This window comes from Sulfobacillus thermosulfidooxidans (assembly GCF_001280565.1).
Classification (GTDB): Bacteria; Bacillota; Sulfobacillia; order Sulfobacillales; family Sulfobacillaceae; genus Sulfobacillus; species Sulfobacillus thermosulfidooxidans_A.
This window is the reverse complement of sequence record NZ_LGRO01000001.1, coordinates 3,104,706-3,195,503: the sequence shown is the minus strand read 5'-3', so window position 1 is coordinate 3,195,503 and position 90,798 is coordinate 3,104,706. Positions and strand designations below refer to the sequence as shown.

The 90,798-nt window shown below is 48.2% G+C and carries 99 protein-coding genes and 1 riboswitch (1 of these 100 cut by a window edge); of the genes, 25 read left to right on the top strand and 74 right to left on the bottom strand.

The window, feature by feature from the left end; all coding sequences use genetic code 11:
* Window positions 1-225: 225 nt before the first annotated feature.
* The 3 genes from AOA63_RS15560 to rbsK form a co-directional block, all read right to left on the bottom strand.
* A complete protein-coding gene (locus tag AOA63_RS15560; RefSeq protein ID WP_053960567.1) occupies window positions 226-1,623 on the bottom strand; it encodes a class II fumarate hydratase in 1,398 nt (465 codons plus the stop codon).
* A 112-nt stretch (window positions 1,624-1,735) separates the two neighbouring features.
* On the bottom strand, window positions 1,736-1,897 hold the full coding sequence (locus AOA63_RS19850; protein ID WP_020376173.1) for a hypothetical protein: 162 nt from the start codon (window positions 1,895-1,897) through the stop codon (window positions 1,736-1,738).
* An 87-nt stretch (window positions 1,898-1,984) separates the two neighbouring features.
* On the bottom strand, window positions 1,985-2,893 hold the full coding sequence (gene rbsK, locus AOA63_RS15555; protein WP_053960720.1) for a ribokinase: 909 nt from the start codon (window positions 2,891-2,893) through the stop codon (window positions 1,985-1,987).
* A 244-nt stretch (window positions 2,894-3,137) separates the two neighbouring features.
* On the opposite strand from rbsK, the gene AOA63_RS15550 reads away from it, so the two are divergent.
* Complete coding sequence (locus AOA63_RS15550) at window positions 3,138-3,914, top strand: serine hydrolase (protein ID WP_171822740.1); 777 nt, start codon at window positions 3,138-3,140, stop codon at window positions 3,912-3,914.
* Here the strand turns inward: AOA63_RS15550 and AOA63_RS15545 are convergent.
* Window positions 3,911-4,366, bottom strand: coding sequence for a CBS domain-containing protein (locus AOA63_RS15545; RefSeq protein WP_053960565.1), 456 nt, complete (start codon window positions 4,364-4,366; stop codon window positions 3,911-3,913). The genes AOA63_RS15550 and AOA63_RS15545 overlap by 4 nt on opposite strands.
* A gap of 295 nt (window positions 4,367-4,661) precedes the next feature.
* On the opposite strand from AOA63_RS15545, the gene AOA63_RS15540 reads away from it, so the two are divergent.
* The 3 genes from AOA63_RS15540 (at window position 4,662) to AOA63_RS15530 (ending at window position 7,471) form a co-directional block, all read left to right on the top strand.
* Window positions 4,662-5,876, top strand: a complete 1,215-nt coding sequence (locus AOA63_RS15540) for an MDR family MFS transporter (RefSeq protein ID WP_053960564.1) — start codon at window positions 4,662-4,664, stop codon at window positions 5,874-5,876.
* A gap of 72 nt (window positions 5,877-5,948) precedes the next feature.
* Window positions 5,949-6,389 (top strand): DUF2089 domain-containing protein, encoded by a 441-nt coding sequence (locus AOA63_RS15535; protein WP_053960563.1) that lies wholly within the window; start codon window positions 5,949-5,951, stop codon window positions 6,387-6,389.
* Window positions 6,386-7,471: a DUF4097 family beta strand repeat-containing protein gene (locus tag AOA63_RS15530; RefSeq protein ID WP_053960562.1), complete on the top strand. Its 1,086-nt coding sequence runs from the start codon at window positions 6,386-6,388 to the stop codon at window positions 7,469-7,471. The genes AOA63_RS15535 and AOA63_RS15530 overlap by 4 nt, the downstream gene beginning before the upstream one ends.
* Window positions 7,472-7,512: 41 nt before the next feature.
* On the opposite strand, the gene AOA63_RS15525 is transcribed toward AOA63_RS15530, so the two are convergent.
* The 25 genes from AOA63_RS15525 to AOA63_RS19090 all read right to left on the bottom strand — a co-directional run bounded on the left by AOA63_RS15525 (window position 7,513) and on the right by AOA63_RS19090 (window position 29,150).
* Window positions 7,513-8,361 (bottom strand): YitT family protein, encoded by an 849-nt coding sequence (locus AOA63_RS15525; protein ID WP_053960561.1) that lies wholly within the window; start codon window positions 8,359-8,361, stop codon window positions 7,513-7,515.
* Window positions 8,358-9,023, bottom strand: a complete 666-nt coding sequence (locus AOA63_RS15520; RefSeq protein ID WP_053960560.1) for an LmeA family phospholipid-binding protein — start codon at window positions 9,021-9,023, stop codon at window positions 8,358-8,360. The genes AOA63_RS15525 and AOA63_RS15520 overlap by 4 nt, the downstream gene beginning before the upstream one ends.
* Window positions 9,020-10,151 (bottom strand): peptide chain release factor 2 gene (prfB, locus tag AOA63_RS15515; protein WP_431607696.1). Its coding sequence is split into 2 segments (ribosomal slippage): window positions 9,020-10,078 and window positions 10,080-10,151, totalling 1,131 coding nucleotides; the frame shifts between segments, so codons are not numbered across the junction. Before prfB ends, AOA63_RS15520 begins: the two co-directional genes overlap by 4 nt.
* An 18-nt stretch (window positions 10,152-10,169) precedes the next feature.
* Window positions 10,170-12,722 carry a preprotein translocase subunit SecA gene (gene secA / locus AOA63_RS15510; protein ID WP_053960558.1) on the bottom strand — a complete coding sequence of 851 codons (2,553 nt, stop codon included), beginning with the start codon at window positions 12,720-12,722 and terminating at the stop codon, window positions 10,170-10,172.
* Between the two features lie 92 nt (window positions 12,723-12,814).
* Window positions 12,815-13,219: an HD domain-containing phosphohydrolase gene (locus AOA63_RS20410; protein ID WP_053960557.1), complete on the bottom strand. Its 405-nt coding sequence runs from the start codon at window positions 13,217-13,219 to the stop codon at window positions 12,815-12,817.
* 17 nt (window positions 13,220-13,236) lie between these two features.
* Window positions 13,237-14,130, bottom strand: coding sequence for an HD-GYP domain-containing protein (locus AOA63_RS20405; protein WP_053960556.1), 894 nt, complete (start codon window positions 14,128-14,130; stop codon window positions 13,237-13,239).
* A gap of 222 nt (window positions 14,131-14,352) precedes the next feature.
* Window positions 14,353-14,970: a hypothetical protein gene (locus AOA63_RS15495; RefSeq protein WP_053960555.1), complete on the bottom strand. Its 618-nt coding sequence runs from the start codon at window positions 14,968-14,970 to the stop codon at window positions 14,353-14,355.
* Between the two features lie 136 nt (window positions 14,971-15,106).
* The gene (gene hpf / locus AOA63_RS15490) at window positions 15,107-15,619 is read right to left on the bottom strand and encodes a ribosome hibernation-promoting factor, HPF/YfiA family (protein ID WP_020376159.1); all 513 of its coding nucleotides are present in this window, start codon (window positions 15,617-15,619) and stop codon (window positions 15,107-15,109) included.
* A 400-nt stretch (window positions 15,620-16,019) separates the two neighbouring features.
* Window positions 16,020-16,217 carry a cold shock domain-containing protein gene (locus AOA63_RS15485; RefSeq protein WP_026040771.1) on the bottom strand — a complete coding sequence of 66 codons (198 nt, stop codon included), beginning with the start codon at window positions 16,215-16,217 and terminating at the stop codon, window positions 16,020-16,022.
* 178 nt (window positions 16,218-16,395) lie between these two features.
* Entirely contained in the window at window positions 16,396-18,081 is a 1,686-nt protein-coding gene (locus AOA63_RS15480) for a sensor domain-containing diguanylate cyclase (RefSeq protein ID WP_053960554.1), read from the bottom strand.
* 136 nt (window positions 18,082-18,217) lie between these two features.
* Window positions 18,218-18,679 (bottom strand): glycosyltransferase, encoded by a 462-nt coding sequence (locus tag AOA63_RS15475; RefSeq protein WP_053960553.1) that lies wholly within the window; start codon window positions 18,677-18,679, stop codon window positions 18,218-18,220.
* 64 nt (window positions 18,680-18,743) lie between these two features.
* Entirely contained in the window at window positions 18,744-19,943 is a 1,200-nt protein-coding gene (gene metK / locus AOA63_RS15470; RefSeq protein WP_053960552.1) for a methionine adenosyltransferase, read from the bottom strand.
* A 69-nt stretch (window positions 19,944-20,012) separates the two neighbouring features.
* Window positions 20,013-20,115: riboswitch (SAM riboswitch) on the bottom strand.
* Window positions 20,116-20,353: 238 nt separating this feature from the next.
* Window positions 20,354-20,611, bottom strand: coding sequence for a sporulation transcriptional regulator SpoIIID (gene spoIIID, locus AOA63_RS15465; protein ID WP_020376153.1), 258 nt, complete (start codon window positions 20,609-20,611; stop codon window positions 20,354-20,356).
* A 100-nt stretch (window positions 20,612-20,711) separates the two neighbouring features.
* Window positions 20,712-21,299, bottom strand: coding sequence for a M23 family metallopeptidase (locus tag AOA63_RS15460; RefSeq protein ID WP_053960551.1), 588 nt, complete (start codon window positions 21,297-21,299; stop codon window positions 20,712-20,714).
* A gap of 92 nt (window positions 21,300-21,391) precedes the next feature.
* Window positions 21,392-22,108, bottom strand: coding sequence for a YwmB family TATA-box binding protein (locus tag AOA63_RS15455; RefSeq protein ID WP_053960550.1), 717 nt, complete (start codon window positions 22,106-22,108; stop codon window positions 21,392-21,394).
* 150 nt (window positions 22,109-22,258) lie between these two features.
* The gene (atpC, locus tag AOA63_RS15450) at window positions 22,259-22,681 is read right to left on the bottom strand and encodes an ATP synthase F1 subunit epsilon (protein ID WP_053960549.1); all 423 of its coding nucleotides are present in this window, start codon (window positions 22,679-22,681) and stop codon (window positions 22,259-22,261) included.
* A 15-nt stretch (window positions 22,682-22,696) separates the two neighbouring features.
* A complete protein-coding gene (gene atpD / locus AOA63_RS15445; RefSeq protein ID WP_053960548.1) occupies window positions 22,697-24,121 on the bottom strand; it encodes a F0F1 ATP synthase subunit beta in 1,425 nt (474 codons plus the stop codon).
* An 11-nt stretch (window positions 24,122-24,132) separates the two neighbouring features.
* Window positions 24,133-24,990, bottom strand: coding sequence for an ATP synthase F1 subunit gamma (gene atpG, locus AOA63_RS15440; protein ID WP_053960547.1), 858 nt, complete (start codon window positions 24,988-24,990; stop codon window positions 24,133-24,135).
* Window positions 24,991-26,499 (bottom strand): F0F1 ATP synthase subunit alpha, encoded by a 1,509-nt coding sequence (gene atpA, locus AOA63_RS15435; protein ID WP_053960546.1) that lies wholly within the window; start codon window positions 26,497-26,499, stop codon window positions 24,991-24,993.
* The gene (atpH, locus tag AOA63_RS15430) at window positions 26,489-27,052 is read right to left on the bottom strand and encodes an ATP synthase F1 subunit delta (protein WP_053960545.1); all 564 of its coding nucleotides are present in this window, start codon (window positions 27,050-27,052) and stop codon (window positions 26,489-26,491) included. Before atpH ends, atpA begins: the two co-directional genes overlap by 11 nt.
* Window positions 27,049-27,543, bottom strand: coding sequence for a F0F1 ATP synthase subunit B (atpF, locus tag AOA63_RS15425; RefSeq protein WP_053960544.1), 495 nt, complete (start codon window positions 27,541-27,543; stop codon window positions 27,049-27,051). Before atpF ends, atpH begins: the two co-directional genes overlap by 4 nt.
* A 62-nt stretch (window positions 27,544-27,605) precedes the next feature.
* Window positions 27,606-27,833, bottom strand: coding sequence for an ATP synthase F0 subunit C (atpE, locus tag AOA63_RS15420; protein WP_037912202.1), 228 nt, complete (start codon window positions 27,831-27,833; stop codon window positions 27,606-27,608).
* A 77-nt stretch (window positions 27,834-27,910) separates the two neighbouring features.
* Window positions 27,911-28,603 carry a F0F1 ATP synthase subunit A gene (gene atpB / locus AOA63_RS15415; RefSeq protein ID WP_028962083.1) on the bottom strand — a complete coding sequence of 231 codons (693 nt, stop codon included), beginning with the start codon at window positions 28,601-28,603 and terminating at the stop codon, window positions 27,911-27,913.
* On the bottom strand, window positions 28,600-28,983 hold the full coding sequence (locus AOA63_RS15410; protein WP_053960543.1) for a hypothetical protein: 384 nt from the start codon (window positions 28,981-28,983) through the stop codon (window positions 28,600-28,602). The genes atpB and AOA63_RS15410 overlap by 4 nt, the downstream gene beginning before the upstream one ends.
* On the bottom strand, window positions 28,980-29,150 hold the full coding sequence (locus AOA63_RS19090) for an AtpZ/AtpI family protein (protein WP_020376141.1): 171 nt from the start codon (window positions 29,148-29,150) through the stop codon (window positions 28,980-28,982). The genes AOA63_RS15410 and AOA63_RS19090 overlap by 4 nt, the downstream gene beginning before the upstream one ends.
* Before the next feature lie 89 nt (window positions 29,151-29,239).
* Between AOA63_RS19090 and AOA63_RS19435 the strand changes: the two genes are divergently transcribed.
* Complete coding sequence (locus AOA63_RS19435) at window positions 29,240-29,479, top strand: hypothetical protein (RefSeq protein ID WP_139061637.1); 240 nt, start codon at window positions 29,240-29,242, stop codon at window positions 29,477-29,479.
* Between the two features lie 40 nt (window positions 29,480-29,519).
* On the opposite strand, the gene upp is transcribed toward AOA63_RS19435, so the two are convergent.
* From upp to rpmE, 9 genes are all read right to left on the bottom strand, one after another.
* Window positions 29,520-30,146, bottom strand: coding sequence for a uracil phosphoribosyltransferase (upp, locus tag AOA63_RS15400; RefSeq protein ID WP_053960541.1), 627 nt, complete (start codon window positions 30,144-30,146; stop codon window positions 29,520-29,522).
* Between the two features lie 90 nt (window positions 30,147-30,236).
* Window positions 30,237-30,683 carry a ribose 5-phosphate isomerase B gene (rpiB, locus tag AOA63_RS15395; RefSeq protein ID WP_053960540.1) on the bottom strand — a complete coding sequence of 149 codons (447 nt, stop codon included), beginning with the start codon at window positions 30,681-30,683 and terminating at the stop codon, window positions 30,237-30,239.
* Between the two features lie 4 nt (window positions 30,684-30,687).
* A complete protein-coding gene (locus AOA63_RS15390; protein WP_053960539.1) occupies window positions 30,688-31,167 on the bottom strand; it encodes a hypothetical protein in 480 nt (159 codons plus the stop codon).
* On the bottom strand, window positions 31,167-32,165 hold the full coding sequence (locus AOA63_RS15385) for an L-threonylcarbamoyladenylate synthase (protein WP_053960538.1): 999 nt from the start codon (window positions 32,163-32,165) through the stop codon (window positions 31,167-31,169). The genes AOA63_RS15390 and AOA63_RS15385 overlap by 1 nt, the downstream gene beginning before the upstream one ends.
* Before the next feature lie 49 nt (window positions 32,166-32,214).
* Entirely contained in the window at window positions 32,215-33,465 is a 1,251-nt protein-coding gene (locus tag AOA63_RS15380; protein ID WP_053960537.1) for an SLC13 family permease, read from the bottom strand.
* A gap of 49 nt (window positions 33,466-33,514) precedes the next feature.
* Window positions 33,515-33,841, bottom strand: coding sequence for a rhodanese-like domain-containing protein (locus tag AOA63_RS15375; protein ID WP_053960536.1), 327 nt, complete (start codon window positions 33,839-33,841; stop codon window positions 33,515-33,517).
* 58 nt (window positions 33,842-33,899) lie between these two features.
* Window positions 33,900-34,772: a peptide chain release factor N(5)-glutamine methyltransferase gene (prmC, locus tag AOA63_RS15370; protein WP_053960535.1), complete on the bottom strand. Its 873-nt coding sequence runs from the start codon at window positions 34,770-34,772 to the stop codon at window positions 33,900-33,902.
* Window positions 34,769-35,842 carry a peptide chain release factor 1 gene (gene prfA / locus AOA63_RS15365; protein WP_197648413.1) on the bottom strand — a complete coding sequence of 358 codons (1,074 nt, stop codon included), beginning with the start codon at window positions 35,840-35,842 and terminating at the stop codon, window positions 34,769-34,771. The genes prmC and prfA overlap by 4 nt, the downstream gene beginning before the upstream one ends.
* A gap of 91 nt (window positions 35,843-35,933) precedes the next feature.
* Window positions 35,934-36,134 (bottom strand): 50S ribosomal protein L31, encoded by a 201-nt coding sequence (gene rpmE, locus AOA63_RS19085; RefSeq protein WP_028962076.1) that lies wholly within the window; start codon window positions 36,132-36,134, stop codon window positions 35,934-35,936.
* Window positions 36,135-36,321: 187 nt separating this feature from the next.
* Between rpmE and AOA63_RS15360 the strand changes: the two genes are divergently transcribed.
* Entirely contained in the window at window positions 36,322-38,115 is a 1,794-nt protein-coding gene (locus AOA63_RS15360) for a peptidoglycan-binding protein (RefSeq protein ID WP_053960533.1), read from the top strand.
* Here the strand turns inward: AOA63_RS15360 and AOA63_RS19430 are convergent.
* Complete coding sequence (locus AOA63_RS19430) at window positions 38,112-38,300, bottom strand: hypothetical protein (protein WP_139061636.1); 189 nt, start codon at window positions 38,298-38,300, stop codon at window positions 38,112-38,114. The two genes, AOA63_RS15360 and AOA63_RS19430, sit on opposite strands and share 4 nt — an antisense overlap.
* A gap of 433 nt (window positions 38,301-38,733) precedes the next feature.
* Between AOA63_RS19430 and AOA63_RS15355 the strand changes: the two genes are divergently transcribed.
* From AOA63_RS15355 to AOA63_RS15340, 4 genes are all read left to right on the top strand, one after another.
* Window positions 38,734-39,132, top strand: a complete 399-nt coding sequence (locus AOA63_RS15355; RefSeq protein ID WP_020376130.1) for a DsrE family protein — start codon at window positions 38,734-38,736, stop codon at window positions 39,130-39,132.
* A 38-nt stretch (window positions 39,133-39,170) separates the two neighbouring features.
* Window positions 39,171-39,404, top strand: a complete 234-nt coding sequence (locus AOA63_RS15350; RefSeq protein ID WP_020376129.1) for a sulfurtransferase TusA family protein — start codon at window positions 39,171-39,173, stop codon at window positions 39,402-39,404.
* Between the two features lie 112 nt (window positions 39,405-39,516).
* Window positions 39,517-40,656, top strand: a complete 1,140-nt coding sequence (locus tag AOA63_RS15345) for an NAD(P)/FAD-dependent oxidoreductase (protein ID WP_053960532.1) — start codon at window positions 39,517-39,519, stop codon at window positions 40,654-40,656.
* A 30-nt stretch (window positions 40,657-40,686) separates the two neighbouring features.
* The gene (locus AOA63_RS15340; protein ID WP_053960531.1) at window positions 40,687-41,919 is read left to right on the top strand and encodes a DUF1641 domain-containing protein; all 1,233 of its coding nucleotides are present in this window, start codon (window positions 40,687-40,689) and stop codon (window positions 41,917-41,919) included.
* A 50-nt stretch (window positions 41,920-41,969) separates the two neighbouring features.
* On the opposite strand, the gene AOA63_RS15335 is transcribed toward AOA63_RS15340, so the two are convergent.
* From AOA63_RS15335 to AOA63_RS15315, 5 genes are all read right to left on the bottom strand, one after another.
* Window positions 41,970-43,358: a HAMP domain-containing sensor histidine kinase gene (locus AOA63_RS15335; protein ID WP_242848352.1), complete on the bottom strand. Its 1,389-nt coding sequence runs from the start codon at window positions 43,356-43,358 to the stop codon at window positions 41,970-41,972.
* A 62-nt stretch (window positions 43,359-43,420) separates the two neighbouring features.
* Entirely contained in the window at window positions 43,421-44,143 is a 723-nt protein-coding gene (locus AOA63_RS15330; RefSeq protein WP_053960529.1) for a response regulator transcription factor, read from the bottom strand.
* Window positions 44,144-46,417, bottom strand: a complete 2,274-nt coding sequence (rho, locus tag AOA63_RS15325) for a transcription termination factor Rho (RefSeq protein WP_053960528.1) — start codon at window positions 46,415-46,417, stop codon at window positions 44,144-44,146. It lies immediately after the preceding gene.
* 35 nt (window positions 46,418-46,452) lie between these two features.
* A complete protein-coding gene (glpX, locus tag AOA63_RS15320; RefSeq protein WP_053960527.1) occupies window positions 46,453-47,409 on the bottom strand; it encodes a class II fructose-bisphosphatase in 957 nt (318 codons plus the stop codon).
* A gap of 290 nt (window positions 47,410-47,699) precedes the next feature.
* Complete coding sequence (locus tag AOA63_RS15315) at window positions 47,700-48,053, bottom strand: response regulator (RefSeq protein WP_053960526.1); 354 nt, start codon at window positions 48,051-48,053, stop codon at window positions 47,700-47,702.
* A 177-nt stretch (window positions 48,054-48,230) separates the two neighbouring features.
* Between AOA63_RS15315 and AOA63_RS15310 the strand changes: the two genes are divergently transcribed.
* A complete protein-coding gene (locus AOA63_RS15310; protein ID WP_053960525.1) occupies window positions 48,231-49,439 on the top strand; it encodes a S1C family serine protease in 1,209 nt (402 codons plus the stop codon).
* A 56-nt stretch (window positions 49,440-49,495) separates the two neighbouring features.
* Here AOA63_RS15310 and AOA63_RS15305 read toward each other — a convergent pair whose 3' ends face one another.
* Window positions 49,496-49,948, bottom strand: a complete 453-nt coding sequence (locus AOA63_RS15305; RefSeq protein WP_053960524.1) for a GNAT family N-acetyltransferase — start codon at window positions 49,946-49,948, stop codon at window positions 49,496-49,498.
* Between the two features lie 157 nt (window positions 49,949-50,105).
* On the opposite strand from AOA63_RS15305, the gene AOA63_RS15300 reads away from it, so the two are divergent.
* A complete protein-coding gene (locus AOA63_RS15300; RefSeq protein WP_242848351.1) occupies window positions 50,106-51,518 on the top strand; it encodes an APC family permease in 1,413 nt (470 codons plus the stop codon).
* A 64-nt stretch (window positions 51,519-51,582) separates the two neighbouring features.
* Here the strand turns inward: AOA63_RS15300 and AOA63_RS15295 are convergent, their stop codons facing one another.
* Window positions 51,583-52,965, bottom strand: a complete 1,383-nt coding sequence (locus tag AOA63_RS15295; RefSeq protein ID WP_242848350.1) for a purine-cytosine permease family protein — start codon at window positions 52,963-52,965, stop codon at window positions 51,583-51,585.
* A gap of 339 nt (window positions 52,966-53,304) precedes the next feature.
* Here AOA63_RS15295 and AOA63_RS15290 point away from each other — a divergent pair, with 339 nt between their 5' ends.
* The 4 genes from AOA63_RS15290 to minC all read left to right on the top strand — a co-directional run bounded on the left by AOA63_RS15290 (window position 53,305) and on the right by minC (window position 58,112).
* On the top strand, window positions 53,305-54,702 hold the full coding sequence (locus AOA63_RS15290; protein WP_053960522.1) for a phosphomannomutase/phosphoglucomutase: 1,398 nt from the start codon (window positions 53,305-53,307) through the stop codon (window positions 54,700-54,702).
* Between the two features lie 214 nt (window positions 54,703-54,916).
* Window positions 54,917-56,401 (top strand): type IV secretory system conjugative DNA transfer family protein, encoded by a 1,485-nt coding sequence (locus tag AOA63_RS15285; protein WP_082344020.1) that lies wholly within the window; start codon window positions 54,917-54,919, stop codon window positions 56,399-56,401.
* Complete coding sequence (locus AOA63_RS15280; protein WP_053960520.1) at window positions 56,398-57,153, top strand: hypothetical protein; 756 nt, start codon at window positions 56,398-56,400, stop codon at window positions 57,151-57,153. The genes AOA63_RS15285 and AOA63_RS15280 overlap by 4 nt, the downstream gene beginning before the upstream one ends.
* Window positions 57,154-57,446: 293 nt before the next feature.
* On the top strand, window positions 57,447-58,112 hold the full coding sequence (minC, locus tag AOA63_RS15275) for a septum site-determining protein MinC (protein ID WP_053960519.1): 666 nt from the start codon (window positions 57,447-57,449) through the stop codon (window positions 58,110-58,112).
* Window positions 58,113-58,166: 54 nt separating this feature from the next.
* On the opposite strand, the gene AOA63_RS15270 is transcribed toward minC, so the two are convergent.
* Window positions 58,167-58,760: an NUDIX hydrolase gene (locus AOA63_RS15270; RefSeq protein WP_278277013.1), complete on the bottom strand. Its 594-nt coding sequence runs from the start codon at window positions 58,758-58,760 to the stop codon at window positions 58,167-58,169.
* 43 nt (window positions 58,761-58,803) lie between these two features.
* On the opposite strand from AOA63_RS15270, the gene AOA63_RS15265 reads away from it, so the two are divergent.
* Both AOA63_RS15265 and AOA63_RS15260 read left to right on the top strand, forming a co-directional pair.
* A complete protein-coding gene (locus AOA63_RS15265) occupies window positions 58,804-59,097 on the top strand; it encodes a DUF2103 domain-containing protein (protein ID WP_053960517.1) in 294 nt (97 codons plus the stop codon).
* A 62-nt stretch (window positions 59,098-59,159) separates the two neighbouring features.
* Entirely contained in the window at window positions 59,160-59,615 is a 456-nt protein-coding gene (locus tag AOA63_RS15260; RefSeq protein WP_053960516.1) for a Fur family transcriptional regulator, read from the top strand.
* Here the strand turns inward: AOA63_RS15260 and AOA63_RS15255 are convergent.
* The 9 genes from AOA63_RS15255 to AOA63_RS15215 form a co-directional block, all read right to left on the bottom strand.
* A complete protein-coding gene (locus AOA63_RS15255) occupies window positions 59,602-60,042 on the bottom strand; it encodes a threonine/serine exporter family protein (RefSeq protein WP_171822739.1) in 441 nt (146 codons plus the stop codon). The genes AOA63_RS15260 and AOA63_RS15255 overlap by 14 nt on opposite strands.
* The gene (locus AOA63_RS15250) at window positions 60,039-60,830 is read right to left on the bottom strand and encodes a threonine/serine exporter family protein (protein ID WP_082344018.1); all 792 of its coding nucleotides are present in this window, start codon (window positions 60,828-60,830) and stop codon (window positions 60,039-60,041) included. Before AOA63_RS15250 ends, AOA63_RS15255 begins: the two co-directional genes overlap by 4 nt.
* On the bottom strand, window positions 60,760-61,233 hold the full coding sequence (locus tag AOA63_RS15245; protein WP_139061634.1) for a GtrA family protein: 474 nt from the start codon (window positions 61,231-61,233) through the stop codon (window positions 60,760-60,762). The genes AOA63_RS15250 and AOA63_RS15245 overlap by 71 nt, the downstream gene beginning before the upstream one ends.
* Before the next feature lie 5 nt (window positions 61,234-61,238).
* Window positions 61,239-61,988: a polyprenol monophosphomannose synthase gene (locus tag AOA63_RS15240; protein WP_053960513.1), complete on the bottom strand. Its 750-nt coding sequence runs from the start codon at window positions 61,986-61,988 to the stop codon at window positions 61,239-61,241.
* 19 nt (window positions 61,989-62,007) lie between these two features.
* Entirely contained in the window at window positions 62,008-63,168 is a 1,161-nt protein-coding gene (locus AOA63_RS15235; protein ID WP_053960512.1) for a hypothetical protein, read from the bottom strand.
* Window positions 63,165-64,046, bottom strand: a complete 882-nt coding sequence (locus AOA63_RS15230; protein WP_053960511.1) for a hypothetical protein — start codon at window positions 64,044-64,046, stop codon at window positions 63,165-63,167. The genes AOA63_RS15235 and AOA63_RS15230 overlap by 4 nt, the downstream gene beginning before the upstream one ends.
* Window positions 64,047-64,117: 71 nt before the next feature.
* The gene (locus AOA63_RS15225) at window positions 64,118-64,474 is read right to left on the bottom strand and encodes a c-type cytochrome (protein WP_053960510.1); all 357 of its coding nucleotides are present in this window, start codon (window positions 64,472-64,474) and stop codon (window positions 64,118-64,120) included.
* On the bottom strand, window positions 64,474-66,195 hold the full coding sequence (locus tag AOA63_RS15220) for a PQQ-binding-like beta-propeller repeat protein (protein ID WP_053960509.1): 1,722 nt from the start codon (window positions 66,193-66,195) through the stop codon (window positions 64,474-64,476). The genes AOA63_RS15225 and AOA63_RS15220 overlap by 1 nt, the downstream gene beginning before the upstream one ends.
* 158 nt (window positions 66,196-66,353) lie before the next feature.
* Window positions 66,354-67,526, bottom strand: coding sequence for an AAA family ATPase (locus AOA63_RS15215; RefSeq protein ID WP_242848386.1), 1,173 nt, complete (start codon window positions 67,524-67,526; stop codon window positions 66,354-66,356).
* A 211-nt stretch (window positions 67,527-67,737) separates the two neighbouring features.
* On the opposite strand from AOA63_RS15215, the gene AOA63_RS15210 reads away from it, so the two are divergent.
* Window positions 67,738-68,262, top strand: coding sequence for a TadE/TadG family type IV pilus assembly protein (locus AOA63_RS15210; RefSeq protein ID WP_053960507.1), 525 nt, complete (start codon window positions 67,738-67,740; stop codon window positions 68,260-68,262).
* Between the two features lie 7 nt (window positions 68,263-68,269).
* Here the strand turns inward: AOA63_RS15210 and AOA63_RS20615 are convergent, their stop codons facing one another.
* From AOA63_RS20615 to AOA63_RS15170, 8 genes are all read right to left on the bottom strand, one after another.
* A complete protein-coding gene (locus tag AOA63_RS20615; protein ID WP_053960506.1) occupies window positions 68,270-68,650 on the bottom strand; it encodes a DUF192 domain-containing protein in 381 nt (126 codons plus the stop codon).
* A gap of 10 nt (window positions 68,651-68,660) precedes the next feature.
* On the bottom strand, window positions 68,661-69,593 hold the full coding sequence (locus AOA63_RS15200; protein ID WP_053960505.1) for a type II secretion system F family protein: 933 nt from the start codon (window positions 69,591-69,593) through the stop codon (window positions 68,661-68,663).
* A gap of 25 nt (window positions 69,594-69,618) precedes the next feature.
* Window positions 69,619-70,536 (bottom strand): type II secretion system F family protein, encoded by a 918-nt coding sequence (locus AOA63_RS15195; protein ID WP_053960504.1) that lies wholly within the window; start codon window positions 70,534-70,536, stop codon window positions 69,619-69,621.
* Between the two features lie 7 nt (window positions 70,537-70,543).
* Window positions 70,544-71,893, bottom strand: coding sequence for a CpaF family protein (locus tag AOA63_RS15190; protein WP_053960503.1), 1,350 nt, complete (start codon window positions 71,891-71,893; stop codon window positions 70,544-70,546).
* Window positions 71,894-71,919: 26 nt separating this feature from the next.
* Window positions 71,920-73,059, bottom strand: a complete 1,140-nt coding sequence (locus AOA63_RS15185; RefSeq protein WP_053960502.1) for an AAA family ATPase — start codon at window positions 73,057-73,059, stop codon at window positions 71,920-71,922.
* Window positions 73,060-73,089: 30 nt separating this feature from the next.
* Window positions 73,090-73,830 carry a Flp pilus assembly protein CpaB gene (gene cpaB / locus AOA63_RS15180; RefSeq protein WP_053960501.1) on the bottom strand — a complete coding sequence of 247 codons (741 nt, stop codon included), beginning with the start codon at window positions 73,828-73,830 and terminating at the stop codon, window positions 73,090-73,092.
* Between the two features lie 78 nt (window positions 73,831-73,908).
* Window positions 73,909-74,100 carry a Flp family type IVb pilin gene (locus tag AOA63_RS15175; protein WP_082344016.1) on the bottom strand — a complete coding sequence of 64 codons (192 nt, stop codon included), beginning with the start codon at window positions 74,098-74,100 and terminating at the stop codon, window positions 73,909-73,911.
* A 960-nt stretch (window positions 74,101-75,060) separates the two neighbouring features.
* Window positions 75,061-76,233 carry a pilus assembly protein TadG-related protein gene (locus AOA63_RS15170; RefSeq protein ID WP_171822738.1) on the bottom strand — a complete coding sequence of 391 codons (1,173 nt, stop codon included), beginning with the start codon at window positions 76,231-76,233 and terminating at the stop codon, window positions 75,061-75,063.
* A 189-nt stretch (window positions 76,234-76,422) separates the two neighbouring features.
* Between AOA63_RS15170 and AOA63_RS15165 the strand changes: the two genes are divergently transcribed.
* Complete coding sequence (locus AOA63_RS15165) at window positions 76,423-76,878, top strand: hypothetical protein (protein WP_053960499.1); 456 nt, start codon at window positions 76,423-76,425, stop codon at window positions 76,876-76,878.
* Between the two features lie 12 nt (window positions 76,879-76,890).
* On the opposite strand, the gene AOA63_RS15160 is transcribed toward AOA63_RS15165, so the two are convergent.
* The gene (locus tag AOA63_RS15160) at window positions 76,891-77,301 is read right to left on the bottom strand and encodes a hypothetical protein (RefSeq protein WP_053960498.1); all 411 of its coding nucleotides are present in this window, start codon (window positions 77,299-77,301) and stop codon (window positions 76,891-76,893) included.
* 325 nt (window positions 77,302-77,626) lie between these two features.
* On the opposite strand from AOA63_RS15160, the gene AOA63_RS15155 reads away from it, so the two are divergent.
* A complete protein-coding gene (locus AOA63_RS15155) occupies window positions 77,627-77,935 on the top strand; it encodes a metal-sulfur cluster assembly factor (RefSeq protein WP_020376087.1) in 309 nt (102 codons plus the stop codon).
* A gap of 20 nt (window positions 77,936-77,955) precedes the next feature.
* Window positions 77,956-79,146 (top strand): Mrp/NBP35 family ATP-binding protein, encoded by a 1,191-nt coding sequence (locus AOA63_RS15150; protein WP_053960497.1) that lies wholly within the window; start codon window positions 77,956-77,958, stop codon window positions 79,144-79,146.
* Window positions 79,147-79,199: 53 nt separating this feature from the next.
* Here the strand turns inward: AOA63_RS15150 and AOA63_RS15145 are convergent, their stop codons facing one another.
* The 6 genes from AOA63_RS15145 to AOA63_RS15120 all read right to left on the bottom strand — a co-directional run bounded on the left by AOA63_RS15145 (window position 79,200) and on the right by AOA63_RS15120 (window position 86,150).
* Complete coding sequence (locus tag AOA63_RS15145; protein WP_053960496.1) at window positions 79,200-79,541, bottom strand: cupin domain-containing protein; 342 nt, start codon at window positions 79,539-79,541, stop codon at window positions 79,200-79,202.
* A gap of 336 nt (window positions 79,542-79,877) precedes the next feature.
* Complete coding sequence (locus tag AOA63_RS15140; protein ID WP_053960495.1) at window positions 79,878-82,043, bottom strand: IS607 family transposase; 2,166 nt, start codon at window positions 82,041-82,043, stop codon at window positions 79,878-79,880.
* Between the two features lie 65 nt (window positions 82,044-82,108).
* The gene (locus tag AOA63_RS15135) at window positions 82,109-82,750 is read right to left on the bottom strand and encodes a class I SAM-dependent methyltransferase (RefSeq protein ID WP_053960494.1); all 642 of its coding nucleotides are present in this window, start codon (window positions 82,748-82,750) and stop codon (window positions 82,109-82,111) included.
* A gap of 188 nt (window positions 82,751-82,938) precedes the next feature.
* Window positions 82,939-84,108: an NAD-dependent epimerase/dehydratase family protein gene (locus AOA63_RS15130; RefSeq protein ID WP_053960493.1), complete on the bottom strand. Its 1,170-nt coding sequence runs from the start codon at window positions 84,106-84,108 to the stop codon at window positions 82,939-82,941.
* A gap of 91 nt (window positions 84,109-84,199) precedes the next feature.
* Complete coding sequence (locus AOA63_RS15125; RefSeq protein WP_053960492.1) at window positions 84,200-85,453, bottom strand: MBL fold metallo-hydrolase; 1,254 nt, start codon at window positions 85,451-85,453, stop codon at window positions 84,200-84,202.
* A 1-nt stretch (window position 85,454) separates the two neighbouring features.
* Window positions 85,455-86,150, bottom strand: coding sequence for an HAD family hydrolase (locus tag AOA63_RS15120; protein WP_171822737.1), 696 nt, complete (start codon window positions 86,148-86,150; stop codon window positions 85,455-85,457).
* A gap of 82 nt (window positions 86,151-86,232) precedes the next feature.
* On the opposite strand from AOA63_RS15120, the gene AOA63_RS15115 reads away from it, so the two are divergent.
* The 3 genes from AOA63_RS15115 (at window position 86,233) to AOA63_RS15105 (ending at window position 88,698) form a co-directional block, all read left to right on the top strand.
* Window positions 86,233-87,153 (top strand): cation diffusion facilitator family transporter, encoded by a 921-nt coding sequence (locus AOA63_RS15115; RefSeq protein WP_053960490.1) that lies wholly within the window; start codon window positions 86,233-86,235, stop codon window positions 87,151-87,153.
* A 58-nt stretch (window positions 87,154-87,211) separates the two neighbouring features.
* A complete protein-coding gene (gene mntR / locus AOA63_RS15110; RefSeq protein WP_053960489.1) occupies window positions 87,212-87,637 on the top strand; it encodes a transcriptional regulator MntR in 426 nt (141 codons plus the stop codon).
* Between the two features lie 83 nt (window positions 87,638-87,720).
* Window positions 87,721-88,698 (top strand): D-alanyl-D-alanine carboxypeptidase family protein, encoded by a 978-nt coding sequence (locus AOA63_RS15105; RefSeq protein ID WP_053960488.1) that lies wholly within the window; start codon window positions 87,721-87,723, stop codon window positions 88,696-88,698.
* Here the strand turns inward: AOA63_RS15105 and AOA63_RS15100 are convergent.
* The 3 genes in view from AOA63_RS15100 to AOA63_RS15090 are tightly spaced (at most 32 nt apart) and all read right to left on the bottom strand, a layout consistent with a single transcriptional unit that may run on beyond the window.
* Window positions 88,666-89,892, bottom strand: coding sequence for a D-alanyl-D-alanine carboxypeptidase family protein (locus AOA63_RS15100; protein ID WP_242848349.1), 1,227 nt, complete (start codon window positions 89,890-89,892; stop codon window positions 88,666-88,668). The genes AOA63_RS15105 and AOA63_RS15100 overlap by 33 nt on opposite strands.
* A 32-nt stretch (window positions 89,893-89,924) precedes the next feature.
* A complete protein-coding gene (locus AOA63_RS15095; RefSeq protein ID WP_053960487.1) occupies window positions 89,925-90,563 on the bottom strand; it encodes an alpha/beta hydrolase in 639 nt (212 codons plus the stop codon).
* 12 nt (window positions 90,564-90,575) lie between these two features.
* On the bottom strand, window positions 90,576-90,798 hold the 3' end of the coding sequence (locus AOA63_RS15090) for a DUF420 domain-containing protein (RefSeq protein ID WP_053960486.1). 245 nt of this gene lie beyond the right edge of the window; the window shows 223 of its 468 coding nt (coding positions 246-468); its start codon lies off the right edge, out of view — the gene reads right to left on this strand; its stop codon occupies window positions 90,576-90,578.

Sequence of the window (90,798 nt, the reverse complement as noted above, 5' to 3'; positions counted from 1 at the left end):
ATTCATCTGCTGACATCATTGATGCTGTTTAATCTCATCTTCACCATGACGATATAGTTTTCAAGGACCGGAACACAAGATAATATTATAACATTAACAACTGAAGGAGTCAATGTTTTTTATCTTGCCTGTCGTTCTTGTCGAACGGCGTTGATTATATTATCACCGCCGTCTATAAAAATCAATAGGATTCATAGCGATTTAGGGAAATAATCTTCACCGATTTTATGATTCTTGAGGATGGGTTATCCGTTCCAAATCCAAGGCTTCGTTTAGCTGCTCTTCCGACAGGAGATTCTTTTCCCTGACGACTTGCCGTACCGTCTTTCCTTCACGGAATGCTGTTTTGGCGACTTCAGCCGCTTGGTCATACCCAATATAGGGATTTAATGCCGTTGCTAACGCCGTATTCATTTCGACATATCCGGTTATTCTATCCACATCGGCTTCAAGGCCCTTTAGCGCCTTATTTGTAAAGGCATCAAGCCCGTTGCTTAAAATATGGATCGCTTGCAGAAAATTATAAGCGATGACAGGCATCATCACGTTTAATTCTAGTTGGGCGCCTGCGACAGCTTGCTGCACAGTGGTATCATTACCCATGACCTGATAGCAGATCATGTTCATCATTTCCGCCATCACCGGATTAACCTTCCCCGGCATAATCGAAGACCCGGGTTGGACGGCAGGTAACTTTAATTCGGCGAGCCCGGTGCGCGGACCCGAACTCAACAGTCTTAAGTCATTTGCTATTTTCCCAACTGCCGTCGCTAAGCCTCGAACCAATCCCGAGACTTCCAAGACGGCATCAAGATTTTGAATAAACGTAAACATATTTTCCGGTTGATGAAACGGTAATCCCGTTTTTTCTGCCACATACTGGGTGGCCCGGTTCTTATATTCGGGATGGGCATTAATGCCTGTGCCAACCGCATTGCCCCCAAGACCTATGCCATAGAGTTTTTCCACGCCCGTTTCAAGGGCATTCCGCCAGTAGGACAGCGCTCCCACATACCCGCCAATTTCTTGACCTAAGCGCATAGGAACCGCATCTTGTAAATGGGTCCTTCCGGATTTGACAACATTCATCCACAAGTGTTGTTTGGTGCGCAGCGTGTCTTCAGCCCGGCGAATGGCTGGAACCAGATCATGAACAATTGCCTCCGCTCCAGCAATATGTATGGCAACATGAATCGTGTCATTTGTCGATTGCGCCATATTGACGTGATCATTGGGATGAACCAAGTGCACATCGCCAATTTGGCCTCCCAATAATTGCTGCGCCCGGTGGGCAATCACCTCATTCGCATTCATGTTTTGCGATGTCCCAGCACCCGCTTGATATACATCCACCACAAATTGTTGATCCCACATTCCACTAATAACTTCATCGGCCGCTTTCATGATGGCTTGGGCAATACGTTCAGGTAACGCGCCAACATCAGCATTGGCCTTGGCTGCGGCCCACTTAATAATGCCCTGCGCGCGAATAAACCGCCTGGGTAACCGCAATCCACTAATAGGAAAATTTTCAATCGCCCTTTGGGTTTGGGGTCCCCAATAAGCGTCTTGCGGGACTTTCACTTCACCAAGAGAATCGTGGCTTAAACGATACGGCTCCATTCTTTATCTCGGCTCCTTTGACAATCAGATTCACGGTTATTGTACACCGAGCATAGCCTGGAACATAAAAAATAGTCCCTAACGGGACTATTTACAGAATTCACTAAGGAATTTAAGATTCCGTAGACGTCTTTTTCGAGAGGGCCTCAGTTAGTAATGAACGCATAATTTCCGATGGAGGACGACGAAGTTCACGAGATAACTTTTGAACTTCACGGATTTGCCAAGTATATAAATAATAATCAGCGCGCTTTTGATCGTGCGGTGATTTCATATTCTCCCTCCTCAATGGCGTCTTTAAATAAGATAACGTCAAAAAAGAGGACAAGGTTACGGGATTGAAATAATTTTTTTCCCTTTTTTATTTTATCATTTTGCGAACATCATTCCACCAGGGAAAAGAAGGTTGGGCCCCTTTTTGCGTCGTCGATAAGGCGGCAGCATGATTGGCAATTTTAATCGCTTGAGGCCACGGATCTTTCGCATCTAACCGTGCTGCTAAGGCCCCTAAAAAGACATCTCCTGCTCCCACTGCATCAACGGCTTGCACGGCAACTCCGGGTTCATAAAAAACCCCATGGGCTGTGGCCCAGACTAAACCTTGGGCTCCCAATTTTACAATTGCAATCTCAGCCCCCAACGTCCGAAGTTGTCTGGCTGCCGCTTTGGCAGAACGCACGTCCGTGACCGCAGTTCCGAGTAATAATGATGCCTCGGTTTGATTGGGAGTAATCACATCTACGTGAAAGAGAGAATGCGGAAATTGCGGAGATGCCGGCGCCGGATCCCACAAAACTTGACTCCCTATTCGGCGGGCAATAATCAGGGCCCGCTCAATCACTTCGAAAGGGATCTCGGCTTGCATCACTAACAAGTCCTGGGGCGTCAGGATCCGTTCGAGTCGGCCTAACGCTTCCGCTCCTAATTCATAGTTCGCCCCAGGGATAACAGTAATCGCATTTTGTCCACCAACTTCCACCGTGATGAAAGCGAGACCCGTGGGATGTTGGCGGCTCACACCAATATGACTCAAATCAACGCCGTCTTGCCGTAATATTCGCAAGGCCTGCATAGCAAAGGCATCATCCCCGACCATCCCGATCAATATGACCTCCGCTCCCATACGCCTGGCTGCCAGCGCTTGGTTTGCTCCTTTACCGCCCGGGGATGTCAGCAATCCTTGTGCGATACGCGTTTCTCCGGCTACTGGGATCTTATCAATTTGGGCGATCAAATCGAGATTGATACTGCCTAACACCACAACACTCATAGCGCAATCGATCCTTTTCTCGTCGATTTTGGGATCTCCATCCAAGTTTTAGCATGCCTCATTGTTGTCTGTGCCTGGATTTCTCTGATTCTTGCTAAAGGTCTTCCCCTCTCTCGCTGTCAATATACAAGAGAACTCCTTTAACTCGGTGTCCGGCTTGGCTTACACGGTATTCATTATGTGTTCCATGGTATCATGAGATGGTAATGAAATGCAGAGGGTCATCTTAGGGGGAGGAAAAATTGTGGAACTTCAAAATGTCATCCAGACCTTACCCGGTCGTTATGCAGTCTTTGCCAAAAATCTCGAGACCCATAAAATATTTGCCTATCATGAGCACGACATTTTTCCATCGGCTAGCGTCATTAAAGTACCGATTTTAATTGAGTTGTACCGCCGGGTAGAAGAAGACCATTTATCCCTCGATCATTTGCTCCTCATGAGAAAAGAAGACCAAGTCGGTGGTTCGGGTGTGCTTAAGGATTTAACCCCGGGCACGGAATATTCCCTCAGAGATTTGGCAACGCTTATGATTACGGTGTCGGACAATACCGCAACCAATTTACTCATTGACTATTTAGGAGTGGAATGGGTCAACTCCACAATCCGCCGTCTTGGCGCACAAAATACCGAACTCATCCGGAAATTACAGCGGGTACCCGCGGAATATGATCAAATCAATCATACCTGTGCCTTTGATATGGCATTACTTATGGAAAAACTGGCTACGGGCACCGCCATTTCTCTCGCGGTATCAGAACAAATGGTCAATTTGTTGACCCGTTGTCAAGGACCGGTAAGCATCACCAAGGAACCAGCCGATGACGTTTTTGTTGGTAAAGCAGCGGTGATTATTGCACATAAGACAGGCTCCTTGTCTGAAGCCAGTCATGATGTCGGTATTGTATATTCTCCGCACATCAACTACGTTGCGGCCATTTTATCCGAAGGCGCTCCGTACCGCCAATTGCTCGCCAATACCAAGCGGATCGGCAGCCACTTGGCCAGTGTCTTGCGCTAGCCGACATGGCGCACTAGCCACCGAACGATGTCATTGCGGGTAATAATGCCGACTAACTTATCATGCTCTAAGACAAACACCCGACGGATATTTTGCCGGATCATTAAATCCGCAATTTCTCCCACGGGCGTCTGGGGTTGCACGGTGAAAGGAGAACGACTCATCATTTTTTCCACAGGCAAATTAAGAAGCCGGTTACTATCTTCTTTCCAGACATTTTCATCAATCACCACCTGAGTGGGTCCAAATAGTGAATGATAGATTTTCTGCGCCTTTTGCTGAATGGCCCGAAGAACGTCACCTCCGGTAATCACACCAATAAGTCGTCCCTGGGGATCGGTAACCGGCAAACCACTTATCGTATGTTCGCGAAGAAGCTCTACCGCTTGCCCTATTGTGGCATTGGCATCAATTTTAATCACGTGACTGGTCATTAATTCTTTGGCTACCACAGTCTATCCCCTCCCCCACACCGTCCTCATATTTTTGGATCGGACTTGATTGACGCGGTCATCATTGTGATTATCCCTTTTTCATTTTTCCATTATATCTATTGTATCTCAAGAACCTCCGGCCATGAGAAAAACTGCTTGCGCAAATTGCATGACTTTCTTCCAAGCAGTGCATATTGAATATGGTACAATTTGTTGTCGACTATCATCGGAACTATTATCAAGTTTTCGAACCGAAAATCATCACGTGTTTTGCTTAGGACGATAAACAAGATAAACAAAAGGATGGAGATCCATGCTTCGGGCAACGAGTTGGGGATCAGATCCCGATATACCTCGCGTATATTATATTTTGCTTATCGGCCGGTTTTTCAATTTAGTAGGCAACTCATTAGTTTTTCCCTTTATGACGATCTACTTGGCCTCTCGCCTTCACGCCTCATTAAGCGTTGTCGGTGTCGTCATGGCATTTTATGGGACCTCACAGGTCATTTCGGTGTTGGTGGGCGGAGTATGGAGCGACCGGTTTGGACGCCGCCTGGTCATGCTGGGATCATTGCTATTAGGCGCCCTCGTAACCTTTGGTATCGGTCTCGTCCATAATTCCTGGCTATTAATCGCTCTATTAACATTGATGGGTTTTTTCATGCCTCTATTTCAACCAGCATCCATGGCCATGGTCGGCGATATCATTTCTCGTGACCGTCTTAATTATGCCTATAGCCTGATGCGTATGGCTAGCAATGCGGGCATTATCATAGGTCCCATGCTAGGAGGTCTTCTGGCCGACCATTCGTTCTTTTGGATTTTTGCTCTGGATGCCTTGTCCATGCTCTTATTCTCCCTGGTCATTTTCTTTGCCGTTCCTGAATCCCGTCCATTTAAGCATAGCCCATCAACCCAACACGGCCATATGAAAGATGTATTGCGCGATCAAGCCTTTGTACGCTTTGCCGGCCTGTGGGCATTGACCGGTTTGGTTTACTCCCAACTGTTCATGGTCGTCCCAGCCTACTTGCACATCAATTTGGGATATCCTCCCAGTATTTTTGGATATTTGGCAGCGGAAAATGCGATTTTTGTTGTCCTTCTGCAAATTCCCATCACCCGACTAACCCGCCGCGTATCGCATTTAACATTGATGGCGGTGGGAGTCTTCTTTTATGCTGCAGGATTTTGGCTGATGCTTTCTGGACAGTCTTTCGCCGTTTTCGCTTTGGCCGTGTTTGTCATTACCTTAGGCGAGAACTTTATCAACCCGGCTGCTTCGGCTTGGGTTGCCGAACGCGCACCAGAAATCGTTCGAGGCCGTTATATGGGCTTTTTCAGTGTGGCTAACCGTGTAGGCGCAGCCCTAGGCCCCCTATTTGGCGGCATTCTTTTGAGTCAAGGTCCCAAGTGGTGGCTCATCACGACGGGAATCTTAGCCCTGTTGGCTGCGGAAGGATATTGGCGCTTCCGCCATCATTATTATTCTTCTTGTCACAATCCTCATTTTATTAATCAATAGATTGTTATTTTTAAGTTTAATATTGATAATATTAATATTGTTTTCTATAATTAATGCAGGAGGTTGAAACTTATGCCGAATTTGCTAACAACCTGTCCCAGTTGCCGCCATCCTTTAGAGATTACGGCATTACATTGTCCCCACTGCGATATAGTCATCCAAGGACGATTTCACAATTCTCCTGCATTATCCTTATCGGAGGACCAACTGGCCTTTTTAAAGGTGTTTGTATTAAGTCGCGGCAACTTGAAAGAAATTGAACGCATCCTCGGCATCTCCTATCCCACGGTTCGTAACAAACTTGACCAGCTGGTTGAAGCTTTTCAAGGACAGCCCGGGGAAGAGACCTCCTCACCCTCACCCAAAATCTCCCGAAACGAAATTTTGCAACGTATTGCCCAAAAGGAATTGTCCATTCAAGATGGCCTGAAACTGCTCGATGACATGACACGACATGTCATCAGCGAACCGACTTTTAGGTCCTCAGATACAGAAACGGAGGATGAACCATGATCGAGCGCCTTGAGGTGTCCATCAAACGGGGACACATTAAGATCCGGACGGACCCCAAGCTTCAAGAGCCCCTGATTCAAAGCAGTGTCATTCTTACCGAGACACAATATGATAACACGCTACGCCTTGAATCCACGTTTCGACAATCCTTAGATTTAGAAATTGCCTTGCCCGCCAGTGTGCAAGATGTTGCTATCAACTGTGGGTTAGGCAATACCGAACTGTACAGTTTAATCATTCAAAATGCCGAAATCAATGTGGGAAATGGAAACTTTCATGCCGATCACATCGAAGGCCACTGGGATATCAATCTTGGCCATGGCGATCTCACGTTAAGACATGGTCGAGGTTATTTTGATCTGAATGCGGGACTGGGCGCCATTCGTCTCCACCAGTTGGAGCAGGTTACCGCCGATGTGAATGCTGGGTTAGGACCTGTTTTATTGGAACAATGCCAGGGGACATTTGACATTAATGCGGGTAAAGGAGACGTCAATATCGAAGCCTTGCAAGGACAGGTCGAAGTCAATGCAGGATTAGGGAAAATTCTGATGCTAGCTAGTCATGATGTGGAATGCAAATGCCACGCGGGACTTGGATCCATTACACTCAAAGATGGCACTTACCGGCAAGCGGAGCTTGTCACGGGCATTGGCAAGATTGATGTTCATGCCAGGACCACGTCATTAACGGCAAAAGTGGAAAGCCGTGGTGATATTAATGTCGAAATTCCTACCGATTTAGCTTGCCGAATCGAAGCCAGTACCGACTTGGGCCGCATCATTTCCCATCTTGATCTGGTTGAAGTCAATAATCCTGGTCCCGCCCGGGGACATCGTCTGGTCGGTCGCATTGGGACGGGTAGTGGCGGGGTGATTACCCTTCATACGCGCAAAGGAGACATTAGCCTCTCTCAATATCCGGCGCCGGTTGAGACGGCTGATGAGCCTACTAATCCAGCCGCTGACCCAAGAGATCCCCGCGCCGTGATATTGGAAAAGTTACAACAAGGCATTATTACGGTCGAAGAAGCGGCCGCGCTTTTAGATCAATTAGAAGGAGACCAGAATCAGGCCACCTAAACACTCGCGACTACAGTCGTGGATTAAACTGCGCAAGATTTCTAGACTTCTAAAGGCGGCTTGCGAAATCCTTCACCCACTACTTCATGCACCGTCGCCACTACCACAAACGCGCTCGGATCGACACTATAGATAAGTTCTTTTAACGTACTGACCTCTGAACGGGTAATGACCACATAAAGAATTTCTCGGGGTTCCTTGGTATATTCGCCATAAGCGCCAATACGGGTTACCCCCCGGTCCATCACTTCCAAGACTTTTGCGGCAATGATGTCCGGTTTTTGGCTCACAATAGTAAAAGCGCGGGCATAACTAACCCCTTCTTGGACGACATCGATCGCCCGCGAGGAAATGAATAGGGCAATTAAGGAATACATGGCCAGGGTCGGATTAAAGACAACACCGAATGCGGCAATCACAAAAAAATCCACAATCATCATGCCCTGGCCCATGGTAATTGGCAAAAAGCGGGTGAGTAGGCGGGCGATGACATCACTGCCACCGGTCGTTCCGCGTGCGCGAAAAACCATACCCAGTCCTATCCCCGACAACAATCCGCCATATACCGTCGCCAAAAGCACATTATGGGTCACCGCGCCAATACGAATAATCCCGACCATCACCGATAACATCAAAGTTCCGTAAACCGTGCGGGTTCCAACGCGGTTACCCCATAGCTTTTTACTCAGCCATAATAACGGCACGTTTAAAACCGTTAAACTCACCCACAAAGGAACGTGCAGCAAATATAACAAGATGATACCCACACCGGAAATACCGCCATCTGAAATTCTAGCGGGTACATAAAATCCATTGATTCCGACGGCCGTAATGGCCGTGCCTAGGGTCATCATTCCATAATCCCACAAAATCCGTTGAACTTTTGTCATGGTGTACTGGCCTCTACGATCAATTCATTATTCCGTAATGCCACGGACTGAATTACCATGGCCACCGGTAAATTTAATGAGTCTATTTGGAAAATTTGTAAATCAGTTAAAACCGGCAACTGAATCCCGTCGACTCGCGTCGGGTGAAAGATAATCGCCTTTTTGTCCGGGGAAACCGATAAGGTACCCTGGGCATTTAAGGGAACGCTTAATTGTCCTAATAACAATCGTCCCTCAATGGTCATTAAATTATTGGTAATGGTGACTTGGGGATTTTGAATGGGACTTTGTCCCGCTAAAAACGCACTGAGTGCCGGACCGTCAAAAACAATACGCACATTGACGTGCCCGGCTTTTTCGATGACTAAGCGGTTATGAGATAAGGCGGGCAAAGAAACCTTGCCGTTTTGCCAATTAATCACCGCTTGAGACAATGTCAGACCATCAACATGCACATTATGCACGTTAATATACATATCTTGAAACTGTCCTTGGGCCATAATCCAAAAGGGCAATGCGGCAATATCAACTTGCGGTTTAATGCCACCATCTTGGGATGCGACCCGATCCGCTACTTGAGCCGCTGCCCACTTGGGAATCGTCCACTGCAAAGCCCCAAGCAGCACAACGGCTCCCGCTAAAACCACAATAAAACGACTCATGAACCATTTTCCTCAGGCTGTAAGGCGCCTCGCGCTTCCTGCTGTAGAAAAGCTTCAATGAAACCGTCAAGTTCGCCGTTCATCACATTTTGGGCGTTAGGTACCTCATAGCGAGTGCGGTGATCACGGACAACGCTGTAGGGTTGAAACACATACGTTCGAATTTGCGAGCCCCAGCCAATATCAGCCTGCTCGCCGCGCAATTCTGCCATGTGTTTTTCCCATTGTTGTTGTTGTAATTCCGCCAATTTTCCTCGTAGCATTCGCATGGCCGTTTCCCGGTTAGAATGTTGGGACCGTTCGGATTGGCAACCGACGACAATACCCGTGGGTAAGTGAGTAATGCGAACGGCCGATTCCGTCTTATTAATATGCTGGCCGCCAGCGCCCGATGCCCGAAAGGTATCAATTTTCAAGTCTTCTGGACGAATTTCGATCGTCTCATCATTTTGTAAATCCGGCATCACTTCCACCGAAGCAAATGAGGTATGACGCCGTCCCGATGCGTCAAAGGGCGAAATCCGAATGAGTCGATGTACGCCTCGTTCGGGACGTAGAAATCCAAAAGCGTTTTCTCCATGAATTTCAACGGTCACGCTTTTATATCCCGCTTCTTCTCCTTCTAAGGCATCGATGATTTCTGCTTTAAATCCGTGACGCTCTGCCCATCGCAAATACATCCTAAGAAGCATAGACACCCAGTCCTGCGCTTCGGTCCCTCCGGCTCCCGCATGTAAAGAGACAATAGCATCTTCATGATCATAAGGTCCACGCAGGATGAGTGTCAGTTCAAATTCCCGCAAGGCACGCAACAAATCCTCAGCTTCGCGTTGTTGCGCTTTAAGAATCTCCCAGTCGTTTTCTTCTAGGGCCAAATCAACCAGCTCATCCCAATCGTCAACACGTCGAGATAAGCTGTGATATTGCTCTAAGGGTCCCTTCACTCGCCTTAATTGTTTTGAGATATTTTCTGCTCGCTCGGCATCACTCCAAAAGTCTGGAGAGGCCATAATATTTTCTAAGCGTTCACTTTCCGCTTGGCGTTCGCCGAGGTCAAAGAGACCCCCTTATTCGATCCATAGTTTGGTGAATATCGCTGCGTAAGGCCTCCATATCGTCTTGTAACACGCACTCATCATCCTCCAGTTATTGTGATTCTTGATTGGCACCATGGCAGCGCTTGTATTTCTTTCCGCTTCCGCACCAACAGGGGTCATTGCGCCCCAATTGATGATCATCTTTCTTGGTTTGATGTCCCTGTCCGCCTTGAATCACTTGAAAAGGTCGATGGACTGGCGGATTTTCCTCGGCAATGGTCGCCACCGGCTCCATCACCGGCATGGGTTGTTGGGGAGCCAGCTGCAGATGGAACATCATCCGAACGACTTCTTCCCGGATTGCTCCCAACATGTTTTGATACATGTCGTAGGCTTCTTTTTTGTACTCAACCAATGGGTCTTGTTGACCGTAGGCACGAAGTCCCACACCTTCACGCAAATTATCCATCGCGTCAAGATGTTCCATCCACTTCGAATCGACCACCCGTAACAAGACCATCCGTTCTAATTCTCGCATGGCTTCGGATCCGAATTCTTCTTCTTTCTGCTCATACACACGAGTTCCAGCTTCCAAAATGGTATCGTGTAACTCGTCTCGGCCCATGCCTTCCAAATCTTCGGCCTTCAGTGTTCCTTGCGGCAAGAAGATTTCCTCCAAGCTATCCACTAAAGGCTGCATTTCCCATTCTTCCGGATGCAAATTGGCCGGACAATGCACCGCCAGGGCATCATCAATCAGATCGGACAACATGTGCAAAATGTCTTCTTTCAAATTTTCCTTGGTCAGAATGTCACGGCGCTGTTTGTAAATCACTTCCCGCTGCAAGTTCATCACGTCATCATATTGCAACACCTGTTTCCGGGCATCGAAGTTCCGGGCTTCGACTTTCTTTTGCGCTGATTCAATAGCCCGAGACAGCATCGGACTTTCAATGGGCTCATCTTCTTCGACTCCTAGGCGATCCATAAGATTCGACAGGGTTTGAGCCGCAAACAAACGCAAAAAATCATCTTCCAGTGACAGGTAGAATCGTGAAGATCCCGGATCTCCTTGCCGACCCGCACGTCCTCGGAGCTGATTGTCGATCCGGCGGCTTTCATGGCGCTCCGTCCCGATAATATGAAGCCCGCCCATTTCTGCAACACCTTCGCCAAGCACAATGTCGGTTCCTCGACCCGCCATGTTGGTCGCAATGGTCACCGCACCAGCTTGCCCGGCTTTAGCAATAATTTCTGCTTCTTGCTCGTGATACTTCGCATTAAGTACGGTATGCGGAATCCCTTTTTCTTTCAGCATGGCACTCAGGCGTTCTGACTTTTCGATCGACACCGTACCAACCAAGACGGGACGGCGTTGTTTATAGAGTTCCTCGATTTCACGGACCACGGCGCGAAACTTGGCCGCTTCTGTTTTGTAAACAACGTCGGGATAATCCTTACGAATCATGGGTTTGTGGGTCGGCACCACAATAACATCGAGACCATAAATCTTCCGAAATTCCTCTTCTTCGGTAATTGCTGTCCCTGTCATTCCCGATAATTTGTGATACATGCGGAAATAATTTTGAAAGGTAATCGTCGCTAACGTTTGGGTTTCATCTTGGATCTTAACGCCTTCTTTAGCCTCTATCGCCTGGTGAAGGCCATCAGAATACCGACGGCCAAACATAAGACGTCCAGTAAATTCATCGACGATAATAACTTCCCCATCTTTGACCACGTAATCGCGGTCACGCTTCATAAGAGCCTTGGCGCGCAAGGCTTGGTTCAAATAATGGGACAAGTCAATGTTGACGTCGTCATACAGATTGCTTACGCCAAGCATCCTTTCAACCTTGGCAACCCCAGCTTCTGTCGGGGCCACGGTCTTTAATTTCTCATCGATGGTGTAATCGATATCTTCTCGCAGATTGGCCGCAATCCGCGCAAATTGGTAATACAAATCCGGTGACTTGTCCGCTTGCCCAGAAATAATCAGAGGGGTTCTGGCCTCATCAATCAATATACTGTCGACTTCGTCAACGATGGCATAATGCAGTTCTCGTTGAACCATCTCTTCGGTGGTCATTACCATGTTGTCACGTAAATAATCAAATCCGAATTCGTTGTTGGTCCCATAGGTAATATCGGCTGCATAGGCTTGACGCCTTTCATCTGACTCCATGTCATGTTGGATAAGTCCAACACTCAATCCCAGAAATTCATACAGTTGGCCCATCCACTGTGCATCACGTCGAGCCAGATAATCATTCACAGTGACCACGTGGACCCCTTTTCCTGCCAGAGCATTCAGATACGCTGCCAGTGTTGCGACCAACGTCTTACCTTCACCGGTACGCATTTCCGCAATTCGTCCGTCATGGAGCACCATGCCTCCAATCAGCTGGACATCGAAATGCCGCATATTCAGAACACGTCGAGAGCCTTCTCGAACCACCGCAAAGGCTTCGGGAAGCAATTGATCTAAACTTTCTCCGTTGGCCACTCGGTCTTTAAATTCTTGCGTCTTCTGACGCAACTGTTCATCGGATAACGCTTGGACTTGCGGCTCCAATGCATTAATTTTTGCGACCACGCCTCGATACCGTCGAACTTCCCGTTCACTGAATCGGTTGACGAGGTTGGACAACATCTTTAACATCGAATAATTGCCTCCATTCAACGGAAAAGGAACCGGTAAAGGTTCCCACGTCGATACCTAATTATGAATTTTATCATGAAGGGAAATGGCCTTCAACTCGAATGACCATTTCCCGTATCTCCGTGACGTTCTATTCCTACATGATTCCATCCTTGTGCAATGGCTTCTTCGACCGCTAAATTCCTGTCTCCACACATTTCTACAAATTTCGCAACAACTTCGGGATCGAACTGGGTACCCGCACCGTTTTGAATTTCTGCCATAGCCATAGCATGGGGCATGGCCCGCCGATAAGGCCTGTCCGTCGTCATTGCATCATATGCATCCACAACGGAAATAATTCGGGTTTCGAGGGCAATTTCTGATCCTTCCAAATTATCGGGATAACCCCGCCCATCCCATCTTTCATGGTGCTGGCGAACAAAATGCCGTGAACACCCAGCCAGTTGAACTTGTTCTAACAATTCACTTCCGATAACCGGATGATCTTTCATCATTAAAACTTCTTCTCGGTTTAATCGACCCGCTTTGCGCAAGATACTACTGGAGTTTTTAGCTTACCAACATCATGTAACAAACCTGCTTCTCGTACCAATTCGATTCGGTCTTGAGGCATCCCAAACTGTTCCGCTAATTTGGCCGCATAATGCCCGACCCGAATTGAATGACCATATGTGTATGCATCTCGAAAATTAATTGCGGTTAATAAGATATCAATACTGCGATGATAGGTAACATGAGCTCCTCGTAATAAAGCTAAAATATACCTGATAGAAGCAAGAGGGACAATAAATATTAACTCACCGTATGGTCCCAAATCTTTGTAAACAGCCGCCATGGAATAACCAATTGGAAGCATCATGAAGAAGGTTGGCAACACCCATTTAAAATGGACACGAATCGTTTCAACAATGTCGCGATGCGTTCGAAGAGCGATCGCAATTGCCACCAAACCCCAATTTAAGAGGAACGCCGTTAATGCTGCGATTATTAACGGAAGGCTAACTTGAGTAAAGCCTAATTGGTGCCACGAACCCGACAATTCTCGAAATAACTCCCCGGCAGCCCAGCCCGAGATTCCAAATTGAGCTCGATTAAAAATAAAAGACGGCCATTTAACCTTACCACGATATTCGCTACCAACTATGCTTCCAAGGCCGCCTAACCACAGGGCTGCAGCTGGTCCTAGTATAATGGCGGTCGATAATATAATAGGTAATTGTAATGATATACCTCCATTATCTTTAAGCAAAGAAATATCAACTAGTGAAGAAACCATAATTGCTAGAAGAAATAACAAATCAACAGATTTCATCGTCGTCAGAAACGACAGGTTATCCATGAATAGTAAGATCGCAAACAGAACGGTCAAAAAGATAAAATAACGCAGTTTTACTGGGTAAGACATCTGGTTCCACCCTCTTTTCTTATACAAGAAATATTATTCGACCAACCACTTAACTAAAGTAAAATCCCGAACCTACTACAATAACATCCACTAAGTTGGATACTAAGTTACGGACCAGACCCTTCATTTTTGGCATTTACTCCTATCGTATTTGCCTCCATGTACCCTCGCTCAAGGTAAACATGTGTCTCTGTTCGCTTGGTCTGTGTTGGTCGAAACTTTTTAAACTTTTTGCCCCGAGTACAGGAGTATTCGCCTATTGACGGCATCAAGAGTTGCCCGGATTACGGTATCTTCGATCGTGTCACGGAGCACTCCGCAGCCGGCTAAAATTTCTTCGCCCGGGTCCGCTATGGTTACCACCACGACATCAATTCCTCCTACCCGCGTCATTTCAATTCCGTTAAAAATCAGTTGTTCCAATTGTGCTAAGGCTTGATTTACCGCTTCTACTGTGGCTATCGCGATTGCCATGGGAATTGTCGCACCTTGTCCCCGCCCTTCGAATATGCGGTCGCCTCGGCTTAACCGGCAATGGGCTTCAATCCCTAGGGTGTTGTGGCCGATTGAGAAGCCTGCGATTTGAAGACGCGATCCCCCATGTTGTAATTCGTCTTCAGATTGTATTTGCACAACCGTAACCGCATCTTGTGAAACATTATCGAACCCATAGCTACGTAATAGTGAAACGACTTCTCGAATGATTTGGCGCGGTGGCTTACTGCCATCGCTTAAAATCTGGATCCGGGTAACTTGGTCGGTGTCTTGATAGACACTCGCACTCTTGATATAGGGAATCCGGAGTATGACTTGTTCATAGGTTTGAAATTGTTCTGCCATAACTCCTCCTTGGGCTACACCCTTAGAATACGACACCAAGCGGCAATTTCCTTCTTTTTAAGGCTCATTTTGTCTCGAATTTCCAAAAAAATTTAGGGACTTGCTGGGCAAGTCCCTCATGAATTGTTTGCGATCCTTATAGAGGTTCCAATAATCCATAATCTCCGTCGTGACGACGGTATAGCACATTGATACTGTCCGTTTCGGCGTTGGTAAAAGCGAAGAAATCGTGACCTAAAAGATCCATTTGTAAAAGCGCTTCATCCAATGTCATCGGTTTAACAGGGAACGTCTTCCGCCTGACCACATTCGGCAAATCCAGAGGCTCTGAAGCTTTTTGTAAATTCGCCTCTTGAATCAGTTTCCGGCGTTCCCGAGTCTTATATTTGCGATATTGCCGCTCAAGTTTATCAACCACCAAATCGATCGACGCATACATATCCGAATTGGATTCTTCAGCTCGCAATAAAAAGCCTTCGAGAGGAATGGTTACCTCAACGATTTTCCGCCCCTTCTCAACACTCAAGACCACATGCGCTGTCACATCTTGATGGTCGATGAACTTGGCCATCTTGTTCATTTTTTTCGTTACATAATCTTTTAAGGCATCCGTAATCTCCACGTTTTTCCCGCGAACGATAACATCCATCGCGTAACGCCCCTTTACGGCTTTGTGCCAATCTTGGATTAGACTGGTATATGTATTATAGCATGTGGGAAAAAACAGCAAAAAAGATCACAGAAGATTGCGGATACCGTAAATTGTGCATCTAACCAAAGTCACAGACTTTCTCACGACTTGTATTTAGATAGAAAAGCAGATGATGCCAGTCACTATTTATCCAGAATTTACACCGACAAAGCTCAGCTATAGCGCATGTGAAAAAAGGGCGGTCATCGCAAAGTTAAGCAGAATAGGGAAAGAACGATGATTATAATCCCGGAAGACAATACAGAAGCCGTTACAGAAGACCCCTTCAAAGAGGGGAAGAGATTATTACAAAGAAAAAGCTGGGATAACCCAGCTCATTCTCTTGTCGAGTCGATTCTTAGAGGCGAACGACGTTCGCAGCCTGCGGGCCGCGGTCACCCTCCACTACATCAAATTCGACACGCTCGCCTTCGTTGAGCGTACGGAAACCTTCGCCATTAATGGCCGTGTAATGCACAAACACGTCACCGCCGTCTTCACGCTCTAAGAATCCGTACCCTTTTTCTGCACTAAACCATTTGACACGTCCGGTCATGCTAAAATATGTCCCCTTTCTTAAAGCTGTCCTAAAGTCCAGGACAACCGCGTTCAATATAGCATCCCCTACCAAAAAAGTCAAACAATATCGTCCTCCACCATTCGTCACCGTTTTCCCCAAGGCTGGGGATTATTCCTTGTGGATTATGGGGATAAGTCTGTTGATAAAAGTATTATCAAGCTTTTTCGCTGGGGATATTTGGTCTGTTAATTGCGTCAGCGCCGTTGATAGCCCCGCGTTCAATCCGCCTTTGTACCTTATTTTGGTACATGCGCGAATCAGCAATAGACAGTAATTGTTCTACCCCCAGTCCGTCACTGGGATAATGAGCATAGCCAACAGAAATCCCCAGCCTTATGGGAACGGTGTCAAGTTGGCACTGGGCGACTTTAAGCTGAATGCGCTCCATGGCCGTTTGCGCCGCTTTTTGACTGGCCCGGCGTAATAAGAGAATAAATTCATCACCCCCATAACGGGCTAAAATGTCATGTTCACGAATTTCCAAACGCACCGTATCCACCACTAGCTGTAATAACCGATCCCCCATAAGATGCCCGTAGGTATCATTGACAAACTTGAGGTGATCCACATCAAAAAAGAGCACCGCAAAATCAGTTCCTTCTTCTTCAGCTAACCGCATTTCCCGGTCTAGCACCTCTTGAAAATAACGAAAATTATACAGGCCCGCCAATAACGGGTCCTTGGCTGACAAATGGCGAGTTTCGGCTAACAGATCGATTTTGCGGAGACTGACAGCCGCTTGCGTCGCCAAAATTTGGCCGAGGCGCAGGTCAGGCGGACCATATTGATGGGGTTCGGGATGAGCCACCACCATCAATCCGATCAAGAGACGATCCGTGACCATAGGTAGCAATAACACCGACCGCATGGCGCGAGGAATACGGGGATTCACAAATCGCCCCATCACGGTTTCTGCATCATCAATTAGTTCACTGGATCGGGATTCAATCGTCCACCCCGTGATACCCTCCGACGCCAAAACTTCTTCTTTGTATGGCGGAGGTTCATCGAAAGGATAATACACATGGACCCTGCGCACGGCCAGTCGATGAGGAATTTTCTGGTACATGACCAACACACTACTCGGGAAGGTTTCACGGATTCCTTTTTCCATGCTGCGGTAGACATCTTCCGGGGAGCCGGCCGTGGCGATTTCTTGAGCAACACGCACTGCAGTGAGCGTGTTTTTATGGGTCTTATAAAGATTGTATCCGAGACCTAAAAGTAGCGTAATCAATAAAAATGGGAAAAATGCCAAAATCGCACCAGGTGTATGATAAGCTTTTTGCAGCAGCACAAAAATTAAAATGAGCGGGGCCGATATCACCCAGCTCAACAAATCAAACAACAATCCTTCTCCAAACAATTGCCATGTCTTCGCACTATTATCCTGAATTAAATAATAAACCAGGACAAGCATATTATTAATGAACAAAAAGGTAAGAGAAAACATAGTGGCTTGTACCCACAAGGGAGAAAAGCGGTGAAAGACCGAAGCTCCCGCCAAAACACTAACAGAAAAAATACTCCAACTAGCCAGCGAGCGAATCCCCTTAAATCCCTTGATCCACCCGAGCATCTGTCCTATTGACCCTGCGACAACAGCCGGAATGGTGCCACCGATAAGAAATACGGAGAAATAACCGGCATTGACCAAAGTGATGGAGCCTTGTCCCAGTTTAATAGGCCACAGCGTGGACGCCGCCACCATGATGGCCCCCACGATGACGACACCCCAAATATGCGGTGCCCATCTAAGTCCATGAACAAGGATTAAAACCGGGCCCAAAACCGTTAAAAGCCATAAGTACACTTGGATAAGGGATATCCGTCGCAGCATGCAGAGTTCCTTTCTTATTTCAAACGAACAGTGCTGTTTATGGCAAAATTATTTGGCTATATATTCGTGAAATATCACCAGATTCCTGCAAATCATCTCCATTCACTGATAATATCGCAGCCAAGAAAAAGCATCATTAGCCTATTGAGCGAATCATCACGGGCTCACTATGCCGTAACAGTGATTTTAAGGTGGCAAGAGGCACATACGGGTTCATGTGAGTTAAATCGATCCATATAATCACATCATGGCGGCACATATCTAATACTTGTCCTTTATCAAGACGAGAAGGTGTTACGATAATAAAAGGGAATCGGCGTTCAAGCCGCTTGGCGATTGCCAAGGTTTGATCGCTCGATCCCCCATCCACAATAAGAATTTCCATGTCCCAACGTTGCCAAGCAGCATCTTCCCAGACTTCACTCAAATCGGATACCGCACGTTCCAAAATATTCTCTTGATCGCGCACATACAACACTACCGTGATCGCAGCCGGCACAAGTCCAGGCCATGGCAAAATTCGCGAATATACCCACTCTAATGCCACCACTGCACCGTAAAGCGATAGTGCTAAACCAAGAGCTCCCCACCAGGTCACAGGACATTCTCCTTTCCACATTCTGTCCCATTATACGAGCAGTCTGTGGAAATCATGCCCATGCTTACCGTCTAGGATTGACCTGGGCTTTGGCTAACAACGCATCAACGCGGTTAACTTGTTCCCATGGCAATGCGACATCGGTACGACCAAAGTGGCCGTATGCGGCCGTTTGCAAATAGATAGGACGCCGCAGATCCAAATCTTCAATAATTCCTAAGGGGCGCAAGTCAAAGACCTGACGGACAATATCCGCTAAGACATCATCGGGTAAACGTCCTGTACCAAAAGTATCCACCATCACGGAAATGGGCTGAGCCACTCCAATAGCATAAGCGATTTGAATTTCCGCTTTATCAGCTAACTGGGCAGCTACCAAATTTTTTGCCACCCAACGGGCCGCATACGATGCAGAACGGTCCACTTTAGTCGGATCTTTGCCGGAAAAGGCCCCGCCCCCATGGCGGGCATAGCCTCCATAGGTATCAACAATAATTTTTCTGCCGGTCAGTCCGGAATCACCATGCGGTCCGCCAATCACAAAGCGACCGGTGGGATTGATTAAAATCCGCGTGTGCGATAAGTCCCAATCGGGAGCAACCACGGGTTTGACCACTTCTTCGATAACGGCTTCCGTAACCGTTTGTAAACTCACTGAACTTTGATGCTGGGTGGAAATCAAAACGGTATCAATGCCAACAGGTTTATCGTTTTCGTAGCGTACCGTCACCTGGGTTTTGCCATCCGGCCACAAAAACGGCACGCGTTCAGATTTTCGCACTTCCGCTAGACGGTATGACAAACGGTGGGCAAGAGAAATCGGTAGTGGCATTAACTCAGGGGTTTCATTACACGCGAATCCAAAGACCATGCCTTGATCCCCTGCGCCGATTAATGCACGCGCATCATCTGAGCCTTCGCGGATTTCCAAAGCCTGGTTGACGCCCATGGCAATATCGGGAGATTGTTCGTCAATAGAGGTCAACACCGAAACCGTATCCGCGTCGAAACCCATTTTGGCGCGCGTATAACCAATGGCGCGGATCGTTTCTCGCACCGTCCGCGGAATATCGACATACGTGGTTGTGGAAATCTCTCCAACCACGAGAGCCATTCCCGTGGTAACGACCGTTTCCGCGGCAACACGCGCCACTGGGTCTTCCGCGAGAATGTTATCTAAAATAGCATCGGAGATCTGATCAGCAATTTTATCGGGATGCCCTTCGGTGACCGATTCCGACGTAAAAAGAAAATTGCGCCCCAATTACGTGCCTCCTTCTTCATGCCCTTATACACAAAAAATCCCCTTCAGAGAGAAGAGGTTCGGCTGCATCTCTCATCCGTCCCCAAAAAAGGGGTCGGGATTGGCACCGTGGCAATAATTTGCCGGTTGCCGGGCTTCATCGGGCCTGTCCCTCCGCCGCTCTCGATAAGAGCATAATGATTAATTGTCTTTCCGAGTATATAGTCTGACTTTCTTTGTGTCAACTAGAAAAATACCAAAAGGTCTGCTCTTTAGGTAGCATGTGCGCTATCGCTAAAGCCTATCCCACTCACGTCATGGGGAGAATACCGTGGGTTACACGCATGGGGATTTTAAGTCCATAGAGGTGAAATCACGAGTTCTCGCCGGGGGCGCAATAGGTCCCCCGGCTCTCAGTCCTGGATATCATGTTATCCCGGACGATTCGTGAGGAATTTTTGGCGAGTAGCTTCCCCACCGCGAAGATGACGCTCGGCTTTGTTGAATTCTAAGACTTTTTTGACTTCATTGGCCAATTTTTGGTTAACTTTTGGCAATCGTTCGGTGACGTCTTTGTGGACAGTACTTTTCGAGACGCCAAATACTCTGGCTGTATCTCGCACGGTTGCCCCGTTGTTTAAAATGTAGTTTCCGATGTCCACAACACGTTGCCAGATATGATCCTTCACATTTCCGGCCCCTTTCTCCCCCCGAACTTGGTAGAGTATATGGCCGCAAAAAAAATAAATGCCAGAGCAAAGATTCCTGCTCTGGCATTTCATGGGATGGTCAGGATGAAGGATGGAGATATCCTTCCGGATTGGTTGCCATTGATCCGTGATACACATCAAAGTCTAAATGGGATCCCGGTTGATGGCTATAAATACTACTGCCTCCTACCGTCCCAATAATCTGTCCTTGTTTCACCATTTCGCCCGCTTTGACGTTCGCACTACCAAGATGACCGTAGACCGTCTCATATTGGTCGCCATCCTTGATAGTGACCGACAACCCTTGATGGTTCACATTTTCGACCTGGGTGACCACTCCGCCCCAAGCGGCGTGAACCGGCGTTCCTGCCTTGGCCGAAATCGTGATACCGGGGTTGTAATACCATTCATTTAACGCGCCCGAATATTGCCACCCAAAAGGATTCGATATAGCCCCATTGACCGGCATCATTAAAGGCGCTGCCGTGCTACTGGCTTGCGATTTAAGCTGGGCCCCATGATTTTTGGCCGTAGAAGAGGGTGAGTGCGCTACTGGCACGGTAACAGGATGGGCAGACCGGTGTGTCAAAGCCAATGTTAAAAGACCGCCACCCAACACTGCAACGCCGCCAATAATACCGACCAGGGTGAGACGACGATTCGCCATTCGTTTGTTCCTCCACTCTTTATGCACTTGGCAACCGAGGATTCATATCCTCTTAATTCCAGTGTGCCCAGGAACTCCCAATTCAAACCCGGTTAGTAAGTGACGGTAACTAGAGGCGTCCCTACATCTACTTGTTCGGCGTGCCAGTATGTGTTGTAATTCAAGGCCACTTGAATATTAACGGGATGACCTTGTAAGCTGTCATGCTGGGCAATGAATCCGCTATCCCCCGCCACCGAAACATACTGAGGCGTTTCGATTCCATTTACTTTCTTAGCACCAATGGCCTGAAACGCCTGGTTAATGACCTGGTTCTCTTGAGCCTGGGACAAGTTCTCGGGTAAGGTGCCTTGAAGCGTAAACGCCAGATGTAAGGGCCCATAACGCGATAAGACGTGACGGACCAAACCAAGGCTTTCATTTAATCCTTCAAAGCCTTGACTCCCTACCCGGTCAACGACCACGTATGTGGCTCCAGAGGATAGACGTTCGGCGATGAGTTCGCTGGAGAATCCCGCAACATGCTGCCTGATTGATGCCTTTTGATATCCCGTGCCTTGTTCGAACTGCACGGTTCCCCGTATGTGCGTTTGATCGGATAAGTGACGAACGATATCGACAAGATTTTGTTGACTTTGCGACCGTGGCAATTGGACCCAACCGTTAATGCTAAATCCTTGGGGATGGGCTTTGGTAGCTTGAAAAGCCGTCATGACCGGGGACAATGCGGCCGCCCTAACACTCGCTCCCATCCACAACACAAATCCAATCCCAGCAATCCACAATCCATTACGTATCCCGTTTTTCACTTTTAACCCCCCTGGCAACGAATCTCTACCAGATTGTTCCACCAAACGCTTTTTTTCATACATCGAACCAAAAAAGCCCTTGCCGATTAACGACAAGGGCTTGTTTTAGAAGATGAAAAGTACGGGACTTGAGTGAAGCCTACAGATAGGCTAGTGCGTCATGGCCGTAGGATGACCGGCTAGCTTAAGCCGATTTTCCGCACGGGCCAATGCGCGTTTCGCCCGAATCAAATCGATATTGGGTTCAGCTTTGCCGATCGTCTCCAAGGCGCGCTGGCGAGCCTTTTCTGCACGGGCCACATCGATTTCCGAAGCGCGCTCAGCTGAATCGGCCAAGACCACAGTGGTGGTATCCCCGACTTCCAGGAAACCCCCACCAATCGTAAATTGCTCGGTTTTGCCATTTTCCGGATATACCGTAATGATGTGGGGAACCAAGGGCGTAATGAGTTGCATGTGATGCGCCAAAATCCCGATTTCCCCTTCAGTGGAGCGGACAATGATATACGTTACCGGTCCTTCGAAGAGCGTCCGTTCCGGGGTCACAATCTTCAACTGATAGGTGGTTGCCATACTATCCCCCCAACCCTAAAGGGTCTTTGCTTTCTCGACAGCCTCGTCAATGGAGCCCACCATGTAAAACGCCATTTCCGGCAAATCATCATGGCGCCCCTCAAGGATTTCTTTGAAACCTCGGACACTCTCACGAATCGGCACGTATTTGCCCGGTGTGCCAGTAAACTGCTCGGCCACGAACATCGGCTGTGACAAGAAGCGCTCAATCTTTCGGGCGCGGGCGACAATTAATTTATCATCATCACTTAATTCATCCATCCCTAAGATGGCAATAATATCCTGAAGTTCTTTGTACCGTTGAAGCACAGCTTGAACGCCCCGGGCAACTTGATAATGTTCATCGCCCACCACCTGCGGATCCAAGATCCGTGAGGTCGAAGCCAAGGGATCCACCGCAGGGAAGATACCTTTTTCAGAAATCCGCCGTTCCAGGTTCGTGGTCGCATCCAAGTGCGCAAATGTTGTCGCTGGAGCAGGGTCCGTGTAGTCGTCTGCTGGCACGTACACCGCCTGAATTGAGGTGATGGATCCTTTTTTCGTGGAGGTGATCCGTTCCTGCAAGTTCCCAATGTCCGTAGCCAAAACTGGCTGATATCCCACCGCTGAAGGCATACGCCCGAGCAACGCTGAGACCTCAGAACCCGCTTGGATAAACCGAAAAATATTGTCAATGAAGAACAACACGTCCCGGCCTTCCTGGTCACGGAAATATTCTGCCATGGTGACTCCGGAGAGAGCCACCCGCATACGCACGCCCGGAGGCTCATTCATTTGTCCATAAACCAACGCGGTTTTGTCGATAACCCCTGACTCAGACATTTCTAAGAACAGGTCATTCCCTTCCCGGGTTCGTTCACCGACCCCAGCGAAAACCGAAAATCCTCCATGTTCGGTGGCAATATTATGGATGAGCTCCATAATTAATACGGTTTTACCCACTCCCGCTCCGCCAAACAAGCCGACTTTTCCACCCTTAGGATACGGAGCTAAGAGGTCAATTACTTTAATACCGGTTTCAAAAATCTCTGTTGATACCGCCTGTTCGGTAAAACTGGGGGCTGGACGATGAATAGGCATTCTGAGTTCCGCATCGACCGCGCCTTTACCATCAATGGGGTTCCCCACCACATTGAACATCCGGCCAAGCGTGACATTGCCCACAGGCACGCTTATGGGATGCCCTTCATCAATGACTTTCATCCCCCGGACCAGGCCATCCGTCGAGGCCATGGCAATACAACTGACCCGGTTGTCACCAATTTGGTGCATCACTTCCAAGATTAAATCAGATGATCCATTGTCGGGACCATCCCCTGCCGCATTCCGTGTGCCGACGACGCGTAGAGCGTTATAAATCGCCGGCAAGTGGCCGCTGGGAAATTCGACCTCCACGACAGGGCCTAGTACCTCCACGATTTTGCCATCATGTTCCGCCACGCTCGATCCTCCTATTCCAAAGCTTCGGCGCCGCTCACGAGTTCCGCAATTTCTTTCGTTATAGCAGCTTGCCGTAAACGGTTACGCATTAATATCATCTTGCGAATGAGTTCATCCGCATTCTTGCTTGCGGAATCCATGGCCGTCATTCGGGCTCCCTGCTCACTGGCTTTGGATTCCAATAACGCACTGTAAATCAAAACCTCGATGTAGCGCGGAAGCAAATCATTGAACACGGTTTGTGTATCCGGTTCAAACACATAGCTGCGCTGCAAACTCGGATCATCTTCTGGGGGTTCTTCGACGGGCAACAGACGAATTGTTTCGGCCTGATGGGTCAAAGGATTGATGAATTTGGTATAGCTTAAAAACACTTCATCGACATCGTGATCCAGATAGTGTTGCAAGATTTCCCGCGCTATGGCACGCGCCTGGTGAAAAGTCGGGTCATCTCCTACACCAAGAAATTCCCGTAATATCGGCACATTCCGGTGCAGGAAATAGTCACGGCCCTTGCGGCCCACAGCAAACACGGCAGGATTCTTGCCGCCCACTTCACGCATGTAGCTACTGGCATGCCGCAAGATGTTGGCATTATACGGTCCCGCCAATCCCCGTGCAGAGGTGATGACAACAAATCCAACACGGTTCACATCACGTTTCTCTAATAGCGGATGTCCTGTACCTTTGCTGACGGCACGCCGGGTTATAGCGCGAATTTCATTGGCATACGCCCGTGCTTGTTTCGCCCGAAACTCGGCCTTGCGTAACTTCGCAGCCGCAACCATTTTCATGGCCCGCGTAATTTGCTGCGTGTTCTTGACGCTTTTAATGCGCCGGTCAACTTCTTTAAGTCCGCCTCCAGCCATTTATAACACCGCCGTTTTCTTATATTCCTCTATGGCGTTCGTCAAAAGCTTGATGGTTTCGTCACTAAATGCTTTGTCTTTGCGGAGCGCCTCGTAAATGTTTTCGTGTTTCTCGTGCAAAAACCGGTGCAATCCCGCTTCAAAGGTTCGAACTTGTTCGACGGGAATATCGTCGAGGAATCCTCGGGTTACTGCGAAAATGGATACGACTTGTTCCTCAACAGGCATAGGTGAATATTGGGGTTGCTTCAAAATTTCAACCGTCCGGTTACCACGGGCGATACGAGCTTGCGTGGCTTTATCCAAATCAGATCCGAACTGGGCGAACGCCGCTAATTCTCGGTACTGTGCAAGGTCAAGACGCATCGTCCCGGCAACTTGCTTCATCGCCTTGATTTGAGCCGCTGATCCTACCCGGGACACCGAAGATCCCACGTTAACCGCAGGCCTGACGCCCGAGAAGAACAAATCGCTTTCGAGGAAAATCTGACCGTCGGTGATGGAAATGACGTTAGTGGGAATATACGCGGAAATGTCACCAGCCAACGTTTCAATAATGGGGAGAGCGGTCAAACTGCCACCCCCGTATTCTTTGTTGAGGTTGGCCGCACGCTCCAAAAGGCGGGAGTGAAGGTAAAATACATCTCCGGGATACGCTTCACGACCGGGTGGACGTCGGAGTAACAAGGACATGGCACGGTATGCCACCGCGTGCTTGGACAAGTCGTCATAAACAATCAAGACATCCTTGCCGTTATCACGAAATTCCTCCGCCATTGCACACCCAGCATAGGGAGCCAGATATTGAAGGGGAGCCGCTTCAGCTGCTGACGCAGAGAGGACGATGGTGTATTCCATGGCGCCGCGTTCTTCTAAGTTCCGCACTAAACCCGCAATCGTCGACTCTTTTTGTCCAATACCGACATAAACACAAATCACATTTTGACCTTTTTGATTCAAAATCGTGTCAATGGCAATAGCCGTCTTTCCCGTTTGCCTGTCACCGATAATGAGCTCACGCTGACCCCGGCCAATGGGAATCATAGCGTCGATGGCTTTAATACCCGTTTGTAACGGGCGGTTAACCGGTTCACGCATAATGATGCCTGGAGCCGGATATTCAACAGGTCGGCGGATGTTTGTCTCAATGGGTCCCTTACCATCGATGGGTTCCCCCAAGGCATTGACGACACGCCCAATGAGCGCTTCCCCCGCGGGAACTTCCACCATTTTGCCGGTGCGTTTCACCCGCATACCTTCGGTAATGCCGACATCACTGCCCAGGACCACACAACCGACATTGTCTTCTTCCAGGTTCAATGCCATACCAAAGACGCCATTGTCGAATTCCAGCATCTCACCCGCCATACAATTGGCTAAACCATAAATTCTGGCGATCCCGTCACCCACAGTGAGAACGACGCCGGATTCGGACAACTCTGTTTGCACATCATATTTTTGAATCTCTTCTTTTAAAATCGCGCTGATTTCCTCAGGCTTAATGCTCAAGGACTACCCCTCCTCCGTTTCCTCGCAGGCGCTCTCCCAAGATTTCCATACGCCTTAGAACACTGCCATCCAACACCCGGTCACCAACACGGATCACCGCACCGCCAATTAATGCCGGATTCACATGGGCAATGACCTTGATCTTTTTACCCATAGTGTGCCCAAGACGCTCTGCAAATTGGGCTTGTTGTTCGGGGGTGAGTGGGATGGCGCTTTCTACGTGCGCTTCCACAATGCCGTGATCGATTTCTACGAGTTTGTTAAATTCGTCACAAATTCCCGCCAAAAGATGCTCGCGTCCCTTGTCCATGACCAATTGGAGAAATTGCAGAACCAATGGGTGGACATTATCCGCAAAAATCCGTTTCAGCGTTTCCCGTTTGGCTTCATGAGACACTTGGGGATGATACAAGAACCCTTGCAAATCCTTTGAGCCTTCAATCGTTTGAATCACGAAATCCAAGTCATGCTGGATCTGCTCAACCAATTGATTGTCCCGGGCGAGCTCAAATAACGCTCTGGCATAGGGTTTGACGGCACGTTGATCGGTCATTGTAATTGCCCCGCATCTTGTAGAATTTGATCCAGATAACGCTCTTGATCTTTGTCATTGAGATTGCGTTCCAGCAGTTTGCCAGTAGCCATCAACACAAGATCAGCGACTTGGGCACGAATAGCCTTTAGGGCTTCGTCTCGCTCATGCTGAATTTCTTCGAGTGCCGCCTTTTGACGGTATTGAGCTTCCCGCTGGGCCTGTTCAACGATTTTTCGGGCTTCTTCTTCGCCTTCGCGGCGCGCCTGTGCAATTAAGGTCTTGGCATCTTCGCGCGCTTGTTTCAACAAGGCTTCTTGTTCTTGATGAAGTTTTTCCGCTTCTTCACGCAAGCTGTTGGCATCATTGATTTGTTTGGCGATGTTATCCCGACGTTTTTGCATCGCGGCCAAAAGCGGCTTGTAGACATACAGGCGCAAGAGAATCAACAAAATAACCCATTGTAGAACTCCGGCGACCATGTTGCCCAAGGTTAGAGATGTGCTAGACACGGTTTCGCTCCCTTCTCCCTGTCATATCCCCTCAAATGAGGACTCAGTGGTTCCGAGTCTTTCTAGCCGATTTTGGTGAACACGAAGAGCACGAAGGTGATAACCGGCCACGCTTCAACCAACGCTACACCCACTAAAGCCCATGTTAACAGCCGACCCAAGGCTTCAGGTTGACGTCCGACTCCTTCAACCATCCGTCCCATCACTAAACCGTTACCAATACCGGCACCAATCGCGCCACCTGCTGCTGCTAATGCCCCAATGAATAACAAAATATCGTGTGAACTCACGCTCAATTCCTCCTTAAAAGATTTAGAAATTTGACGATAATCCAATTTTGGTCCCGTTGTCCGGTTTATTTCTCACATCAATGCTCACTACTGGCTTGAATACTCATATAAGCCACGGTGAGAATCGTAAAAATCAACGCCTGAATCAAGGAAATCACTAAACTAAAGACCAGCCACAGGGTCCCAACTAGTACCACAACAAGCCATCCGGCGGCATCATGCGGCAGGTTCGTGGTCATACGCAGCACCAATTCTCCCGCCAAAATATTGCCAAATAACCGGAATGCCAAACTGACAGGCATCACAAGCTGTTCTAGTGCATTGACAATAAAGCCGAACACCGGTATAGGCTTCCAAAACCAGCCCACGAGAAAACCGCCAAGTCCTTTATATTTAATACCTGACCATTGAATGAGCAGGAAAATCACAATAGCCAAGCCGGCTGGCATACTTAAAAACGCTGTGGGAGAGTGTATCCAGCGTGTTCCAATCCCAGGAAGCGGCAATAATCCCAGAACGTTTGCCACGACAAGCAGGAGAAACAAGGTTAACGAAAGTAATGTTAAGTTCGGCGCCAGTTCCTTTGGTGCCATTTGCCCGACCAAATCCTGAAACGTTTCTAATGCGCTTTCGAGAAGGTTTTGCGCTCCTGATGGCACCGCTGTACTCACGTTGCGCACCGCAAGCAGGCCGAAAGCGAGTACGACCAGCATGGCTAAAAGGCCCGTGATAAAGGGCGGCCATTGAAAGGCTGTCAATGAAAAATTCATCCATTCACCCCCTTGTGCCGCGAGCTAAAAATCGCCCCAATTAAGTAAATTGCGTAAGGCACAAAGATTCCCGCTAATGCCCATCTGAGGTCTAACCTCGTATAATGCTGGAGCACATAGAAAAACACCCCTAGGAGGACCAGTCTCGACAGCAGCCTTAGATTAATGCTGGCCACCGCAGCTCGTCCATTAAGCCGCGCCCACAGTGGCAACCGAAGACCGAGACCTACGACATCCACAACACCGGGGAGAATCCCTGCCGCAATGCTCCAAAACACCATCCTTCCCGAAGCCACTAGCAATCCAATGAGCACGAATACCAAAGCGAGGCTTAGAGACGCTGCAGCCGATTTTCGCCAAAGCGCTGAAAATTCGTTCACTTTAGGAGAACCCGAGCCAGGTGGTAAACTCCATACATACCAGCTCCTATACCTAAGAGGACACCCAGCACTGTAAAAAGTGGCGCAGTGTGCAGCACCCTATCAAGCCATTGCCCTAGAAGCACTCCAATGATGACGGAAAAGACCAGTTGAATCGACAGCGCCATCGCGACTCCGATACCGCGGGCTGCAGTTAATGGACGTTTGCCGTTCTTCTCTGATCCCGTCGTCAGTCACCTTCTTCTTGGACAATTCAATGGTTGAAAGTTTGCCCATAATCGGCACAAATATCAAATCCCGCCAGGCAGACTCCCACCACGTGCCTTGGCTGAAGAGACTGATGCGCGAAAACCACTGCAGTGTCTCTACCGCCAAATTGGGCCAATTTCGGGAAGATCATGGCAGTCTGCAAGTATACGGCAGATACCAATATGGGTATGAAGGTGATACCCTCACGATCGATAAGTATAGTCCAGGCACAATAGCCCGTCAATAGACACGGCGGGCTAGGTTTCATCAAATTCCAAGCGTCGATATTAGTCGAGGACCGTACCAAATTGACGATCTCCCGCATCTCCCAGACCAGGAAGGATATATCCAAGATCATTCAATCCTTCATCCAGTTGAGCCGTAAAGACGTTGACATCGGGATGGCACTCGTCGACTTTTTTGATTCCTTCGGGAGCGCTTATAATACTCACCACACGAATATTTTGAGCGCCCTCTTGCTTTAAATAATCTAACGCGTCAACCGCTGATCCTCCCGTCGCAAGCATTGGATCGAGCAAAATCACGGGATGATCATGATACGAAGTCGGGAAATTACTGTAATACCGTATCGGCTTTAGCGTATGATGATCGCGGTACATTCCCAGATGAGATACCACAGTGTTGGGAACCACATCCCGAAATCCTTCGACCATCCCTAAACCAGCACGCAAAACCGGTACCAGTACCGGAACTTTATCCAACTTATATCCCGTAGTTTGCGCCAACGGGGTTGTCACTGTCATTGGTATAATGTCCAAATCTTGGAGCACCGGAAAAGCCAATAATCGCGTTAATGCCGTTAGACGTGAGCGAAACTCATCAGTTCCCGTCATATGGTCTCTTAGCACAGTAATGTGTACCTTAATCAGCGGATGATCGACGACGACTAACATACAAATTCCTCGTTTCCTTTGTTAAATATATCAAATTCACAAAAGGTTGCCGCCCAAGTTCTGCGCGACAACCTTTTGTTAGAAAATTCCTTAAAGATTTCGGCGCTCAATTTGCTCGATTTTCTCTAGGCGCCGTGCATGACGTCCCCCTTCGTATGGCGTGTCCAGCCATACTGATAAAATTTCTTCTGCCAATTCGGGGGCGACAAACCGTGCTCCCATAGTTAAAACATTGGCATCATTATGCTGGCGAGCCAAACGGGCAGATACTACATCATGCGCTAATGAGGCTCGCACCCCTTGGGTTTTATTGGCCACAATGCACATGCCTTGTCCGCTACCACAAATCAGTAACCCGCGTTCGGCATCGCCATTGGCTACAGCTAACGCCACCTTGTTAGCATAATCGGGATAATCCACAGATTCAGGACCAAACGTCCCGAAATCTTCAACATCCCAGCCCTTATCGATCAAATAGTTCACGAGCGTTTCTTTTAAAGGCCATCCCGCATGATCTGCGCCTACGGCGATTCGCATGTATTTATTCCTCCTTGTTTTCTGGCTTAGCGGATGAGTCCTCATCCACCAGGCGCGTTTTTAACTGTGATAGTAAGCGGTAGAGCCGCCAAGCCAGCGAATCATAGGACACCTGGTTTGTGCCAATGGGATCAGCGATATCTTCCTCTTCCCCTAAAAACTGGGGCAAAACAAAAATTTTGTCTTCCCATTCGGGTCGCATATGTTTTAGCTGCTCAGCCTGTGAGCCGGTCATTGTAAAAATCCAGTCAAATTCTCCCTTCACATCGCGAACATCTTGGGATCGATGTTGTTGTAAGTTTCCTCCATAGGGTTTCACCGCTTCTATGGCGTATTCCTGAGCCGCTTGGCCAGGCCATGCCGCCAATCCGGCCGATTCGACCACACACTGGTCTTGACACAAGCTTTTCCATAACGCCTCAGCCATGGGACTCCGGCACGTATTCCCAGTACAAACAAACAGGATTTTGGGGACCTCAGTCATTACTCCTTCACCTGCCTTGAGGCAGCTTTTCCGAGACGATTAGCGATAGCAAGCCCTACTCCGCTATCATCTTCAGGCCATATCACCACAATCGCACCAGGATTCTTCTTGTCAAGTTCGCGAAACCCGGTAAATAACTCATGAGCCACCTCTTCGACCCCTTCTCCCAATACTCGGAAGAATGATACCGGGTAATCTTGCCATTTTTGAGGAGCCAAGAGCGCGACGGGGTCAAATTCCTGTTTGAGGTGTGACAAAGTCTCCTCAATACGGCGATCCTCTCTCATATTAATCCAAATTACCGGAGCTTGGGGCGCATAATGACGGTATTTCATTCCCGGAGCCTTATGCGGTGTATGCGCACCGGGCAATAATACTCTTTGCCCTAATACCGATTCTAATGTCTCTAAGCCGATAAACCCCGGACGCAATAAGACAGGTTCAGGTAACGAACAGTCTACAATCGTCGATTCCAAGCCAACAAAACTGTCTCCCCCATCGATAATAAAAGGAACTCGTCCCTGCAAATCGTGAAAAACATCTACGGCGCGAGTCGGACTGGGACGTCCCGAGCGGTTCGCACTCGGCGCCGCAATGGGACGCCCTAGACCTTTAATCAATTTCCGGGCAATAAGATGGCTCGGGGACCTCACAGCGACCGTTGGCATTCCCCCTCGCACCGAGACCGGAATCGCATCATTAGCCGCAACGACAACGGTTAAAGGCCCTGGCCAAAACTTTTCGATGAGAATACGGGCCGTCGGCGGCACGGTATCTTGCGTGATGGCTTCTAAACCCTCTTGGTCTAAAACATGCACGATAAGCGGATTATCAGCCGGACGCCCTTTCGCTTGAAATATTTTTTGGCAGGCTTGTTCATTGGTCGCATCGGCCCCAAGACCATAAACGGTCTCAGTGGGAAAGGCCACCACCTCTCCCTGCTTTAAGGCCTCAATCGCTTTATCCAGTTGGTCTGCCGTTAACATGATGGTCTGCATAATCTGCCCCTTCCTTGCCAACTCAATACCCTCGAGTCCCTATTGTGGCCTACCCTAACAGAGCAATATAAAGCGTTCCCAAAATTAAGGTCACCGCAAAGACCTGTAATCCAAAAGGCAAATACCGCCGAAAATTTAACGAGTAGCCCCGTTCCTGTGCCAGACCTTGCGCCACAACATTAGCTGATGCACCAATAATCGTAGCATTGCCGCCAATCGCTGCTCCCATGGCTAAAGCGACCCATAATTCCATTCCGTAGCCAGGATGGAGATGCAACAAATTTCGAATTAAAGGAATCATGGCCGCAACCAATGGCACGTTATCCACAAGGGCTGATAATATGGCACTCCCCAATAAAATAATAAGGGCAAGCCCATTGCCTAATTGCTGATTTGCTAAAAACCGGGCAATATGACTAATGACTCCGCCATGTTCTAAAGCCCCCACCAAGACAAAAATGCCCACAAAAAAGCCCAGGGTTCCCCAGTCTACCATTGTCCAAAATCGTCCGACCCTTGGTCCCGCCACGATAAGACCTAGCACCGCGCCACCGATGGCAATTTCGCCTGAGCTCATATGGATCACGCGTTGAAGAACAAAAGCCATAAGGACTAAGGCTAAAACCCCCAACAAGGGAATTAACCGATTGGCTAAGGGAAATTCGCCCGGTACTTGGTAAGGGTCAACCACGATGGCTTGCGGGTTTTTTTCCCATTTTAACCGCCAAGGCAAAGTCAGAGCGACTCCGACGAGTAAAATCATAGCCGGTAGACCCAACATGGCAATAAAGGCATTAAAGGATAAATTGGCTGCGGTACCAATAAGAATATTTGGTGGGTCCCCAATGAGGGTCGAGAGTCCGCCCAAATTAGAAGCAGCCACCATGGCCATCAAAAAAGGTACAGGATCTAAATCCATCCCTTCTGCCGCGCGAAACAAAGCCGGAGACAATAATAGAATGGTCGTCACGTTATCCAAAAATGCTGAAATCACCGCAGTGAGAATAAAAAAGACCCATAAAAGCCGCCACGGTTCACCCCGGGCAATCTGGCGCGCCTTTAACCCAAAGCGAAAAAATAATCCGGCCTGTCCTAAAAGACCGACCAAGACCATCATGCCCAGAAGCAAACTAATCGTATTGATATCTATAGAAGACAAAGCTTCTCGAAGGGTAATGACATGCAACAAGACTAAAAGAGCCGCAACGCCCAATGCCGCCCAAGCCCGGTGAAACCAATCGCCAATTAAGAAAACATATAATAGCGCGAGAGCCCCCAGAGAAATTTGCGCTTCCGTCATAATTTCAGCCCCCTTTTCCCCGGGCGGATTCTGGGAGCGCTCTTCATCGTTAGAAAGATTCTTGCGGATGCTCCTTTAAATACGTCTCCCAGGCTTCCATGCCGCCGACCAATTTATAAACTTTACGATACCCTTGTTCCTCAAGCACTTCGGCAGCATATTCGCTGCCCCCTTTGCCCAACTGGCAATACACCACCAGTTCGGCGTCGGGATCCCAGTTCCATGGTTGATCTTCTAAATCCGTAACCGGAACATGCTTAGCACCGGGAATGGCGCCAATTTGCCCTAAACGAACATCAATAACAATTATGGGATGATCGGGGTCAACATGCCTTAGGCGATGCGCCAATTCTTCCGCTGTGATTTCTTCGGCCATGGATACCCTCCTTGTTTATCTTTTTGTTGTCTATTGTGTTACCGGTAGTCACTCGATGTCAGGGCTCTTGACCCCAAAGCGGGTCCCGTTTCTTCGCTGCAACAACCCGGTCAATCCCCGCTAAATCCTTGGTTCTTTGCAAAACCTGAAGTCCTTGCGCTTGAAACAGCCTTTCCACAGCATCAGCCTGTCCCTGACCTATTTCTAAGTATACACATCCTGCAGACGCCAGTTTTGCGGGCAATTGTTCGATAAGACGGCGAATGACGCCAAGGCCCTGATCGCTGGCAAAAAGAGCTAATGGCGGCTCATAAGATAATTCCGGCATAAGGTTTTGACCCTGATTATCTGCGTCTGCCACGTAAGGCAAATTTGCCACCACAATATCGATAGGCCCCTTTAACGCCGACAATAAATCACTGCGGACAAAACGAATCTCGCCCCGGGAGAGGATTTTCTTGGCGTTATCTTTGGCCACATGCAAAGCCTCTTCACTCACATCCGTGGCAATAATCTGCCATAACGGAGATCCAAAATGGGCTAAGCTCACCGCAATCGCCCCACTTCCGGTACCGACATCAACAATCGTTAGCGATTCATGAGAGGCATCTCGCAAAACCCGTTCAACAAGATGTTCGGTTTCCGGTCGAGGTATAAGAACCCGGGGATCGACATGAAACGTTAAGCCCATAAATTCTCGTGTTCCCGTAATATAATGAAAGGGAACACGCTTAGATCGCTGACTAATGGCCGCCTGATATTTTTGCAGAAGACCTTGACTCATTTTTCCCCGGTCTAATAACCAGTCGGTCACAGTCGTCCCCGATATCGCGCACCACAGCTGCTCAGCTTCCGCATAAGGCTCATCAATTCCTGCCTTTTGCAGTTGACGAGCGGCTTCTCTTACTAGTACTTTCCAATCGTCTTTCATGATTCTTGGTGTAACCGTTCTTCTTGTTCTTGAGCTTGTAATGCCGCAATAATTTCTTCGATATCCCCATCTAAGACTTCTTCAAGCTGGTGTAAGGTAATGCCGACACGGTGATCAGTTACCCGACCTTGAGGAAAATTATAGGTGCGAATGCGTTCAGAGCGATCGCCAGTTCCTACCTGCTGACGTCTCTCATCGGCGATTTCTTTAGCTTGTGTCGAATCATAGAGGTTCTTAAGACGGGCCCGCAAAACCTTCATCGCCTTATCCCGATTTTTTAATTGGGATTTTTCGTCTTGACACGAAACAACAATGCCGGTCGGGATATGAGTAATCCGGACCGCTGACTCGGTCTTGTTAACATGCTGCCCACCTGCTCCACTTGAACGCATCGTATCAATACGCAAATCATCGGGATCAATGTTTACTTCGACTTCTTCGACCTCTGGCAAAACAGCGACCGTCACAGTTGATGTATGGATGCGTCCACCAGCCTCAGTGACCGGAACGCGCTGAACACGGTGCACACCCCGTTCAAATTTAAGATGGCTAAATGCTCCAGCCCCTTCAATCATAAAGATAATTTCTTTATATCCACCGATATCCGTCTCATTTACCGATAATAACTCGGTTTTCCATCCATGACGCTCAGCATACCGAACATAAAGACGAAACAAATCAGCGGCGAATAATGCCGCTTCTTCGCCCCCGGCGCCCGCGCGGATTTCCATAATGACATTTTTGGAATCGTTGGGATCAGAAGGCGTTAAGAGGCGCTGAATCTCTTGTTCGACGCGATCTAATTGTTGGCGGGTCTTATCCATTTCCTGTTCCAACCAACCCCGTTCATCGGTGTCTTCACGCGCCATTTCTTTAAGAGTTTCTAACTCCTCACTTAGCGATAAATAGGACGCATAATGATTGACGACGTCCTCCCATTGGGCTAATTCCTGAGCATACTTCCGTAACAGCTCAGGATTCGACGCAACTTGAGGATCTGACAAGACTTCCTGGACCTCGTGATAATGCGCCTTGGCTGCCTCTAATCGCGCCCGCGTCGTATCATCCATCATTCCACCTTCTTTCTTTGAAGATCTTTCTAAAATGTCGCTTGTTGCCTGTCACGCACAAAAAAACAGAGCCACCGGCTCTGTTCGGGGATTATTTCATACCATAACGCTTCTTGAAGCGCTCGACACGTCCGCCGGTGTCGACAATTCGCTGCTTCCCGGTATATAGAGGGTGGCACTGTCCACAAATTTCAATACGCAAGTTCGTTTTCGTTGATCCGACATGATAAACGGCCCCACAAGCACAAGTCACTGTGGTTCGTTGATACGCCGGGTGAATTCCATCCTTCATGCTCTCACCTTCTTCCCGGACCACTCCAAATGCACGGGATATTCTAACAAAATTCGTGAATAAAGACAAGATGACAAATCCTAGAGCTCCCTACTCGTTCATAATTTCTGAATGATTTTATCACATTTTGCCTCATCCTCCATATTATTCCATAGGAGGCTAGAAAAAGCCGAAGGAGGAATAATTTATGGGAAATTTTGCGGGCCAATTGCCGCGTGTACCTTTTGGTTCTCGCGTACTGCGGCTAAAAAGACCCCTCTTGACCGGTACTGATGTCAAAGTGTTTCAACGCCTTTATAATACGTTGTTAGAGCTCATGAACCCGCCAAATGGGCCAATGGGTTCCCGAATTCCTATTACGGGGGTTTTTGACCGCGAAAGTCAAAAGGCTGCAGCGAATATACAAAGTTATTTTGGAATTTGTGTGGACGGCATCGTGGGACCCCAAACTTATCGGGTCATGGGTCAAGACAATCATGCGTATGGCGGCCCTGCCTTTGGCTCGCGTCATCTCACAGCCGGAATCACAGGAGGCGACGTCATCGTTCTTCAAAATCGCCTCAATTGTCTTCGCTATGCCGTTACCCTTAACCAAGCTGCGACAGGCGATTTTGATACGCCGACCTCGCAAGCGGTGCTAGCGTTTCAAGGAGACAACATTGTCTATCGGCACTGGGATATCGCTTTTGACGGAAACGTAGGACCAGACACTTTTGATATTTTATGGATTACTGCCATCACCGGAGGAAGAACTTTACACGAGGGTGTCAATGGTTTTGACACGGTAGGATTGCAAGTCATTCTACAAAATCTGGGATTTTATCCCGGGCGCATCGATGGCTATTTTGGCTCACTCACCCGCCATGCTGTCAAACACTTTCAAGAAGCATTTGGCATTACCGCGGATGGCATATGCGGTCCTCAAACCTTTTACGCACTAGGGCGTTCTAACCCCGTATTTTGGTATTCTGCTGACGCCTTTCCCAAAGGACGCATTGAAAGCCTCTCCCACATTCAGGTCATTTCATCAACGATTGATCCGGTCAATGGCGATCAAAATCCTTATGGCGTGTTATTGGCTCCCAATACCTTTGATGATGCCAACACTATACTGAAACACGGCGACCTCTTGGTGTCCAATATCAACAATGCCAATGGCGTTATGGGTCTTGGGAGCACGTTGGAGCGTATTGTTAATGGCCGTTCTGAGCGTTTTTTTGCCGGCGCGATGGCGCCCATTGCTATCTCGACCTCCAATCTCGGCGCGACATGGATTGCGGACTATGGCTTTGCACCCGATGGCAGCCAAGGTGTGGTGCAAGTCATTTCTCCCGATGGGACCCTATTTTCCGGCGGCGATATTCATCGTGATCTTTTTGATGGTCCGTGGGGTATGCAATTTAACTTCGGCGAATTTTATGGACTGCCGGTTGCGTTCTTTTCCACCAACGTCCTTTCTGGTACTATCGACCGATTCACCGAGTTCCACCCGCCCGACTTTAACGCAGATTCCGTCACCCTGCAAATTGGATCAGGTTTTGCCCATGTCGGGACCAATATCAATACCGTGTTTGGCCCTCAAGGCATGATTTGGCTTCCCATGGGCGATGCGCTTTATATTGCTGACGGTGCTGACAACAGCATTTCTGTTTTGGCTCCCGTCAGCACAACCCATAGGGATTTGGGTTCAGGACTGAAAATTTATCAAGGGCCTCCATTAAACAAGCCGGCAGGACTCGGGTTCAATCCCGAAAATGGGAACCTAATCGCCGTGAATCAAGGTGATAACCGGGCAATTGAGATCAATCCGCGTACGGGACAACTCGTCTCGGCACGCCTATTGGATAAAACACCTGTGAATCCTGTCACCGGAGCAGGTTCCGCGCTCTTTGGTGTATATGTAGCCTTAGACGATAACGGCGAACTGCTCGTTTATTTCACCAACGATAATACCAATACGGTCAACGTTCTAACGCGTTAAATAACCCACGTCAACAAGAAACCGGAAAACGTTTTCCCATCTTGCGTGTCACATGATGGCAAAGGGGCATTATTCGAAACCGGCACATTACGCCGGTTATTATGCTCCTCGCCATCGTTGGTAATCGGTACCTGAATAAAGTCTTCTGTTTTTAAATACTCACAACAAGAATAATACTCACTCATTCTATTTAGCTGAGACATACTTCCATGCTCATGATGATATGAAACCCAGGCCCATGAGAAATCGACAGGAACGGAATTCGGCGGTTTAATGAATAGAAAATCTGATTCGTATCTATTCATAGTTATCTTGAATCATTGATTAATGGAACGCGGCCATAATCTTTGAAATACACATCCTTCTAGAGAATGATTTTTTCTTCTAATTCATACATCTTGTGCACAGTTTTACCCAATTTCGTCAGTTATCACGAATCGCTATATGATCGTTAAATAATACTTGACTATTCATGTAAAGTTATCGTTCATGCAAAATAAATTTAAACAAAGTTATTATTAACCGGTAAAATCGCGATATTCATCGTTTAAATTAGAGGAGTTGGCATGATACAATATAACCTGTAGGAATTGACTATACAGGAAGGAGGAATTAAACATGGCTGATCCGCAAGCCGTGAATATCATGTTGCTTTCTGGCGATTATGCCAAATTGCAGGCGGCCGCAATGTTAACGGCTGTTGCCGCTAGCTATGGCAAACCCGTAAAAATTTTCGTGAGCATGGAAGCACTTCCCGCTTTTCATAAGGATCCTGCCATTGCTTCTCAAATTACCAAGGGCCCAGTGGCTCGCACGATTATTGAGACCGGCGGAGATTCTTTCATCGACCTTTTTCGCCAAGCTAAAGATTTCGGCGAAGTCATTCTTTATGCCTGCGGTCTCGTCATGGATGTCTATCACTGGAAATTGGACGACCTCGTCGATATTTTCGATGAAACCCTTGGTGTCGCCGGATTTCTTGCCAAGGTCGAAGGCGAAGCGACTTATACCTTTTAGACATTCTCAACACAGCACAAAAAAGGTGGGAGCACATAATGGCTGATGAAGTAAAAATTGTTGATGCCCGCGGCTCTTTCTGTCCGGGTCCCTTGATGGAACTGATTAAGGGAATTCGCCAAGAACCGGTCGGAACAATATTTGAAGTGTGGTCATCAGATGCCGGGTCCGCTAAGGATATTCCCGACTGGGTCGGACGCGCCGGACATGAAGTCGTTAAAAATATTGAGGATGGCGGCATTTATAAAGTGCAAGTCAAGAAACTGCGCTAAGTATCCATTATCCAACGCATTGTTCCAGTTTAATACAGTGAGAGACCTCACTGGTCCCGCAAACCGTTTTTGGGCGAATTATTACAAATCTTCGGAATAAGGGGAGAAAACAATGCAGAAAGTTGTTATCTTAGGTGGTGGCGTTGGTGGCACAATCGTAGCTAACCAGGTTGCCAGACAAATGGGTTCGGAATTGAAGCACGGCGATGTAGAAATTACGGTGATTTCCGAATCTGCAGAACACGTCTATCAACCCATGTTTTTATATATGGCGTTTGATCAAGTTGTTCCCTCAGAAGCCAAGAAACCTGAACGCGAGATTTTGGACCGGCATGTTAAACTGGTTCATGGCTCTGCCGATCGTATTGATCGCGATGCTAAAGCCGTCATTATGGCCGATGGCAGTAAAATCCCTTATGACTATTTGGTCATAGCCACTGGAAGCCGTCCAGCCCCTGAACTTATTGACGGGCTTCCCGAAGGTGGACACATTTTTTACACAGAAGAAGGCGCACTGAAACTGCGTCAAGCGTTGCATGACTTCAACGGTGGTCGTATTGTTGTCACCGTTGGCGTCCCGCACAAATGCCCCGTGGCTCCTTTAGAGTTCACGTTCATGGTACAAGAATGGGCCAAAGCTAAAGGTATCGGCGACAAAACCGAAGTGGTTTATACTTACCCCATTGGCCGGTTGCACTCATTAGAACCGGTAGCGAAATGGGCGGCCCCGGTGTTTGAAGAACGGCATATTGAATCCCATGTATTTTTTAACCCGGAAAAAGTCGATCCCAAAAACAAAACGATTACGAGCATCGAAGGTGAAACTCTCGATTATGATCTCCTCGTAGCTATTCCGCCCCACACCGGGCAAGACGTGATTGGACGGTCTGAAATTGGTGATGCCGGCAAGTGGATCCCCACCAATCGCCACACATTACGCATGGAAGGTGCTGACGACATCTTTGTTTTAGGGGATGCGACAAATCTTCCCATTAGTAAAGCGGGATCGACCGCGCATTTTGAAGCTGACGTTGTTGCCGCCAACTTAGTCAATCTCCTTCGCGGGGGTCTCGGATCGATCCGTTACGACGGGAAGGTCTTCTGCTTCATTGAAACGGGTCTAAAATCCGCCACATACATTACCTTTGATTACAACAATCCACCTAACCCGCCGGAGCCTACAGAAATGATCCACATGTACAAACTCGCTTATAACCGGATGTACTGGTTAACTCCCGCGGGTCTGCTGTAACGTCACAGTGGCAATATAAGGAGGCCAGCTATGGCAACCATACAGGTTTCAAATGAAACGCTCGGAGAATGGACAGCCTTACTGACGGCTTTAAGAGACAGTGCCACGCCGGCCATGGCCGAGCGCATTGGCAATATGCTGAACTCTTTAGGCCAGTTAACTCAACGGGCAGCTGAGCCAGGGGCACTGGACGCGTTGGATACCGTAATCGAAAGACACGACACCATCAAAACGTCACTAGACCAGCTAGCCCAGTGGCAACACGATGGCACGTGGAAAGCACTCACCGAATTTACCGCCCTCTTGACTGCCGTCAAAAATTCAGCCACCCCGGCTATGGCCGAGCGTCTCGGTACTTTGCTCGCCAATTCCGGCGATCTCGCCACTTTGTTGACAGATCCCGACGCTAAAGCACTCGTGACTGAAACCTTTGACCACAGTGCGGCCTTAACCGATATGTTGGCCCAACTGGGTCAATGGCATCAAGACGGGACGTGGAAGGCGCTGACGGAGTTTACCGCCCTCTTGACCGCCGTCAAAAATTCGGCCACCCCGGCTATGGCCGAGCGTCTCGGTACTTTGCTCGCCAATTCCGGCGATCTCGCCACTTTGTTGACAGATCCCGACGCTAAAGCACTCGTGACCGAAACCTTTGACCACAGCGCGGCCTTAACCGATATGTTGGCCCAACTCGGTCAATGGCATCAAGACGGGACGTGGAAGGCGCTGACGGAGTTTACCGCCCTCTTGACCGCCGTCAAAAATTCGGCCACCCCGGCTATGGCCGAGCGCATAGGCACGTTAATGTCCCAATTTGGTACATTAGCCACTAAGGCCACAGACTCTGACGCACTTCATGCGATTGACCATCTCTTAGATAACCAACAGGGATTATTAACCATGATGGATCAGCTTATTGTGTGGCAGAAAAATGGCACGTGGAACGCGTTGGTCGAACTAACGTCAACGGCCAAGGCCATCAAGGATTCGTTGAATCCGGTGATGATTGAGCGTCTTGCCACCGTTGCCCAACAAGCCGGAAATGCGTTGAATCAAGCCTTAACATCAGGTCTTTTAGATCTGGGACTCGACCTTTTTGAGCAATTGACCGATGCTTTTGCCGAGGCGCAAACCGACTCGCGCAAGGTCACCCTGGGAAGCATGTTACGCATGCTCAAAGAACCCGAGATTCAAGTCAGTTTGAAGACGCTTTTTGGTTTGCTCCGTAGACTGCCGACTGTTCTTGAATCAACCACGTCTTAAATTCCGTGACTTCCCAGATAAAAGACCCTCGTACGAGGGTCTTTTATCGTTTATGCCGGATCAGAGAGAACGGGTAATGTCATGATAATGACCGCTCCTCCCTCGGGATCGTTCAGGGCTTGGACACGGCCTCCATGTTGTTGCATCACTTCATAAACGATAGACAAGCCAAGGCCACTGGATCCCCTCCGGGCCTTATCGCCCGTAACAAAACGCTCGAAAACATGGTCTAACATCTCTTCCGGAATGCCAGGGCCCTGATCTTTGACCGAAACACGAATCGTCTGCTCCTCTTGGTCTCGCACCGTGTCGATAATAATCGGCGTGTCAGAGGGTCCCCATTTCGCCGCATTATCAATGACATTGATTAACGCTTCTACCAAATAATCCTCGACCGCCAAAATGACGGCATCATCACGCCGGCGCCAAATAAGGGGATGATGGGTCTCTTGAGCCAGCGGGGTTACACGCTCTAAGGTTGTTTCAATCCAGGTAGAAACGTGCACGGGACTTTTATGGCCAATTCCACTTTGGATTCGGGTCGTGGCTAAAAGCCGGTCAACAAGGCGTTTTAAGCGAAGCGTTTCTTCCCATGCCACTTCTACGGCACGGTCGAGACCCGGTCCTTCCACCATATGATCACGAATCGCTTCGAGAAATCCGCGAATGGACGTCAACGGCGTCCGCAAATCATGGGCGACATGCGCTAAAAGCGTATCCCGCACTTCAGCTTCTTTGCGCAGTTGCATCATTTGCAGGTGAATTCGGTCGCTCATGCGGTTGAATTCTTGGGCGAGATCACGCACTTCCTGGGGACCCTCAATCTTGGCATGCATCTCTTCTTGGTCATTCCCCCGGCCCATTTGTGATACGGTCTGCCGTAGAGCAATTAAGGGACTCGTGAGCCGCTTCGAAAAACCGTAGGCTAAAATCCCAGCCATGACAATCGAAGCGAGTTCTCCCACAAGCAGCAACCCGGTTAAAGACGCCGCCGTCTTATTGGAATTGCTGAGAGGCGCTTCAAGGAATACGCCTCCCACCACTTGTCCATGCACAATCACCGGGATGCCTGCCGTGGCTTCTGGCCGGCGATCCCCACCTTCTAAAATACCTTGGAATTCCTGACCATTAATCAGCACATGAGCCAAAACATTTTGAGACCATGGAGCTTGAGGCAGTTGATTATTGCCCGTTTCCAACAGGATCTGACCCGTGTTATCCAGCACGTAAACCCTGTCATTCAATGTCCCTTGGACCACATGAATGAGATAAGCTGCTTCGGGTCCATATAATGTGCCTGAAAAATAACCTTGCATCACGCGGGATAATGTTTGCCCTTGCTGCGCCAGACTCTTTATTTGAGCACCCACCAAATAATTACGAAAGGTAATATTGGAAATCCCCAAGGCAATAGCGAGGACCATGATCGTAACCGCCACATGACTAAAGATAAGGCGGGATGATAAACTCTTTTGTGTCCGGGACCACAGTCGTCTAAGCACTATTGTTCACGGGGCTGGGGTTTAAACCGGTATCCTTGACCCCAGACGGTTTCCACATATTGATAAGGAGACGGGGTTTTCAACAATTTCTGCCGCAGGCGCGTAATATGCACATCCACTGTCCGGCCGTCTCCCTCAAAATCAAATCCCCAGACACGATCGAGTAATTGGTCCCGGCTAAAAACTTGTTGGGGATGACTCGCGAGAAACCACAATAAGTCAAATTCTCTTGGGGTCAAGGTGAGTTCTTCACCTCCCGCTGTCGCCAAACGCTGAGACGCATCAAGCATAAGACCCGGAAAACGAATGACATCCATCTCTTCAGGAGCTATGGGACTTTGAGCCCGGCGCAAAACAGCTTTAACCCGGGCCACCAATTCCTTAGGACTAAAGGGCTTTATCAGATAATCATCGGCTCCTTGCTCCAGTCCTGCAATGCGATCTTCTTCGTCACCAACTGCAGTCAACATCACCACGGGAAGCCAAACTTGCCGAGCGCGGATAGTTTTTAATACTTCAAATCCATCAATGCCCGGTAGCATAATATCCAAAACGACTAAATCGACGTCTTGCTGTTCTAGTTTTTGAAGAGCGCTCAATCCATCTGCAGCTTCTGTTACCTCAAATCCCGCACTTTGAAGGTAGAGGCGGCATAACTCGCGAATATGATCCTCATCATCGACCAGCAAAATGACCGATTTGTGTTCGGCTCCCGTGTCCACTTAATTCGATCCTCCCTGAGTGGCCGCAAACATGCGGAAAAACTCCGCATTCGATTTGGTTCTTCGCAAATTCTGCAATAACAGTTCAGTCGCTTCAATATCCTTAAGATTATGCGTCGCCTTGCGCAATAACCACACCACATCGAGTTCTTCAGGGGTTAACAACAAGTCTTCGCGCCGAGTTCCCGATCGTTTGATGTCAACAGCGGGGAACGTGCGTCGCTCAGCCAGTTTGCGATCGAGATGCAATTCCATATTGCCTGTTCCCTTAAATTCTTCGTAAATGACATCATCCATACGGGAACCGGTATCGACTAATGCCGTAGCCAAGATCGTCAAGCTACCGCCTTCTTCGACCTTTCTTGCCGCGCCAAAGAACCGTTTGGGCTTGTGCAACGCCGCAGGGTCCATGCCTCCGGACAAGGTCCGGCCTGAAGCGGGAATGGTGAGGTTATATGCCCGGGCTAATCGGGTAATGGAATCTAAAAAGATCACGACATCTTGTCCCATTTCCACTAACCGTTTCGCTCGTTCCAATACCATCTCTGCCACCCGAATATGATCTTCTGGCGGTTCGTCAAATGTTGAGCTCGCGACTTCGGCCTTTACCGATCGCTGCATATCGGTCACTTCTTCCGGCCGTTCATCAATCAACAACACCATGAGATGTGTATCGGGGTGGTTGGTGGCAATGGCATTGGCTAATTTTTTCAATAATACCGTTTTCCCAGCCTTAGGCGGTGCCACAATCAAACCACGTTGTCCTTTACCGATTGGCGCCACAATATCCACTAATCGACACGCTAAATCATCCCGCTGGGTTTCCAAATGAAAACGGGGCTGTGGAAAAATCGGGGTCAACCCGTCAAAATCTGGTCGTTCTGAAGCCTTTTCCGGAGACATTCCATTAACCGCTTCCACGCGCAAAAGAGCAAAATAGCGCTCGCCATCTTTGGGCGGACGAGCCTGGCCTGAAACTTTATCTCCCGAACGAAGATCAAAGCGGCGAATTTGAGAAGCAGAAACATACACGTCTTCGCGAGAGCGCTGAAAGTCAGTGGGTCGCAAAAAGCCGTAATCACCCACGATATCCAGCAAGCCTTCGGCAAAGATAAAGCCGTCTTTGTGGGTTCTGGCTCGGAGAATTTCCCAAATCAGTTCGCCCTTACGATAAGACCGGAAATTCTCAACGTTGAGAGAGCGGGCCAGCTTATAGAGATCTAATAAAGTCATGGCATCAAGTTGAGCCATAGAAAGTTGATTTTCCCTCGTTGGGCGCGGCAAATCGCGACGCGACGATGGTTGTCCGTTTGGGACGTTGCGGGATCGTGTTTCCCGGGACGTCTGAACCGCTTTGCCATTGGCGGCCGCTGCTCCATTTACTGTTGCGGGTTGTGGTGCTGTCTCTGGCGCCTTAGTCGCTTCTTCAGCTAATGGGAGTTTTTCACTTACAATAACCGGGGGAGGCGTCACAGCGGGCACATTACTGGAAGAACTTTGATCTAAAGATACCTCTGCCCTGTCCTGTTTCTCAGCCTCACGAGCCTCGACTTCTTTTTTGTTCTCTTCTTCTCTCTTTTCAGAGGGGCTAGCCACTGCCGGTGCAGGGATAGGAGCCTCGTTTTCCACCATAGGTTCATGAGGTGCCAGTGTGCTTGCGTTTGGCGTATTTTCCGTGAGTGGTTCGCCTTGGACTGTTTCGACGACGGGTTCACGCTGGCTGCCATCACGAGTTTCCTGGATTTCAGGGGATGGAACCACGGTAGGCTCAGCAGCCTTGGTCTCTGTGGCGGTGGCGGTTTCTACCAAATCCGTTTCGGCTCCACTCTTGGTTGTTTTCTTACGAGTACGCTTTTTGGGTTTTACCGGTTCTTCTTCCTGGCTCGTAACAGAGGTATTCTGATCGGAGGCAGATTCGGCGGCTTTCGCCTTCGATGTCGAGCGTTTGGAACGCGATTTCGTTCCCTTTTCTGCTTCTGCCTCAGTCTTTGTCGCAGACTCTGCTGTCTGAGCCGCCGAAATGGGCACGGATGAAGACTCAGGCTCTGGTCCAGAACTAGACGCCTCCGTCTTTTTCTTGCGCGATTTCTTGGGTGCTTTTGCTTTTTCAGTGGTGATCTCTTGGGCCTCTTCCGCGACAACACTCGGGGTCTCGGATGAAGCCGTTGTCGTTGTGCTCTCTGGAGCCACTGCGGCCTTCTTTGTTCGTGAACTACGCCGCTTGGGCTTGCTCTGTTCTGTGACCATGCCTTCTTGAGTTCCTTCACCGACCATGAATCAGTCTGTCCTCCTCATTATTAAAGAATGGCTTATTTGGAAGCCATTCGGTCCATTCGATGTTGAGTCGTAATGTAGCGCACTGTTCCTGTCTTTAGACGCATCACGACGGAATAGGTCGTCGCATACCGTTTTCCATAATGGACGCCCTTTAATAAATCTCCATCAGTTATTCCCGTGGCTACATAAAAAGCGTCATCGCCTCGGACAAGATCGTCCAAGGTTAAAACATGTTGGGCATCTGTAACACCCATTTGGTGCAAGCGTTTAAGCTGAGCATCATCTTCAGGGATTAATCGACCTTGCATGGTTCCTCCAAGACACTTCACAGCCGCCGCGGCAATCACGCCTTCGGGTGCTCCTCCACTGCCCACAAGCATATCAACACCGGAATGTGGAAGGCAGGCGGCTATGGCCGGAGAGACATCCCCATCGGAAATTAATTTGACCCGCGCGCCGGCTTCCCGTATGCGGCGGATCTTTTCTTGGTGACGTTCCCGGTCCAAGAGAACCACGGTCAAATCGCGCACATCGCGACCGGATGCTTTAGCGAGCTCCCTTAAATTTTCTTCAATCGGCGCATCCAAGTGTACAACGCCAACCCCATCAGGTCCAGCCACGATTTTTTCCATATACATATCTGGGGCGTGAAGCAGATGACCTTTCTTCGCCACCGCCATAACAGCGATAGCTCCCGGAATACCTTTGGCAACAAGATTGGTACCTTCCAAGGGATCGACCGCAATGTCGACCTCTTCACCGTCACCGGCCCCTACTTGTTCTCCAATATATAACATAGGCGCTTCGTCCATTTCGCCTTCGCCAATGACCACCGTTCCCCGAATGTGAACGGTATCTAAGACAGAACGCATAGCATCGACAGCTAATTGATCAGCTCCATTTTTATCCCCGCGTCCGATTAAGTGACCGGACGCAAGAGCTGCGGCTTCAGTCACTCGCACAAATTCTAGCGCCAGTTCGCGCTCCATTGTATGCCTCCATTATCCATAGATTTCTACGAAAACCAATTGGGAACATTCGAAGAATCACGTATTTATCTCGCGAAGAGAGTTAGATTTATGTTTGGCGGTCCGGAAATTGGTAGTTTGGGTGCAAACTTCCGGAAAAGGAATTCCTGAAGTCATCGATAATATTGTAACCACTATTTCAGAAATTAGCCACCAAAAATTTTTTTGGATGCGGTCGTATCCTACCACAAAACCTGCTCAATTGGCAAGGTTTGGCTTACAATATTATGAATTTTTCATGATTATTGTGGTTACACTGAAGACGCAACGTCTGCCACCATTTGCCGAAATGTCGCGAGACGAAAAGGTTTACCTAACCAGCGAGCCGAGGTTGGCAATTGTTCTTCAATATCCGAATTGCCGGACATCACGATAAGTTGCACGTGCTGATAATGGGCCGTGATGTGTTGGAGAACAATCGATGCGGGTAAATCTGGTAATGTCCAATCTAAAATCACCACATCTGGCGCATTTACCGGCTGATATGGAAAGGTTAGAACTTCCTGACCACACGAAAATGTATAGAGATGCCACATCATGTCTTCGAGTGATGACATTAACAATTCCAGTAAAGCCTTATTGTCGTCAATGATCCAAATATTCACCCAGCATTCACCTACCACCATCGAAATATTTCAAGACTTCGTCTTTGAGTACAGAAATTCCTGCCGAAAACGCCAACCAATCCAGATTTTGTAACGGTTTTGTAACAAGTGCTGGATACACTACTCATGAAAAGACATTACTCGTGATCTTTACGGACTATCGAAGGAGGAATGTTCATGCGCCCTATCGCACGCACCTTGAGCGCTGCCGTGATTGGATTTGCTGTTGGTGCTGGGGCCGTGAGTGGCGGACTCATTGCTTATGATCATCTGAATCCGTCAAACGCCATCATTTCTAAATCCAAAGTACAAACACCCTATGCCACGGTAGCCTCTTATACACCGCCCACGTTACCTTTAGGGCCCGATACGATTTCCAATGTGGTCAAACGTGACGGGCCAGCTGTCGTAAAAATTGTGGCCACGGTGCCCCAGTCTGTATCGATTTCTTCATCACCTTTCTTTAATCCTTTTTTTGGATCCATCTTTGGGAATAACCTTCCCATGACCCCGCAAACGGAAATTCAAACAGATATTGGATCGGGATTTTTTATCAACAGCCGGGGTTATCTACTAACCAATGACCATGTCATTCATGGTGCAACCAAAATTGAAGTTTATGTACCAGGCTATTCCAAACCCTTTAACGCCACACGTGTCGGGACAGACTATGCCACCGATCTGGCGGTCTTGAAAATTTCTGCCCCTAAACCCTTACCCTATTTGGTGTTAGGCAATTCAAATCAGACCCCAGTGGGAGCCTGGGCGATTGCCATTGGCAATCCCTATGATCTCAGCCATACAGTGACCGTAGGTGTGATTAGTGCTAAAGGACGTCCCTTGACGATTGGCAACCGCCATTACCGCAATTTGCTTCAAACCTCAGCCGCGATTAATCCGGGCAACAGCGGTGGTCCTTTACTCAACTTGGCCGGACAGGTTGTCGGCATCAATACCGCGGTCTCAACCCAAGGACAAGGCATTGGCTTTGCCATCCCAACATCCACGGTGGAAGAAATTTTGCCGCAACTGATGAAATATGGTCATGTCATTCGTCCTTGGCTTGGAGTCTTTATTGGCACAGATTCCAAGAGTTTGGCCCAACAATACGGCTTACCCACCAGCACGGGCGTCGTCATTGCCTATGTAGAGCCCAATAGCCCGGCACAAAATGCTGGATTATATGCTGGGGAAGTCATCACGGCGGTGAATGGTCAATCCGTCACGTCGGCAAGCCAGCTCAAGAGCATTATCGACAAAACTCACGTCGGCCAACATATTACCATTACAGTGAACGATCAGGGACGAATTGTGACAAGAAATGTCACCATTGGCCAAGAACCTAATGGTCCCATTACCGAACCTTCCACTGTTCCGAGCTTCTAAAATAATTTAACACCGCTGCCCTTACGGCAGCGGTGTTCCCCTTTTATGCCAGGTTATTATGATAACGTCCGTTCCATTTCTAGTCGTGTGGTATGATAGCCTTCCCGCTCATACAGATGTACGGCATCCGTATTGTCTGCTGTGACATATAGTCGTGCCGTCGTAATCCCTTGCTTGCGAATAAAATCATGGGCGGCTTGCATCAACAACTTGCCGAACCCCCGCCGGCGATAAGGTTCTCGTAAATAGACTTGATCAATCGAACCGTAAGTCCCCTGTAAATCCATCCGCAATGCCACCCATACAAATCCCGCAAAATCCAAGCCGTCTTCTAAAACAAAAATACCGTTTTCAAAAGGCCTTCGCGCCGCTGCCCTAAGGCGCTGAGCTTGGTCAGCCAAAAATGCCGGCGTACACACAAACTTCGGAAAATTTATTTTGTACAGGTCACATTGCGCATTCAGCACGTCACGATAATCTTGTTGTGGACGATATGGTCGAATTTGCATACCTTCGCCTCTCTTCAGGTTCGATTTCATTTTATGAAACATTTCGGTCTTTCGGCAATAAAATCCTGCTGGCTTCCCACGAAATGGGCTAGTGGGAGAACCGCCTTGTCATGTATGATGACAGTGTCTGTTCACTGCAGAATCGAGGTGCCGGTTGTTGAACAAGTTGTCATCATCAAGGTTTCGCCAAGTCTTTCATTTAACCGATTTAACCTCTCTCTCGATATCCAGCGTGGGCCCGTTATTTAGTATTGCAGCAGCGGGAGGCGTCATGATTGGCTTAGCCGGCTCGGATGTCATGTGGGCGATTCTTATCATTGCCATCCCTTTGATCGCAAGTGCGTTTATCTTTCGGTTATTGAATCAGCATTTTCCCAATGCCGGAGCATCTTATCACTGGGGAAGGCAAGTGATGGGCGCCCGTTACGCCCGGTTTCAAGCCATCGTGGTGATTGTCGCCTATTTTTCTTCCCTGCCGCCTATCATAATGCCCGCGGCACAATACACCTGGGCCTTATTATTTCCTCGTCAAAATGCCCCGGTTTTGGCGCTGTTCATGATCAGTGCCTTTTGGGTGGGCTTTGCGATGATTCCTCTGCTAATGGGATCAAAACCCACAGCCCGATTTACCGAACTGTTTTTGGGCATTGAAGTGCTATCCCTCATCATTTTAATGATGACCGCTTTATGGCGCTTTCCGGTCTTACACGTCAAAGTGTTGCCTGAACCCCATATTCCCTGGACTGGGATATTTATCGCCGCGGTGGTGGCGTCTACCATCATGGATGGCTGGGAAATTGATAGTTACGCAGCGGAAGAAGCCAAAGCCCCGACCAAAGATCCCGGCTTATCGGGCATTTTGGGCGCGCTATTTGCTTTTGGAATCTATGCTGTCTTATTCCCCCTGATTTTGCATGAAACTCCCTGGCATGGGATCTCGAATAGTCCCGATCCCCTGAGCGCTTGGGCATTTCGAGTATTTCCCTCGGCCCATTGGATCATTTTGATCCCGATTTTGGCCTCCACGGCGGGATCATTGTGGTTAACAACCTATATTTTAAGCCGGGTTCTCTTTGCATTGGGACGCGACCGCTTGCTCCCGCAGCATTTCACCCAGATGAATCGCCGAAAATCTCCTTTATTCGCGATCATTGTGCCGTTAGCGCTGGCTCTTTTTGTCGTCTCATTGGAATTATGGGTCCCCTCCCTTGATCATTTATTTCAAGTGGTCTTATCCTCGGCGGGGTTTTTCCTCACGTTAGAATTCTTTTTAGATAGCTTAAGCGCCTCCTGGTTCCTGACCACCATCCACCGTCATCAATGGCCTCATGCCGGGGATCACCAACACCTCCCCTTACGCATTCTCTCCTATGTGACTTCTAGTCTCTTGCTCGGGCTCTTAGTCCTCTTTATCGTTTTAGCCCCCGGGGTCATGGGGTCCAGTATTGACTGGATCGTCGGCGGCATTGTCCTGTTCGCCGCATTTTATGCCGTGCCACACCGCGGTGCGCAAGCGTTTTATGTATTTGACCCCACCGACTTCATCGAAGTCAAATCGCCGGAAAAATAACCCGCTATAAAACAAGAGCCGAACCTTATATTTAAGAAGGTTCGGCTCTTACTGAGTTGTGGGATTAATCCCTGGCCGTACGCTGTCCTAAGATGAAATAGACAATAGCCGCCACGATGAAACTGACGTAATAGGATATATCGCCCATATGCGGATGATGATAAGCAAAGCTTCCGACATACAAGGCCTGGTTGAAAAAGGGAATAGAGACCACAATCGCAATAATCCACGCCCAAAGTCCGGAACGGACAAACCGCCTGGGATCGTAAAACAGACCGGTGTGATAACGTTCTTTGCGGATCACAAAGAAATCCACCAATACCACGGCTGTCCATGGAGCTAACCAATAGGCTAGCAAAAACAAGAAGTTTTCGAAATCCAGATAATAAGACTTTCTAGCAACATAGGCTAAAATTGCGCCGATAATGCCGACTAAAATTGCCGCCATCCACCGTTTAACGGGAATATTAATGACCAAGGCCGACAACGAACCCGAATAAATATTTAAGACATCTGCGGTGACCGTGCCAATGATAACCGCAAATAGAGCCACCGGAACCATCCAATGCGGTTCAATGCCTGTTAATAAACTAATCGGATTGGGGCTAGAAGCCGCTTGCGGGAAAATGGTCGCGAGCGCCACCCCCACTAATTCCAACCATACCCCGGCAATGAAGTTAGCCGAGGCGGCATTAAAAAATACCTTTGACGGCTTAGTATCCGCCGGTAAGTACCGGGTATAATCCGAGCCAAAAACGGTCCAGCCTAACAAGTAGGATAGAGCCAAGCCCACGGCTTCAATAATGCCCCCACGAATTCCTGTATATTGCCCCAAGGGGGATTTCGCATCAAACGGCAAGGCGTAATTGGCGTGAGCAAAGGCAAAAATGGATACGCCGATAAATACTAAAGTTAAAATAATGGCCATAAACCGTTCCACAGCATGAATCATATTATAACCATAGACAGCCACAATCACCTGGACCAGGGCCATCACCAAAAGGGCCACCACGAAATTGGTATGGAACAATGCTTCAAATGCAAATGATCCCAACACCGTATTCACCGCAAACCACATGACCCCTGCGATCGCGTTGAGGGCTCCGGGAAGAAAGTTCCCATAAAACCCAAAGGGTGCCCTCGAATGCACCATTTGCGGCACACCCAAACGGGGACCAAAGGTAGACACTAGGCCTAATAAAATCACTCCTAAAATATTACCCAAAATCAATCCCAATGCGGCTTGCTCAAAATTTAGCCCAAAGAGCGCGACCGCCGCGGTTCCCGTGGTTAACGTGGCCAGTTCGACGTTAGCCCCAAACCACAAGGTAAAAACAGAGGACACATGCCCGTGCCGTTCTGTTTCCTCAATGTGTTCAATCCCAATGGGCTCAATGCGAGCCACTTCATCACCATACTGGCTGGCTTTCTTGGTTGCCGCCATCATACACCTCCGCCCATAGTGTGGGACAATATAATCCGAACGATTCCGAAGAAATTTTATAAAAATGTTCGGAACGCGTCAACAAATTTGGTTAGTAGCACAAAAAAATATCCTGCCATTTTATGTTAAAATTCTTAACTTACCCCGGCATAGACGCCCGCAAAGACAAGCGGTATGATGAAGCCCATGAGGCACATGATCTTGAAAGACGTGCACAATTCATCAGTTCATAAAAATCGTACGTCATCGCGTTAGGAATAGGCCACCGGAGCAAAATGGCGAGATAAAAAACAAGAAACCAGAGACGAGAAACGAGAAACGAGAAAAGAAAGGATCGTGCGCATGTCATCCAGCATAAATCCCACTGTGTTTCGCGAATACGATATCCGCGGATTAGTTGACCAAGATTTTACTTTGGAAGGTGTCAGCCAGTTAGGCAAAGCTTTTGGAACATATTTGTTAGACCATGATGTGTCTCAAGCACTTCTAGGCTGGGATTCTCGCAGTTCCTCGCCAGCATTTCGTGATGCCATGACTGAGGGATTGTTATCGACAGGTGTGGATGTGATTGATATCGGTCAGGTAACGACCCCAATCTTTTATTTTGCTCGCATCCATTTCAATATCGATGGCGGCGTCATGATAACCGCTTCGCATAATCCCGCCGAATATAATGGCTTTAAGTTAGCGTTAGGTCCTGCCACGATTTATGGGGAGGAAATTCAAAAAGTTCGGGCCATCTTAGAAAGCGGTTCCTTTCACCAAGGCGCCGGTAAACGGACGACCGCGAATCCTGTGCCCGCTTATCTTGCCATGCTCCATGAAAAAATTCAGTTGGGTCCCAAACCCCTTCATGTGATTGTTGATTGCGGAAATGGGACGCCGAGTCTTTTTGCACGCGATGTCATGAAAGCCTTTGGTGTTAACAATGCCGAATTCCTTTATTGCGAACCCGATCCCACATTCCCCAACCATCACCCCGATCCGGTCGTGGCAAAGAACCTGCAAGATCTCATTACGCGAGTCAAAGAAACCGGGGCGGACTTAGGTGTTGCCTTTGATGGAGATGGGGACCGCATCGGGGTTGTGGATGATCAAGGGGATATTATTTGGGGAGACCGTCTCATGGTCCTCTATTGGCGAGAAATCCTGGCGCGTCACCCGCGGGCGAAAGCGATTGTCGAGGTGAAGTGCTCACAAACCTTGGTGGATGAAATCGTGCGCCTAGGCGGCCAACCGGAATTCTTCAAAACGGGACATTCGCTGATTAAAGCGCGCATGCGAGAAATTGGCGCTGTATTTACCGGGGAAATGTCCGGACATATGTTTTTCGCTGATGAGTACTATGGGTTTGATGACGCTTTTTATGCTACCGGACGTCTTTTAAGGATCCTCTCACATTCCGATCGTCCGCTATCCCAATTACTCCAAGATGTCCCCATGAAGCCATCAACTCCCGAAGTGCGCATTGATTGTCCCGACGATAAAAAAACCGAAGTTGTGAACGCTTTACGTAATGCCTATCAGGCCCGAAGCGATGTATCCGTTATCGATGTCGACGGGGTCCGTGTGGTTTTCCCATACGGATGGGGATTAGTGCGAGCATCGAATACCCAACCCGCTTTAGTCGCGCGGGCAGAAGCCGATACCGCCGAACATTTACAAACCATCATTCAAGATCTTGAACAGGCCTTAACATCATTCCCGTATATCTCTCACATTGACTGGTCAGGCAACTAGCTTTTTCTTTGCTTCTTGCTAGTTCTTTTCTTGTCCCCCGTGTCAAACCGGGGGATTTTTTCTTTTTCCAGATCATTCCGAGAAACATCTTCCGCACTGTTTCCCGAAGAGGTTTAAACCGAAGAAAATCGAAGCCGGTAGAGGCCAAACAGTCTATACCTAAAAAGAGGATTTCTCCTTATATTGTCGAATTTTGTCGACACAAGGAGGTCATATGATGCATTTTCGACTAAAATCCGTACTGTCGATGATATATTGGATTGTTATAAGTTTTTGGAGTGTTATCGCCATCCTCGATACGCTTCTTTCCCATCTCTTCGGATATGCTCGCTTTATCCATTCCTGGGATATTTTCATGATGGCAGCGCTTTCGGTGGGACTTTTTGCCGTCAATGCATCGCCACAAAAAGCCGTCGCTTTGGCCTTTTTGATAACCTGGTGGACCGTGGACATCACCCCTAATGCAATACTATTAGCTATAGCCACCGGTTTTTTCTTATGGAAAAAAAGCGCTGCTAAAAGTCCGCCGAAACAGGCTATCACGGTAGGTTACCGACCGCTGACGCACTGGCCCATTCAAATCCATACGACGGACCGGTTTATGCATATGCATATTATCGGACCGACGGGTTCAGGCAAATCGTCAAGTATTTTAATGCCCTTAATTCGCCAAGATTTGGAGGCCGGACGCGGCATTACGTTGATTGAACCGAAAGGAGATCTCAGTTATACCGCCTATCAAACAGCTTTGTCCTCTCATGCCACGGTGATTTATTTTGATCCGCACAAACCCAATTGTGCCCATTATAATCCATTAAATGGACCCGCAGATGTTGCAGCCGAAGGATTGTCCTGGGCCCTGAATCAAATTACGGAAGCCGGTCATCCCTTTTATGCCGTTACTTCCCGGGTCTTATTGATGTATAGCGTGATGGCGGTGAAAGAAGCCTTAGGTGACGCCGCTAGTCTTTATCATGTTTTAGATTTTCTTCGCGCCGAATCTTTTCGCGAAGATGTTCTTGCCCAAACAGAAGATCTCCGTATCCTGGCCTATTTTCGGGAACAATTAAAACAAATTGGCGCTCGCAGTGCGCAAGAACAGCGTCAAGGATTACTCAACCGCTTGGAATTGCTTCTCGTTAATCCCGATGTCCGCCGGGTTTTATCGGGGCCGGGGGATTTTGATTGGGATAATGTGCTCAAAGAAGACATTAGTGTCATTTGTCCTTTATCCCTGGCTCGCTTAGGAGAATCTGCCAAAGTCTTAGGCACGCTTTTATGGCATGGATTAGCCATGGCCACGTATCGCCGCCTTAAAGCGAGCACCGTCCATCCTTATTTTCTATATCTCGATGAATTTCACCAGTATGTCACCCCTGATCTGGGAGATTTTTTAGCGTTAGCTCGTGGCTATTCCGTTGGAATGGTTTTGGCCCATCAAGATCTTGGGCAGTTATCTGTGCCCCTCAAAGAAGCTTTATTGGCTAATGCCCGTCAACGCATTATTTTCGGCGGCATTCACGCGGACGATGCTGCCATATTTTCCCGTCTGGCCCAACCTTATGACTTGCCTCCTGATTTACGCTATCTGCCTAGGGGAACAGCTTATGCCCAGCTGACTCAAAATGGACGCTTACAGTCACCAAAACGGCTGAAGCTATCTCATATGCCCCTAACCGAAGAAAGCGTGCATCCATGACAACACCGCCCATCACACCGGATCAAAAGCCCCTATCCTGGCAACAGGTGATTGACAATACTGGCTATTTATCGTTCGAACAGGCCAAACGTCATTTCGGACTTGTCGTGACCAAAGACATAGCTCCTCAAGACGTCATTGTCTTTCATAACGCGCTGTGGCAACGTGACAAATTTCACCGCGGTGCACATGAACGCCACAGGTACTTAGTGAGTGAAAGTTATATCCGTCTCTATCCCAAGATTATGTCATGGCAATTTGCCGGCAGCTATTACCGCCTATGTCCTGATGCCGTGATTCAACTCCCCCTCTATCCTTATCCGGTTCTCCTTGAAATGGATACTGGAAAAGAAACCGCCAAACAGTGGCGAAGCAAATTAACAGCCTACCGTTTGGAAGCCGTCACGAACCCCCATTTTGCGCTCTGGATTATCGCCACGGGAGGCCCACTGAGATTAAAACGACTGCAGGAATGGATCAGCCAATACCAGCTTGCATGCTCATGGCATCTCTGTCATCTCGACGAGGTACAAAGTCATGTACCACACTGGCACTCACTTCCTCTTCCTGCCTCCGCAGTCGATCAACAAGCCAAGACAATGAGACATCATTATTATCTTTTGTCGAATCGTCAACCGATCAGCTCATTGGAGGCGGAGGCCAAGTTAAAGCAGGGATGGATTGTTGGAGCTAAAGAAATTACAACTGATGGCGTAATCTCTTATCTTTCTCCCGGCCCTAAAGGGTTTTAAACTCATTGCAAGAAATTCTCCTATGCTGACATTGTTCTGCCTGTCGAAAAATTATAGGATAAAGAGGCAGGATTTTGCCGAGTCAAAGTGGAATGTGATGATAATTGATCGTGAACGGGCAAAGACTCCCGCCCTGACTCGGAACGTGTTGTCCAAGAATGTGCATCATGACGAATCGTGTAAGAACGGTAGACAACAGCGGGAAATATCAAGCTCTTTTCCTTAAATCTGAAATGGCACCTTTTCATTTAAACGGTAAATTGCAGGGTATTTTTCTTATGGAGGGAACAGGAATGGAACTAAAGGGCGATCGCCGGGGGCTACATCTTTTAGCCACGGATTTAAGCAATGAAGACGGCCTGGTGGATGATCTTGTCAAAACATTAAATGCGCGTCATAACTTTCTCGGCACAGCGGCCATTTATCTCGAAGTCAATTTACCTCTGACCCCTTCGCTCTTCCAGCGTGTCGCCGAAGTTTTTTCAACATTTCCCAATCTAACACTGAAAGGCATTATCCAAACCGATCCCTCCAGCGTGATTCCACTGGAAGCAAAAAAGCCGGCGTCGCCGCCACTCATTGTGCGTCATACGGTTCGTTCAGGGCAACAAATTATGCATCAAGGCGATATCATCGTGATTGGCGATGTCAATCCGGGTGCCACCATTATCGCTTCCGGAGACGTCATGGTGTTTGGCTGGCTTCGGGGAACCATATACGCCGGCCAACCCCAGGACCGGTCCCGCCATATCTATGCGCTGCGTTTGCAGCCCGCCCAAATTAAAATTGGCGATGTGATGGCGCTAGGCGATGGGCACGGCGAAAAACCCGAATATGCCCATATTGAAGAGGGTACGGTTGTGGTCCAAAGCTGGGATGATGTCCGTTTACCCGAAGTGGTGACCCTGGAATCCAAAAACCGGCGGATGGAGCGCCGCGCTTCGCATTTGTCCCATTAACACCCAAACAACCATGGCCCACGCCGCAGCAAACCGTAAAGCGGGGTGGGTTTTTTATTCGTGACGTGCGTCTTGCCATAAATATTCGGCCACAAAGTCCCGGATCGCTTGATGCGTAGATGTAAAGTAGAGGTGACTCCATGGAATATCTGGCCAAGCAAAGGGCTGTAAAGCCGAGATTTCAGCACTTCCGAAAAATTCTGCACCATGAATCAGGGGGGAACTGAAAACGGCCGTAAACGTATTGGGATGATCTAAGTAAATCCCGATCAAACGCATAGGGCCGGCTGACAGATGCAGTTCTTCTTGCAGTTCTCGTGAACAGGCACGGCTTAAATCCTCTCCCGGTTCCACATAACCTCCAGGCATGATCCATTGTCCCCATCCCGGTTCAACAAGGCGTTTGGCTAAATAGATGACAGGCTTGGGCCCATATAACAAGATAGCAACAGCTAATCGAGGGTCAAGATAATGCACGCGGCCACATTGCTGACAGACTAAACGCCGTTTTTGATCGAGCCGCATCCATTGCAAGACGCCCTGGCAGTAACTGCAAAATTGGGGACGAATGATCCATCTCTCCTTTTCATGAGTTTTCCTGCAATTCCCCGCATTGGGGATATGATTCCTGATTTGGATTCGCCGCACGAATTTGATACCATTGAGGGTATTAAGAAGGGCAGGATTTCATATGGCTAAATACCGACAATCCAAAGTGAAGCGACAGCACCACGTTCTTCGGGAGCTGGAGCCTCACTTACGCTTTTTGTCGTCCCTCCCCTCGGTCGATGGTGTCATTCCCGGTACCATTAAACCCAAATCAGGCAGTCAGATGGGGTTGTCATTCCAGTACTTTACCCCAAGTGGGTTAAAATTAATCGGGCGTTCCAGTGGCGCGGCACAAGAGATTTTTGTCATTAGCCAACAACCGGATCAAGTGTTGGAGGCCTTACAACACCAAGGATTGCTCCCCAAGAAGGAATAGCCATATCTTCCTTGCCTTTTACGTGAAAAGCGAACATAATATTGAACGATATGGAGGCCAGCATGGCAAATCACGAAGAATTATTCCAAGAAACATTGCGGGAGCGGGGATTCCGGGTAACTCCGGACCGTTTACATGTCTACCGGTTACTGGAATCCAGTCCATTTCCTTTGCCCATTTCGACGGTTGTTGAAGAAATCCAATCCACTGGCATCAACCAAACCACGGTCTACCGGATTCTTGAGTTGTTTACCGCCATTGGTATCGTTCATCCTGTGCTGATTGGCCACGGTTCTGTCGGCTATGAATTGATTCCGCCGTTCCGCCATCATCATCACCATCTTGTCTGCGTAGGTTGTAATCAAGTCGTGGATCTCAATAACTGTCGTCTCGAACAGCGTGTGGATGAAATTGTGGAACCTTATGGCTATAAGATTCTTTACCATGATTTGGAGATTCATGGCTTATGCCCCGCCTGCCAAGCCAAAGAGAAGGATAATACCTCTAATGAGAACTAAAAGGATGGTGGGGACGCAGTAACGGGCGCAAAAGGGCGGTTGCGAGGGCCAGGCCTAATGATAGCGCCGCCGCAGAAAAAATAGCGGTTAAACTAAAGCGCAGTCCTTGATTAAAATGATTTTTGAGAAATGCCACCATACTTTCATAGACCATATATCCGGGCACGAAGGAAATAATGGCAGGCACCACAAAAATGGTTACCGGCTGCTTTTTCCACAGGGCTGCTACTTCAGCCAAACTGCCCACTACAAAAGCTCCGACGAAGTCTCCTAAAAGACCTGCTCCCGGGATGAGACTCACCGTAAGAGAAGCCATCCACGCTAAGGCCCCAATCACTCCCGCAATCCATAACAAGGACGTTCGGACCTGATATAAAAAGCCAAAAGCTATCGTGGTCAACGCTGCAAATAGGGCTTGCTGAATCACGGCCAGCGCCCTCCTAGGTGCAGATAAATATACAAGGGCAAACTCGCCCCTGCTGCCACGGCTCCTCCAATGAGCAAGGCTTCAAGCAGGCGGCTAACCGCCGACACTAAATCTCCTGTGATCCCGTCACGCACTGCCGTGGTAAAGAGTAATCCCGGTGTTAATACCATAATGCCGCCAACAAGAATGGCCCCCGGTTGGAAGGAATGAAACCGCGCCAGAAATAAGGCCGGAAGTGTCGCCACGGCCGCGGACAATAAATCGCTAAGACTGCCAGGAATTTGGGTCTTAAATAAGGTGCGCCGAGTTAATTGGGTCAATCCCCCACTAACAGCAGCCGGCAACACATCAATCAAGTGACCGCCCATTAACTGGCTAATAAGACCAGCTGCCCCGGCCGCAAACAAAATACTCGACCAGGGTGGATAGATCGCCCGTTGCTTGGCTTTTTCTAGTTGTTCCCGAAATTCGCTAAGCGGAATCGGATTTTTTGCCACATCTCGTGACAATTGGTTGATTTCGGCGACGACAGCCAAATTGACCGAACGTCGCCGCACTCGTTTCACCAAACTGCGGCCATCGGGTCCCGCGACAAATAACGCTGTCGGCATTGCCACAACGTCGACCGGCTCAATTCGGTAAGCCTGCGCGAGACGCACCATCGTGTCTTCGACACGGGATACTTCAGCGCCACTAGTCAGCATAGCCAGCCCTGCCTCAACGACGGCCTCCAGGGCGTCCAGGGGGGCTGGCTGGGGCCCCGGTAACCGGGTTGTTGACTTGGTCATGTGAGGATAAGCCCTCCCGTCCCCGAAAAACCCAAACGTTCGACAAGATAAATCCAATGATTGTACCAAAAGGAATCGCAATGAGATCCGCCACGATATAATTCAGGTGTTGCATGAGTAACAGCTTGTAAATCGCTGTCTGAACAATTAATCCGCCGGCGGAAACCACATTATATCGCATCAAACCGGCAAAATGGACCCGGGCTTTGAATGTAAACCACGCATTTAAGACATAATTGCTAATGATAGATGCTTCGACGGCTATGACATAAGTCAGAGTTGCTTGCAACGGCCAAAGGTGGTGTAAAATCGTCAACACACCTAAATTGACGCCAACACCACTGACTCCTATGATGCCATATCGAAGCATCCGGTCAATTAATTGCCGATATTTCATTATCATAGAATTTAACGCAGCCGTTCTCCGGCCGGATGATGCTCTCCTTCAAGACCGCTTTGAATGCGAAGTTTTCCCACCATCCATAACGCTTCCATAAAAATACCGGGAGACATCTTACTCTTGCCTTCCCGACGTTCTTCAAAAATAATTGGCATCTCAACCACCTTGAATCCTGCTTTCAGCGCCCGGTAGGTCATTTCAATTTGAAATCCATAGCCTGTGGATTCAATGGTTTCAAGATTAATCGATTCGAGAACGCGCCTGCTAAAGCATTTAAACCCTCCGGTCAAATCCTTCACGTTGACCCCTAAAACGAGTCCCGCATAGAGTGATCCGCCGCGGGAAATCACCTTGCGATACCACGGCCAGCGAGTTACGCCTCCACCTTGAACATAACGCGATCCTAAAACCACATCAGCTTTTTCACGCAGCATGGTCTCGATAAATTGGGGTAGATAACGCGGGTTATGAGAAAAATCCGCGTCCATTTCAAACATATAGTCATATCCCTTGTTTAATCCAAATCGAAATCCCGTTAGATACGCCGTCGCCAACCCGAGCTTGCCTTGACGGTGAATCACTTCCACACGGTTGGGATAAACCGTTTTTAAGTGATCGGCTAATAATCCCGTACCATCAGGAGACCCGTCATCAATAATCAAGACGTCAAACATCTCACCTTGTTCGATAATCGAATCTACCAACGGTCCGAGATTTCCCAACTCATTGTAGGTGGGAAGAATCACTAAGGCACGCATGCATTAGCCTCCTTGAGTATTATGCAATCCAATGCCATGTTGCAAAGATCAAAAAGAATGTCACCTGCAACATGGGGAGAAGCCAATGAAAAAATCGATTCCAACTCTCATGCTTTGCTAGTATACCCAGCATCACAAAGCCGGGAAACAATATCAGCACAAGCCGTGACATCGATAATAACGGACTTCTCCCGTGAATATCCGGTGCTGAAATATCAATCAGCAACAGGATACCCCAATATGCTAACCAGTCAACAGGAAACTTTCGCCGCCACGCAAAAATCCACAAGATCATAAAAACAAGCGCGGCACATAAATCTATCATACTGAGAATTGTGCTCGGCTGCAATGGACTACCGTGCCAAATGGTCTTTATTGCCAAAAATATTCCCACCCATGGCCATGTGATTTGACGGCCCCAATAGGATTGAGCGGCGATAAATGCTAAAGGAGAGCCAAAATCCCGCCATTGGTAGATCATGAACGCCACAATGCCTGCGGGAACCAAGAGTACACTCCACAAGGCTTTTTTAATTGTCCATCCATAACTTTGATAATAGGACCATAAAATTGGAATGACCGTAAACGCGCCTTCATTGCGGGTGAGTGCTGCTAACATCCCAAAAATTCCTGCCGCCCAAAATTTTTTTCGGTAAGCCAACCAAAACACGGTCGTGCTCAAAAACATGTAAAGGCCTTCGGTATAGGCCGCCGACATAAAAAAAGCAGTGGGAAACATAATGGCAATCCACACAGCGCGCTTCGCTAAATCATCACCGTAGAGATCGCGAACCAATCCATAAAAGCTTATTGTAAAACCTATTAGTCCCAAATTCGATACGATCAAGGCGGTAACATAAACCGGAAGAAACGTAATCCAGTGTAATAACGCCGTGAGAAGCGGATAGAGGGGGAAAAAGGCTAGAGCCTGAAACCAGTAGCCATGGATCGCAATACCTGTATACCACAAGCCATCCCACCGAATCCACATCAACAGAATAGGATTGGTCGTCACGTTAAACGTGGGAGAATAGTACTTCCACGGTAGCCGGGCCAGTCCTATCCATCCCGCCACGATTAACGCAATACGGCTAAACACTAAGATTTGAAACAGCTCTTTAGCCGACTCTTTGTCAGGCCACCAAGCCTCTTTCCATCCCTGAAACCGATTAAGAATCATACAGATGCCGCTTGCAGTCCATGATTAATGTAATGGACCAAAATACTCCCTGTCCATTCGACCTGAATGGGAATTTGCAATGCATCAGCAATTTGGGATGCCGTTTGTTCATTCAAGCCAACTCGCATTTTCGACACACCCCAGGCACGCGCTTCCAGCCACAAATAATCAAGAAGTTGACGAAGATAATGGCCGTGGCTCCGAAAATATTTAATATCGATGGCATCGGTATTACGCACCCGGTATAGGGCTAAAGAATCCACGGTCAGCCGTCCATCTTGAGGGGCCACCGCAACGCCGCCCACTTCAAATTGGTTTTCTAAATCTTGCGGTTCAAGGGAACTCGGAATATGTAGATCATTCTCGGCCCATAGAGGATTCGTCACTTGATCCATAAATTCTCGAATCCGTTCTTTATCAACCGCCCAGGCCGGCCCCGCTTCGAGGGGCGGAACATCAGGAGCTTGAAATCCTTCAAAGCTTCCCACGACCCATTTTTCTACTGGTTTAAATTCAGACTCTTCCTGTAAAACAGCAGCCCACAATTGGTCCTTTTCACTGGCTAAAGCGCGTATGACATGAGCACCCAATTTTCGTGCTTCTTCGAGTTGGAAGGATGCAAAGTCTTTTAATGTCTCCCGATCTTGATTGGGGGATGCCAGTCTGACATGACCAAGATATGCCTCGTGCCTTTTCGGCAACGTAATGACCGCTGTCCCGACAATTGCATCATGATCATCAATTGCTAAATACAAACCACCTTGCGTGAGACTGAGAAGTGAACTCACTTGCTTCAGTAAACCCTCATCCTGAATACTCCGTAAAAACTCTTCAACCTTCGCCTGATCCTCTAATGAGGCACGGACATACCTTAACAAACGTGGCCCTCCCTTTCACACCATGTCCCCATTGTATCGTTACACTGCATGGAGTTCAACTAGCAAGCCTTTTATGATGGGCCACGGTTTAACCTTTGAATATATAATACTAAATCGCGGGTTTCGTCAGGATTCAAAGTTCCCGGGGCAGTAGCAGGCATGCGCTGTTGAATAAACGTGCTCAATGCTTGTGATGTCGGATATTTTTGTAACACATGCCCGTCGCTTAAATTCGGAGCGCCTCCTGATCCATCTCCACCAGGACCATGGCATGTTGCGCATAAATTAGCAAACAGCACTCCTCCCGCCTGCTCCTCGTTAACGTGCTGCGCTTTTATGGCCATATTGCGTGTGGTGAGCATATAGCTCGCGATCCCCACCGTGAACAACGCAAATATCAGAGTGGTGATTTTTTTGGTGATGTGCATTAATTGCAGCCTCCCGTAATCGTTTGGTGTCCGGCAGGGGGAGTAAGGCGGTTGGAAAAACCACTCGATAACCAATGCAAATACAAATTTAAATACTTGATGGTGCGGCTTGAAGAGGATAATTTTTTTGCCCCCATAGCTGTAATACAGTGATTAATTTGTCCATCTAACGTCCTCACGTGACCATTTCTTACGAGAGGAAAAGCAGATACGGCACCAATGAGCGTCGGAATAATATGTCCCTTCATATAAGTCGTGGTAGTTCCTTGATCCACGTGGCAGGAGTTGCACGTGAGTCCCCGGGATGACAACCTGGGGCTCATAAAAATTTTTTCTCCTTGTAATATATCGGCTCCCATCACACCAGCGGGCACAGGTAAACTCGCGAAAGCATTTTTCTTGGAATCCATCAAGGTATTTATAGGGATCGCTAGCATTTGCCCATTTTGATTCGGTTGATACAGGGTTTTTCCCACGATTAAGGGATAATCGGCTGCAAACGCTCCTGCTAGATAACGTGCGGCAATTTCCTGGCCCGTATGGCTATTCAAAACATAGAACATTCCCATGGTATCTCCGACAAATAGGCGATGATCAAAGATTGCAGGCGATTCGGCAATGGGTGCTGCGGCCTTAAACGACCAGTCTAGATGACCCGTGCGGGCATTAAATGCATATTCTTTATGCGTAATTGGCGATCCGATAAATACCGTGCCCTGATTCACCACCGGGGCCGAAACCTCGATATTGGTGGGCAACAATCCCCCACCTAAACGTCTTTTCCATAATAAGCGCCCATCTTGATTGTCAAAAGCAAAGAATACCGAGCGAGGATGCTGCCACGTGCCCGCCGTGCCTTCTAAAAAAATCCGGTGATGCCATAGCGCCAAGGAACAGTCATCCGATCCTGCGAAGACAGCTGGCACAGGCGTTTTCCATTGAATCTGGTGCGTTTTAATATTCACCGCATATAAGGCATAGGGATGGGCTCCAGAGATATAAAGCAAATCCCCGTCTAGCACTGGAGAAGACATGCTAACATATGATCCTATGTTGACTGTCCATAACAAGGTGCCGGATTTGGCATTAAAGGCATAGACCTTACCATTTCCATTGGCGACATAAAGCGTGCCTTGGTGGTAAACAAACGTCGGCATATTTTCTCCCGGCGTGTTATATTTCCAGATTACCTGGCCTGTATGGCTGTTTAAGGCATAAATGGCATTAGGCCCTGTCCCGCGAATGATATGACGGGTATGCAAGTGATTGACGAGGGCCTGCTCCTTTGGATTGAACCCTTGCGTACCACTGCCCACAAACACCATGCCCTGAGCCACAACGGGTGTGGTCATCGACATGTTGTTAAGATGAGTCGCCCACAATTTTTGTCCATTTTGGGCATCGACCGCATAAATTAAATCATTATGGCGATAAGCTAAATTGCCGCCGTCCCCCGAAATATAGATAATACCATTCGCGATAGAAGCTTGCTGCAACGGTTCTTTGGCCGTAAAGGTCCAGTTTGCCGTCCAATTCTTTACTGTTGCTGTTTCGTATACGGCATTATTGCTCGCATTCATGGCATACTTTGTAAATGACTGAGGTCCCACATTAGTGGTCGGAACTGGCGGTGCTTTCTGGGCTTGAGCTATGGCATAGCCCACTCCGGAAGCGATAATCACGGCCATTATCCCTATTCCCCAGCGTCCTTTTTGGATCATTCCATTGGCTCCTCTTCCATGATGTCGTGATCTGGGACATACTCACAATATTGTGCACTGTACCATAATTCTTCATAACATGACATTCTTCATCAGAAGAATACGGCGTGAGAAAATACGGGATATCGAAAGTGTGGAGGATGGGATTTGATGCGAGATTATTCGGGTTTTCGCAGTAAGCGAGCGAAGAAGGGAAGTTTAGCGGGTTTTTTTGCTACCGTTCGTTGACGGCCTTCAGTTTCTTGAACCAGCTCATTGGCAATGTTTTGAATGGCGCGGGCCAATGCCGACTCCGGAAATTGTAACATGAGGGGCTGTCCTTCGTTGGCTGCACGCACAGGATAAGCCCCATCGCTAGGTAGCTGATAATTTACAGGGCTTTGCAGCACTTGGGCTATATCGGTGGTTTCAACGCCTGTCTTGGAGCCACTACGGTTAAGTACAATCCGTACTTTATCTTTGGCATAATGAAATCCGTCATAGAATACTTGAAGTGCTTGTCCAACCGTGCGCAAGGTCACCACATCGGGAGTACAAACCGTTAAAATCGTATCCGAAAAATCAAAAGCCGCAACATTAATATCGGTATACCCAGGAGCCGTGTCAACAACGACGTAGGCGTGAGTCTCACGTAACAATTGCAAGACTTGCACAATATGATCGGCGCGGATATCATCCGCTTCTTCCGGGTTATTAGGTGCCGCCAAAATGTACACATTATTAGCAACGCGTTTGAGGGCCCTTTTCACCATATCTGCGTCAATATGTGTCGTTCCCTTGACCAAATCATACAGAGTGACTAAAGGAGCGTCCCCTACCATGGGCGCCACATCGCCAAATTGAATGTCCAAATCCACGAGTGCGACAGGTTGACGACTGGCTTTGGCCAGGGCAATGGCCAAATTCACACTGAGGGTGGTTTTGCCGACACCTCCTTTAGAAGAAAACACCACAATAACCCGCCCATCATGATGCACTTCCCCTTCAAGGGGGGTTGCCACCCGGGACAAAATGGCGGCTAAATCTTGCTGCCAACTCTCGAGACTGATAAAGTCTTTGGCTTTAACCGCCAAAGCTCGTCTGGCCGCGCCCGCGTCAGTCGGAGAAGCCAATACAACAATCGGATAGGGAAGAGCTGCAATTTGTTCGAAAAGCCCTATATTTTGAACTAACAATTCATCGTCGATGAGGAGAACACCGGGATGTTCTGTAGCACATTCATCCAGTGCTTGTCGCAAGTCGGTGGAACTGCCATCGAGAACTGCCCCGGGAATATTCTTCACCGCTCCCACTAATTTGGCACGCAGTCCCTCCTGACTTGCCACATACACTGTGAACAATACTTGTCCCTCCCCAACAACAAACTCTTGGTTTATTCTACTGAATACTACACAATTATGGGAGATAATTCTTTTGATCCCAAGGAAATTATTTACACAAGCACAATTCGTTCGTACACTATAATCAATTCCATAAATATTAACGTATTTTGATTCTTATTCCACTAGCACTGTTTCCTAAGAATAGGAGAATATAAGCAGGATGAAAAGAGTTTGGAATCATATCTGCCAAGATCATCAAGGTCAGGCTCTTGTCGAATTTGCACTAATGGTACCTCTCTTACTGCTGTTTCTCTTTGCCATCATCCAAATGGGGTTGATCTTTAGTGGATTTATTTCCATTGAACAAGGGGCGCGTGCTGGGGTACGTGCAGCATCACTAGGCGAGAATTCAACACAAATCGGCTGTGCCATTTATAACCAAATTAATACAGGCTTGTTTCCAAACACGACCGTCGTAACATGGACTGCAAAGTTTTCCAATGGCAATCCTCCCAATTCATCGTCTTCCTCAACGACACCATCACCATCTCCGTCTGCTTCCACATCCTTGCCCGCTGTTGGGGTTACCGTATCAACATCCTATCCCTTGTTAGTCAGCTTGCCTGGTTTTGGTACATCGGTGCCGATGAATCAGCACTATACAATGATTCAGGAAGGGGGAAATTCCACAGGAACAGAAACGGGATCGTTTTCTAAATCATCGCCGCCTTCGTCATGTCCGTAATATCTGATTAGCATATCTTCGTGACATATAACAAATCATGGACCGAAAGTTTTTTAACCGCATCCTTTGGCAGTTCTAATACCCAATATGCTCTCTTGACAACAGGCCCCAACGTCCATGGTTTAAGCACAACACAACGCTGTACTACAAAATCCTTGGTTAAATAAACCACACACAATGGATAACGCATGAAAAACATATGTACCGAATTCGTGTGGGGAAATAACATGCCATGTCCCGTTTCCAATGATGTTGTACCCATGAGGCCTTTGAACCTTTGCCAAAATGAACGGGCAACAATCACACGCGAACCGATAATTTCCCCAGTCCGCGCATTACTTATCGATACTAGCTCGGCATGAAAAATATCTTTATCCCTTCTGTTCATTGTCGCCAACTTATCCATGAAATAGGTGTACAATCGACAGCATCGCTGGACCTAAAATTACAATAAATATTGCCGGAAAAATGAAGAATACCATCGGAAAAATGATTTTCACCGGAATTAACGCGGCCTTTTCCCGGGCCTGTGCCGCTCTTGCCTCTTTAATATCACGCGCTTGTACACGTAACGCGCCTGCTATTCCACTTCCTGTTCGATCAGATTGGGCAACTAGACCGGCAAATCTTTTTAATTCCCGGGATTTGGTACGTTCCGCCAAAGCAGCCAATGCTTCTGCTCGAGTCATTCCCAATTGAATGTCTGACATCACGCGGGAAAATTCTTCTTTAGCAGGCCCGTCATCGATATTCGTAACCAATTTGCGCATGGCCGCATCAAATGCTAATCCCGCTTCAACGCTCACACTCAATAAATCAAACACTTCAGGTAACGAACGTTCTAATGCCTTTAAACGGTTTTGCGCTTGGGTATTAACCCTGACGCCCATGAAAACATAGCCAAGCATCGCCATTCCTAAAGGAATCAAAATTTGCTGCCACTCTGACTCAGTGGAATTTATTCTCACCAAAAAGATACCCAACGCTAACAATAAGCCCGCTATCGCTAAGCGGTACAACGCAAAGACTTCCGGACTTAACTTACTCCCAGCCTGACGAAGACGTCTTGCCAATTCATTTCGGACTTTTGCCGGCGTCAGTGTTCGAGATATAGCCGCTAATATCCTACGCATTTCAGGCACAATAACCCGTTGAACAAAAGGTATTTCGAGTTCATCAGCCGGTGGTTTTCTCACCAATTGATAAGACTGCAAACGTTCATGAAGTGTTTTCTGACGATTAGCAACCCGTAAATCTCGAACCCACAGAGCGACCATAACCACAGCTAACGCTAATAGTGCAGCAATGGTTACGTTTAACCAAAATAACATCGCCATTTCACTCCTGAATGATACATTATAGTTCTGGTGAACGAACTAAGCGGTTAATCACAAAGCCGCCTAACGCAACCGATATTGTGGCCGAACCTAGCATAATCAGTCCCATGGTAGTATGAAAGAGTGGATTCATATAATTCGGGTCCAAAAACCAAATGGCGATCCCTAAGATAAACGGCAAGACTGTCAAGACCCATCCACTCATCCGCCCTTGAGCAGTCAAAGCCCGCACTTCTTGAGCTAATCGCTGACGGGCAACAATTGTTTGCACGATATTTTCCAAAATGTCAGCGAGTGAACCCCCAATTTCCCGTTGGATATTGATTACCATCACCGCTAATGCCAAATCCTTGGACGGAATGCGGGTAGTTAATTCATTCAAAGTTTGCTCGAGGCTAAATCCAAAGGATTCTCGCCGAAGAACTCGGGAAATTTCTGAACCCAACGGATCAGGCGTTTCTTTCGCTACTAGGGCCATGGCTTGAGTTAAAGAAGTACCAGCGCGTAGAGCCCCTGATATTCCCCTAAGAAAATCGGGTAAGCTTTGTTCCGCGAGGCGCAAGTACCGTTGCTTCATGAGACGAAAATATAGAAGCATCCCGCCCAAACCAATAATCCCTAACATCGCCCCACCAATTGGGCCTCGAACAACGAATCCAATCACGGCAGGAACGACAAAAGCCCCCACGAGAAAACTAACATATTCGCTCATCCTTAATTTTAGTGCGGCGGCATTTTGTCCTTGACTCCAAGTATTACGAATAGCCGAAAACAAATCAAAAGGCATATGCTTACCCGGCGTCGATACGCCGATGGAGCCCATGGCATAAAGACGCTTTTGCGTAATGTGATATGCCCGCGTAGAACGGTATCCCACGACAAGTAATAAAACTGCTAAAGACCATGTAACAGCCAGCCACAACGCCAAGTCTCTCATGAGTCTATTAGACCCCCATGCCAAATATACTGGGCGATAAATCGACTCCTTGGGAACGAATGCGATCATAATTTTTCGGTCGAATTCCATTGGCCCGAAAAACTCCGACCACGCGTCCGTCTTCATCAACACCTGTCTGATCGAATTGGAAAAGATCTTGAGTGGTGATAATCCCACTTTCCATGCCTACCACTTCGGTGATCCGAATGATTCGGCGGGAGCCGTCAAGAAGTCGTGCTTGTTGAATAATAATATCAATTGCCGAGGCCACCTGCGTTCTAATAGCTGTCAGGGGCAAATCCGCACCTGCCATCAGAACCATGGTTTCGATACGGGCAAGACAATCCCGTGGACTATTAGCGTGAACCGTTGTCAAACTTCCCTCATGACCGGTGTTCATCGCTTGCAACATGTCTAAGGCCTCGCCACCACGAACCTCACCGACAATAATGCGGTCAGGACGCATCCGCAACGCATTTCGAACGAGATCTCGAATCGTAATTCCCCCGCGCCCCTCAATATTGGCTGGACGAGCTTCCAGTGTCACTTTATGGTCCTGCTGCAGTTGAAGTTCTGCCGCATCTTCAATTGTGACTATCCGCTCAGATTCCGGAATGAAGGCCGACAATGCATTCAATGTCGTTGTTTTACCAGAGCCAGTTCCACCAGACACCACAATATTTAATTTGCCATGCACGGCAGCTTGAATAAATTCGGCCATTTCACTAGACAAAGTCCCCATCTGTACTAATTGAGAAAGAACAAACGGATCCTTAGAAAATTTTCTAATGGTGATAGAATCGCCGGATACGGCAAGAGGCCGCAAAATCGCATTGAGCCGGGACCCGTCTGGAAGCCTTGCATCCACCATAGGACTAGACTCATCAACGCGCCGTCCGGTAAAGGATAACATTTTCTCTAATACTGAACGCAGGTGGGCTTCGTCGCGAAAGGTTACATCGGTTTTAATCAATGATCCATGGCGTTCAATATAGACTCTCGACGGCCCATTAATCATAATTTCGGAAATGTCCGGATCGTCTAATAGGGCTTGTATGGGACCATATCCTAATATTTCATCAACCAAAATTCTAACCAAGGCATCTTTTTCTAAAGGAGAGATCTCCTTATCAGCTTCCACGATATTTAAAATAATACCTCGTAGTTCATCCCGCGATAATTTCTCGGGATCCATCACTTGAGTTAATAACGCGTCTTGCACACGGCTTTTAAGGGCAAGAAAATTTGTGCCTAAATAATCAAATTCTCCCGCTTTACTATTTTGTGTCGTTTTTATGGCTTTAAAGGCTTGAGACGCTCCTGAAGACATTCCATTAATTCGGTTGCGTAGTGACATGTTCTCTCACTCCTTTTTGCCTCATCTCACAGTACATCTTTTCGAACCGTCCGACGGCTTGCCCCTTCAGATTCTTCTAATAAAGTCTTGGCAATATTTTCAATGGATATTGCCAGAGGATTAGCTGGATCAACGACCACCAACGGTTTACCCGTGTTAGCCGACCGAACAGGTGTGACTCCACCACTAGGCATCCAATACGATACGGGAATGGGTAATAACTGACTGATTTGATCAGTTGTCATTCCCGTACCGGCACGGTTGATCACCATGCGAATTCTACCGGGTTCGGGGTATAAGGTTTGAAGTACTTTCAATGATCGAGCGACATTGCGCAAAGTGATCATTTCTGGCGTTGCTACCATCAATAAGACATCGACAAGATCCATCGCCGACAAATTTTGGTCGGACAACGCTGCCGACAAGTCACACACAGTAAAGGAATGTGTTGCCTTCAGCTTTTGGAGGATATCTTTGACGTGATGAGATTCCACCAAGTCTGCATACTGTGGATGCAACGGTGCCAATAGTAGATTTAACGGTAACCCGTCGACGGCTATGAGTGAACGCGACAACTTGTCTTCCTCAACCTCTTTAGGTGAGCCTTCAACAAGCTCACGAATCGTCACATCAGGACTATCGTGAACCATCGGACCTATGTCCCCAAACTGCAAATCTAAGTCGACGAGCGCAGTGGGTCGTTCAGATAAACGGGCTAAGCTCCATGCCAAATTGACCGCCAAGGTTGTCTTGCCAACTCCCCCCTTAGCTGAATATACCCCAATAACTCGGTGCAAAGCCGCAGCAGGTTCATCGGATTTATTCAAGGATTTCAATAATGGTGGTAATAGGGAAGAAATGGCGTCCTGAGTCATCACGTCAGCCGCATGAATAGCTAATGCGCGGCGAGTCGACTCCGCGCTCGGCGTATGAATGATTAAAATCAATGGAAATGGCTCACGTGCCAGGCGGTCTTGAAGCCCCCAACTGTCACTGAGGAGACTTTCATCAATAATCATCGCATCCAAGGATTCAACGGCCGCAATATCCACAGCTTCCCGTATACTTTCCGTAGAACCCGCAATATTGACGAACGACAACTGTCGCAACATGGAATCGATTGATTCCATAACCGGAGAAATCGCTGCCACGAGTACGCTTACCATCACCACACATCCTCACAACAAATTAACAAATTAAGGAACCGGAGTATCAAGATTATTAAGTCCATAAGGAGTGGGGCGTTGCGCCTTAGTATGCGGAGACTCAAGAGCTGCGGTAAAGCCCGATGAGTTTTGCTCAGCAAATAGGAGAGATTCAATACGAGATGGTGTCATGGCGACAATCAAATTGGGACTTTGTCCAACCGTAGGAGCAGATGGTGGAGTCATCGAACCGTTCACCGCTAACACTTTGACGTGATTCATAAAATCTTCAATAACTTTTTGCCCATTTTTCTCTGTGATTGTAATAAATAAGGCAATGTTGTCGCCCGGCATGATTAAACCATCGACCGCATTAGTTGACGACAATGGAACATCGACCGCCATGTCTTGAGGGTTAATACGGGCTGCTAATACATTGGCGGTTTTAGGGAAAAATACTTCGCTGGACACGAGAGGAACACCCGGCGAAATGGCTTCCGTTGTCCATGCTCCATTCAGAGGCTGAATAGAAGAATAGGATCCTGCAGGTACAGCAGACACTGGATAGGTTTTCACCGTAACCATACTGGACGTAATAGGTTCATAAGCAGCAATAGGTTGAGAGGCAACAAGAACTTGCACGGTAGGAACATGGGTTTTCGCATTAGCCTGTTGAATAGCGATTTGGACATAACGCGCCGAAACATAAGCAGCTACACCAATCACCACGATGCCCGCCAACAGCCAACGATTTATCCGAAAAAATGTCCCCATCCGCTTTGCTATAGCCATTTTGAATCCTCCTACACCTTCACAGAGATCAAGGTGCGACTATCCAGACGTTAGTCATAATAGTCGCACCTCAAAATATTAGGACGCATTCGTAATGTTGTTAGCAATATTGTTCAATTGATGTTTAACGGAACTTCCTAAGAAATGTAATGCTACAATGACGACCACAGCAATGAGGGCCAAAATTAAAGCATATTCCACCAACGCCTGACCGTCTTTTTCCTTAACTCGCGAAAATAATGCCAACAAAAACACCTGTAATTTCGCCAAGATAATCCTCCCATTTCATGTAAACTTTTGAGTAAAGATATTTCGAGGCAGCCAGCAAGATACAATATTTTCCTGCTTATTTTTCAAAATTCGACGAGAAGTTCCTAATTCCTTCTTTTCAAACCCAACTTTTAACGTTTTCCCCACTTGAAAAAGTTTTTTGGACAAATCTGTTCAGGCGTAGAGAGTGTTGTCGGATTTGTTCTCGTTCACTCTGTGAAATAGCGCGGAACGGTGCTAATATAGCCAATATTCCTCGCAACGCTTACAGTATACGGAACTCAACCCTAGCTTTTAGCACACCTTTTTAATGTGGACCATCGTATGGTAGTTCGACTAAAGTCTAGGTCTTTGCATTCTGCCAATCTACTAACGGACTTTGATTCATGCTACTTCGAATTGTTATAAGTCGAAGCCATTATTCACGAAACGGCGTGAATCACCCGAAACACTTAATTTGTTGGGTAGCGAGATAATTTTGGTTCATGCAATTATACGCTTTAGTGTTTTCCCCTTCTCCAAGGAGACCATGGATTTCACAAAATAGCGCTATCAATCGATTTGGCCATGGAAACAATTTACCCTAATTTCCAAACATCGGATCCTTGCGATGGAATTCTGGATATTATTGTCTACCCCAATTTATATTAGGACTAATCTTTCTCCTTCATCAATCCCCCGAATCTAGAATGAGACTACCCTTGATACTATTTCCGCAATAATTCTTGTAGTTCCGCTAAGCTTTTATGCCAATGACTAACCCCTTCATAGCATATTGCGTTTCATGGGTGTTGATTTTCCAATTTACAGTGGTTAAAATACAGAATCGATTTGTTCAACCTATTATCGTTCTTTGGACTGCCGATGCCGCAATCTATGGCTCAATTCTTTTTAGTCACCAGTGGGGGTGGCAATGATTGAATCTATAAGAATTAATGCCTGTGATGATAAAATTGGTTTTTATCCATTATTTGGTACCAAGTATGCTGTATACGATAAAGATAAGTTGGTTGTATTATTTGATGACAATGTACTGCTAACGGCATAGCGATGATCGATAGTAAAACTAAATCCAACATCCGGCTCTCCGTTCGTATTATTCATGTTATTCACGGAATCATGCGTATCATGAACGGAATCAATTGTTGCAGTAACAAATCCGTAAATTTCTACCGTTTTTGCACTATCATTGGGACATTTATTACCCGATTCGGTATTTTGATCATAGGAATGGGGATATGCCACTGGAAGAACCACCGTTTGCCCAGGATTAATGGAAGCTAATGCATGTTGCCATTCATTACTCCCGGCTTTACCCTTAATCACTTCACCGACTTGCAGTGACGCGTATTCGTTATTATTGTACCAACCAAATCCTCCATCACCAAAAATTGCACTCTTGCTGCATCCATCACCTAAACTCTTCCACGATTTATGATAGGCAATGATATTAGTTGAGGCAATTCCCGTGGTCCACGACGGCACATTTCCTGAACCGTCTCCTCTATATGCCGCATAGACTTCTCCATCTCTCCAATAGTTCTGCCAATTTCCTGTGGAGGACAAAGGATTACTAACTGGTAGCAGTAATGGTAGCACTAATCCATTTGAGATTTTAAACTGAATGGTCGCGGCGGCGGTAGCTTTTGGTGTGATATTTGCACTACCAATGCCTAAAGCACTTCCAAAGTTCATCGTTGTGGTTCCCGAAGATGTCACTTGAACATAAATAGGACTGTTAATACCGAGTTGGATACTACTAGGATTGGAACTAACTTTATCTTGAGGATTCAGAGACCCAATATAATATGTCACGGTACAGGTATTTAAGGAATTACTGTGTGCAATCGCGCTTTTGATATTTTCTTGATATATTTTCTGTGCTACGGTCGTAGGATTCGTTAAGGGTACATTAACATATCCCTGTGTATTCGAGTTTGATGAAGATACTTCCCCATTTATTTCGGCCGCGAGCGTTTGGGCAGCCGCTAATGCAGCCGCACTGGAAGCCGATTGTGCTTGATTACGCAATGCAGAAACTTTGCCATAATCGATCGTTATGGCTGCTGCACCAATAATTAATCCCATAAAAAGGATAACGATAGGTAATGATTGGCCTTTTGTATCCCGCAAATCCTTTTTATTCATAATCATCATATTTACTCCCGCGCCAACCCTTTTATTTGAATATACGCACATGATTCATCACCTGTAAATCTTTTACAGGCTAAATCCTGCATTTTCTCCGAACTTTTTTCACTTTGTGCTTTATCCTCGAAACCTGTAGAATATAAGGAAACTTGGGCGGAAGGACATCTGGCAGTGCGCAAATTAAAATTAAAAGGTATCATCTTTTTACTCACTGGGATGACAATTTTCAGCGTTTTTAATAGTCCTATCTGGGCGTCTAGTCCCATCCGATTACTCGTGACACCCAAACCTCTTCAGGCACCGAGCGAGACCACCTTTATCGTGGTCAGTGAGAAGGTGATTCCCGCAACAATTGAACTCGCATTTGATAATCACACCCATACCGTGCTGCCATTAAAAAAAGAGGCAACACATGAATATGCTGCCTCCTATCTCATTCGATCTCCTGGCCCTTTACAAGTCACCGTAGAGGATAGCCATCATCACCCCTTACTTAATCAAAGCTATATCGTATCCAAAGCCCCTTCACATTTTTTCAGCAAAGTGGTGATTGCGGTGATTTTTTTCGGAATCTCCATCTGGTATTGGCGGAGGGCTCAACGTTATACTGGTGGTCAACGCAAATAACGGGCCATTGAGTCAAACCGTATCGGGAGTCACTTGCGACTGCACCAAATGACTGGGAGACTCGGCGACATCGGTAAGCCACACCCATGCCAAATAGGCCGTAACCAATGCCTTCCCATTGGTCCGCCCGACCAACCGAAACAACCAAATCAACCGCGTCTTTATCCGTTTAGGCAATAGCGGATAGCGCACCAGGGAGCGCGACGCTAAAGCGGCTCCAAGCCACACCGCGTGCGTAACGCCCGAGACTTGTCCCGGAACAGCATCAGGCACTAACTTGCTCCACCGATTTTCGAGCATAGCCCAAATATGTTTTCGTGCGCGGCGCCGTCCCTCCTTGTTTTTCGACCAAGACAGCCGCAAACTCCACCACATTAAACGCCAAAGACTGGCATGCGATTTTAGTCCTTTCATGGTTCTCATGGTTGCTCCCCCATATCAATGTTCTCTCATGAATGAAAGATAATGAGACCGTGATAGGGATTCATTCAACCAGACCTAATATAACTATTCGTAGTGTGACCAAATTATGCTGGTGTATGCATCCAGTCCAAGAAATTTTTTCCCCGCGGGCCATTACCATGTATCTGACTGCTATATGACGCCTTCGTCCCAGAGTTTCGATTCACAAAAAAAAAGAAAACGCGGTATAATACCTAGTGAAATGCTCGGAAATAACCCCCAAAATTCCTGCTGCCAGTTCAGGATGCAGGAGATTGAAAGACCGAAACAGAAGGAGGCTTTTTGAATGGCTACAACGGTTACCAAAGACCAAGTCTTAGAAGTCCTCAAAGAGGTGACCGATCCCGAGATTGGCGTGAACGTAGTGGATTTGGGTTTGGTCTATAATGTCGAGGTGCACGATGACGGTGTTGTTCAAGTGGAAATGACATTAACCGCGCCTGGCTGTCCACTGCATGACACCATCACGCGAACGGCCGAAATGGCAATCGAAACGATCGATGGGGTTAAAGAAGCTCATGTTGATATCGTCTGGAATCCTCCGTGGACTCCTGATATGCTGACCGATGAGGGCCGTCGTCTCCTTGGCTTCTAAAATTTTTGTGAGGTGAATTTATGTTAGATCAAGCCCGGGTAATGCGCGCTTTAGAAAATGTCTATGATCCCGAGTTACATCAAAGTATTGTCGCCTTAAATATGGTTCGCAATGTCGCTATTGAACCCAGCGGTCGTGTGGCTCTTGATATTGCCCTCACGGTTGAAGGCTGTCCACTGCATCAAAAAATTACCGATGATGTCAATCACGTCTTACGTCAAGATCCCGAAGTCACCGATGTCGCCGTCAATTTAAGTGTCATGAACGAACAAGAACGGAAAAAAGCCTTTCAAAAGGCATTCGAATCGGCACAACAAAACCGCGCACCAGGGGCTACATCCGCCAAACCCAATGTGACCCCGCCCAGTACCTCCTCAAATACCCGCCAAGCCCCAGTCATTGGTCCTTTACCCGGACAAGGTCCTGCAGAGGGAATGATGTCTGATGCGAACAAGACGGTCGTCATCGGCATTGCCAGTGGTAAAGGTGGTGTGGGCAAATCCACCATCACGGCTAACTTAGCCGTGGCGCTCAGTCAACTCGGAGCTCGCGTCGGGATTATCGATATGGATATTTATGGTTTTAGTCAAGGTCGAATGTTTGGCGCTAAGGACAAGGCCCGTGTCAACGAGCAAGAAAAAATCATTCCTTGGCAAGTGCATGGTGTCTATTTAGTCTCCATGGGGATGTTTGTGGAAGAAGGACAGGCTATCGTCTGGCGTGGACCGATGTTAGGAAAAATGATGCAACAATTTTTCACCGATGTGGCTTGGCCTGAACTCGATTACCTGCTCATCGACTTGCCTCCGGGCACCGGGGATGTTGCTTTAGATATTGCCCAAAAAGTGCGCAAAGCCAAATTAGTCTTAGTCACAACGCCCCAAGAGGTTGCCACCTATGTGGCCCACCGCGCGGGAGATGTGGCCAAAAGAGCCCACCAAGAAATTATCGGCGTGATTGAGAACATGTCCTATGTGCTGTGCCCACATGGTGAACGCATGAATATTTTCGGTTCGGGAGGCGGCAAAGCCTTAGCGGATTTATTCCATGTGCCCTTACTCGGGCAAATTCCTTTGGAATCTACCGTACGTGAAGGAGGAGACGAAGGAGAGCCGGTTGTCGTATCGGACCCCGCATCGCTTTCCAGTCAGGTATTTTTGGATATTGCCACCCGAATTAAACAACAGATCGAAGAAGAAGCCGCAGGGTAACCTGCGGCTCTTGCTCGCTGGGTCGTTTAACTCTGATTGAGAGAATCAGGCCTTTAGGGTGTTGACGTTCCTTCCCGCCCATAGTTATCTTCTAACCGCACCACATCATCGAGTTCCGGTGTTGACACCTCCATCACTTCGAGGTCAGTCAGCGCAGTGAGACGATGCTTGGTCAATGGAGGAACTTCCACCGCTTCACCTGGGCCTATGCGCCTTAACTCATCATTAATTAAAATCTCAGCCTGACCTGCCACCACATACATACTTTCATGTTTCACATGATGATACTGCAAACTTAAAGACTGCCCTTGATTCACATGAATCACTTTACCCACATAGCGGTCAGTAATGGCCCACCATAGTTCGTAACCCCATGGTTTTTCAACCCGCTTCATAATGTCCACCTTCATTATTTTCGTCAAATGCCCTTGCCGATTATACCATTGGAACCTGGTTAAAAAAACCTACGATAATCTCTTTCGGCTTTTCTCGGCCCCTCATGGGGCCCGCAGTCCTCACAGGATTCGTCTGCTCGGGGGTGGCTTCCGCCCCATCGCGTGGGGATGTTTTTCCCCCACGCACCGCTCAAGATCCCGGCAGGAGAAGGATGGCAGGAAACTCCCATCGGTGTCCCGTCGGTGGTGCCCTGAGCCCCAGCGTTACTGGGCCTTCATCAAGATGCCCCGTCGCTCCTTTCGCCACGTGGTGGCGACGGGGGAAGGAGATGTGGGTCATTTAGAGAATAATGTCTTGCGATACCCTAACCAGGCACTCAAATACTGATGGTGCGATGCCAACGTCTTCGTCATGATCCGTTTAATCCGAGCCCATGCACTCCAATCATTTTTCCGATACGTGGGGTCGTTCCATTGATCGCGGTCTTGCATCCAAAGCCGCAAGGCTTTCGGAACGTTTTCCCGGCGGACTTTCAGTCCGCCGCGTCGCCCGATCACGAGGGCCGCGGCGTGATGCACGCTAATCCCGTATTGCGGCTGATACTTGAACCGCCCGATAATCGAGGTATAAGCCGGTGTGACTTTCCGCAAGCCGACGCCTTCCCGCGCGGCCTGTCGTTCGACCGCCATCAGCAAGGCCCGGTAATTAAACTGGTGCGTCACGCGGTTAAACTTGGCGCTCACATCCCGATCATGGATGAATTGCAAGTCTTCCACGACCAGTCCCGCTCCACGAGCCTGAGCCCACTGAACGGTCTCGACCGCGAGACCTCCCACCAACGCGTCGCGTTGGGTCGATCGGACATCGAAGAGACGGGGATCCCCGATCGTTGCGAAGGCGTGGGGATTGCCGTTTGGCAACACGTGACAGAGAGCTAAAAAGGTGCTATTGGTATCCACGCCCACCCAGCCATGACGCGGATCGGTCTGGATAGGCGCGGGGACTTCTTCGACGGTAATACGCACCTGATACCGTCCTTGACGTCGGAGAATTTCGACTTGATAGGGGTCGTCGGAGGCGAGCACTCGACGCAGAAGCCCCTCATAATCACGGCCATTGACTTGGCCGGTTTTCTTGGACACCTTCCGCGCAATATAGAGAGGGATTGCCAGTTTCTCATACCGAGGAACTTTGGCGTCGGGTTTGCCCGGTTTGCGGCAATCGAGAGAGATTTCTAAGATCCAATGGTCGGCCCCTGCGCAGACGCGCAGGAGGGGATTGCCCCTTTTGGTTCGATCCCCACGTGCTGACAGCCGACCATTCCGGCTCTCGTCCCATTCTTCCCGCCACGCCTGCTGGCGTGCCTGTTCGGCGATGGGGTCATCGAGAGTCTTGAACCGATCCCACCACCGTTTTTTTGTGCCAAACACCACGGGAGGAAAGGTGCCGGCCTCGACATGCTGTTGATAAAACGCTTGCTGGGCTTCTTGATGCGTGAGTTTACGTTCTTGTCCCGCAATGCGGCGGGCATTCGGATGCGGGGATGCCCGGAGTGCGGTCAACCGTTCTCGGGTTTTTTTCACGCGTTGCGTCCATAAAGTCGCCCCGTCTTTCATGGCTTGATGGCGGGCCCGAATGAGGTCTTGCGCTTCTTGCACCGCATCTTTGGCGTAACGCAGCGGCAACTCCGTTTCACTGGCACAGTGACGTTCCAAACCACCTATGTTTTGTAGTCCGCCAACCAATCGTTGAAAGGCAAATCGTAGCATGAACCCATATTTGCGCATCAAACGGCGTAACACCGTGTCCTGATCGGGCGTGACCTCGAGCAAGACACCAAAAATGGTCGTCTTCATCCGGGGACTCCTTCCTGCGCTAAGGTCGCCATCGCTTGACGCACGGTCGAGCCCATCTTTGTCCCTGCGCTTGCCATAAATGCGGGCCGAGAAGGACGTGGTAATGGCAATCAAGTCCTCCACGAGTTCCTGGGGATCGTCTTTCACCGGACTTTCTATGACGACAACACGTACGCCAAAGGCGTGCAGGTAACTTTCCAGATAAGTAAACCCGAAGCGCGCCAATCGATCCTTGTACTCCACAGCCACGATGCCCGCTTGGTGTTGCTGAGCAAGATCCAGCAACCGATGGAGACCCCGCCGTTTTTCATTCAAGCCGCTCGCGACATCGGTAAGAGCAGCCACCACAGTCCATCGCTGCTCCGCAGCGAACGCGGTTAACCGCCCGAGTTGACGATCCAAGTTCCCCGCATCTTGTTGTTTTTTGGTCGAGACTCGCGCATAGAGGAGACAACGAGTATCCCTAGCAACATCAGGAGCATCCTCGTGCATCAGGGCGCGTAAGTCCGCGACCCGATAGCGCCGATGATTCGTCACGGTACGCACCGGAATCAGGCGCCCTTCGCGTTCCCACTTCCGGAGTCCGTCGATGCTCATGCCGAGCATCTTGGCCGCCTTGCCGATGCTGACAAACTGCTCGTCCATAATACAATCACTTAATTATATTATCACATACTATCAAAGCTCATCATAGATTGACAGCAAGCAGCTTAAACCTCCTTTTTGGCAGAAATGCTATACAACAAAGGTTTTTGATAGACATCAACAATATTGAAACCGGCTTGCCTCAAGAGACGGACCATTTTGGGCAAAGGAATGAAATGCGGATCAGGCCAAAATTCAGTAATAACAAGTTTGCCGTCACGATTTAACACCCGGCCCGCTTCTTTAAGCGCTTCTACCCGGTGAGACGAGGGAATCTCCCCTAACATCGCCACCATAATCACTCTATCCATGCTGCCATCGGTCCACGGCATCTCTAAAGCATTCGCTGTGGCCAGTCCCGTTCGTGACATCAACCCGTGTTGACTGAGACGCTGTTCGGTTTTAGCAATGGCATCACTTTGAATATCAACCCCGAAAGCCTGCCCGCCTTCTCCCACCCGTTTTGCAATTTCTTCTAAAATGACACCAACGCCTGTACCGATTTCCAAGACACGCAATCCTTCTAAATTCCCTGCCAAGCGCAAGGCATCGCGGGGTCCGAAATAGGAAACCCGTAGAGGATTGGTCAGGAAAAACTGTTCGATTTGCACCGGCATCGGCTTGGGCCGCAATTTTCCATTCACCCGCACAGCAATAAAGCCTAATCCTAACGCACCTAAAAGTCCAAGACCCCATTGACGTTTCATTCGCACCGCTCCTTCTTCATCCACCAGGGCGCAGCAATATGCCACATCCCGATCTCTCTTCCCATTATCTCTTCTTTCCACCATGATAAGTCATAATCGCCATCCGCTCGCGCAATTTTTTCAATCCATCCATTATTAAACACAACAAGCCGGTATTATACCGGCTTGTTAAGAGAGCTGTAATCGACTCAATCGTTATTGTATAAAGGATTGCGCGTACGTCGCCAATTGACGAAGGTGCGGATGACATCCCAATTGACGCGGTCCTTGTATTTCTCAATCACACCAAATAAGGATTGAATCAACGTATCAGAAAGTAAGTGAGGAACGAGGCCCAAATCAATTAATTTGGTATGACGCGCGTTAAAATAATGGGTTAAAGCTTCTGTTCGGGGATCTTCCACCAGTTCGACCTTAACTTCTCCGGGATAGGTTTTGGCCACAAGTTCCGCTAATTCTTTAATTGAAAATTCTTCCGTAAACTGATTAAAGACCCGGTATTCGCCACGCTCCGGGGGATTTTCTGCAGCAATTTCAATGCACCGTACGGTGTCGCGAATGTCTAATAATCCCCGTTTTTGTTCCCCTACACCATAAACCGTCAAGGGATGTCCTAAAACCGCTTCGATACAAAACCGGTTAAGAACTGTCCCAAAGACGCCATCGTAATCTAGACGGGTGGCTAAATCGGGATGAAGGACGGTTTGTTCGGTTTCTACCCCATACACAATCCCCTGGTTCAAATCCGTGGAGCGAAGACCAAAGTTTTTACATGCAAAGAGGATGTTATGACTGTCATGGACTTTCGATAAGTGATAGAAAGAACCCGGCTGCTTAGGGTAGGGCAAAATGTCTTTTCGCCCATTATGCTCGACTTCTAAAAATCCTTCTTCAATATCAATATTTGGGGTGCCATATTCACCCATGGAGCCAAGCTTGACCAAGTGAATGTCCGGATTTAAATCCGCAATCGCATAAATCACGTTGAGGGTCCCGACAACATTATTAACCTGTGTGTACACGGCATGTTCACGGTCAATCATGGAATAGGGCGCTGAACGTTGTTCCGCATAATGCACTATCGTGTCAGGCTTAAATTCTTCAATCATGCGATATACAAAACCGGCATCGGTCATGTCGCCTACATACACGTTAATTTTGCGGCCGGTTATGTCTTTCCAGGTTTTTACCCGTTGCTGGAGCGATGCAATGGGAACAAGGCTTTCCGCGCCCAATTCGTAGTCATATTGGCGGCGGACAAAATTATCTGCCACTGCAATATCGTGGCCTTGGTGTGAGAGATAGATAGCTGTCGGCCAGCCTAAATATCCATCTCCCCCTAAAATCAAAATTCTCACGCAATATCCTCCTACGTTAATAACAATTTACGAAATTCTGCTCAAAACATTATAATATGACATTGGATTCCTGCCAAATAAAGAATATAGCTCAGTTGCTGTCTAAATCATAGATACGCCCTCGTTCCGGCAGCCAGCGTTTGGTTCCAGGCGGAGGCCATAATCGGTCCGGTTCTTGCGAGTGCAAAGGGAACACAATGTCAGGATGAATGATCTCCAATAACTCACGTAAACCATCGGGGCTCGCATGCCCTCCCGTCCCAATCGGCCAAAAAGGGGTGTGGACATACCGCAACCAATCTTGCAATACTGGCCATAAAGGATCAAAGGTGCCCAATGGAGCACCATTGGCATGCACAAAGACTGACCTTGGACCTAGCGGCAAATCGAGCATTAAGGGCCAATCAGATGGATTTAATTGCAACACATAATGTGCGGAGTTTTTCCTGATGTCCGGCAGACTCTCTTCGCTCATGGCTCCTACATCGAGTCCCATCGCCTTAAGAAATGCTGCAGTCGACCTGGACCATAAAATTTCGCGGTGATGTGCATGGACAATCTTAATAAAAGCTTCGATGCGTTCAAGATTGCGCGGATAGATGGTCAACAGAACAAGACCGGGAGTGTTTTCCAAAATCTTAGCAAAGTCCTCGTCGACCTCATGTTCGGTGCGAACGGGGTCTTTAAATCCAAAGGACAGGGTGGTTCCTTCAATAACGAGAGCCTTACAGCCCTCGACTTTGTGCGCAAAGTGCAAACTTTTTTCGGGATGCCTGCCGTGTAAACGAATGTCCCCAGTAAAAGCCACTATCCCACTGTTTGTGGCCACACTGTATCCTGAAGCCCCAATGATATCGTGGTCCACATCATAACGCATCACCGTAAAGGGTCCAAAGGTCAGGGTGTGCTCTGCTTCTAAAGGGCGAAGCTTCGGCCAATGTCCCTCCAAATCTTCCCCCGCTTCGTGCGCTGCACGCATAATCTCTATGGTATCAGGAGATGCCCAAATGGGAATGTGAGGATCGATATAACCGGTAAGGCCAATATGATCGAGGTGCGCATGAGTGATAAATACGGCGGTTTTGTGATCATTCCCCACTGCCAATCCATCTATTCCCTTGGAAAAATCCGGATCGTAGATATGGGGTATCCAGGGCGCGTCACCTGTTAACAGGCGATCAGACAACGCATGTGCGGGGCGTGGCACAATACCTTGCCGGTACAATCCTCCCCCGGGATTAAATTCCAAGCCAAAATCTAACAGTACACGCCATCCGTCTTGCTCAATGACAATTTTGCTCGAACCAATGACCCCGACGCCGCCAAAAAATTGAATGGTCGCCATATTATCCGTTAGTCCCTTCCTTAATGCGTTGTACCCAGGTGCGAATATGGGGATAAAGTTCTTCTAATGCCGTCACCTTAAAGGTGGCAGGTCCTGGAAAAATTCGGCGAGGACTAATATGCCCCGTAATCCATCCGTGCTGAATTCCTGGCGCAATATCGTTATTATAATGGTCCCCAATGCTAAAAATCTGGTCGGGTGCATAATCATTATGCGTAATTTCCGATACCAATGTGATGAGTCCTTCAGGCTTTTGGGCTGCGGTTTTGATGACATCAAAAAGACCGATTAGACCGAGCTGTTCCAATAAGGGCTTGGCCGCCTCATCAGGACTATTACTGGCAACAGCCAAAATAACCTGCCCTTTGAGATTAGAGAGAAATGGCTTAAGATCCCAAGGCAATTCCAGAGGGCACTGTCCGCTTAACATATACCGCCTGGTCGCCATAAAGGCTTCCTGCCACTGCTCTGGCGTTAAACTTTCGCCAAAGGGCTCCATGAGACGCACAACCGCTTCCCAATTATCGGAAGCTTCCACCGTTTGACGGCCTGTCAGATGGTTCTCTACCCGCTGTAAGTAGGCTTGACCTATCTCCGGGGGTAAAAACCGGCTGACTTGCTCAGCATAATACCAATACGGCGCATCGCCCCGGTACAATGTTCCGTCCAAGTCAAAAATGATTAAAGGTTTTGCCAACACATCAAGCCTCCTTGGCCGTTCAAGAGAATTTGTGATAGTGTCAGAGGTATAAAAACTTTGTCAACGAGGGTACAAGTCCGTGCATGAGCACTCACATCATACTGTAACCATATCCCGACTAAAGTGGGCACTCATTCTCACCATCATTGTGTTCATCGTGGAATTTCTCGGAGCCTTATCCAGCCGCAGTTTGTCCGTCCTTTCTAATGCCGTGCATCTTTTAAGCGATGTCGGTGCCATGGCGCTTGCCTATTATGCGGCCCGCATTGAAAATAATCCCCCTACCAAGCAACTGAGTTACGGATATGCACGCAGTGGCATCTTGGCATCATTGATTAACAGCTTAATTTTAGTCATATTAGCCATCGGACTCATTGTTGCGGGCATTTACCGGTTAATTCGTCCAGAACCCGTGATGGCCCAATCCATCATTTGGCTAGGATTGGTTGCTTTCCTCTTTAATATTCTGGTCACATTACTCCTTATGCCAAACGATATCCATGACTTGAATCTCCGTGCCATGTTCTGGCACGCTGCCAGTGACGCAGCAGGATCATTAAGCGTCATGGTTTCCGGATTCTTGATTCTGTGGACCCACTTTAACGGCTTCGATCCTCTCGCTGGTATGCTCATTGGCGTCATCTTGTTCAAAGCGGCCTTAAACATCAGTCGTCAGAGTGTCAACATCTTGATGGAAGGAACCCCCCCTGGCGTAAAACCTCAAGACATAGAGCACGCGCTTTTGACAATTCCCCGTGTGCACGAGGTCCATCACCTTCACATTTGGGCTTTACGCTCCGACTACAATTTATTATCCGCCCATATCCTCATAGACAATGTTTCCGTCCAGGAAGGACAAGAAATTCTTGCAGCCATTGCCCACTATCTGCAAGATCATTTTCCTATCCACCACGTCACCATTCAGTTAGAAACCCAACAACATGATCATGTGGATGATGATTGTCACCCCCATTTGCCCCCTCATTCTGAAAAGGACTAGCACATATTGTCATAACTCGCATAGTCTACAATAAAAAGCGAGAAAGGGTGAAGGGGGCATGTCCACACCCAATCAAGAAGATTATCTGGAAGCGATTTGGCGATTGACCGAGCAAAAAGGCTACGCCCGCGTTTCGGACATTGCTGAATGCCTCCATATCAGCCAAGCTTCCGTTAGTAAAATGATTCGCAAATTGAAAGAAGAAGGGTGGCTGGAAGTCGAACGGTACCGCGGCCTCTCGTTAACGTCTAAAGGCATGGCGGAAGGGCGGCTATTATTAGCCAGACACCAAATTCTGGAACGCTTCCTGCGCCATCTTGCTATTTCCGACCCCAAAACAGTCTATCATGATGTCGAAGGCATCGAACATCATTTTAGTACCGAAACCTTGGACAGACTTTCTGCGCTTGTGTCCTTTATTGATCAAAATCCGACATGGTGGAACAAATTTCTTGCGCAATTGTCATCTTTACCCAAAGCATAACCCCTGTGTCCTTTGATAAGATAAAGCTTGATTCATAAACGACTAGCTTTCTTCATGAATGATCGGTAGGGGGATTTAGGGGAATGATATCACAGTCAAAACGGCGTAAACCAGCACCCGCCACACCGTGGGGGGCCGTCATTTTAGCTTTCCTGTTAATCGTATCGGCATGGATTAACCAACAGTTTTTTTCGCATCCCTCACATCATGCCCTCTCCGCTTCCCCAACACGCATTACTCCTATCAAAACCTTATACACCGTGGAACCCGGTCCTGAAGAGACACCAGCCTTACCCTTTAAAATTGGAGAAAGCTCGGGAATTCTTTGGAATCTTAATACCCACCAATTATTATGGCAGCTTCATCCCCATACTCCAGGCCCCTTGGCTTCCACCACCAAATTGATGACCATTTACTTGGTGCTGCATCATCTTCCCCTTAACCGGGTCATTACGATCAGTCCCCAAGCTGCTGCCACGACCGGGTCCGACATTTTTATGGCACCGGGAGAACATTTTACCGTGAAACAGCTTCTCTATGGTTTAATGCTCGCTTCAGCCAATGATGCCTCTGTCGCCCTAGCCGAAAATCTGGCCGGTTCTCGCGCGGCCTTTATTCAAGAAATGAATCAAGAAGCTAAGGCGCTGGGAATGAAAGGCACACATTATGCTGATCCGGACGGCCTCTCTCCCCAATCCGTCGGCACGGCCTGGGATTTGTCGATCATTGCCGAACAAGATTTACGTAACCCCTTATTTCGACGCATTGTGGATACGAAGGTCACAGCATTACCCCATAATCCTGTGGTTCGAAACCTCAATGGTCTCTTGTTCATCGATCCGTCGGTCATTGGCATCAAGACAGGGTGGACAACCCAAGCAGGCTTCAACTTGGTATTTGCGGCGACTAGGAAAATCGACGGGCACTCAGTGACTTTGCTGGGAGTGATTCTTCACGCTCAATATGGCTTTCCGCCGGAATATCAAGATGCTGAAAAGATTCTCAACTGGGGTTTTCAGCAAGTGGCGTTACAAATGAGCCCACCACGGCATGACATATGAGGAGCGAGCTTTGAGCGGCACCCACGAGCTCTTAGGCCATCTTTGGGCTTCAATGCGAACATATCCTAAGACCTGACCTGCATGCCATGAAGATCCGAGTTTCTTCAGGCGGTACTGGAGTGTGGCGTCTTCTCCCACATCAAATGCTCCCAAAGGTTGTGATGTGTATAAATCGAGCGTCGTTGTCGTCAAGATACGGTGAATATTAAGGACGACAACCGTTTGCCCAGCGTGAATTAAAGGTGACCACGCGGTATGAAACGCTGTGTTCAGTAACTGCGCCGTATCATGAAACATCGGATTAAATGCAGGTTCTCCCAAAACAACGCCGTAAACAGTTAATGGACTGCCATGCTCTCTTCGGGTCGCGCCAAAAACGAGACAACTGCCTGCCCAAGGTGTCCATCCTGTCTTAACCCCGATGGCTCCCGGATAGGTCCATAGCAATTGGTTCAGATTCGTCAGCACACCAAAGGCGGTTTTATGGGTTTTCGTTCGGACCAGCCGGCGAAACTCTGGGTTTTTCATCACATGCTGGGTCAAAATCATCAAATCCGCCGCCGTCGAATATCCCTCATGATTCACCCCGTCTGGATCCACATAATGGGTGTGATTCATATGAAACCGGCGAGCTTGTTCGTTCATCGCAGCAATAAAGCGCTCAGGGTGGTTATCCGTTGCTGCGCGGGCCAATACCCACGCCGCATCATCTGCGGATGGGAGCATCAATGCCCACAGCAAATCCTGAACACTCACAATCTGTCCACGGGATAAGGGAACTTCGCTATCCGCTTTTAACAATCCTTGGCGGTCATTGAGAACTTCTTGCGCCGTAATCGTGATGTTCCGGGTTAACGGCATCATCTTGTTCTCTAGGGTCAAATAAGCCGTCATAATTTTGGTGGTCGACGCAATAGGACGCTCTTCTTGGGCATTTTTTTCAAATAAAACCGGTCCCCCGGCGACTTGAATTTCACAACTTCCTGCCACCGTATGCCACGGACTCGGCACATCGGGAAGATGATATATTTTGGGAACTTGAAGACTTGGCGTAATCTGTTTGATCTGTTCTAACCGCGGAGCGAGAACGATCATTCCTCCCCCCATCAACACCGCTATCAAAACCGTGACCCACATCATGCGGGTAAAAGTCCATCTCAGGTACGAGCGGCGTTGTTTTTGCATGGATCGCATGTCGTCTTGATCACCTGCACTCCCGTCTCATCTTATTTGACGACACCATCCAACCAATCCATCAGATCATGCAATTCCTCTTCAATAACCTCATGTCCCATCGTATAAGAACGAAATGTTATCGCAATATTATGACGACTTAAGATATCATGAGCTGTTTGTGCCAGGGCATAAGGCAAGATCTGATCATCAAGACCATGTCCCCAAAAGATGGGAAGACGGCGCCAAGCTGCGTTGGGGGAAGGGGGATTAGGTAAATATCCGCTCAACACGCTGACGCCGCCAATTTCTCGCAATGGTTCGTAAAGACCTAGATGAAGCGCCATCACTGCCCCTTGACTAAATCCGCCCACGATCACTTGGTGGGGAGGAACATGGGGAAACCGAAGTGCAAGGCCCCCAAACCATTTTTTCAACAGCGCTAGGGCTTGAGCCATTTCATCAAAATCTGGGGATTGCAAAGATTTTAAGGCATACCAGCGAAATCCGGAACCTTCGCGGAACGGGGCCCGAATAGTGACCACGGCCCATTTGGGATCAATATAGGGTCTAATCGCCATTAAGTCCCTTTCATCGGATCCAAAACCATGCAATAAAACTAAAAGGGGATGCTCTTCATCTTGTAGAACAGAAGGCGATGACAAAAAATGTAAATCGGTGACTCTATTCATCACGTCACTCCCTTAATGTCCTACAAGAATCTGCACTAAACTTTTGGTCGTGGGACCCGGGGGAAAGATCACAAAAAGCATCAAGAACACGGCAAGGCCGGTCAGCGCCGAGACAAACCAAAATGTTGCCGTCCAGGGCGCAATTTTCTTGTGTTTATTAAACCGGGCTCTTAACGCCCAACGCAACGTGATCACGCCCATCACTGCCGCAGCCGTCGCCAAAATAACATGAAAC

Bases quoted from the DNA above. Each gene is read 5' to 3' on its own strand.
- AOA63_RS15460 (WP_053960551.1), bottom strand. From the start codon at position 21,299: ATGGCGAATCGTCGTCTCACCCTGGTCGGTATTATTGGCGGCGTTGCA.
- rbsK (WP_053960720.1), bottom strand. From the start codon at position 2,893: ATGAGTGTTGTGGTGTTAGGCAGTATCAATCTCGATTTGATCGCCCAA.
- AOA63_RS15210 (WP_053960507.1), top strand. From the start codon at position 67,738: ATGAAAAGAGTTTGGAATCATATCTGCCAAGATCATCAAGGTCAGGCT.
- AOA63_RS15150 (WP_053960497.1), top strand. From the start codon at position 77,956: ATGTTAGATCAAGCCCGGGTAATGCGCGCTTTAGAAAATGTCTATGAT.
- AOA63_RS15485 (WP_026040771.1), bottom strand. From the start codon at position 16,217: ATGACCGGACGTGTCAAATGGTTTAGTGCAGAAAAAGGGTACGGATTC.
- AOA63_RS15535 (WP_053960563.1), top strand. From the start codon at position 5,949: ATGCCGAATTTGCTAACAACCTGTCCCAGTTGCCGCCATCCTTTAGAG.
- AOA63_RS15380 (WP_053960537.1), bottom strand. From the start codon at position 33,465: ATGACGGAAGCGCAAATTTCTCTGGGGGCTCTCGCGCTATTATATGTT.
- AOA63_RS15235 (WP_053960512.1), bottom strand. From the start codon at position 63,168: ATGATTCTTAATCGGTTTCAGGGATGGAAAGAGGCTTGGTGGCCTGAC.
- AOA63_RS15280 (WP_053960520.1), top strand. From the start codon at position 56,398: ATGACAACACCGCCCATCACACCGGATCAAAAGCCCCTATCCTGGCAA.
- AOA63_RS15285 (WP_082344020.1), top strand. From the start codon at position 54,917: ATGATGCATTTTCGACTAAAATCCGTACTGTCGATGATATATTGGATT.
- AOA63_RS15190 (WP_053960503.1), bottom strand. From the start codon at position 71,893: ATGTCACTACGCAACCGAATTAATGGAATGTCTTCAGGAGCGTCTCAA.
- AOA63_RS19430 (WP_139061636.1), bottom strand. From the start codon at position 38,300: ATGAGTGAGTATTATTCTTGTTGTGAGTATTTAAAAACAGAAGACTTT.
- AOA63_RS15265 (WP_053960517.1), top strand. From the start codon at position 58,804: ATGGCTAAATACCGACAATCCAAAGTGAAGCGACAGCACCACGTTCTT.
- atpH (WP_053960545.1), bottom strand. From the start codon at position 27,052: ATGACCGATCAACGTGCCGTCAAACCCTATGCCAGAGCGTTATTTGAG.
- AOA63_RS15355 (WP_020376130.1), top strand. From the start codon at position 38,734: ATGGCTGATCCGCAAGCCGTGAATATCATGTTGCTTTCTGGCGATTAT.
- AOA63_RS15520 (WP_053960560.1), bottom strand. From the start codon at position 9,023: ATGAGTCGTTTTATTGTGGTTTTAGCGGGAGCCGTTGTGCTGCTTGGG.
- AOA63_RS15250 (WP_082344018.1), bottom strand. From the start codon at position 60,830: ATGACCAAGTCAACAACCCGGTTACCGGGGCCCCAGCCAGCCCCCCTG.
- AOA63_RS20410 (WP_053960557.1), bottom strand. From the start codon at position 13,219: ATGATGAAAGATCATCCGGTTATCGGAAGTGAATTGTTAGAACAAGTT.
- AOA63_RS15245 (WP_139061634.1), bottom strand. From the start codon at position 61,233: ATGATAATGAAATATCGGCAATTAATTGACCGGATGCTTCGATATGGC.
- AOA63_RS15185 (WP_053960502.1), bottom strand. From the start codon at position 73,059: ATGGTAAGCGTACTCGTGGCAGCGATTTCTCCGGTTATGGAATCAATC.
- rho (WP_053960528.1), bottom strand. From the start codon at position 46,417: ATGGTCGGTGAAGGAACTCAAGAAGGCATGGTCACAGAACAGAGCAAG.
- AOA63_RS15375 (WP_053960536.1), bottom strand. From the start codon at position 33,841: ATGGCCGAAGAAATCACAGCGGAAGAATTGGCGCATCGCCTAAGGCAT.
- cpaB (WP_053960501.1), bottom strand. From the start codon at position 73,830: ATGGCTATAGCAAAGCGGATGGGGACATTTTTTCGGATAAATCGTTGG.
- glpX (WP_053960527.1), bottom strand. From the start codon at position 47,409: ATGGAGCGCGAACTGGCGCTAGAATTTGTGCGAGTGACTGAAGCCGCA.
- AOA63_RS15105 (WP_053960488.1), top strand. From the start codon at position 87,721: ATGATATCACAGTCAAAACGGCGTAAACCAGCACCCGCCACACCGTGG.
- hpf (WP_020376159.1), bottom strand. From the start codon at position 15,619: ATGGATGTTATCGTTCGCGGGAAAAACGTGGAGATTACGGATGCCTTA.
- prmC (WP_053960535.1), bottom strand. From the start codon at position 34,772: ATGAAAGACGATTGGAAAGTACTAGTAAGAGAAGCCGCTCGTCAACTG.
- AOA63_RS15310 (WP_053960525.1), top strand. From the start codon at position 48,231: ATGCGCCCTATCGCACGCACCTTGAGCGCTGCCGTGATTGGATTTGCT.
- AOA63_RS15540 (WP_053960564.1), top strand. From the start codon at position 4,662: ATGCTTCGGGCAACGAGTTGGGGATCAGATCCCGATATACCTCGCGTA.
- AOA63_RS15525 (WP_053960561.1), bottom strand. From the start codon at position 8,361: ATGACAAAAGTTCAACGGATTTTGTGGGATTATGGAATGATGACCCTA.
- AOA63_RS15495 (WP_053960555.1), bottom strand. From the start codon at position 14,970: ATGGCAGAACAATTTCAAACCTATGAACAAGTCATACTCCGGATTCCC.
- AOA63_RS19435 (WP_139061637.1), top strand. From the start codon at position 29,240: ATGGTTGAAAGTTTGCCCATAATCGGCACAAATATCAAATCCCGCCAG.
- AOA63_RS15530 (WP_053960562.1), top strand. From the start codon at position 6,386: ATGATCGAGCGCCTTGAGGTGTCCATCAAACGGGGACACATTAAGATC.
- mntR (WP_053960489.1), top strand. From the start codon at position 87,212: ATGTCCACACCCAATCAAGAAGATTATCTGGAAGCGATTTGGCGATTG.
- AOA63_RS15385 (WP_053960538.1), bottom strand. From the start codon at position 32,165: ATGCAGACCATCATGTTAACGGCAGACCAACTGGATAAAGCGATTGAG.
- AOA63_RS15260 (WP_053960516.1), top strand. From the start codon at position 59,160: ATGGCAAATCACGAAGAATTATTCCAAGAAACATTGCGGGAGCGGGGA.
- AOA63_RS15125 (WP_053960492.1), bottom strand. From the start codon at position 85,453: ATGGCGACCATTCAATTTTTTGGCGGCGTCGGGGTCATTGGTTCGAGC.
- AOA63_RS15195 (WP_053960504.1), bottom strand. From the start codon at position 70,536: ATGAGAGACTTGGCGTTGTGGCTGGCTGTTACATGGTCTTTAGCAGTT.
- secA (WP_053960558.1), bottom strand. From the start codon at position 12,722: ATGTTAAAGATGTTGTCCAACCTCGTCAACCGATTCAGTGAACGGGAA.
- AOA63_RS15225 (WP_053960510.1), bottom strand. From the start codon at position 64,474: ATGCACATCACCAAAAAAATCACCACTCTGATATTTGCGTTGTTCACG.
- prfA (WP_197648413.1), bottom strand. From the start codon at position 35,842: ATGGATGATACGACGCGGGCGCGATTAGAGGCAGCCAAGGCGCATTAT.
- AOA63_RS20405 (WP_053960556.1), bottom strand. From the start codon at position 14,130: ATGTCTTACCCAGTAAAACTGCGTTATTTTATCTTTTTGACCGTTCTG.
- atpG (WP_053960547.1), bottom strand. From the start codon at position 24,990: ATGGCTGGAGGCGGACTTAAAGAAGTTGACCGGCGCATTAAAAGCGTC.
- AOA63_RS15140 (WP_053960495.1), bottom strand. From the start codon at position 82,043: ATGGACGAGCAGTTTGTCAGCATCGGCAAGGCGGCCAAGATGCTCGGC.
- AOA63_RS15160 (WP_053960498.1), bottom strand. From the start codon at position 77,301: ATGAGAACCATGAAAGGACTAAAATCGCATGCCAGTCTTTGGCGTTTA.
- AOA63_RS15290 (WP_053960522.1), top strand. From the start codon at position 53,305: ATGTCATCCAGCATAAATCCCACTGTGTTTCGCGAATACGATATCCGC.
- rpiB (WP_053960540.1), bottom strand. From the start codon at position 30,683: ATGCGAATCGCCGTAGGCGCAGATCATGCGGGATGGCCTTTAAAAGAA.
- AOA63_RS15305 (WP_053960524.1), bottom strand. From the start codon at position 49,948: ATGCAAATTCGACCATATCGTCCACAACAAGATTATCGTGACGTGCTG.
- AOA63_RS15100 (WP_242848349.1), bottom strand. From the start codon at position 89,892: ATGCGATCCATGCAAAAACAACGCCGCTCGTACCTGAGATGGACTTTT.
- AOA63_RS15200 (WP_053960505.1), bottom strand. From the start codon at position 69,593: ATGTTATTTTGGTTAAACGTAACCATTGCTGCACTATTAGCGTTAGCT.
- minC (WP_053960519.1), top strand. From the start codon at position 57,447: ATGGAACTAAAGGGCGATCGCCGGGGGCTACATCTTTTAGCCACGGAT.
- AOA63_RS15095 (WP_053960487.1), bottom strand. From the start codon at position 90,563: ATGAATAGAGTCACCGATTTACATTTTTTGTCATCGCCTTCTGTTCTA.
- AOA63_RS20615 (WP_053960506.1), bottom strand. From the start codon at position 68,650: ATGAACAGAAGGGATAAAGATATTTTTCATGCCGAGCTAGTATCGATA.
- AOA63_RS15390 (WP_053960539.1), bottom strand. From the start codon at position 31,167: ATGACTGAGGTCCCCAAAATCCTGTTTGTTTGTACTGGGAATACGTGC.
- rpmE (WP_028962076.1), bottom strand. From the start codon at position 36,134: ATGAAGGATGGAATTCACCCGGCGTATCAACGAACCACAGTGACTTGT.
- AOA63_RS15360 (WP_053960533.1), top strand. From the start codon at position 36,322: ATGGGAAATTTTGCGGGCCAATTGCCGCGTGTACCTTTTGGTTCTCGC.
- AOA63_RS15295 (WP_242848350.1), bottom strand. From the start codon at position 52,965: ATGATGGCGGCAACCAAGAAAGCCAGCCAGTATGGTGATGAAGTGGCT.
- AOA63_RS15135 (WP_053960494.1), bottom strand. From the start codon at position 82,750: ATGAAACGTCAATGGGGTCTTGGACTTTTAGGTGCGTTAGGATTAGGC.
- AOA63_RS15350 (WP_020376129.1), top strand. From the start codon at position 39,171: ATGGCTGATGAAGTAAAAATTGTTGATGCCCGCGGCTCTTTCTGTCCG.
- AOA63_RS15560 (WP_053960567.1), bottom strand. From the start codon at position 1,623: ATGGAGCCGTATCGTTTAAGCCACGATTCTCTTGGTGAAGTGAAAGTC.
- upp (WP_053960541.1), bottom strand. From the start codon at position 30,146: ATGTTAGTCGTCGTCGATCATCCGCTGATTAAGGTACACATTACTGTG.
- AOA63_RS15155 (WP_020376087.1), top strand. From the start codon at position 77,627: ATGGCTACAACGGTTACCAAAGACCAAGTCTTAGAAGTCCTCAAAGAG.
- atpB (WP_028962083.1), bottom strand. From the start codon at position 28,603: ATGAATTTTTCATTGACAGCCTTTCAATGGCCGCCCTTTATCACGGGC.
- AOA63_RS19090 (WP_020376141.1), bottom strand. From the start codon at position 29,150: ATGGCGCTGTCGATTCAACTGGTCTTTTCCGTCATCATTGGAGTGCTT.
- AOA63_RS15220 (WP_053960509.1), bottom strand. From the start codon at position 66,195: ATGATCCAAAAAGGACGCTGGGGAATAGGGATAATGGCCGTGATTATC.
- AOA63_RS15145 (WP_053960496.1), bottom strand. From the start codon at position 79,541: ATGAAGCGGGTTGAAAAACCATGGGGTTACGAACTATGGTGGGCCATT.
- AOA63_RS19850 (WP_020376173.1), bottom strand. From the start codon at position 1,897: ATGAAATCACCGCACGATCAAAAGCGCGCTGATTATTATTTATATACT.
- atpC (WP_053960549.1), bottom strand. From the start codon at position 22,681: ATGGCAACCACCTATCAGTTGAAGATTGTGACCCCGGAACGGACGCTC.
- AOA63_RS15480 (WP_053960554.1), bottom strand. From the start codon at position 18,081: ATGCTGCGACGGATATCCCTTATCCAAGTGTACTTATGGCTTTTAACG.
- AOA63_RS15345 (WP_053960532.1), top strand. From the start codon at position 39,517: ATGCAGAAAGTTGTTATCTTAGGTGGTGGCGTTGGTGGCACAATCGTA.
- AOA63_RS15340 (WP_053960531.1), top strand. From the start codon at position 40,687: ATGGCAACCATACAGGTTTCAAATGAAACGCTCGGAGAATGGACAGCC.
- AOA63_RS15240 (WP_053960513.1), bottom strand. From the start codon at position 61,988: ATGCGTGCCTTAGTGATTCTTCCCACCTACAATGAGTTGGGAAATCTC.